Source organism: Rhodococcus sp. NPDC056516 (genome assembly GCF_042794655.1).
Lineage (GTDB): Bacteria > Actinomycetota > Actinomycetes > Mycobacteriales > Mycobacteriaceae > Rhodococcus_F.
The window spans coordinates 114,639-227,537 of sequence record NZ_JBHTTG010000007.1 but is presented as its reverse complement, the minus strand read 5'-3'; the positions used below and the strand labels follow the sequence as shown (position 1 = coordinate 227,537).

114 protein-coding genes, 3 tRNA genes, 1 other RNA gene and 1 pseudogene (2 of these 119 running past the window's edge) are annotated in these 112,899 nt (G+C 62.5%); 61 read left to right on the top strand and 58 right to left on the bottom strand.

Annotation, left to right across the window (positions count from 1 at the left end; translation table 11 throughout):
* Positions 1-454: the 3' portion of a dihydrofolate reductase family protein gene (locus tag ACFQ6Y_RS22275; protein WP_378637242.1), read on the top strand. It extends 128 nt beyond the left edge of the window; 454 of the gene's 582 nt are visible here — the last part of the coding sequence; the start codon falls outside the window, past its left edge; the stop codon is at positions 452-454.
* Here ACFQ6Y_RS22275 and ACFQ6Y_RS22270 read toward each other — a convergent pair.
* A complete protein-coding gene (locus ACFQ6Y_RS22270; RefSeq protein ID WP_378637238.1) occupies positions 429-935 on the bottom strand; it encodes a MepB family protein in 507 nt (168 codons plus the stop codon). The two genes, ACFQ6Y_RS22275 and ACFQ6Y_RS22270, sit on opposite strands and share 26 nt — an antisense overlap.
* Positions 936-982: 47 nt before the next feature.
* Positions 983-1,438, bottom strand: coding sequence for a nuclear transport factor 2 family protein (locus tag ACFQ6Y_RS22265; RefSeq protein WP_378637235.1), 456 nt, complete (start codon positions 1,436-1,438; stop codon positions 983-985).
* Positions 1,439-1,472: 34 nt separating this feature from the next.
* On the opposite strand from ACFQ6Y_RS22265, the gene ACFQ6Y_RS22260 reads away from it, so the two are divergent.
* On the top strand, positions 1,473-2,279 hold the full coding sequence (locus ACFQ6Y_RS22260) for a helix-turn-helix domain-containing protein (RefSeq protein ID WP_378637230.1): 807 nt from the start codon (positions 1,473-1,475) through the stop codon (positions 2,277-2,279).
* Here ACFQ6Y_RS22260 and ACFQ6Y_RS22255 read toward each other — a convergent pair.
* Entirely contained in the window at positions 2,254-2,991 is a 738-nt protein-coding gene (locus ACFQ6Y_RS22255; protein ID WP_003944487.1) for a polyprenol monophosphomannose synthase, read from the bottom strand. The two genes, ACFQ6Y_RS22260 and ACFQ6Y_RS22255, sit on opposite strands and share 26 nt — an antisense overlap.
* Before the next feature lie 99 nt (positions 2,992-3,090).
* Positions 3,091-5,157: a TPM domain-containing protein gene (locus ACFQ6Y_RS22250; protein ID WP_378637225.1), complete on the bottom strand. Its 2,067-nt coding sequence runs from the start codon at positions 5,155-5,157 to the stop codon at positions 3,091-3,093.
* A gap of 180 nt (positions 5,158-5,337) precedes the next feature.
* On the opposite strand from ACFQ6Y_RS22250, the gene ACFQ6Y_RS22245 reads away from it, so the two are divergent.
* Both ACFQ6Y_RS22245 and ACFQ6Y_RS22240 read left to right on the top strand, forming a co-directional pair.
* A complete protein-coding gene (locus ACFQ6Y_RS22245) occupies positions 5,338-5,916 on the top strand; it encodes a YdcF family protein (protein ID WP_128638009.1) in 579 nt (192 codons plus the stop codon).
* Between the two features lie 5 nt (positions 5,917-5,921).
* A complete protein-coding gene (locus tag ACFQ6Y_RS22240; protein WP_378637221.1) occupies positions 5,922-7,220 on the top strand; it encodes a deoxyguanosinetriphosphate triphosphohydrolase in 1,299 nt (432 codons plus the stop codon).
* Between the two features lie 13 nt (positions 7,221-7,233).
* On the opposite strand, the gene ACFQ6Y_RS22235 is transcribed toward ACFQ6Y_RS22240, so the two are convergent.
* Positions 7,234-8,784 (bottom strand): serine/threonine-protein kinase, encoded by a 1,551-nt coding sequence (locus ACFQ6Y_RS22235; RefSeq protein ID WP_378637217.1) that lies wholly within the window; start codon positions 8,782-8,784, stop codon positions 7,234-7,236.
* A gap of 72 nt (positions 8,785-8,856) precedes the next feature.
* Here ACFQ6Y_RS22235 and dnaG point away from each other — a divergent pair, with 72 nt between their 5' ends.
* Positions 8,857-10,776, top strand: coding sequence for a DNA primase (dnaG, locus tag ACFQ6Y_RS22230; protein ID WP_283304208.1), 1,920 nt, complete (start codon positions 8,857-8,859; stop codon positions 10,774-10,776).
* A gap of 1 nt (position 10,777) precedes the next feature.
* On the opposite strand, the gene ACFQ6Y_RS22225 is transcribed toward dnaG, so the two are convergent.
* Entirely contained in the window at positions 10,778-11,029 is a 252-nt protein-coding gene (locus tag ACFQ6Y_RS22225; RefSeq protein ID WP_094273802.1) for a hypothetical protein, read from the bottom strand.
* Positions 11,030-11,165: 136 nt separating this feature from the next.
* On the opposite strand from ACFQ6Y_RS22225, the gene ACFQ6Y_RS22220 reads away from it, so the two are divergent.
* Positions 11,166-11,238, top strand: a tRNA-Asn gene (locus tag ACFQ6Y_RS22220).
* A 53-nt stretch (positions 11,239-11,291) separates the two neighbouring features.
* On the opposite strand, the gene ACFQ6Y_RS22215 is transcribed toward ACFQ6Y_RS22220, so the two are convergent.
* On the bottom strand, positions 11,292-11,789 hold the full coding sequence (locus tag ACFQ6Y_RS22215; RefSeq protein WP_378538252.1) for a tyrosine-type recombinase/integrase: 498 nt from the start codon (positions 11,787-11,789) through the stop codon (positions 11,292-11,294).
* Here ACFQ6Y_RS22215 and ACFQ6Y_RS22210 point away from each other — a divergent pair.
* Complete coding sequence (locus ACFQ6Y_RS22210; RefSeq protein ID WP_378538255.1) at positions 11,769-12,026, top strand: hypothetical protein; 258 nt, start codon at positions 11,769-11,771, stop codon at positions 12,024-12,026. The two genes, ACFQ6Y_RS22215 and ACFQ6Y_RS22210, sit on opposite strands and share 21 nt — an antisense overlap.
* A gap of 125 nt (positions 12,027-12,151) precedes the next feature.
* On the opposite strand, the gene ACFQ6Y_RS22205 is transcribed toward ACFQ6Y_RS22210, so the two are convergent.
* The 5 genes from ACFQ6Y_RS22205 to ACFQ6Y_RS22185 form a co-directional block, all read right to left on the bottom strand.
* Positions 12,152-12,805, bottom strand: a complete 654-nt coding sequence (locus ACFQ6Y_RS22205; protein WP_378538257.1) for a DUF2510 domain-containing protein — start codon at positions 12,803-12,805, stop codon at positions 12,152-12,154.
* An 11-nt stretch (positions 12,806-12,816) separates the two neighbouring features.
* Positions 12,817-13,161, bottom strand: a complete 345-nt coding sequence (locus ACFQ6Y_RS22200; RefSeq protein WP_378538259.1) for a DUF2510 domain-containing protein — start codon at positions 13,159-13,161, stop codon at positions 12,817-12,819.
* A 57-nt stretch (positions 13,162-13,218) separates the two neighbouring features.
* On the bottom strand, positions 13,219-13,710 hold the full coding sequence (locus ACFQ6Y_RS22195) for an HNH endonuclease (RefSeq protein ID WP_378637673.1): 492 nt from the start codon (positions 13,708-13,710) through the stop codon (positions 13,219-13,221).
* Positions 13,711-14,477: 767 nt separating this feature from the next.
* Positions 14,478-15,101, bottom strand: a complete 624-nt coding sequence (locus ACFQ6Y_RS22190) for an HAD family hydrolase (RefSeq protein WP_378538264.1) — start codon at positions 15,099-15,101, stop codon at positions 14,478-14,480.
* A gap of 132 nt (positions 15,102-15,233) precedes the next feature.
* The gene (locus ACFQ6Y_RS22185) at positions 15,234-15,431 is read right to left on the bottom strand and encodes a hypothetical protein (protein WP_003941659.1); all 198 of its coding nucleotides are present in this window, start codon (positions 15,429-15,431) and stop codon (positions 15,234-15,236) included.
* A gap of 178 nt (positions 15,432-15,609) precedes the next feature.
* On the opposite strand from ACFQ6Y_RS22185, the gene ACFQ6Y_RS22180 reads away from it, so the two are divergent.
* Positions 15,610-15,683, top strand: a tRNA-Ile gene (locus tag ACFQ6Y_RS22180).
* 25 nt (positions 15,684-15,708) lie between these two features.
* Here the strand turns inward: ACFQ6Y_RS22180 and ACFQ6Y_RS22175 are convergent.
* The 3 genes from ACFQ6Y_RS22175 to ACFQ6Y_RS22165 form a co-directional block, all read right to left on the bottom strand.
* Positions 15,709-15,867, bottom strand: a complete 159-nt coding sequence (locus ACFQ6Y_RS22175; RefSeq protein WP_378538452.1) for a hypothetical protein — start codon at positions 15,865-15,867, stop codon at positions 15,709-15,711.
* Between the two features lie 638 nt (positions 15,868-16,505).
* The gene (locus ACFQ6Y_RS22170; RefSeq protein ID WP_378538455.1) at positions 16,506-17,468 is read right to left on the bottom strand and encodes a hypothetical protein; all 963 of its coding nucleotides are present in this window, start codon (positions 17,466-17,468) and stop codon (positions 16,506-16,508) included.
* Complete coding sequence (locus tag ACFQ6Y_RS22165) at positions 17,465-17,953, bottom strand: hypothetical protein (RefSeq protein WP_378637201.1); 489 nt, start codon at positions 17,951-17,953, stop codon at positions 17,465-17,467. The genes ACFQ6Y_RS22170 and ACFQ6Y_RS22165 overlap by 4 nt, the downstream gene beginning before the upstream one ends.
* Positions 17,954-18,318: 365 nt before the next feature.
* On the opposite strand from ACFQ6Y_RS22165, the gene ACFQ6Y_RS22160 reads away from it, so the two are divergent.
* Both ACFQ6Y_RS22160 and ACFQ6Y_RS22155 read left to right on the top strand, forming a co-directional pair.
* Entirely contained in the window at positions 18,319-19,035 is a 717-nt protein-coding gene (locus ACFQ6Y_RS22160; protein WP_378538460.1) for an SGNH/GDSL hydrolase family protein, read from the top strand.
* Positions 19,036-19,553: 518 nt separating this feature from the next.
* Complete coding sequence (locus ACFQ6Y_RS22155; protein ID WP_378637197.1) at positions 19,554-19,901, top strand: hypothetical protein; 348 nt, start codon at positions 19,554-19,556, stop codon at positions 19,899-19,901.
* Between the two features lie 194 nt (positions 19,902-20,095).
* Here the strand turns inward: ACFQ6Y_RS22155 and ACFQ6Y_RS22150 are convergent, their stop codons facing one another.
* The gene (locus ACFQ6Y_RS22150) at positions 20,096-20,437 is read right to left on the bottom strand and encodes a hypothetical protein (protein WP_378637192.1); all 342 of its coding nucleotides are present in this window, start codon (positions 20,435-20,437) and stop codon (positions 20,096-20,098) included.
* 117 nt (positions 20,438-20,554) lie between these two features.
* Between ACFQ6Y_RS22150 and ACFQ6Y_RS22145 the strand changes: the two genes are divergently transcribed.
* Positions 20,555-21,073 carry a DinB family protein gene (locus ACFQ6Y_RS22145; protein ID WP_378637189.1) on the top strand — a complete coding sequence of 173 codons (519 nt, stop codon included), beginning with the start codon at positions 20,555-20,557 and terminating at the stop codon, positions 21,071-21,073.
* Here the strand turns inward: ACFQ6Y_RS22145 and ACFQ6Y_RS22140 are convergent, their stop codons facing one another.
* Positions 21,074-22,546, bottom strand: a complete 1,473-nt coding sequence (locus ACFQ6Y_RS22140; protein ID WP_378538472.1) for a mannitol dehydrogenase family protein — start codon at positions 22,544-22,546, stop codon at positions 21,074-21,076.
* 7 nt (positions 22,547-22,553) lie between these two features.
* Positions 22,554-23,564, bottom strand: a complete 1,011-nt coding sequence (locus tag ACFQ6Y_RS22135) for an NAD(P)-dependent alcohol dehydrogenase (protein WP_378538552.1) — start codon at positions 23,562-23,564, stop codon at positions 22,554-22,556.
* Positions 23,565-23,703: 139 nt separating this feature from the next.
* Between ACFQ6Y_RS22135 and ACFQ6Y_RS22130 the strand changes: the two genes are divergently transcribed.
* From ACFQ6Y_RS22130 to ACFQ6Y_RS22070, 13 genes are all read left to right on the top strand, one after another.
* Entirely contained in the window at positions 23,704-24,702 is a 999-nt protein-coding gene (locus ACFQ6Y_RS22130; protein WP_378538475.1) for a sugar-binding transcriptional regulator, read from the top strand.
* Between the two features lie 63 nt (positions 24,703-24,765).
* Positions 24,766-26,118 (top strand): ABC transporter substrate-binding protein, encoded by a 1,353-nt coding sequence (locus tag ACFQ6Y_RS22125; RefSeq protein WP_378637183.1) that lies wholly within the window; start codon positions 24,766-24,768, stop codon positions 26,116-26,118.
* The gene (locus ACFQ6Y_RS22120) at positions 26,115-27,065 is read left to right on the top strand and encodes a carbohydrate ABC transporter permease (protein ID WP_378538480.1); all 951 of its coding nucleotides are present in this window, start codon (positions 26,115-26,117) and stop codon (positions 27,063-27,065) included. Before ACFQ6Y_RS22125 ends, ACFQ6Y_RS22120 begins: the two co-directional genes overlap by 4 nt.
* Entirely contained in the window at positions 27,065-27,931 is an 867-nt protein-coding gene (locus ACFQ6Y_RS22115; protein WP_378538484.1) for a carbohydrate ABC transporter permease, read from the top strand. Before ACFQ6Y_RS22120 ends, ACFQ6Y_RS22115 begins: the two co-directional genes overlap by 1 nt.
* Positions 27,932-27,959: 28 nt before the next feature.
* On the top strand, positions 27,960-29,054 hold the full coding sequence (locus ACFQ6Y_RS22110; protein ID WP_378538487.1) for an ABC transporter ATP-binding protein: 1,095 nt from the start codon (positions 27,960-27,962) through the stop codon (positions 29,052-29,054).
* Between the two features lie 96 nt (positions 29,055-29,150).
* Complete coding sequence (locus ACFQ6Y_RS22105; protein ID WP_378538490.1) at positions 29,151-30,068, top strand: carbohydrate kinase; 918 nt, start codon at positions 29,151-29,153, stop codon at positions 30,066-30,068.
* Positions 30,069-30,163: 95 nt separating this feature from the next.
* Positions 30,164-32,380 carry an MMPL family transporter gene (locus ACFQ6Y_RS22100; RefSeq protein WP_378538492.1) on the top strand — a complete coding sequence of 739 codons (2,217 nt, stop codon included), beginning with the start codon at positions 30,164-30,166 and terminating at the stop codon, positions 32,378-32,380.
* 18 nt (positions 32,381-32,398) lie between these two features.
* Positions 32,399-33,604 (top strand): sensor histidine kinase, encoded by a 1,206-nt coding sequence (locus ACFQ6Y_RS22095; RefSeq protein WP_378538496.1) that lies wholly within the window; start codon positions 32,399-32,401, stop codon positions 33,602-33,604.
* Positions 33,601-34,275: a response regulator gene (locus ACFQ6Y_RS22090; protein WP_378538499.1), complete on the top strand. Its 675-nt coding sequence runs from the start codon at positions 33,601-33,603 to the stop codon at positions 34,273-34,275. The genes ACFQ6Y_RS22095 and ACFQ6Y_RS22090 overlap by 4 nt, the downstream gene beginning before the upstream one ends.
* Before the next feature lie 66 nt (positions 34,276-34,341).
* Positions 34,342-35,640, top strand: coding sequence for a DUF222 domain-containing protein (locus ACFQ6Y_RS22085; protein ID WP_378637178.1), 1,299 nt, complete (start codon positions 34,342-34,344; stop codon positions 35,638-35,640).
* Positions 35,641-35,963: 323 nt separating this feature from the next.
* Positions 35,964-37,091, top strand: a complete 1,128-nt coding sequence (locus ACFQ6Y_RS22080) for an NDMA-dependent alcohol dehydrogenase (RefSeq protein ID WP_378538502.1) — start codon at positions 35,964-35,966, stop codon at positions 37,089-37,091.
* Positions 37,092-37,127: 36 nt separating this feature from the next.
* Positions 37,128-37,967 (top strand): serine hydrolase domain-containing protein, encoded by an 840-nt coding sequence (locus ACFQ6Y_RS22075; protein ID WP_378637173.1) that lies wholly within the window; start codon positions 37,128-37,130, stop codon positions 37,965-37,967.
* 128 nt (positions 37,968-38,095) lie between these two features.
* Positions 38,096-38,605 (top strand): DUF3145 domain-containing protein, encoded by a 510-nt coding sequence (locus tag ACFQ6Y_RS22070; protein ID WP_378447935.1) that lies wholly within the window; start codon positions 38,096-38,098, stop codon positions 38,603-38,605.
* 125 nt (positions 38,606-38,730) lie between these two features.
* Here ACFQ6Y_RS22070 and ACFQ6Y_RS22065 read toward each other — a convergent pair whose 3' ends face one another.
* The 6 genes from ACFQ6Y_RS22065 to aceE all read right to left on the bottom strand — a co-directional run bounded on the left by ACFQ6Y_RS22065 (position 38,731) and on the right by aceE (position 47,238).
* Positions 38,731-40,164 carry an acyl-CoA carboxylase subunit beta gene (locus ACFQ6Y_RS22065; protein WP_378546925.1) on the bottom strand — a complete coding sequence of 478 codons (1,434 nt, stop codon included), beginning with the start codon at positions 40,162-40,164 and terminating at the stop codon, positions 38,731-38,733.
* A 108-nt stretch (positions 40,165-40,272) separates the two neighbouring features.
* The gene (locus ACFQ6Y_RS22060; RefSeq protein ID WP_003941591.1) at positions 40,273-41,523 is read right to left on the bottom strand and encodes a KasA/KasB family beta-ketoacyl-ACP synthase; all 1,251 of its coding nucleotides are present in this window, start codon (positions 41,521-41,523) and stop codon (positions 40,273-40,275) included.
* Between the two features lie 7 nt (positions 41,524-41,530).
* Positions 41,531-41,806: a meromycolate extension acyl carrier protein AcpM gene (gene acpM / locus ACFQ6Y_RS22055; RefSeq protein WP_003941649.1), complete on the bottom strand. Its 276-nt coding sequence runs from the start codon at positions 41,804-41,806 to the stop codon at positions 41,531-41,533.
* A gap of 84 nt (positions 41,807-41,890) precedes the next feature.
* The gene (locus tag ACFQ6Y_RS22050) at positions 41,891-42,799 is read right to left on the bottom strand and encodes an ACP S-malonyltransferase (RefSeq protein WP_378538511.1); all 909 of its coding nucleotides are present in this window, start codon (positions 42,797-42,799) and stop codon (positions 41,891-41,893) included.
* A gap of 127 nt (positions 42,800-42,926) precedes the next feature.
* Complete coding sequence (locus tag ACFQ6Y_RS22045) at positions 42,927-44,255, bottom strand: CdaR family transcriptional regulator (protein ID WP_003941635.1); 1,329 nt, start codon at positions 44,253-44,255, stop codon at positions 42,927-42,929.
* Between the two features lie 127 nt (positions 44,256-44,382).
* On the bottom strand, positions 44,383-47,238 hold the full coding sequence (gene aceE / locus ACFQ6Y_RS22040; protein ID WP_378637169.1) for a pyruvate dehydrogenase (acetyl-transferring), homodimeric type: 2,856 nt from the start codon (positions 47,236-47,238) through the stop codon (positions 44,383-44,385).
* A 347-nt stretch (positions 47,239-47,585) separates the two neighbouring features.
* Here aceE and ACFQ6Y_RS22035 point away from each other — a divergent pair, with 347 nt between their 5' ends.
* The 6 genes from ACFQ6Y_RS22035 to ACFQ6Y_RS22010 all read left to right on the top strand — a co-directional run bounded on the left by ACFQ6Y_RS22035 (position 47,586) and on the right by ACFQ6Y_RS22010 (position 50,642).
* On the top strand, positions 47,586-48,032 hold the full coding sequence (locus ACFQ6Y_RS22035) for a hypothetical protein (RefSeq protein WP_378546937.1): 447 nt from the start codon (positions 47,586-47,588) through the stop codon (positions 48,030-48,032).
* A gap of 177 nt (positions 48,033-48,209) precedes the next feature.
* Entirely contained in the window at positions 48,210-48,635 is a 426-nt protein-coding gene (locus ACFQ6Y_RS22030; protein ID WP_317554952.1) for a DUF3052 domain-containing protein, read from the top strand.
* Between the two features lie 36 nt (positions 48,636-48,671).
* Complete coding sequence (locus ACFQ6Y_RS22025; protein WP_317554954.1) at positions 48,672-49,136, top strand: peroxiredoxin; 465 nt, start codon at positions 48,672-48,674, stop codon at positions 49,134-49,136.
* A 32-nt stretch (positions 49,137-49,168) separates the two neighbouring features.
* Positions 49,169-49,240 (top strand) — tRNA-Val (locus tag ACFQ6Y_RS22020).
* Between the two features lie 92 nt (positions 49,241-49,332).
* Positions 49,333-49,557 (top strand): hypothetical protein, encoded by a 225-nt coding sequence (locus ACFQ6Y_RS22015; protein ID WP_378637165.1) that lies wholly within the window; start codon positions 49,333-49,335, stop codon positions 49,555-49,557.
* A 65-nt stretch (positions 49,558-49,622) separates the two neighbouring features.
* On the top strand, positions 49,623-50,642 hold the full coding sequence (locus tag ACFQ6Y_RS22010) for a cobalamin biosynthesis protein (protein ID WP_378637162.1): 1,020 nt from the start codon (positions 49,623-49,625) through the stop codon (positions 50,640-50,642).
* Here the strand turns inward: ACFQ6Y_RS22010 and ACFQ6Y_RS22005 are convergent.
* The 3 genes from ACFQ6Y_RS22005 to ACFQ6Y_RS21995 are packed head-to-tail and all read right to left on the bottom strand — an operon-like array spanning position 50,583 to position 52,725.
* A complete protein-coding gene (locus ACFQ6Y_RS22005; RefSeq protein ID WP_378637158.1) occupies positions 50,583-51,521 on the bottom strand; it encodes an SURF1 family protein in 939 nt (312 codons plus the stop codon). The genes ACFQ6Y_RS22010 and ACFQ6Y_RS22005 overlap by 60 nt on opposite strands.
* Positions 51,522-51,569: 48 nt before the next feature.
* The gene (locus tag ACFQ6Y_RS22000; RefSeq protein ID WP_378637153.1) at positions 51,570-52,043 is read right to left on the bottom strand and encodes a low molecular weight protein-tyrosine-phosphatase; all 474 of its coding nucleotides are present in this window, start codon (positions 52,041-52,043) and stop codon (positions 51,570-51,572) included.
* Positions 52,030-52,725, bottom strand: coding sequence for an HAD hydrolase-like protein (locus ACFQ6Y_RS21995; RefSeq protein WP_378546952.1), 696 nt, complete (start codon positions 52,723-52,725; stop codon positions 52,030-52,032). The genes ACFQ6Y_RS22000 and ACFQ6Y_RS21995 overlap by 14 nt, the downstream gene beginning before the upstream one ends.
* Positions 52,726-52,781: 56 nt before the next feature.
* Here ACFQ6Y_RS21995 and cobC point away from each other — a divergent pair, with 56 nt between their 5' ends.
* The 4 genes from cobC to ACFQ6Y_RS21975 all read left to right on the top strand — a co-directional run bounded on the left by cobC (position 52,782) and on the right by ACFQ6Y_RS21975 (position 56,928).
* Positions 52,782-53,816 (top strand): Rv2231c family pyridoxal phosphate-dependent protein CobC, encoded by a 1,035-nt coding sequence (gene cobC / locus ACFQ6Y_RS21990; RefSeq protein ID WP_378637148.1) that lies wholly within the window; start codon positions 52,782-52,784, stop codon positions 53,814-53,816.
* Entirely contained in the window at positions 53,813-54,946 is a 1,134-nt protein-coding gene (locus ACFQ6Y_RS21985) for a Nif3-like dinuclear metal center hexameric protein (protein ID WP_378637143.1), read from the top strand. Before cobC ends, ACFQ6Y_RS21985 begins: the two co-directional genes overlap by 4 nt.
* A 108-nt stretch (positions 54,947-55,054) precedes the next feature.
* Entirely contained in the window at positions 55,055-55,792 is a 738-nt protein-coding gene (locus ACFQ6Y_RS21980; RefSeq protein WP_019748955.1) for a zinc ribbon domain-containing protein, read from the top strand.
* On the top strand, positions 55,789-56,928 hold the full coding sequence (locus ACFQ6Y_RS21975) for a bifunctional RNase H/acid phosphatase (protein ID WP_378637138.1): 1,140 nt from the start codon (positions 55,789-55,791) through the stop codon (positions 56,926-56,928). The genes ACFQ6Y_RS21980 and ACFQ6Y_RS21975 overlap by 4 nt, the downstream gene beginning before the upstream one ends.
* A gap of 28 nt (positions 56,929-56,956) precedes the next feature.
* Here ACFQ6Y_RS21975 and ACFQ6Y_RS21970 read toward each other — a convergent pair whose 3' ends face one another.
* Together ACFQ6Y_RS21970 and ACFQ6Y_RS21965 are read right to left on the bottom strand one after the other, a co-directional pair.
* Positions 56,957-58,192 carry an SLC13 family permease gene (locus ACFQ6Y_RS21970; RefSeq protein ID WP_378637134.1) on the bottom strand — a complete coding sequence of 412 codons (1,236 nt, stop codon included), beginning with the start codon at positions 58,190-58,192 and terminating at the stop codon, positions 56,957-56,959.
* Between the two features lie 28 nt (positions 58,193-58,220).
* Complete coding sequence (locus ACFQ6Y_RS21965) at positions 58,221-58,748, bottom strand: DUF1697 domain-containing protein (RefSeq protein WP_378546967.1); 528 nt, start codon at positions 58,746-58,748, stop codon at positions 58,221-58,223.
* 54 nt (positions 58,749-58,802) lie between these two features.
* Between ACFQ6Y_RS21965 and rnpB the strand changes: the two genes are divergently transcribed.
* From rnpB to ACFQ6Y_RS21950, 3 genes are all read left to right on the top strand, one after another.
* Positions 58,803-59,217, top strand: an RNA gene (rnpB, locus tag ACFQ6Y_RS21960) — RNase P RNA component class A.
* Between the two features lie 319 nt (positions 59,218-59,536).
* The gene (locus tag ACFQ6Y_RS21955) at positions 59,537-59,722 is read left to right on the top strand and encodes a hypothetical protein (RefSeq protein WP_007735457.1); all 186 of its coding nucleotides are present in this window, start codon (positions 59,537-59,539) and stop codon (positions 59,720-59,722) included.
* Between the two features lie 76 nt (positions 59,723-59,798).
* The gene (locus tag ACFQ6Y_RS21950) at positions 59,799-61,208 is read left to right on the top strand and encodes an RNB domain-containing ribonuclease (RefSeq protein ID WP_378637669.1); all 1,410 of its coding nucleotides are present in this window, start codon (positions 59,799-59,801) and stop codon (positions 61,206-61,208) included.
* Positions 61,209-61,212: 4 nt separating this feature from the next.
* Here the strand turns inward: ACFQ6Y_RS21950 and pip are convergent, their stop codons facing one another.
* Genes pip through panB form a run of 3 tightly spaced genes read right to left on the bottom strand, consistent with a single transcriptional unit; the run spans position 61,213 to position 63,539 of the window.
* Complete coding sequence (gene pip, locus ACFQ6Y_RS21945) at positions 61,213-62,196, bottom strand: prolyl aminopeptidase (protein WP_378637129.1); 984 nt, start codon at positions 62,194-62,196, stop codon at positions 61,213-61,215.
* Positions 62,196-62,636, bottom strand: a complete 441-nt coding sequence (locus tag ACFQ6Y_RS21940) for a hypothetical protein (RefSeq protein WP_378637125.1) — start codon at positions 62,634-62,636, stop codon at positions 62,196-62,198. Before ACFQ6Y_RS21940 ends, pip begins: the two co-directional genes overlap by 1 nt.
* 51 nt (positions 62,637-62,687) lie before the next feature.
* Positions 62,688-63,539: a 3-methyl-2-oxobutanoate hydroxymethyltransferase gene (panB, locus tag ACFQ6Y_RS21935; RefSeq protein WP_003941624.1), complete on the bottom strand. Its 852-nt coding sequence runs from the start codon at positions 63,537-63,539 to the stop codon at positions 62,688-62,690.
* A 207-nt stretch (positions 63,540-63,746) separates the two neighbouring features.
* Here panB and ACFQ6Y_RS21930 point away from each other — a divergent pair, with 207 nt between their 5' ends.
* From ACFQ6Y_RS21930 to ACFQ6Y_RS21920, 3 genes are all read left to right on the top strand, one after another.
* Positions 63,747-65,318: an alpha/beta hydrolase gene (locus tag ACFQ6Y_RS21930; RefSeq protein WP_378637121.1), complete on the top strand. Its 1,572-nt coding sequence runs from the start codon at positions 63,747-63,749 to the stop codon at positions 65,316-65,318.
* A gap of 107 nt (positions 65,319-65,425) precedes the next feature.
* Positions 65,426-66,766: a glutamine synthetase family protein gene (locus tag ACFQ6Y_RS21925; RefSeq protein WP_003941637.1), complete on the top strand. Its 1,341-nt coding sequence runs from the start codon at positions 65,426-65,428 to the stop codon at positions 66,764-66,766.
* Positions 66,763-69,777, top strand: coding sequence for a bifunctional [glutamine synthetase] adenylyltransferase/[glutamine synthetase]-adenylyl-L-tyrosine phosphorylase (locus ACFQ6Y_RS21920; RefSeq protein ID WP_378637118.1), 3,015 nt, complete (start codon positions 66,763-66,765; stop codon positions 69,775-69,777). The genes ACFQ6Y_RS21925 and ACFQ6Y_RS21920 overlap by 4 nt, the downstream gene beginning before the upstream one ends.
* 9 nt (positions 69,778-69,786) lie before the next feature.
* Here ACFQ6Y_RS21920 and ACFQ6Y_RS21915 read toward each other — a convergent pair whose 3' ends face one another.
* Positions 69,787-70,647, bottom strand: coding sequence for a spermidine synthase (locus ACFQ6Y_RS21915; RefSeq protein ID WP_378637114.1), 861 nt, complete (start codon positions 70,645-70,647; stop codon positions 69,787-69,789).
* A 166-nt stretch (positions 70,648-70,813) separates the two neighbouring features.
* On the opposite strand from ACFQ6Y_RS21915, the gene ACFQ6Y_RS21910 reads away from it, so the two are divergent.
* From ACFQ6Y_RS21910 to ACFQ6Y_RS21895, 4 genes are all read left to right on the top strand, one after another.
* A complete protein-coding gene (locus ACFQ6Y_RS21910; protein WP_378637109.1) occupies positions 70,814-71,941 on the top strand; it encodes an NDMA-dependent alcohol dehydrogenase in 1,128 nt (375 codons plus the stop codon).
* Positions 71,942-72,126: 185 nt separating this feature from the next.
* The gene (locus ACFQ6Y_RS21905) at positions 72,127-72,948 is read left to right on the top strand and encodes an alpha/beta fold hydrolase (protein ID WP_003941629.1); all 822 of its coding nucleotides are present in this window, start codon (positions 72,127-72,129) and stop codon (positions 72,946-72,948) included.
* A gap of 59 nt (positions 72,949-73,007) precedes the next feature.
* The gene (locus tag ACFQ6Y_RS21900) at positions 73,008-74,036 is read left to right on the top strand and encodes a cupin domain-containing protein (protein ID WP_378637105.1); all 1,029 of its coding nucleotides are present in this window, start codon (positions 73,008-73,010) and stop codon (positions 74,034-74,036) included.
* Positions 74,037-74,054: 18 nt separating this feature from the next.
* The gene (locus ACFQ6Y_RS21895; RefSeq protein ID WP_378637101.1) at positions 74,055-74,576 is read left to right on the top strand and encodes a hypothetical protein; all 522 of its coding nucleotides are present in this window, start codon (positions 74,055-74,057) and stop codon (positions 74,574-74,576) included.
* 72 nt (positions 74,577-74,648) lie between these two features.
* Here ACFQ6Y_RS21895 and ACFQ6Y_RS21890 read toward each other — a convergent pair whose 3' ends face one another.
* Positions 74,649-75,335: a GntR family transcriptional regulator gene (locus ACFQ6Y_RS21890; RefSeq protein WP_020969908.1), complete on the bottom strand. Its 687-nt coding sequence runs from the start codon at positions 75,333-75,335 to the stop codon at positions 74,649-74,651.
* 128 nt (positions 75,336-75,463) lie between these two features.
* On the opposite strand from ACFQ6Y_RS21890, the gene ACFQ6Y_RS21885 reads away from it, so the two are divergent.
* The 3 genes from ACFQ6Y_RS21885 to ACFQ6Y_RS21875 are packed head-to-tail and all read left to right on the top strand — an operon-like array spanning position 75,464 to position 78,382.
* Positions 75,464-76,384, top strand: coding sequence for a sulfurtransferase (locus ACFQ6Y_RS21885; protein ID WP_378637098.1), 921 nt, complete (start codon positions 75,464-75,466; stop codon positions 76,382-76,384).
* A 43-nt stretch (positions 76,385-76,427) separates the two neighbouring features.
* On the top strand, positions 76,428-77,273 hold the full coding sequence (gene thiM, locus ACFQ6Y_RS21880) for a hydroxyethylthiazole kinase (protein ID WP_378637093.1): 846 nt from the start codon (positions 76,428-76,430) through the stop codon (positions 77,271-77,273).
* Positions 77,273-78,382 carry an LLM class flavin-dependent oxidoreductase gene (locus ACFQ6Y_RS21875; protein ID WP_378637089.1) on the top strand — a complete coding sequence of 370 codons (1,110 nt, stop codon included), beginning with the start codon at positions 77,273-77,275 and terminating at the stop codon, positions 78,380-78,382. Before thiM ends, ACFQ6Y_RS21875 begins: the two co-directional genes overlap by 1 nt.
* Here ACFQ6Y_RS21875 and ACFQ6Y_RS21870 read toward each other — a convergent pair.
* Positions 78,375-78,725 carry an inorganic pyrophosphatase gene (locus tag ACFQ6Y_RS21870; RefSeq protein ID WP_378637086.1) on the bottom strand — a complete coding sequence of 117 codons (351 nt, stop codon included), beginning with the start codon at positions 78,723-78,725 and terminating at the stop codon, positions 78,375-78,377. The genes ACFQ6Y_RS21875 and ACFQ6Y_RS21870 overlap by 8 nt on opposite strands.
* Before the next feature lie 2 nt (positions 78,726-78,727).
* On the bottom strand, positions 78,728-79,507 hold the full coding sequence (locus tag ACFQ6Y_RS21865; RefSeq protein ID WP_378637084.1) for a helix-turn-helix domain-containing protein: 780 nt from the start codon (positions 79,505-79,507) through the stop codon (positions 78,728-78,730).
* Positions 79,508-79,563: 56 nt separating this feature from the next.
* On the opposite strand from ACFQ6Y_RS21865, the gene ACFQ6Y_RS21860 reads away from it, so the two are divergent.
* Positions 79,564-79,956, top strand: a complete 393-nt coding sequence (locus ACFQ6Y_RS21860; protein WP_378637080.1) for a VOC family protein — start codon at positions 79,564-79,566, stop codon at positions 79,954-79,956.
* A 73-nt stretch (positions 79,957-80,029) separates the two neighbouring features.
* On the opposite strand, the gene ACFQ6Y_RS21855 is transcribed toward ACFQ6Y_RS21860, so the two are convergent.
* The 5 genes from ACFQ6Y_RS21855 to ACFQ6Y_RS21835 form a co-directional block, all read right to left on the bottom strand.
* Positions 80,030-81,058, bottom strand: a complete 1,029-nt coding sequence (locus tag ACFQ6Y_RS21855; RefSeq protein WP_378637076.1) for an alpha/beta hydrolase — start codon at positions 81,056-81,058, stop codon at positions 80,030-80,032.
* Between the two features lie 150 nt (positions 81,059-81,208).
* Positions 81,209-81,547, bottom strand: coding sequence for a DUF3349 domain-containing protein (locus ACFQ6Y_RS21850; RefSeq protein ID WP_378538868.1), 339 nt, complete (start codon positions 81,545-81,547; stop codon positions 81,209-81,211).
* Between the two features lie 11 nt (positions 81,548-81,558).
* The gene (locus tag ACFQ6Y_RS21845; protein WP_020908123.1) at positions 81,559-81,885 is read right to left on the bottom strand and encodes a DUF3349 domain-containing protein; all 327 of its coding nucleotides are present in this window, start codon (positions 81,883-81,885) and stop codon (positions 81,559-81,561) included.
* A gap of 34 nt (positions 81,886-81,919) precedes the next feature.
* On the bottom strand, positions 81,920-82,201 hold the full coding sequence (locus tag ACFQ6Y_RS21840) for a hypothetical protein (RefSeq protein WP_378637074.1): 282 nt from the start codon (positions 82,199-82,201) through the stop codon (positions 81,920-81,922).
* A 14-nt stretch (positions 82,202-82,215) separates the two neighbouring features.
* Positions 82,216-83,403 carry an inorganic phosphate transporter gene (locus tag ACFQ6Y_RS21835; RefSeq protein ID WP_003941590.1) on the bottom strand — a complete coding sequence of 396 codons (1,188 nt, stop codon included), beginning with the start codon at positions 83,401-83,403 and terminating at the stop codon, positions 82,216-82,218.
* 333 nt (positions 83,404-83,736) lie between these two features.
* Between ACFQ6Y_RS21835 and ACFQ6Y_RS21830 the strand changes: the two genes are divergently transcribed.
* The 4 genes from ACFQ6Y_RS21830 (at position 83,737) to ACFQ6Y_RS21815 (ending at position 87,769) form a co-directional block, all read left to right on the top strand.
* Complete coding sequence (locus tag ACFQ6Y_RS21830; RefSeq protein ID WP_378637071.1) at positions 83,737-83,895, top strand: hypothetical protein; 159 nt, start codon at positions 83,737-83,739, stop codon at positions 83,893-83,895.
* A 96-nt stretch (positions 83,896-83,991) separates the two neighbouring features.
* On the top strand, positions 83,992-84,450 hold the full coding sequence (locus ACFQ6Y_RS21825) for a DUF5994 family protein (protein WP_378637066.1): 459 nt from the start codon (positions 83,992-83,994) through the stop codon (positions 84,448-84,450).
* 691 nt (positions 84,451-85,141) lie between these two features.
* A complete protein-coding gene (locus ACFQ6Y_RS21820; protein WP_378637063.1) occupies positions 85,142-86,278 on the top strand; it encodes a hypothetical protein in 1,137 nt (378 codons plus the stop codon).
* A 264-nt stretch (positions 86,279-86,542) separates the two neighbouring features.
* On the top strand, positions 86,543-87,769 hold the full coding sequence (locus tag ACFQ6Y_RS21815; protein WP_378637060.1) for an MFS transporter: 1,227 nt from the start codon (positions 86,543-86,545) through the stop codon (positions 87,767-87,769).
* 59 nt (positions 87,770-87,828) lie between these two features.
* On the opposite strand, the pseudogene ACFQ6Y_RS21810 reads toward ACFQ6Y_RS21815, so the two are convergent.
* From ACFQ6Y_RS21810 to glnA, 4 genes and pseudogenes are all read right to left on the bottom strand, one after another.
* Positions 87,829-88,047 (bottom strand): annotated as a pseudogene (locus ACFQ6Y_RS21810) (transposase); the annotation flags it as partial.
* Positions 88,022-88,303, bottom strand: coding sequence for a transposase (locus tag ACFQ6Y_RS21805; RefSeq protein WP_378637056.1), 282 nt, complete (start codon positions 88,301-88,303; stop codon positions 88,022-88,024). The gene ACFQ6Y_RS21805 and the pseudogene ACFQ6Y_RS21810, both read right to left, overlap by 26 nt.
* 86 nt (positions 88,304-88,389) lie before the next feature.
* Entirely contained in the window at positions 88,390-88,935 is a 546-nt protein-coding gene (locus tag ACFQ6Y_RS21800; protein ID WP_378637052.1) for a hypothetical protein, read from the bottom strand.
* A 184-nt stretch (positions 88,936-89,119) separates the two neighbouring features.
* On the bottom strand, positions 89,120-90,556 hold the full coding sequence (gene glnA, locus ACFQ6Y_RS21795; RefSeq protein WP_003941609.1) for a type I glutamate--ammonia ligase: 1,437 nt from the start codon (positions 90,554-90,556) through the stop codon (positions 89,120-89,122).
* Positions 90,557-90,769: 213 nt separating this feature from the next.
* Between glnA and ACFQ6Y_RS21790 the strand changes: the two genes are divergently transcribed.
* Entirely contained in the window at positions 90,770-91,243 is a 474-nt protein-coding gene (locus ACFQ6Y_RS21790) for an RDD family protein (protein ID WP_172932084.1), read from the top strand.
* Positions 91,244-91,315: 72 nt separating this feature from the next.
* Here ACFQ6Y_RS21790 and ACFQ6Y_RS21785 read toward each other — a convergent pair whose 3' ends face one another.
* The 5 genes from ACFQ6Y_RS21785 to sucB all read right to left on the bottom strand — a co-directional run bounded on the left by ACFQ6Y_RS21785 (position 91,316) and on the right by sucB (position 96,766).
* Positions 91,316-92,071: a DUF4191 domain-containing protein gene (locus tag ACFQ6Y_RS21785; protein ID WP_003941625.1), complete on the bottom strand. Its 756-nt coding sequence runs from the start codon at positions 92,069-92,071 to the stop codon at positions 91,316-91,318.
* 76 nt (positions 92,072-92,147) lie between these two features.
* The gene (lipA, locus tag ACFQ6Y_RS21780) at positions 92,148-93,158 is read right to left on the bottom strand and encodes a lipoyl synthase (protein ID WP_378637048.1); all 1,011 of its coding nucleotides are present in this window, start codon (positions 93,156-93,158) and stop codon (positions 92,148-92,150) included.
* A gap of 51 nt (positions 93,159-93,209) precedes the next feature.
* A complete protein-coding gene (lipB, locus tag ACFQ6Y_RS21775; protein WP_378637044.1) occupies positions 93,210-93,971 on the bottom strand; it encodes a lipoyl(octanoyl) transferase LipB in 762 nt (253 codons plus the stop codon).
* A 29-nt stretch (positions 93,972-94,000) separates the two neighbouring features.
* Positions 94,001-94,888, bottom strand: a complete 888-nt coding sequence (locus ACFQ6Y_RS21770) for a TIGR01777 family oxidoreductase (RefSeq protein WP_378547036.1) — start codon at positions 94,886-94,888, stop codon at positions 94,001-94,003.
* A 120-nt stretch (positions 94,889-95,008) separates the two neighbouring features.
* Positions 95,009-96,766 carry a 2-oxoglutarate dehydrogenase, E2 component, dihydrolipoamide succinyltransferase gene (sucB, locus tag ACFQ6Y_RS21765; protein WP_378637040.1) on the bottom strand — a complete coding sequence of 586 codons (1,758 nt, stop codon included), beginning with the start codon at positions 96,764-96,766 and terminating at the stop codon, positions 95,009-95,011.
* A 364-nt stretch (positions 96,767-97,130) separates the two neighbouring features.
* Between sucB and ACFQ6Y_RS21760 the strand changes: the two genes are divergently transcribed.
* On the top strand, positions 97,131-97,481 hold the full coding sequence (locus ACFQ6Y_RS21760; protein ID WP_003941713.1) for a hypothetical protein: 351 nt from the start codon (positions 97,131-97,133) through the stop codon (positions 97,479-97,481).
* A gap of 55 nt (positions 97,482-97,536) precedes the next feature.
* Here the strand turns inward: ACFQ6Y_RS21760 and ACFQ6Y_RS21755 are convergent, their stop codons facing one another.
* The gene (locus ACFQ6Y_RS21755) at positions 97,537-99,054 is read right to left on the bottom strand and encodes a leucyl aminopeptidase (protein ID WP_378637035.1); all 1,518 of its coding nucleotides are present in this window, start codon (positions 99,052-99,054) and stop codon (positions 97,537-97,539) included.
* 158 nt (positions 99,055-99,212) lie between these two features.
* Between ACFQ6Y_RS21755 and gcvT the strand changes: the two genes are divergently transcribed.
* Positions 99,213-100,313 carry a glycine cleavage system aminomethyltransferase GcvT gene (gene gcvT / locus ACFQ6Y_RS21750; protein WP_214888016.1) on the top strand — a complete coding sequence of 367 codons (1,101 nt, stop codon included), beginning with the start codon at positions 99,213-99,215 and terminating at the stop codon, positions 100,311-100,313.
* 32 nt (positions 100,314-100,345) lie between these two features.
* Positions 100,346-101,449: a branched-chain amino acid aminotransferase gene (locus ACFQ6Y_RS21745; RefSeq protein WP_378538854.1), complete on the top strand. Its 1,104-nt coding sequence runs from the start codon at positions 100,346-100,348 to the stop codon at positions 101,447-101,449.
* On the opposite strand, the gene ACFQ6Y_RS21740 is transcribed toward ACFQ6Y_RS21745, so the two are convergent.
* The 6 genes from ACFQ6Y_RS21740 to ACFQ6Y_RS21715 all read right to left on the bottom strand — a co-directional run bounded on the left by ACFQ6Y_RS21740 (position 101,443) and on the right by ACFQ6Y_RS21715 (position 106,573).
* Positions 101,443-102,264, bottom strand: a complete 822-nt coding sequence (locus ACFQ6Y_RS21740; RefSeq protein ID WP_378637030.1) for a dienelactone hydrolase family protein — start codon at positions 102,262-102,264, stop codon at positions 101,443-101,445. The genes ACFQ6Y_RS21745 and ACFQ6Y_RS21740 overlap by 7 nt on opposite strands.
* A gap of 127 nt (positions 102,265-102,391) precedes the next feature.
* On the bottom strand, positions 102,392-103,366 hold the full coding sequence (locus tag ACFQ6Y_RS21735; RefSeq protein ID WP_378637026.1) for a GlxA family transcriptional regulator: 975 nt from the start codon (positions 103,364-103,366) through the stop codon (positions 102,392-102,394).
* 9 nt (positions 103,367-103,375) lie between these two features.
* On the bottom strand, positions 103,376-104,143 hold the full coding sequence (locus ACFQ6Y_RS21730) for an adenosylcobinamide-GDP ribazoletransferase (protein WP_378637022.1): 768 nt from the start codon (positions 104,141-104,143) through the stop codon (positions 103,376-103,378).
* Positions 104,144-104,145: 2 nt separating this feature from the next.
* Complete coding sequence (gene cobT / locus ACFQ6Y_RS21725; protein ID WP_378637664.1) at positions 104,146-105,204, bottom strand: nicotinate-nucleotide--dimethylbenzimidazole phosphoribosyltransferase; 1,059 nt, start codon at positions 105,202-105,204, stop codon at positions 104,146-104,148.
* A 122-nt stretch (positions 105,205-105,326) separates the two neighbouring features.
* Positions 105,327-105,914: a bifunctional adenosylcobinamide kinase/adenosylcobinamide-phosphate guanylyltransferase gene (gene cobU, locus ACFQ6Y_RS21720; RefSeq protein ID WP_378538850.1), complete on the bottom strand. Its 588-nt coding sequence runs from the start codon at positions 105,912-105,914 to the stop codon at positions 105,327-105,329.
* A 2-nt stretch (positions 105,915-105,916) separates the two neighbouring features.
* Positions 105,917-106,573 carry a DUF3043 domain-containing protein gene (locus ACFQ6Y_RS21715; RefSeq protein WP_007730051.1) on the bottom strand — a complete coding sequence of 219 codons (657 nt, stop codon included), beginning with the start codon at positions 106,571-106,573 and terminating at the stop codon, positions 105,917-105,919.
* 134 nt (positions 106,574-106,707) lie between these two features.
* Between ACFQ6Y_RS21715 and ACFQ6Y_RS21710 the strand changes: the two genes are divergently transcribed.
* The 3 genes from ACFQ6Y_RS21710 (at position 106,708) to ACFQ6Y_RS21700 (ending at position 109,446) form a co-directional block, all read left to right on the top strand.
* Positions 106,708-107,808, top strand: coding sequence for a glycerate kinase (locus ACFQ6Y_RS21710; RefSeq protein ID WP_378637018.1), 1,101 nt, complete (start codon positions 106,708-106,710; stop codon positions 107,806-107,808).
* Between the two features lie 116 nt (positions 107,809-107,924).
* Entirely contained in the window at positions 107,925-108,275 is a 351-nt protein-coding gene (locus tag ACFQ6Y_RS21705) for an iron-sulfur cluster assembly accessory protein (protein WP_007730053.1), read from the top strand.
* Positions 108,276-108,471: 196 nt separating this feature from the next.
* Complete coding sequence (locus ACFQ6Y_RS21700) at positions 108,472-109,446, top strand: carbohydrate kinase family protein (protein WP_378538848.1); 975 nt, start codon at positions 108,472-108,474, stop codon at positions 109,444-109,446.
* 66 nt (positions 109,447-109,512) lie between these two features.
* On the opposite strand, the gene asnB is transcribed toward ACFQ6Y_RS21700, so the two are convergent.
* The gene (gene asnB, locus ACFQ6Y_RS21695; protein ID WP_378637012.1) at positions 109,513-111,438 is read right to left on the bottom strand and encodes an asparagine synthase (glutamine-hydrolyzing); all 1,926 of its coding nucleotides are present in this window, start codon (positions 111,436-111,438) and stop codon (positions 109,513-109,515) included.
* Positions 111,439-111,758: 320 nt separating this feature from the next.
* On the opposite strand from asnB, the gene ACFQ6Y_RS21690 reads away from it, so the two are divergent.
* Together ACFQ6Y_RS21690 and ACFQ6Y_RS21685 are read left to right on the top strand one after the other, a co-directional pair.
* The gene (locus tag ACFQ6Y_RS21690) at positions 111,759-112,823 is read left to right on the top strand and encodes a cytochrome c oxidase subunit II (RefSeq protein ID WP_030537048.1); all 1,065 of its coding nucleotides are present in this window, start codon (positions 111,759-111,761) and stop codon (positions 112,821-112,823) included.
* 39 nt (positions 112,824-112,862) lie between these two features.
* Positions 112,863-112,899, top strand: partial view of a cytochrome c oxidase subunit 4 gene (locus ACFQ6Y_RS21685; protein ID WP_003941723.1) — the start only. It continues 380 nt past the right edge of the window; only the first 37 of its 417 coding nucleotides appear in the window; the start codon lies at positions 112,863-112,865; its stop codon lies off the right edge, out of view.

Here is a 112,899-nt window from a genome sequence, read left to right as displayed (position 1 = left end):
CATGGCGCAGAAGATGGGGGAGGGAATGGCGAAGAAATCCGAGTTGCTCTTCGGGCGCAGAACCTACGAGAACTTCGCCTCGTACTGGCCGTTTCAGACCGACAATCCGTTCACCGAGGTTCTCGACAACACGCAGAAATACGTAGCTTCAAGAACTTTGGGTGAACCGCTCCCGTGGAAGAACTCGACCTTGTTGAAAGGTGATGCTGCCGACGCCGTAGCAGCGCTCAAGGAAAGCGAGGGTCCGGATCTGGTGATTCTGGGCAGTGGAGACTTGATGACGTCATTGGCCGAGCGGCGCCTCGTCGACACCTACACCCTGCTCATTCATCCGCTCGTTCTCGGAACCGGGCGCAGATTGTTCCCCGACGGCGCTGCGCTCGCTCAGTTCACCCTCGTCGACAGCGTCCCCACGACAACAGGCGTCATCATTGCGACTTATCAGATGAGCTGAACACAGTTGCGCTGAACGCAGTTGAGCTGAACACAGTCGAGCTGAACACATCGGGGAACTCGCCGAAATGCCGCAACTGCCAGCGCTGAGTTCTGACTGCCTGCACGCTGGTCGGCGTGACCCAGGGCGGATAGACCCGGATAGCGCGCTTGCCGCCCGAGAAGTTCGTCGACACGATGTCGTATTCGACGAGGGTCTCGACAGGAAAGACGAAGTGCCCCAGATGTTCTTCGTCGTGTGCCTTCACCACGAAGAGCATGACGCCGTCGGTGTCGTCGAAGGGGCGAATGGGCCCGGCATCGGAACGGCGCCACAGCGTGACGAACTGACCGAGCTTGGTAGGCGTCGTCTTGGCGATTCGATACACGGTCATGAGTCCGTTGACGGTCAGCGCGTGAGCGCCGTACTCGGCGCCGTCAAGCTCGGGAATCGGTGTGGACCAGGTAAATCCGTCGGCGTTCATCGGCAACGATGATGGCACGAACCACCGACAGCCTTCGTGTCGAACGCTGTCGGTGGAAGGTCGCTTCAGGCCGAAGGCACCTTGTCGAGGAACCCGAGGACAAGCGTCAGACGCCCGTCGTCGTCGCGTTCGAGTACGTCGAATCCGTCGATCAGTGACTCGGCCCCCGACGGGCCGAGAGCCCAGCCGAATCGCGCCTGCCGGTGGTGTGCGTCCACCGGTCCGACGAGAGTGAAGTGCATGCCCGGAAACTGTTGCTGCACAGCGTTGATCATCGCGTCGATCTGTTCGTGTCCGGTGACGTCCGCCAGCGGATCGGTGTAGCGACCGGCTGGAGTGAACAGTTGCTCGATCCGCGCTTTGCGGGCGGTGGTATCTGTTTCGTTCCACATGTCGATGTAGGCATCGGCAATGGCGTCGAAGTCGCTCATGGTAACTCCCTTGATCAGTACCCGACGTTCTCGCCGGCTGATACCACTGTTGCGCCGAGACTGCTCCGGGTCGATTACCTGTGAGGTCATGTCCTCGGCTACCTCGGGTCGCTACCGTGGGGGAATGACCTTCGAGACGATGGACGTTGGCACAGAACTCAAACGGTGGCGGGAGCGGCGAAGGCTCACTCAGTTGGGTCTCTCGACAACGGCAGGAGTGTCGACCAGACATCTGAGCTTCATCGAAACCGGCCGCTCCAAACCCAGTCGGGACATGATTCTTCACCTATCTGATTGCCTGGATGTTCCTCTACGGCAACAGAACACGCTTCTACTGGCAAGTGGTCACGCGCCGGAGTACTCGCAGAAGTCGTTGGCGGAAGCGCCGATGTCAGCAGTGAGTGAGGCCATCGATCGCATCATCGACGCGCATGACCCGTATCCGGCCGTGGTCGTCGATCAGCAGTGGGAGATGGTAGCCGGGAACCAGGCCGTGGGAATTTTGACCGAGGGCGCCGCTGCGTTCCTTCTGGAACCACCGGTGAACGTCTTGCGGTTGAGTTTGCATCCCGAGGGAATGGCGCCGCGGATCGTCAACCTCGCGCAGTGGCGGACGCACCTGCTCGCGAGACTGGCGCGGGAAGTGGAGGTGAGTGCCGATGCGCAGTTGTCGTCGTTGCTCGACGAGCTGCGCACCTACCCGAGCGGAGGGGACTGGCACGACGACCGCGCGAATTCGCTACTGGTTCCGTTGCGTGTACGCGCCGGCGATACCGAACTGGCGATGTTCAGCACCACCACAGTGTTCGGTACGCCGCGCGACGTCACGCTCGCAGAGATTGCGATCGAATCGTTCTACCCGTCGGACAAGCAGACGGCCGACTACTTTCGATCGGCCGCCGAGGTCACAGAGACTTCTTGCCGAACTTGAGCTTCCACGGCACCAGAGCCGACTCCAACTGAACCGAGAGACTCATCTTGGAGACGCCTTCGGTGCGCTCCTCGAAGCGGATGGGCGTTTCGGCGATCTTCATGCCCCGCTGAACAACTCGGTAGTTCATCTCGACCTGGAACGCGTAGCCGTTGCTCTGCACCGATTCGACGTCGATGTCGCGCAAGGTCTTTGCATGCCACGCCTTGAAGCCGGCGGTCGCATCCTTGACGTGAAGTCGCAAAATGGCGTTGACGTAGAAGTTTGCCCAGGCTGACAGTGCCTTGCGATGCCACGGCCAGTCGCCGGCGACTGCGCCGCCTTCGACGTAACGGGAGCCGAGAACGACTGCCGCATCGGTGGTGGTGAGAATCTCGATCATGGCGGGGATCGCTTCGGACGGGTGCGAGAGATCTGCGTCCATCTGAATGACGATGTCTGCGTTCTCCGCCAGAGCCCGGCTCATGCCCGCGACGTAAGCACGACCGAGACCGTCCTTGACCGTGCGGTGAAGTACTCCCACCGGAATGGGGCCGTCGATACCCAACTTGTCGGCAACCTCGCCCGTACCGTCGGGGGAGTTGTCATCCACCACGAGGACGTGCAGGTTCGGGATCTTCAACGCGGCGAGGCGATCGACGAGCTTTGGCAGGTTCTCACGCTCGTTGTATGTAGGTACAACGACGGTTATCTGCGGGGCGACGCTTTCCATAACACCTTCGTATGATCTGTGATCCCGACTTGCCGGATGAAGCGTACGACGAGTGCGGTCGTGAACAAAGTACGGATTTTACTACCTCGACGGGATCCGTCAGAACCGGCCGCCGCCGCCTCGGCTCGTTCGGCCACCGCCGCCGCCGCCGAAACCACCGCCGCCGCCCCCGCGTCCGGAGCGCCCACTGCTGCTCGGCCCGCCGTACGAGCGGGGTCCTCCGCCGCCTCGCAGAATGCTGTTGATCAGGATCCCACCGAGAATCGCTCCCGTCGCATCGCCGCCACCACCGCGGGGTCGTTGGCTAGCTTCCCAGGTGTTGACGTCGTTCTGCGCGGCGCGAAGTGAGTGCGTCGCCAAGGTGGTCGCTGCCTGGGCGTGTTGGAGCGCCTTCGACGGATCCGAAGTCTGCAATTGTTGGGCGGCCTGCAGGTGCCGCTGAGCCTCCGCGTAGCGAGTGCGGGCCTCGGCCCCGATGGCGCCGCGTCTGGTTCCGAGGAAGTCACCGGCAGCGGTCACCTGGGCCTGTGCGGCCAGAATGTCCTGGGCGAGGCGCTGCTGCGCCCGTTCGAGTTGCTGCTTCTGCTCCTGAGCGTCGGCAAGCAGCGCGTCGAGTTGGGCGTCGGCCGCGACGATCTGGTTGAACGCCGTCAGCGGATCGTTGTCCTTGGACGTCTGAGCATTGGCCAACGCCGACTGAGCCGCGGCCTTCGCGTCCGCCAATTTCTGCCCGCCCTGCGCCAGGTAAGCGTCCGCAGCGGTGATGCCCTGCTGGACGTCCTCCATCGCGGACGGAAGTGTCGCGATGGCGTTTCGGATGTCGTCGGCGGCGTGATCGACGCCGTCGAGCAGCTTGCGGGCCTGCTCGAGAGCTGCTTCGGCCGTCCGAATTGCGGTGACGGCGGCGCCTTGCTTGCCGGCCGGCAGCGCCGTGGCGTCTCGACCTTCTTCGATCGACTTCTCGGCGAGCGTCAAGCGTTCGCTCGCCATCGTGACGTTGTTCACCACCGACGCCAGCGTCGGCGCGGGGAACTGATCCTTCAGTTTGGTCAGAATCGCCTCGGACTCGGGTAAGCGCACGCTGAGAGCAACAACACTCTGCGTCAGAGCGTCGAGGCGTGCCGGGGCGTTGATGAGAAGGTCGCGAAGCCCGTCGAACTCGTCGACGCGAGCTTCGAGTTCTTGGTCGGCTCGACCGCACGAGGAGATGATGTCGATCAGCATCTGACGGCGTTGGTCGGGAGTTTCCGGGATGGCGTCGTCGAGCCGCTGCCTGATCGCGAAGGCTTCGGCGAGGGTGGCCTTGGCCTTGTCGAAAGCCGCGGAGAAGGGCGCCACAGCGGAATCTCCGAACTCGCTGCGGGCCAGATCCAGCTCTTCCTGGCTGCCGGCGATCGCGTTGTCCGTCTCGACGAGGATTTCCTTCGCGCGTTCGTCGAGTGTGGGCAGCGGGAGTGCGTTGAGGCTGGCAAGGTCGTCGGGGGCGATGTTCTTTGCGGCCTCCACGCTTGCCTTGTTCTTGTCGTTCTTGCGCTTGCGTGAGTACAGGACCACACCGCCCGTTCCGACCACCACAGCGCCGCCCGCGATCAGGAGTGTTCCGACTCCCATTCCGCCGCTCGTGTTGTTCGCGTCGCCGAGTGCACCGGCCGCTGCAATTGCCGCGCCGGTCCAATCATCTTCGGCGAGAGCCGGTTCCACCGCGTTCGAATTGATCGACTCGATGTCGGAATCGGAGATGTTGCTGAGTTCGGCCGGAACATCGAGGTAGTACGCGCGCTCGGCCGTGGCAACTGCAAGCAGGACGGACTTCGTGCTCAGCGTCGACTTGGTGGCTGTCTGTTGTGCCCACGCCTGGCCGCCGAGGTTGTTGAAGTCGGGGACGAATGCGACCCACAAATCGATCTGGTGGTCCTCGCTGAGTTGATCGATCGCGGCTTGGATGTCGCTGCGTTGACCGGCGTCGAGAACCCCAGAGGTATCGGTGATGTGATTCGGCAACACCATCGGGGCGTCCGCCGAGGCGAGCGCAGGGCTGAAGACGAGCGCCAACAAAGCGATAATCGCGGCGACGACGGCGGCGCTTCCCCAGCGCCGAACGGGTCGGGTGGTTGTCCGACTCTGCTCTACAGAGGACAACTGCGCGAAGTGTGGTGCGAGGGCCATGACGCAAATCTATCCGTTGTGGCGCGTCGGCATCGGAGGAGATCGCTGCGAACTGGCAGAATTGCGGGAGTGAAACCTGCTTTCGGTAACCGCCCCCACGATCCATCACCCTCACGGGCGGGCGGCTTCGGTGCAGGATTGGCTCGTTGGACGCGGCGATTGATCGCCGGCGCCGTGTTGATGGCGGTGGTCCTGGTCGGCGGTACCGCATTCCGGGTGTGGCAGGTGGCCCGCATCGACGACACGCGGCCGGCCGACGCGATAGTCGTTCTGGGCGCAGCTCAGTATTCCGGCACTCCGTCGTCGGTCTTCGAAGCCAGACTCGAACAGGCGTACAAGCTGTACAAGCGCGGAGTGGCTCCGCAGATCATCACCGTCGGCGGTAAACAAGAAGGTGACGAGTACACCGAAGCGGCGTCGGGAAAGATGTATCTGACCGATCGAGGGATTCCGTCGAGTGCGATCACCGCTGTGGAGACCGGTTCGGACACTCTGCTCAGCATCGATGCGGTGAGTGCCGAGATGTCCTCGCAGGGCATCAATTCCGCCGTCCTGGTCAGTGACCCGTGGCACTCGTTGCGCACCCGGACGATGGCCCGCGACACGGGACTTCAGGCGTGGACCGCACCGACTCGTCAGGGCCCGGCCGTGTTCACCCGCGAATCCCAGTTGCACGGAATCGCTCGCGAAACCGGCGCGCTGCTCTGGTATCAGCTCACACACTTCTCGGCAGATTTCCCCTACACGGCAGGGCAATAGAAACCATGACAGCTCACACCACCTACGGAGGCGGCACCTACTCCGAACACGACCTCGAACGTCGTGTCGTCGAGGCGCCGAAGCGAGCGGGGTTGCCGGGTTCGCAGATCGCAGCGGCGCAGCATCGTTCGGACTTCTCGCGAGACCGCGCCAGGGTCCAGCACTCCGCGGCTTTGCGACGCTTGGCCGACAAGACCCAGGTTGTCGGCCCGCGCGACGGCGACACACCTCGCACGCGGCTGACACACTCGATGGAAGTCGCACAGATCGGGCGAGGGATCGCCGACGGGCTCGGTTGCGACCCGGATTTGGTGGACCTTGCGGGTCTCGCACACGACATCGGGCACCCGCCGTACGGGCACAACGGCGAGAAGGCGCTCGACGAAGTCGCCAAGGACTGCGGCGGTTTCGAAGGCAATGCGCAGAATCTGCGGATCCTGACCAGCCTCGAACCGAAGATCCTGCGCCCCGACGGTCTGAGTGCCGGCCTCAATCTCACCAGGGCGTCACTCGACGCGGCCATCAAGTACCCCTGGACCCGGCCTGAGCCCGGCGCGAAGTTCGGCGCATATGACGACGACGCAGAGGTGCTCGCCTGGGTTCGCGAGGGTGCGCCCGAGCGTCGGCAATGCCTGGAAGCTCAGGTCATGGACTGGGCTGACGACATCGCCTATTCCGTGCACGACGTGGAGGACGGGGTGATCGCAGGCCGGATCGACCTTCGCTCGCTTGCTGATCCGTCCGAGCAGCGCGCACTGGCTGAGCTGGGGGCCTCCGAGTTCCGCGGCTTGGTAGTCGACGATCTGATCGAAGCCGCTCAACGGTTGTCCGAACTCCCGGTCGTACGCGGAGTCGGAAGTTTCGACGGGACGCTGGGAAGTTCCGTCGCGTTGAAGAACCTCACAAGTGAATTGGTGGGACGCTTCGCCACGGCCGCGATCGCCAGCACACGGCAGACAAACGGCAACCGACCCCTCTCGCGCTATCAAGCCGACCTCGACATACCCGAGGCCGTCGCATCCGAGGTGGCGTTGCTCAAGACCGTGGCGCTCTACTACGTGATGTCCGACGCCGGGCACAAGGCGCGTCAGGATCGGCAACGTGATCGTGTGCATCGCGTCGCGGAATGGTTGTTGGCCACGGCGCCCGCCGGGCTCGATCCGATCCTGCTGCCCGCATGGGAGCGCGCCGCGGACGACGGTGCTCGGGTCCGCGTGGTGGTGGATCAGATCGCGTCGTACACGGAAAGTCGGCTGGAGCGGGTGGACAAGGCGAGCCTGGGCGCGCAGGCCAGTTGGGGCTGAGCCGGCCGCGCTCTCAGCAGGTCATTCGCGTCGACGGGTCGGTCGTGGTGTCGAGCCACTTGCCGTAAGCGTCGCCGCCTGCTGCCCGGACGTCCTTGCAGATCTTCGACTCGCTGTTTCCGGATTCGCGATACACGGTGTAGATCGCAGTCCCGGAATCCGAGACTTGACGCAGTGACGGGCAGGACTGGTCTGTGCGCAGGTATTTCGAGCCGGGGAACGCGTCAAGGTAGTTCTGAATCTCGCTGGCATACGTGGCCGGATCGGTGGCATTGGCCAACACCACGATTCCGGTTCCCTTGCACGAGGGGACGGTGATCGGCTTGCTCACCCCGAGATCGCCGTTCTTCGTGGACGGGGTGGACACCCGCGTGGTCGTGGTTGCCTGCTGTCCGGCGGTGGGCAACGGCTCCAGGTTTGGCGTTCTGACCGGCTCCTGGATGGGTGCCGGTTCCGCCGTGGCGGTGGAAGCTGCTACAGCGGTTGGTGATTCGGGGCCCGAGCTTCCCAGTATCGCCCAAGCCGCCGTGCCTCCTGCGGCCAGAACGAGTGCAACTCCAGCCGCCCCGATCGCGATCGGGGCTCGGTTTCGCTTGGTCTTTGTCGCGATGTGCGTGTAGTTCCCGTAAGCGGGATTCACTGTGGTGTAGGTGGGCGGCCCGACGATTGTGGATTGCAGTCCGCCGGCCGCACTGGTGGCGTTGTCGGCCGAGAGGGTTTGCCGCGCTTCGAGTGCGAGCGCTCCGGTGGTCGGATAGCGGTGTGCGGGATCCTTTGCCATACCGCGGGCCACGACAGTGTCAAAACGATGCGGGAGCGACGGAACCGTCAGGGTGGGGCGCGGCGGCGGAGCGTTCAGGTGCGAATTGACGAGATGACCGATGCTTGTGGTGTTGAAAGGCGTTGTTCCGGTGACGGACTGGTAGAGAACACAAGCAAGGGAGTAGACATCCGCTGCGGCCGTCGGTATTTCGATACCGAATCGCTCCGGCGCCATGTACGCATACGAACCGACCGCGCTTCCCTCGGTGGTGATTTTCGTGTCTGTCTGTGAATATGCGATTCCGAAGTCCACGAGGTAGGCGAAGCCGGTCTTCGTGAGAATGATGTTGTCTGGTTTGACGTCGCGATGGATGAGTCCGCGCGCGTGCGCTGCGTCCAGCGCTGACGCTATCTGCGAGACGATGTCGACGGCTCGCGCCGGGGTGAGTCTGCCGAACTCGGTCAACTCGGCTCGCAATGTGTGGCCTTCGACCAATCGCATGTCGATGAAGAGAACTCCGTCGATCTCGCCCCAGTCGTGCACCGGGATCACGTGCGGTTCGTTCAGGGCGGCGGTGGTGCGAGATTCTCGGCGGAAACGAGCTTGGAATGACGGGTCGGCCGCGAGCTCGCGATGGAGCAACTTGAGAGCGACCAGGCGATCCTTCGAGGTGTCGTACGCCTCGTACACCTCGCCCATTCCGCCCCGACCGAGCAGACGACGCAGCTCGTACACGCCGAATCGAGTTCCCGATCGCCCTTCGTGCGAGCTCGCGGCGTTTTCAGTCATCGTCGGTCCCATCGCTGCGGTGCAGAGTCGGCCATCAACATATCGTTGTCAGGAGGTGTCGGGGGACCGCCTAGACTGATGTACGTGGCGGGCCGAATTTCTGACAGAGACATCGCGGCCATTCGCGAACGCACTCGCATCGAGGACATCGTCGGTGAATACGTTTCACTCAAGCGTGCCGGTGGCGATTCGATCAAGGGTTTGTGTCCCTTCCACGACGAGAAGTCACCGTCGTTTCACGTACGACCCAACCACGGCCTCTATCACTGCTTCGGCTGCGGTGAGGGTGGTGACGTGTACTCGTTCCTGCAGAAGATGGACCACATCAGCTTCGTCGAGGCCGTCGAGCAGTTGGCGGATCGACTCAGCTACACGATCTCGTACGAGGGTGGCGGACCGTCCGTTCAGCGCGATCGCGGCACCCGTGCACGCTTGATTGCGGCGAACGCGGCGGCTCAGGAGTTCTACGCCGCCCGACTGCGCGAACCCGATGCCCAGGCGGCCCGCGACTATCTCACCGAGAGAAACTTCGACGGGGCAGCAGCCCTGCAATTCGGATGTGGATACGCGCCCGAAGGTTGGGACACTCTCACAAAACACTTGATGTCCAAGGGATTCGAGTTCAAGGAGCTCGAAGCAGCAGGGCTGTCCAAAGAAGGGAGGCGCGGTCCGATCGACCGGTTCCATCGCCGCCTGCTCTGGCCGATCCGCAGCGTTGCCGGTGACGTCATCGGCTTCGGCGCCCGCAAGCTCTTCGACGACGACACCATGCCGGGCAAGTATGTCAACACGCCGGAAACGATCCTCTACAAGAAGTCTCAGGTCCTGTTCGGCTTGGACCTCGCCAAGCGCGACATCGCCAAGGGGCACCAGGCTGTAGTCGTCGAGGGGTACACCGACGTCATGGCGATGCACTTGGCCGGCGTCAAGACCGCCGTTGCTTCGTGTGGAACCGCCTTCGGTGAGGAGCACCTTGCGATGCTCCGCCGACTCCTGATGGACGACAGTTACTTTCGCGGTGAGATCATCTACACCTTCGACGGTGATGCCGCAGGGCAAGCTGCCGCGATGAAGGCATTCGAAGGCGATCAGAAGATGGCCGGGCAGACCTTCGTGGCCGTCGCTCCTGACGGAATGGACCCGTGCGATCTTCGCCTCGAGTCCGGTGACGCCGCCGTTCGCGACCTTGTTGCGAGGCGTACGCCGATGTTCGAGTTCGTGGTGAAGTCGATACTCACCGAGCACGATCTCGAGACGGCTGAAGGGCGCGTCGAAGCACTGCGTCGTACGGTCCCCGTCGTTGCGCAGATCAAGGAATCAACTCTGCGCGACAGCTACGCGAATCTGCTCTGCGGATGGGTCGGTTGGGACGATCTTCCATCCGTCCGACGACGCGTGCGTGACGAAGCTCGTAAACGGGCGTCGACGCGTGGATCTTCACCGGCGCCCAAGCGTCGTCAGGTTGTCGACCCACCTGCCGCAGATGCGCTTGCCTTGCCGATCGGAATCTCCAGGCCACGGCCCAACGACCCGGGGCTTTCGACGCAGCGAGCTGTCCTCAAGGCCGCGTTGCAGCACCCTGGCGTCGCCGGCAGTGTCTTCGACTCGTTGCCACCCGAGACCTTCACCCACCCCGCCTACGTCGTGATCAGGCAGGCAATGGCAGACGCCGGCGGAACGAGCAAGGGACTCGGCGGCGCCGAGTGGATCGAAGTCGTCACCAAGGGCGTCGAAGACATGACGGTGGCCTCGGTTGTATCGGAGCTGGCCGTCGAACCCATGCCCTGCGACGAAGACACGGTTCCGCGCTACATCAACGGAGTGCTCGCCCGGCTGCAGGAAGCGTGGGTTGGCGAACAGGTTGCCGACCTCAAATCCAAGCTTCAGCGCGTCTCACCGGCTGCGGCCCCGGAGGAGTACAACTCGCTGTTCGGCGATCTCGTGGCGCTGGAGCAGTATCGCCGACAGCTGCGTGAGCAGGCTGTCGGCGATCAAAGCGTCTGACCTAGCGGTTCTTCTTCAACTGGTCGTGGGGGACCAGAATCGTGGTCTCCTCGTTGAGCGGCTTCATCGGCTCGAGCTTGGGCTGAGTACTCAGTGAGTCGGCCAGCTTCTGCCGTGACGCATCCAACACCTTCTTGGTGGCCGGACTAGTGGCCACCGCCTTCGCGGCCCGGCTGATCTGCTCGTATCGTGCGCGGCCCGCTTTGGTTCCCAGGACGTACCCAGCTGCAACACCGATCAACAAACGCATCATTCCTGCTTCCCTCCAGCACCGATCGTCCTGACTCCATCCTGCCTGATGACTCGCTGGGCAGGCGATTTGGTACTTCGGTGGAGGATTCGCTACAGTTTCTCAGGCAACGCCGGAACGGGCGAAGCGAGCAAGACAATCCCCTGTAGCTCAATTGGCAGAGCTTCCGACTGTTAATCGGACGGTTGCTGGTTCGAGTCCAGCCGGGGGAGCGTTGGAAAGAGTCCCTGATCTGCAGAAATGCGGGTCGGGGATTTTTTCGTTTCTAGGAAGATTTCGGTTCGTTGTCACGGATTGTCACAAGCGATCCCAAACTCGTCGCAGCCGCAGCAAGAGCGTCGGTCTGCGAGCGCGTGTAGGTCCGCATTGTGAACGAACTATCGGCGTGACCAAGCCACTCTGCGATAACCGCGATCGGGACTCCCTGGAGGTGCATGAGGGTTCCGCAGGTGTGTCGGGCATCGCGGAGCCCAACCTGAGCGATGTCCAAATCTGCGAGGTTCGATTTCCATCGCTTGGTGAGGGTGTCGGGGTGCAGAGGTTGTCCGGCTTCGTTGCAGGCGACATATCCGCCGTCGCCGTAGCCTGCGCCGAACGCTAGCTTTTCGGCCGCTTGTTGTCGTTTCGCGGCTTTGAGTTCGTCGGCGAGTGGTTGAGGCAGAGGCAAGGTTCGGCCCGATGCGCTTGACTTGGCGTCCTCTTGGTCGATGGCTTCGCCGCCGGCCTCATCGACCGTGAAACCATGCGCGCTAGCACCGAACATGTACAAGCGAACATCGCCGCAACCGAACTGAAGATGGCGCAACGGGAAGTCCTCATCGACCTGCCCGAACCGTCAGCGGAGGACATCGTGAAGAGGTGCGAAGAAGCGGACAAGCGCCGGCGCCGCGATGTCGTGTCAATCATCGTCGACCACCTCACCGGCAACCCCACCACCGACCGCCGCGGTCGTGACGGACTCGACCCACACCGCGTCGACTACGTCTGGAATACACAATGAGTGGTTGTTTCATTCGGTGTCATAATGTGACCGAATTAGATGGATAAGTCATACTATGACCCGCAAATAAACACTCAGAAGCAGAGAAGGCCTCACCGTTTGGTGGGGCCTTCGGGATGTGGCAGCTACTCTGCGAGTTCGATGATCCCGACCTGGAACTGAGGGACAGTGAACTTGAAGTCCGCGGTCGAGGTGTATGAATACTCGCCATCTAGCACGACATGCATCTTCACTCTGTCATTCTTGACGAACGGTTTCAACGTGGCCGAGTTACCGATCAAGTGGGCAGATTCGAAATTACCTACGCCCAACGCAGACGTACCGACATCCGCTAAAAATCGGTCAGGTCCGGTTGCAGAATCAAACTGGCGGATTGATCCGTACAGAATGATGCGTCGTCCAGACTGAGCTGAGACATCCTTCAAGATCAATTCGAAATCACGTTGTGTGATCTCTTCGTAGGTCGAGGCATCGAGAATGGTCTGATCTGATTGAAGGTCGTCGCGCGTACTGAGGGCTTGCTGTTGCTGTTGTTGCTCCGCCTGGCGCGGGTTCAGTGCATCGTTTACGACCGCAGCGACGATCAATGTGGCGACGACGATAAGCCCGATGATGACGACTGCTTTGATATTTGAGGCAGCGACGCTCTTCTTTTGGGTCAACACAGGGGATACGGGCATGAGGGTTGGCCGTGTGGCGTCTGACCACTGGAGTCCGTTCCAGTACCGCTGAATGCCCTGGATTCGCGGGTCCGGATACCAGCCGGGCTGTGAGTTCATCGTCGCGTCTTTCAGTAATTCGGTGGGGGCGGGGGAGCCGTTGCCGGCTGGACGTGGTGCGTCCATTGAACGCCGTCGTACCAACGGATCCATGCGGGGTTCTGCTGATCTGGATACCAGCCCGCACTCAAGCCTGATGGTGGTGCGACGAACTGCACCGCGGGTGGCCGCTTGTCGCCCACTCTGATGAGCGCGCGGATCACGAGGGCGACGAATGTAATCGGGAGGACGATGAAGATCAGGAACAGGAATATTTGCGCTGGTGATGTTTCGTCCAATGCGCCGCCACCAACGATGATCGCGAAAGCAAGCACGCCTGCAAGGTAGAGGGCGCCGCGAACTCGCTTATCGTCCATGACTGGCCTTTCGGGAAGTGTCCGTAATACATACCAGACAGTCCGGACATTGTGGAACTAAACCCTGGCGCCCTTCGCTAGATTGCACGCCCGGCACAACAGTTGAACATTGCCTTCAGTGCTCGCGCCTCCTCTGGAGAACGGAATGATGTGATCGTATTCAAGGTAAGAATTCGCGCCGCATTCCACGCAAGCCCCACGGTCTCGCCGATAGACAGCAGATTTGACGTGCGCTGGTATGTGCCTTGATGGCCGGTCCCCATTGTCCGGTAGGAGGATTCGGCGATCAATCCGAAGTGCAGTGTCCACGAGGATGGATGTGTATTCAGCGTCGGGAACCGAGAAGCGCCCGCTGAGTGATCGGGCTGTCGACTCGATGAGCACGGTGGTCCGGTCCAGGTATGACGCTCGCTGCACCTTGCTTAGTGGGATTTCGCCGCCATGCTGTTGAGCTATGAACCGGATCTTGCGGTTGGTGATCGCTAGTTGTCCCTGGGACGGGGTGGGGCCAGCTTGGAGGTCTCGCCAGCGAGTTGCGCCGGCGACCATGTAGCAGTATTCGTCGGTGGGCAGATGGAGTCCTGGGATTTGAACGGTTGGTAGGCGACCTTGGCGGATCTCACCGAGCATCTGCTCTCTGAGTAGTTGAGATTCGATGTGGGTGACCGCAGCTGGTTCCAGCTCTAGAGCGCGGGCTGCTTGTCGGAAGGTGGCGAGTTCGTCGTCGGTGATGACGCCATCACTGAGGGCATATGTGGCGTATCTGTTGAGCCAAGAGAGTGCATCCGCACGAATGGTGTCGAGTGCATGTTTCCGGGGGATGCGCGCGCCGTACAGCCATTCATGCAATGTGATCCATTCAGGTCCAAGGGGGCCTGAGTGTGCCAGTACGTTCCTCGCTGCCGCGGAGTACTGCGTGAGCGTCGAGTTCACGAAAGCTTTGCACTCGGGGCAATAGCTCTGGAGCAATCGAGTTTTGGTGCCACATCGTGCGCAGCCATCGCCTGCCGACCGAAAGGCTTTGAGCCACTTGTCTGCCATGGGAGATACATACCAGACAGTGCGGACGCCGGTAAGGGAGTGCCGACGCTTCACTCGGCAAGAAATTGTCACGTAGTTGTCACAAGTCGTGCACCGGCTACCGCCGACGGCTCCCGTTTACCCCCGACATTCCCAGATTCCCGCGGCTAGTCCCGCCCCAGTATGCCTTTGACCTGGACGTTAATCGGACAGTTGTGGGTTCGAGTCCAGCCAAGGAAGCAGCAAAGCCCCTCACCTGAGAAATCGGGTGAGGGGCTTTCTTGTATTCGTCGCCGCTAGTGCGTTTGCAGCAGACCCACCAATCGAAGTGCCGATTCAACGTCTGCCGCCTTGTTTGCTTGTGCACCGCGAATTCCCAGCTGTCGAGCGCCGAGGACGTTGATCGGGTTGTCGTCGACGAAGAAGGTCTGTTGAGGGCGCGCATCGAGAAACTTCAGCGCGGCCAGGAAGGCCGTAGGGTCGGGTTTGGTGGCTCCGAGCATGCAGGAGAAAACATGCTCGTCGATTGCCGATGGCGTTACGACACTCTCGATGGCGGCCAAAAGGACAGGTCCGTTGTCGGAGAGTGTGGCGACCGCAACCCCCTCACTTCGAAGCGCGATTGCGAGATCGATGACTGCGGGGTCCGGGATGAAGGCCTTGGCCCATGCTCGGCGTAGGTCGTCGCGGTTTCCAGGAAACCCGAACGCTCGAAAGCGTTCCAGAATCGCGTCTTCGGAGTGAAGACCGAGATCGCATTCCTGGTCGAACCCGGACTCGAACACCAGGGCATGGATTTCTTCTTCAGTGACGCCGATGGCCGTTGCCAGTTCTGCGGCGCGAAGATCAGGTTCGAACCGACACAGCACACCACCCAAGTCGAACAAAACGAGTTCAGGTCGTGCGCTGTCGTTCGCCATGTCGCAGAGGATAGGCGTCATCAGCACCCGTGAACGCGGCTCGAAGATGTTGGCGACGAATACATCAAAAGCCCGACGCAAGAATCTGCGTCGGGCTTTCGGTGGAACCGTCGAACTGTTCGGCCGGTGCGCTTACTTCGCTGCGCGATCCGACGGCTCGAACAGTCGGATGATGTGGCTGGGGTTGATGTAGTAGACACCGTTCGGAGAATTGAGAACGAGAGTGTCTTCGGTGAAATCGGTGACGGTGCCGTTCAGCTTGGCGCCGTCGGACATGATGATCCGGATCGTAGCCTTCGAGTTCTTGAATTCGGTCAGTGCAAGCTTCATGTGGTGATCCTGTTCCGTGGGGTGTGCACTCCCACGGTATCGGCTCATTGCGCCTGTGCCGACCAACCTTGGAAGACTCGACTCGAAAGAGTGCAACGCGTCACCGCCTGCCCGATTGTGATCCGCGTCGGATGTGCCGGTAACATTCGGATTCGCCGTGATGCAGCGCGTCACGGATGGGGCGGTAGCTCAGTCGGTTAGAGCCGTGGACTCATAATCCATTGGTCGCGGGTTCGAGCCCCGCCCGCCCCACATTCAGGTGCCGCGAGCCCGCGGCTCAGCCCCAATGACTTTTGTCGAAGAGCATGCTGCAGACGATCGCCAAGGCGACAAGTGCGCAGAGTGCAACCACCAGGACAGTTGCCCACCGGTTGTTGGGATTGAATCGCCTGGCAATGCGCCTGCGGTTGCGCCTGAGTCGAGCATTCGTGGTCACGCAAGGAATCGTCGCATCATGATCGTCGATTCCAGATGAGGTGAAAGTCTCGGATTCATATGACCAATTTCCCGACAGAGTCGGATGTGCAGCGCTTCTGGATGTGACCGAGACAGCGACCACTCGGAAGGCGAAGGAAAATAGGTACCGATCCGGGCAATTCAGCGTATGTGCTCAACCTGACGAAGTGTCACGCTCTAGATGTACCTACGCACGGCGATCGAAGATGATTTCGAAGATCGACCTCAGGGTTCACTGAACAATTGTCTGTACCTGCTGGCGCGAGCCCGACCTACAGGTGACGACGATGCGTTCCAGCGACACCCCGAGCGTCGACTTACGCTGGTTGAACAGTTAGCCGGCACGAAAACCATCTTCGCCTGGTGTAGGTGCAGGCAGTCGAGCCGACCCCCCGCGGCTCGGCTGCCCTCAACAGGCGAAGTGAAGCCCGAATGGCGCCGAATCGGCGATCAGGGCGTCAGTCTGCGGACCGAATGTCCATGGAATGTAGAAATGCTCGGAATCTAATTGGGAGACAACAGGTTTGTTTGATCCCGCGGCTGAGGGGCCTGAGGATCGCCAACCTGCGCTGGGGTACTCACGAACTATGTCGGAAGGTCCGCGCCCGCGGAGTAGATCTACGGTGCGTCCGAACTGGCGGGAAACACTTGACGTTGAGTATCCGGCGCCGACTTGTTAGCGCTATCGGGCTTTCTGCCTAGGGCTCGCTTGGCTATCCATACGGCAGGTGCCGACAGGAACGGCAGATACACAAAGATGTAGCTGTCGAACTCAATGCCCAACGCGAGGTAAACCCCGAGGTGAAATCCGAGCAGGACGACAATCCCGATCCTGAACAACGCAGGGAAGAGGACGGCAACGATCAACCATCCTTCGGCGAAGACAGTGGCGTAGTCGAGTGCCTTCCAGAGCCACATCGCGTGAATGTCGAATAGTTCGTATGTCAACGGGCCGAGCTTGGTCGGGTCAGCCACGTCTCGTGCCACATAGCCCCGGGTTGCCTGCAATTCAGGGTTCAACCATCCCGACACAGCTTTCGGTAGTGCCGCCGTAAACAGGGCGTAGGCGATCGTTACAGCCCAGATGAGCATCGGCAGCCCGCTGGTCCGGGGTGCTTTGCGTTGTGTACGTGAGCGTCGTGCGTCGAGGGATAATGTGGCGCCCCATCCAGCAGCGGCCATAGCCACAGGCAAGAGCTCGAACAGAATGAAGTGATCGACCTTGCCGAAGGAATGAACGATCCCGCTACCGGTCACCAGCACGACTGTCATCGCGACGGATACGAACATCGTTCGATAGCCGACGAGAAGGGCTAATGCCAGGATGAAACGGATGACTTCGAGGCCGACGAGGAAGCTCTCGGAAGGCGGTGGCGACAGCACGGAAAACGGACCGGACTGCGGATGAAACAGAATCGCCGGAACCTTGCCCGCCCACTCGTAATCGATGGGAAACGCGATCACATACAGTGCGAAGAGGATTCGAATGACGGCAAGGAACCTTGCATCCGCGCGGTACGACTCGCACAACTGATCGATGTAGTCGCGCAGGAACAACAGAGTTCCCGCACGGGCTCTCATAGATCAACCTTTGTCGTTTCGCACGGGTCAGTTGACGCAACGGTTCCGTCGTTGATGTCGATAATTGTTTTGCGCCAGCAGAACTCGATACTGTCCGGGATGGCACCACTTCCGATTTCGACGCTGCGGTTTCGGAGCCATTCGACCAATTCAGGGTCCGCTGTTCGGGTGTTGCGGTCGCCTGCCCCGCTGGGGCGGAACGCATAATCGAGTGATGCTCTCGCGGATGAGTAGCGAATATCGCCGGCGAGGTCTACTGAGTTGGGACTCATCGTGGATCCGTCGGTGTAATGGAGAGTGATATCCAAGCCACTTCCACTGAACTCGCCGTCTGCATTGGGCACGCCACCGAAGCTGGGCATGCGAATTGTCGGGTACGGCTCGGGGCGGACACCGAACGAGTAGGCGCCTTGCGCGAGGAGTACGACCGCGAGTGCTGCGATCGCGATCAGTCGCCGACTGCTGCGCTTTGCTTCTTCTGGCATGTCGACGTTCTTCCTGTCATCTGGTGCCGGTTTCTTCGAATGAGAAAAATCGAGGGGATTGCCGAGCGCGGGACTGGGTGTTGTCGCGCGTCCGTGCAGATGTATCGAAAGTAGTTGAAGTGTCGACGAAATATAGCTGCGCGATTGCCGATTGTCGCAGCGTTGAATTGGAAATGGACTTTGGTCCGTCGAATGGGGGACAGTGTGCCCTGAATGCTTTGCCGCGCCTTAACTTCCAGCAAGCGTGGCCCCAGTCCGCTGTGAGAGCGGGATTTCGCTCCTTTGTCGAAGTTCGATTCAAGCGGTACGACAGATGCTTGACACTCGCTCAGAGGCAACATGATTCGACCCCGTATGTTTACGGGGTGATCAAACCCAACAAGCGAACTGTCGCCGTCATCGGTGCCGTGGTTTTCACCGTCGTAGCGGTGATCGTAGGATTTGCGTACGAGCAATCCCGAGACAGTCGGGCAACTGCCTCTGTATCGCAGGCCGACAGTTTGGCGCCGGCGCTGAATGCCCCTACCGACGACTTCGACACGGTCGCAATTTTGGGGGACTCTTACTCGATTCCGAACACGACGGGAGATCACTGGCCGGCACTGCTTGCCTTCGATCGTCGCTGGTACCTGGCAGATTTTGCGAGCGGTGGTACCGGCTACGTCCAAGGAAACGCCGAAAAAGGCAAGCTACCGTTCGGTGCGAAAATTGATCAGGTCGTTGCGGTGAATCCCGAGGTCGTCATCATCGCCGGCGGTCGAAATGATGTTTCGTACCCGCTCGAAGTGCGAGATGCGACTCGGGAGTTGTATGCGCAGCTACGAGATCGGCTTCCCGACGCCAAGGTTGTAGTCATCGGCCCCATCATGGACAACCGGCCTCCATCCGAGACCGCTGTCAACGTGAACGATCGAATCCGTTCCGCCGCTGAGCAGTACAAGCTACCTTTCATCGATGCGCTCACCGAGAACTGGCTGTCGGACCCGACACTACTCAAGGAAGACGGCATGCATCCAACACCGGCTGGTCAGAGGCTCATGTTCGAGAAGATCAGCGAGCACCTTCACTCGCTCGGTCTCTAGCTCCGAAGGAAAACAAAGAGGATCCCGCACACGCGGGATCCTCTTTTTCGTGAAAAGTGCTGTCGGACTTAGGTCATCTTTAGCGAGGACTTTGGGCGCGGCCTCGGCTGGGCGGTTGCCTGACGCGGTGATACCTACGCTTTGAGCTCGTTGGCGGAATGTCGCTCTTGTACTTTGGCGGTGACGCAAACTTCACGGCAGCCTGATCGGAGATGGTCGGGACTGCGCAGATCATGTCGGCATTTTCGCCACAGCTGCTGCTTCTGCGGCACTGTGATCAAACCGGGCAATCGGAACAAAGCACTTGCCGATGAGTTACAGTTGTTGCTAAAGTGTAACGATAGAGTGTGAACAAACAGCAACTACGAGGTCGCGCTGCCGGAAGTCGGTGGCGCCGGGGGATCGCTTTGCTGTCGATGGGCACGACGTCGTTGGACGGCGCAGACAAGGGCTCGGCGAATTTGTGTCGGGTCGCAACCCTGGTCAACCTGACAGGTCAACGTAACGGAGAACACGCTGTGACAATCAAGGACTCGATCCCGACTGGTGCCAAATCTGAACAACGAAATAGGCTGTTCGGCAACACTATTCGATCGAATGAAGGGCAGGAGCTGGTCGAGCGGCTGAATGCCATGTTCGAGCGAGCGGACAGTACAGGTCAGGTCGTGAATCAACGTGAACTCTCGACCGTGCTTTCTGCGCGGAGATCCGAGGGTGTGCCCGGCGACCGGTCAATTCCGGCGCCTGACAGGTTGATGCACGCAACCGAGGGACTCTCGTACGAATCTCTTTCGCTGTTGATTCGCGCGGCCGAGCATTTACTGCGTTCGGAAGGGGTACATGTCGACTCGACGCCCTTCATGTGAGGATTGACGAGACCAAGTGAAGCCTCGGCCACAATCGCGTCACAGAATCTTTGAAGTTGAATTGAAAGCCCTGGGAAATTTCCAGTGACCGACCCGTCGCAGACGGACGAATATTTGTCACCAACGGAATGACATTCATACGTCGTTGTTAGTAATTCCGTTGTGCGATAGGCGAACCGGACGCCCCGCGTTGCTCAACCGCAAGATCCTGATTCTGCCCTATCGAATGCCTCCTGGATGCGTTGGCGTCCCTCGGCGTCGATGCCCCTCCAATCTTTGTTCGGGCCAAGCATGTGATTGAAGACTCGGGTCAGTGGTGGTGTGGAGTCGTTCGGCGCGTATCCCAAGTCGCCGGCCAGTTCGAGTATCGATTGACAAATATCGTGAATCGAATCGGGCACATCGAGCCTTCGGACCCACGTTCCGCCCGTTTCGGTGGTTGTCGTTGCGGTGTCGGGTTGCTGCACCGCCGGCGTCGCGCAACCCCCAATCATCAAGCCGGCGGCGAGGATGGCCAAGGCGAGCGAAGAGCGCATGTTTCGAATCAAACCAGATGCCGCAAACGATTATGGAAATTCGCAATACTGAGCACGATTCGTTTCATCGGCCAAGCAAAACAGCCTGACTCCGCTCTGGCGGACTATTCTCGATCCATGCCGATCACCCCGGATACAAAGAATTGGACCTGGGTCCTCGAACGCCCTTGCACCGAGTGTGGGTTCGATTCATCCAGCGTCGCATTCACGGACGTTCCCGATCTGGTGCGTGCCAACGCCGCCTCCTGGGCTGAAGTGCTCGAACGCGAGAACGTGACGGTGCGGCCAGACAGCGAAACATGGTCGGCGTTGGAATATTCCGCCCACGTGCGCGACGTGTTCAGGATCTTCAAGGTGCGGTTGGAACAGATGCTCGAATTCGACGATCCGAGATTCGAGAACTGGGATCAGGACGCAACAGCTGAGGCCGAGCGGTACAACGACCAAGATCCGGCAACGGTGGCATCGGAATTGTCGGACGCTGCTGCGGAGATCGCGAACGCCTTCGAAACCGTGCCGGAGGGTGGCCGCCAACGACGGGGCCTCCGCAGTGACGGATCGGCGTTCACCGTCGAATCGCTGGCGGCCTACTTCATTCACGATCCGATCCATCACCTCCACGACGTATCGGCGTAGTCAGAGCCCACGTACCTCCTCGAGAGTTTTTCTGGCTCCGACGGAGTGCAATGAGTCGAGAGTCTTTCGGAAGCTTGCGACAAATCGGCGGTCGTCCACGAGATCGCCGAAGATTTGGCGGTTCCCGACGAAGGCCAGTGGATCGCTCGACTGTTTTTGTGCGAGAGGTACCAGAGTGTCCGCCATCTGATCAACGACGGTGATGGGGTCGCCATTCTCGTTTGTGCCCTCGGCGTAGCGGGCCCAGCTGGCGACAACGGCCGTGGACAGGTTGATCGATCCGCCGGCGTCGAGTTGCTCCCGAATGACGGGCAACAGCCACTTGGGAATTCGATCGGACGACTCGGCACACAGGCGCGCAATCGTGTCGCGGACGTGAGGGTTCGAGAATCGTTCGATGAGGGTCTTCTTGTACTGATCGAGGTCGACGCCGGGTACCGGGTCAAGGGTCGGCGTCGCTTCGAGATTCATGTAGTCGAGCAGGAACCCTGACAAGAGTTCGTCCTGGCATGCCTCGTGGACCAGGCGGTATCCGGCAAGGTAGCCGAAGTACGCGATGCCTTGATGGCTGGCGTTGAGAAGGCGCAGTTTCATGAGTTCGTACGGGCGAACGTCCGGCACCAGATTCACGCCGGCATTCTCCAAAGGGGGCCTGCCTGATGTGAACTCGTCCTCGAGGAACCACGCGGTGAAGGGTTCCGCCGCGACCGGCCACTGATCTTCGACGCCAAACGTCTCGGCGATCTCCGTGGTTACCTCGGCTGTCGTGACGGGTGTGATCCGGTCGACCATGGAGTTGGGGAAGGCGCCGTTCTTCTCGATCCACTCCGCAAGTTCGGGATCCTTCAGGGCAGCAAAGGCTCCGAAAGCCTTCCTCGCGACTGATCCGTTGCCTTCGATGTTGTCGCAACTCATGATCGTGAACGGTGTCAGACCCCGGTCTCGACGGAGTGCGAGTGCAGCGCAGATCAGACCGAAGGTGGTGCGGGGGAGTGTTCCTGGTTCAAGGTCGTGCACCACATCGGGATTGGACGAGTCGAACTCTCCCGTGCTGTCCGAGATGTTGTACCCGCCCTCGGTGATGGTGAGGGAGACGATCTTCGTCGATTCGGATGCCATCTTCTCGATCACCGCCTGCGGATCGTCTGGAGCGAACAGGTACTCGACTATCGACCCGATGACCCGGCCCTCGAGCGTTCCGTCTGCATGCTTGAGTGCCAGGGTGTAGAGGCCGTCCTGTGCTCGGAGTGCGTCTCTCATTCGCTTGTCCGACGGCATCACTCCCACACCGCAGATTCCCCAGTCGAAGCCCTCGCCACGTCGCAGGAGAGTATCGATGTACATGGCCTGGTGTGCACGGTGAAAGCCGCCGACACCGAAATGCACTATGCCGGTAGTGACTTTGCTCCGGTCGTAGTTCGGCACTTGGAGTGAAGTGTCGAAGTCGTGCAAGGTCTTCGTATTGAGTTCCATGAAAGTTCTAGTCTCCTTCGGCGACGATGACTACGGCTTTGATGCTGCCGGGAATGCGGTCGGCCACCAGGGCCTCTTGCGACTGTTCGAGTGAAAAGCGTGCAGTGACCATCGAATCCAGATCGACGCGGCCGGCGGCGACCAGTGCGGCGGCGATCGGCCACGTATTGGCGTATCGGAATACCCCGGTCAGAATCAGTTCGCGGTTCTGGATGATCGGGACCGGCAACGGAATCTCGTCGGCACCCATTCCGACCAAAACGACTGTCCCAGCCGGCCGAACGGCGTGAATGCCGTCGATTACGGCGGCCGTGGCACCCGAAGCGTCGATGAATGCGTCGACGGCGAGAGAGCGTAGGTCGCTTTCGCGGGGATCTACGACCGTAGTTGCGCCGAATTTCAGTGCCACATCACGCCGGGCCGCATCGATGTCCGAGACGATGACTTCCGTGGCGCCGAATGCCTTGGCCACCTGCGTCGTCACGATTCCTACCGGACCGGCGCCGGCGATCAGCACTCGAGAGCCAGCCGTGATCCCTGCCTTCTGGGCTGAGGCGATCCCTACTGACAGTGGCTCGAACAGCGCAGCTGCTTCGTAGGACACCGAATCTGCGACTGGATGGGCGAAGTCGGCACCGATCGTGACGTAGTCGGTGAGTGCACCGTCAATCGGAGGTGTTGCGAAGAACTCCATGTGAGGGCAGAGGTTGTATCTGCCTGCCTTTGATTCGGGACTTGTCGGATCAGGCTTCTGAGGTTCGATGGAGACGCGCTGCCCGACGCGTCCCGGATCGACGCCGTCGCCGACTGCGGCGATGCGTCCCGCTGCCTCATGTCCGAGAACGAGGGGTGCGTTGACGACGTAAGAGCCGATGCGGCCTTCGCGAAAGTAGTGCGCGTCCGACCCGCACACGCCCACGGCGTGGATGCGGACGAGAACTTCACCGGCCTTCGGGGACGGTCGCGGTCTCTCGACCATCTGCATCTTCCCGGTCTGAATGAGGACATTTGCCCGAATTGTCGCAGGTAGATCGAAGGATTCTCCGGAAACTGTTGTGTGGGTCACAACCTAGATGTTAGCTTAATGAGCATAAGAACATCTAGTGAGCATTTGCTCACGATCGAGAAACTTTGAACCTGATGCACAAGGAGACCGTGTGAACCAGTCGGCTCAGCCCACAGGACTCAAGCCGTCGAAGTTGCCTGCTTCCGAGGATGTGCGGCTCGCGTTGCGGGCTGCGACCATGTATCACCTCGAAGGCGCTACTCAAGCGGAGATTGCAGCGAAGTTGGGCGTCTCGAGGCCTACGGCCGGGCGACTGTTGGCCAGGGCGCGGACGCAAGGTTTGGTCAGGGTCGAGATTTTGGTTCCGCCCGAGCTCGAAGGTTCGGTGAACACGGAATTGGAATCGAAGCTGGAGAAGCACTTCGGGTTGGCCGAAGTGTTGATTGTCCCCGAAGCGAATTCGGACTCGGACGATCCGGACTTCGATGCGCTCGGCCGACGTGCAGCGGAAGTTCTGGTTCGCCGCCTGCAGCCGTCGAGCGTGCTCGGATTCACGTGGGGCCCGGAAACTGTTGCGGTAGCAGGTTCTTTGCCAGACAGGGCGGCGAAGTGCTCGGCTGTGGTACAACTTGACGGCTCCATGACGGTGACCGACTACCAAACCGGTGTCGACTTCACCATCGGCCGATGCGCACAACAGTTGCAGGCCAATCCTATTCGCCTCAATGCTCCGCTATATGCCGATCCAGCAACGGTGGAGTCGATGCGAAACGACTCGGTCATCTCGAAGGCACTGAAGGCTGGAACAGATTCCGACATCATGGTTTTCGGAGTTGGTGCTGTTTCGACGGCCACGACTTTGTTTGCCGGCAGTTTCGTCGACTCGACCATGCTGGACGAGTTGGAAAGTCGAGGGGCTGTCGGTGAGATCGGCGGCCGTTTCTACACGATCGACGGAAATCCAGTGGAGGGGCCACTGCCTGAGCGGACGGTCTCCGTCCCGCTCGACGCAGTGAAATCCTGCGATCAGACAATTCTGATTTCGGGGGGAACACACAAACGCCAGGCCGTTCTGGGCGCATTGCGCGGAGGTTTGGCAAACGTACTCGTCACCGATGTCGAGTGCGCCCAGTGGCTGCTCGAAGGGTAGCGCTCTCACGAGTTTCGCTGTCCGAGCGCGCGACTGACACGCAAGTGTGAAGGAAGGTAATCCGTGAAAACAGGAAGACGAGTGTGGGGCGCTGCCGCTGCGGCGCTCTGCCTCCTGGTGTCGGGATGTGCGGGTGCTGGTGCGCTCGGTGGTTCCGGCGAACGAACAGTCACCATTGCGATGGTGTCGAACTCGCAGATGCAGGACGCCATCAAATTGGCTCCGGCTTTCGAAGCCGAGAACCCCGGCATCGACCTCAAATTCGTCAGCCTTTCCGAGAACCAGGCCCGCGCCAAGATCACAGCGTCGACGGCCACCGGTGGCGGCGAGTTCGACGTCGTGATGATCAGCAACTACGAGGCGCCCCAGTGGGCCGCGAACGGTTGGCTCACGAACCTGTCCGAGTACGCGGACAAGACACCAGGTTATGACGAGGACGATTTCATACCGTCCATCAAGGCTTCACTGTCGTACGAGGACAGCATGTATGCGGTGCCGTTCTACGGGGAGTCGTCGTTCCTGATGTATCGCAAAGACCTGTTCGATCAGGCGGGGATCACAGTTCCAGAAGACCCGACGTGGCAGGAAGTTGCAGGTTGGGCAGAGCAGTTCGACAACCCTGATGCCAAGATGTCCGGAATCTGCCTGCGAGGAAAGCCGGGCTGGGGCGAGGTTCTCGCGCCGCTCAACACAGTGATCAACACTTTCGGCGGACGCTGGTACGACGAGAACTGGAATGCGCAGTTGACCAGTCCGCAGGTCGAGGAGGCCGTTCAGTTCTACGTGGACACCGTCAAGGAGCACGGCCAGCCGGGGCCTGCAACAAGTGGGTTCGGCGAATGCGCAACACAATTCGCGCAAGGCAACACGGCGATGTGGTATGACGCGACCTCGGCTGTGTCGGTGCTCGAAGATCCCGCATCGTCGAAGGTGGTCGGCAACATCGGATATGCGAAGGCCCCGAAGGTCGAGAAGTCCGATCCCGGATGGCTCTACACCTGGGCGCTCGGAATCCCGGAGTCGGCACAGAACAAAGACGATGCCTGGAAGTTCATCTCCTGGATGACGAACAAGGATTACATCCAAAAAGTCGGCACTGAACTCGGTTGGTCGAGAGTCCCTCCGGGAAGCCGTCTTTCGACCTACGAGATTCCGGAGTACCAGGAAGCTGCAAAGGCATTCGGTCCGATCACCCTCGAATCGATCAACAATGCAGACCCGAAAAACCCGACAGTGCAACCGGTTCCATACACCGGCGTCCAGTTCCTCACCATCCCTGAGTTCCAGGATCTGGGCACTCGCGTCAGCCAGCAGATCAGTGCGGCAATCGCGGGTCAGAAGAGTGTGAAAGAAGCACTCGAACAATCGCAGCAGTATGCCGAGGTGGTCGGCAAGACCTATCAGGAGAACCGATGACTACGGTTGCTGAGCTCAGATCCATGGTGGACGACGCACCACCGGTTCGTATCGACAAGAAGATCTCTCGTGCCGAGGGTTGGCGTCGTCGAGGTCCGTTGCTGCCGGCGTTGATCTTCTCGATCGTCGTCACGCAGATTCCCTTTCTGTTCACTCTCTACTACTCCACGCAATCCTGGAATCTTGTCCGGCCGGGATCGCGGCACTTCAACTGGTTCAACAACTACATCGATGTGTTCAAGGACAGTCAGTTTCGGGAAGTCGCGGTCAACACGGTCATCATGATCGTGGGTACGGTCATCGTTTCGGTGATCCTGGGACTCGCCTTGGCGCTGCTACTCGACCGAGCCTTCCTCGGTCGCGGCATCGTACGAACGCTGCTGATCACGCCCTTCCTCATAACTCCCGTCGCTGGTGCATTGCTATGGAAGACAACAATGTTCGATCCGGTATTCGGTATCGTGAACTTCGTCCTCCAGCCTTTCGGTGTCGGCCAGGTCGACTGGGTCAGCAAGTTTCCGCTCGCCGCGGTCATGATCAATCTGATCTGGCAGTGGACGCCCTTCATGATGCTGCTCATTCTGGCCGGTTTGCAGTCCATGCCCCGAGACATCCTCGAAGCCGCACGGGTGGACGGAGCCAAGCCTTTTGCGATGTTCCGCGAACTGACTCTGCCGCACCTGCGTCGATTCATCGAACTCGGTGCAGTTCTCGGCGCGATCTACCTCGTGAACACCTTTGACGCGGTGTACATGATGACGTCGGGTGGGCCCGGCGTGGCCAGTTCGAACCTGCCGTTCTACATCTACCAGCGCGCGTTCCTCGGCTTCGACGTCGGTCAAGCCGCGGCGATGGGCGTCGTGACAGTGATCGCGACCATCATCGTGTCCACGCTTGCGCTTCGACTGATCTTCAAGAGCTTCACCGGCAACGAGGAGGCGGCGTGATGACTGCCGTAGAGACGACAAGTGCGACGACCGACAAGCCCGTCGTCAAGAAGAAAAAGAGCGGTAAGTTCAGTCCGTGGTCGGTCGTGGCGTGGATCGCGGCCCTCGGGTTCTTCTTTCCCGTCTTCTGGATGGTCCTGACCGCGTTCAAGACCGAGGCGGACGCGTACACCGATCCGCCGAAGCTGTTCTTCACCCCGACCCTCGAGCAGTTCCGAGCCGTCCTCGACTCCGGCCTCGGTACGACACTGGCGAACTCTGCCTTCGCCACGGGAATGTCGACCATTCTGGTTCTGCTACTTGGTGTTCCGGCGGCATTTGCCTTGTCGCTCCGGCCGGTCGCCAAGACCCAGGACGTTCTGTTCTTCTTCATCAGTACGAAGATGCTCCCCGTCGTCGCAGCGATCGTGCCCCTGTACGTGATCGTCAACGACATCGGCCTGCTCGACAACATCTGGGCCCTGGTCATCCTGTACACCTCGATGAATCTGCCGATCGCGGTGTGGATGATGCGCTCCTTCTTTCTGGAGGTTCCCGGCGAACTTCTCGAGGCGGCAAGCATGGACGGTGCCAGCCTGTGGACGTCGGTTCGCGAGGTGATCCTGCCTCTGATCTCACCCGGCATCGCTGCCACCGCACTGATCTGTGTGATCTTCTCGTGGAATGAGTTCTTCTTCGCCGTCAATCTGACAGCTGTTCAAGCACAAACGATTCCGGTCTTCTTGGTCGGGTTCATCACGGGCGAGGGCCTGTACTGGGCTCGGCTGTCCGCGGCAGCGACCATGGCGGCATTGCCCGTCATCTTGGCCGGTTGGTTCGCCCAGAACAAACTGGTGCGCGGCCTGTCCTTCGGTGCAATCAAATAATTCTCCTCACCCTTCTCAGGAGTTCGTCATGGCTGAAATCTCGTACCAGAAAGCGTCTTGCATCTACGAAGGTGCCGGCACTCTCGCTGTCGATTCACTCGATCTCGACATCAACGACGGTGAGTTCATCGTTCTCGTCGGTCCGTCGGGTTCCGGAAAGTCCACGGCACTACGCATGTTGGCGGGGCTCGAGGACATCGATTCGGGCGCGATCACCATCAACGGCAAGGACATGACCGATGTACCGTCGAAGGACCGTGACATCGCGATGGTCTTCCAGAACTATGCGCTTTACCCCAACAAAACCGTCGGTGAGAACATGGGGTTCGCGCTGAAGATGCGCGGTGTGCCCGTCGAGGAGCGAAAGAAGAAAGTTGCGGAAGCGGCCAAACTTCTCGACTTGACGGAGTATCTCGACCGCAAGCCGGCCAAGCTTTCCGGCGGTCAACGGCAGCGAGTTGCGATGGGCCGCGCCATCGTTCGTGAACCGCAAGTGTTCTGCATGGACGAGCCGCTTTCCAACCTCGACGCCAAGCTGCGCGTCCAGACTCGCACGCAGATCGCGGCATTGCAGCGACGTCTAGGAACCACCACCGTCTACGTCACACACGATCAGGTGGAAGCGATGACGATGGGTGATCGCGTGGCCGTGCTCAAGGGCGGTAAGTTGCAGCAGTTCGCCTCTCCGACTGAACTTTACGATCGGCCCGCCAATGCGTTTGTTGCCGGATTCATCGGATCTCCGGGAATGAACTTGGTGACGGTGCCGGTCAGTTCGGGTGGCGTCCGCTTCGGTGCCGTCGAAGTTCCGCTCGACCGCGAGCAGATGACGGCAATCGCCGCAGCCGGTCTGAGTTCGGTCACCGTGGGAATTCGGCCTGAACAATTCCAGGTGGTCGCGGCCGGAGACGGAATCGCAGCTCAGATCGACCTGGTCGAGGAACTGGGCAACGAGTCGTACATCTACGCGCACGTACCCGGCACGGAATCCGATCCGATTTCGCTCGTCGCACGCACCGGCGGGCGATCGAAGTTGCAGTACGGCCAGACGCTCGGATTCGAGCGGGTGGACGGTCCTGTTCACCTCTTCGACCCCACAACCGGCGAGCGCGTGGGTAGCTGAACCCCCTCCACAATCGTGACCTGCTCGGCACCCGAATTCGTTCGTGCCGAGCAGGTCACATCCATCGTCGATTGGCAAGAAGGTTAGGGTCTACCGATGAGTGATACACGCGAACGATCCGTCGTGGTGTGTGGCGAGGGACTGGTCGATCTGGTGCCGGTGGGGGATAACTTCTCGCCCAAATTGGGCGGGGGGCCGTTCAACGTTGCGATCGCACTAGGTCGACTCGGCTCTGACGTGGGATTCGTCTCTCGCTTGTCCACCGACGCGTTCGGAGATCGGATGATCGACTCGCTGGCCGCGTCGAACGTAGACACAACCGGAGTCGAACGCGGACCCGAGCCGACAACTTTGGCCGTCGTGAATCTTGCTGCGGACGGGGGAGCGCGGTACTCCTTCTATCTCGAGGGAACGGCGGATCGACAGTTTGCGCTGCCGAAACTTCCCTCTGCTCGGGCGTTCTCGTTCGGAACGTTGTCGCTGGTGCTCGAGCCCGGCGCCTCTGCCTACGAAGCGATGCTGCACGAAGCTCATGCCCGCGGTCGACTTACCATGGTGGACCCCAACATTCGCCCGGCGGTGATCGCCGATCCAGACGCCTATCGACGACGGTTTCGGTCGTGGTTACCGTCCATCGACATTCTCAAGGTGAGCGACGACGACGCCCAGTGGTTGGGTTCGGTCGACGGCACCGAGTGGCTGGACGAAGGCGTCGGCGCCGTGCTGCTCACCCGTGGTGGTGATGGGTTGCGGTTGATCACCAGCGAACTCGATGTTTCGGTGCCGGCGCCCGCGGTTGACGTCGCGGACACGATCGGTGCGGGCGATACGGTACACGGAGCCCTGTTGGCTTACCTTGATCGACACGACGCACTCGACGCCGCCGTTCTGCGTGGGTTTTCCGAGTCCGATTGGACGGCTGCGTTGATCTTCGCTGCGCGCGCGGCAGCCGTCACGGTGTCGCGACCGGGGGCGGATCCGCCGTGGTCGAGGGAGTTGGGCCTGCTCGGCTAGCCCTGGGGACCACCGCCCTACTGCGAGCGCAGTACGCTTAAGTGTCTACCTGTGCACGATGTGCGACGGGGTCGTGTATCGGCACAGTGATACGCATGTCGATATTCCTGTACAAACTCTCGCGACTCGCGTTTCGGCGTCGCTGGGCAATGGTGGGCTTCTGGCTCGTCCTGCTGGTGGCGGGCGGAGTGGGCGCAGCAACGCTGTCCGGTCCGACGGTCAACACGTTGTCGATACCGGGCACCGAATCGCAAGCGGCGCAAGATCTTCTGGCTGAGAGATTTCCGCAATCGTCCACCGACGGAGCCAGTGCTCGCATCGTCTTTGAATCTCCTGCGGGCACGACGCTCACCGATCCGGCGATTCGACAATCCGTCAGTGACTTGGTCTCTGCGCTCGGGAAGGATCCCGAGGTTGCAGCGGTATCGGATCCGTATGCCTCCGGAGGAGTGTCGTCGACTGGGACGATCGGATACATGCAGGTCTCCTATACCGCCGACTCGATGGACTTGCCGGAAAGCTCGAAAGAACTGCTCGAGTCCGCAGTTCACGACGCTGCGGGTTCAGGACTGGCGGTCGATGTCGCCGGCAACGTGCTGATGGAAAGCAGTGCCGAATCGATGGGCGAAGTGATCGGCGTCGCGATCGCCGCGGTGGTCCTGACGGTCACTTTCGGTTCGTTGGTGGCGGCAGGGCTTCCGTTGATCAGTGCACTCATCGGCATCGGCATCGCGATCTGCACGATTACCATCGCAACGGGCTTCATCGAATTGGGTTCGAGCACAACCGTCCTGGCAATGATGCTGGGTCTGGCCGTGGCGATCGACTACTCGCTGTTCATCGTTTCGCGCTACCGCTCAGAACTACGTGACGGACATGATCCCGAAATCGCAGCGGGCCGCGCAGCCGGGACAGCGGGATCGGCCGTAGTGTTCGCGGGGTTGACCGTACTCATCGCATTGGCAGGATTGTTCGTTGTGAACATCCCGTTCCTGACGAGCATGGGTCTGGCTGCAGCGTTCGCAGTTGCTGTTGCCGTGGTGATTTCACTGACTCTGCTGCCCGCCACGCTGGGATTTGCAGGATCGCGCGTTCTGAGCCGATCCGATCGTCGCCTGCTTGCGTCCGGTGGTCAGTTGACGCATCGCAAAGCGAAGGAAGGCGCAGGCTCGCGATGGGCCAAGTTCGTGATCCGGCGTCGAGTTCCGGTTTTGCTCGCGTCAGTTCTCGGGCTGGGATTGCTGGCGATCCCCACCTTCGGCATCAACCTGAGCTTGGCGAGCCCACCGGTGCCCGACACCACTGCCGCCCGAGCCACCGACCGACTTTCCGAGGGATTCGGTGCCGGGTTCAGCGGTCCGCTGATGGTGGTCGTCGACGTTGCCGACGCCGCAGATCCGGCATCGGCATTGAGTGGGGCCCAGGAAAAACTCGGTGCTCTGCCCGACGTAGCGGCAGTGACGCCGCCCGCGCTCAATCAGGCCGGTGACACAGCAGTCATCACAGTGGTTCCGTCGAGTGGCCCGGAAACCGAGGCAACCAAGGCGCTCGTCGCCGATATTCGTGCGGTCGCCGGATCGCTGATCGACGAGACCGGGGCCACGATGTCGGTCACCGGCCAGACAGCCTTGACGATCGACGTCTCGGACCGCCTGGCCGATGCCCTGGTTCCTTACCTCGCATTGGTCGTCGGCCTCGCCTTCATCCTCTTGATGTTGGTATTCCGCTCGATACTGGTACCGCTCAAGGCAACTCTCGGATTTCTGCTCTCCATCGGCGCGACGTTCGGTGTGCTGGTCGCGATCTTCCAGTGGGGTTGGTTCGCCGGGATTCTCGGAATCGAAGGTCAAACCGGATCAGTTGTCGCGATGTTGCCCATCTTCATGATCGGCATCGTCTTCGGGTTGGCGATGGACTATCAGGTGTTCCTGGTGACCAGAATGCGTGAAGCGTACGTCCACGGCGACGGACCGGACGAAGCAGTCGTGAAGGGTTTCGACCAGGGCGCCCGAGTGGTCACGGCCGCGGCGCTCATCATGATCGCCGTTTTCGCGGGCTTCATCTTCGGTGGCGACGCCTTCATCATGCAGATCGGACTCGGACTCTCGTTCGCGGTTCTGTTCGACGCCTTCGTGATTCGCATGACAGTCGTTCCGGCCGTCATGTCCCTGTTGGGCTCGAAGGCATGGTGGTTCCCAGCTTGGCTGGACCGGTTGGTCCCGAACGTCGATGTCGAGGGGGAGCAGTTGACTGCGCTGCTCGCAGATTCGAAGGATTCCACTGAGCCCGCGAACGACAAGTTGTCGGTGTGATCCGGATACGGTAGATCGATGACCTCGACTTCGACGTGGGGTCGATGGTGTGCGGAACACCCGCGCACCATTGACCTGACACTGACCATCCTCGTGCTCCTTGCCACGTGGACGGCGCACCGCATCGCGCTCGACGGCAATGAGACCCGCGAGGTCACGGTTGTGGGAGTTGTCGTGACAGCTATTGCAGCCACAACCATCGTGTTCCGAAGGCGCTATCCGTTCTCGGCACTCGCGGTGGCAGTGCTTCTCGGCGTTTTGATGATTGCGCTGTCGGCGCCGCCGAATGCCGGCACAGGTTCGGCGGCGATGGTATGCCTCTATTACGTTGCCAGCACGAGTGACCGCCGGAAGACCTTTTTCGCAGCGGCAATCACAGTCGGATCGCTGATGCTTGTCACGATTTTCCTGGGAGTAGGAAACAACCTCCTACAGGAAGCGCTGGGGTTGTTGTCTTGGTTGCTGATGGCGAGTTTCGCCGGCGCTGAGGTCCGTTCTCGCCGTGCATATCTGGAGTCCGTCGAAGAGCGTGCGGTGCAAGCGGAAAGAATGCGCGAGGACGAGGCTCGACACCGGGTCGTCGAAGAAAGGATGCGGATAGCGCGAGACCTGCACGACGTCGTCGCGCACCACATTGCATTGGTCAATCTGCAAGTTGGGGTCGCGTCGCACCTGATCGGGAAGGACCCGGAGAAAGCGACGACTGCACTACGCGGAGTGGAAGAAACATCCAAGGCCGCACTGGACGAGATTCGGGCCACCGTTGGTGTCCTCCGTGATGCGCAGGACGGCGATCGCTCGATGAAGCCGGCTCCGGGGCTTTCGGATCTACCGGCACTGGTGGATCAATTCGTCAGTGCAGGAATGGAAATCGAGGTGCGCACTGTGGGTTCTGTGCGCCTACTCGGACCTGCAGTAGATCTCACGGCGTATCGAATTATCCAGGAGGCACTCGTGAATGCGAGCAAGCATGCGCTGCCAGGAGCCGTCACCGTGTCGTTGTCGTACGAAGCTGAGGTTCTGGTGCTGACAGTCGAAAACTCCGGAACAGCAGTGCCTTCGACTTCGCCACCCGGGTACGGACTGCTCGGAATGAAGGAGAGGGCTCAGGCAATGGGAGGCGAAGTGTCAGCAGGATTCCGCGCGGACGGGGGATTTCGTGTGGACGCGCAACTTCCGCTTGTGTCAGTGTCGAGCGGTTCTCTGCGTGAGGAATCGCTGTGACTGTTCGGGTAGTAGTGGCGGACGATCAGGCGCTCTTTCGGCAAACGCTTGCACTGCTCATCGGTTCTGAAGACGACATGGAGGTGGTCGCCGAGGCGGCGGACGGAGAGCAGGCATTCCAGGCAGCGCTCGAACACCGACCTGACGTTGTACTCATGGATATTCGAATGCCGGGCACCAGCGGTGTCGAAGCAACCGCCATGATCGCCGATCATCCGGATTTGTCCGACGTACACGTGTTGATCCTGACGACATTCGAGGTGGATGAGCATGTGGCACAGGCGATCCGGGCGGGTGCCAGCGGCTTTATCGGCAAAGGGATCCGGGCTGAAGATCTGCTCGATGCTGTTCGGACGGTCGCAAGTGGCAACTCGTTGTTGTCGCCGATGGCGACCAGTGCGTTGATTACTCGATTCCTTTCCATCCCGTCGCGGGCTGACTCGACTTCTGGGATCTTCGGTCAATTGACCCCGCGCGAACTCGAAGTCGTAACTCTCGTGGCCCTGGGGATGTCCAACGACGAGATCGCCACGGAGTTGGTGATCAGCGCTGTCACGGCAAAAACGCACGTGAACCGGGCGATGACAAAACTTGATGTTCGGGACCGCGCGCAGTTGGTGGTTCTGGCCTATCAATGCGGTCTAGTGGTTCCGGGGCGCTCGGTGGACTGATTCGAGAAACCCTCTTGACTCGAATGTGTGTTCGAGTACGGTTGGGGGTGGGGATCGGGGGATTCAATGACTGTTTTGTTGTCGGATGTGGTGTCGGGTTCTGCGGTGGGGTTACGCGGACGCCTGTGGCAGTTATCTGCTGCCGAGTTGCGTGAGGCTGCGGTGTCGGCGAGTGCGGAGATTCTGCGGCTGGAAGCGGTGCGGGTGGCGGTGGTGGACGAACTGTCGATGCGCCCGGATGATCAGGTGATTGCCAGCCGCGGCCTCGGGTCATGGTTGGCGGCGAACACGATGCTGCAGGTTCGGGACGGGAAGAAGATCGCCGCATTGGGCGCCGCGCTGCGGCCGTTTCCCGCGGTGGCGGCTCGGTTCGATTGCGGGGATTGCTCGTTCGATCACGCCGTCTTGATCGTGGCGTTTTGTGAGTCCCCGCCGAAGGGGATGCCGGAGGAAGCGCTCCCTCGCTGCATCGATTTGTTGTTGGCGGCTGCGTCGGGTGTGGAAGCGACGACGACGAAGGTGCGGCATGTCATCGCGACGTTGGAGCGGGTGTTCGAGTCCGATGAGATTCCACCTGCCGAAGATGTCGATCGCAATGAGCTTCGGATCGCCTCGACACTTAATGGTCGGGTGGTGGTGCGCGGTGATTTCGACGCTCTCACCGGCGAAATGCTGCTCTCGGCGTTGTCGAATCTGACGATGCCCACCCCAGCACCGGACGGAACGCCGGATGCTCGGTCGGCGGCGAAGCGGACCGCGGACGGGTTCACCGAACTTATCCGCCGGTACCTCGACTGCGCAAAAACAGGAACCGATGGTGGTCAGCGACCGCATGTGAACGTGCACATCAACGCGCGCGATTTGGCTGAGCATCGGGACTGCGCCGCCGCGCCTTCTGATGGTGGAGAGTCTCGGTCGGATCTTGATGTCGGGCACATGCCGTGGCTCGGGCCACTCTCGGTCTCGCAGACGAGGCTTCTCGGCTGTGATTGTTTCCTGTCGACTGTATTGCTCGATGATCACGGGGCGCCGTTGGATGCGAGACCCGGAAAACGGTTGGTCAACGCCGAACAACGCGTCGCCCTGATCGCCCGAGACAGGGGTTGCGCGTTCCCGGGGTGTTCATGCGTACCGGCCTGGACCGACGCACACCATATCCGGCACTGGGCGAACGGTGGTCCGACGGTGATGAACAACCTGGTCCTGCTCTGCCGTTCACATCACCGCTTGATGCACCGCAAATCCGGGTTCGTCGGAAAATGGGAAATCAGAATGGGCGTCGACAACAAACCGTGGTTCATCCCGCCGCCCTCGATCGACCCGGGGCAGCAGCCCCGGCCGGCGAACACCACCTTCAAAACCTGAGAACAGCTTCTCAGGCACAACAGCCCACGCCAAGCTCCGCATCCGACTTGACTGCCGGAGGCGGAGTCCAAGGTGCGTGCTCTCGTGATGGCCGTGGTTTCGGCGCGACCGTGGTTTCGGCGCGACCGTGATTTCGGTGAGGCGGGCCGACGTGTCCCACTCAGTGGGTCATTTTTTCGTCGTTGCCGCGCCGGTTGTGCCAGGTCATTTGGACGGCTGACCTGCACCGCAAAATCTTTCGTTAGAACACGTTCCAATTTCGCAGATTTGTGGCTATGGTCACAGAGATAGATGCGGGTGTGCGAATGAAAGGGTGAAGTGACGTGAAAACCAAGGGTGCAATCCTGTGGGGCCTCAACGAGAAGTGGTCCGTCGAGGAGATCGAGATCGGCGAGCCGGTAGCCGGCGAAGTTCAGATTCGCATGGAAGCGGCCGGAATGTGCCACTCCGATCACCACATCGTCACCGGCGCGACCCCGATGCCGTCGTTCCCCGTCATGGGTGGGCACGAGGGTTCGGGCGTCATCACCAAGCTCGGCCCAGAGGTCAAGGGGTTGGAGGTCGGCGACCACGTCGTTCTGTCCTTCATTCCGGCTTGTGGAACCTGTCCGGCGTGTTCGGCCGGCCATCAGAATCTGTGTGACCTCGGGATGGGCTTGCTCAGCGGCCAGGCCATCAGCGACGGCACCTACCGAATCCAGGCTCGCGGCGAAAACGTGATCCCGATGTGCCTGCTAGGGACGTTCTCGCCCTACATGGTCGTGAACCAGTCGTCGGTTGTGAAGATCGACAAGGACATTCCGTTCGAGGTTGCAGCACTCGTCGGTTGCGGCGTTCCCACCGGTTGGGGATCGGCAACACACATCGCTGATGTGAAGCCGGGTGAAGACGTTGTGATCATGGGCGTTGGCGGCGTCGGTATCAGTGCCCTGCAGGGTGCTGTTGCGTCGGGTGCCCGCTACATCTTCGCCATCGATCCTGTGCCGTGGAAGCGTGAGCAGGCTCTGAAGTTCGGCGCAACACATGCGTTCGAAAGCGCCGCCGCTGCCATTCAGCCGATCATCGACGCCACGTATGGACGCATGGCGCAGAAGACGATCATCACCGTCGGCGAAATGAAGGGTGAGTACGTCGAAGAGGCGATGATTCTGACGGCCAAGGCCGGTCGTTGTGTTGTCACCGCAATGGGGCATCTGACGGACATGGACGTAAAGCTGAACCTGTTCCTGATGTCGATGCTTCAGAAGGATCTTCAGGGCAACATCTTCGGCGGTGGCAACGCTCGCCAGGACGTGCCGAACCTCCTCGCGATGTACAAGGCAGGCAGGCTGAACCTCGACGACATGGTTACTCGGACCTACACCCTCGAAGGTGTGAACGACGGCTACCAGGACATGTTGGATGGCAAGAACATCCGCGGCGTCATCCGGTACACCGAAGCTGACTGGTGATCGGAAGCGCAACGCTTGTGCCAGTAGTCTGATCGGGTGCCCAGTACTCACAGTCTTGACGTAATTCAGCAGTGGCCGGTCGACAATGCGGCAGCGGTCGTCCTCTCCGGGAAGAACTCGGGTGAGGGCGACCGCGTTCGTGGTTTCAGCGGCGATCAGTCGCACGTTTTCCCTCTGGCTTCGGTGACAAAACTGTTGTGCGCCTACGCGATTCTCGTCGCAGTGGAGGAAGGGGCGGTCGAGCTGGACGGGCCGGCCGGACCTGAAGGGTCGACGGTTCGACATCTCCTCGCGCACGCGTCGGGGTTGGCATTCGCCGAACGTGTCGTTCAGGCGCCGGTGGCGTCGAAGCGGATCTATTCGAGTGCGGGATTCGAGGTTCTTGCCGAGTTGGTTTCCCGGGAGACCGAGATCGAATTTGCCGACTATCTGGCCGAGGCCGTGTTCGCGCCCTTGGGGATGACCAGTGCGGCTCTCGTCGGTCCGGCCGGCCACGGTGCGCAGGCATCGGCAGACGACTTGGCCAAGTTCGCGGCTGAACTGCTCTCACCGGCCCTTGTTTCGACGCAGACGTTCGCCGAGGCGACGACCGTCCAGTTCCCGGGGCTCAACGGAATTCTTCCGGGTTACGGCTCTCAGCGCCCCAACGACTGGGGACTCGGATTCGAAATCCGCGGCGACAAGCGTCCGCATTGGACTGGTCTCGAGAACTCGCCGGCAACCTTCGGTCATTTCGGTCAATCGGGGACTTTCCTGTGGGTCGATCCCGCGATTGATACTGCGTGCGTCGTACTTACCGATCGCGACTTCGGTGACTGGGCCAAACCTTTGTGGACTGAATTGTCCGACGGCTTGATCGGCGAAGTTTCTCGATAGAGCACAAATTTCTCTCCTTCCACTGGCGCAACACGGGTAACACAAGGCACACTGTTCAATCGAGCGTGCTGTACGAACTCGACAGAGGTCGTTGGGGAAGACGTCCCTCGTCGAAGCAGGAGGCTCGAGTGCGCGAAATGAATCAATTCGCGGACGTGACGACTGGTGTGGTTTACATCCACTCGTCGCCCGCGGCGCTGTGCCCGCACGTGGATTGGGCTCTGTCCGCCACGTTGGACAGCCCTGCCAAACTCAGATGGACCTCACAGCCTGCCTACGACGGCCTTCTCCGTGCAACGACGGATTGGACAGGTCCCGTCGGAACCTGTGCCCGCCTGGTCGATTCGCTACGCGCGTGGCCGATGTTGCGGTTCGAGGTCACCGAGGATCCGAGTCACGGCGTCGACGGCGAACGGTACAGCCATGTACCTGGTCTCGGTTTGTGGCGCGGATCCACCAGTGCGAACGGTGATGTCGTCGTCGGGGAGATGAAGCTGCGGTCCATCATGAATTCCGGTGGAGACATCGCCGCGGAAATCGGTCGGGCAATAGGCGCACCGTGGGACGAGGAACTCGAACCCTTCCGGAGTTCAGGCGAAGGTGCCGAAGTGACATGGCTGCGAAGGCGCGTCAGCTGACCGAGGTCCATCCTGAACCCTGAGTGCTCTCGCGGCTTGAACGACAAAGACTTGAATGTCAAAGACTTGAATGACAAAGGTGGGCCCCGCCGTATCGGCGAGGCCCACCTTGCTGTCCAGGGTTGTCAGAGCGGAATGTTCTTGTGCCGTGCGCGCACAGACGGCGCAGACGCGAGCGCAGCAGTGACGATGCTACGAGTCTTCGCCGGGTCGATTTCCTCGTCGACGACGCCGATTTCGACCGCGCGGTCGACGCCGCCCGCGATTGCCTCGTGCTCGGCAGCGAGACGGTCGTGCAATGCTTCACGCTCGTCGTCCGGTGCAGCTGCGAGGGCCCGCTTGTGCAGGATGCCGACAGCAGCCTTCGCGCCCATCACGGCAACTTCGGAGTTGGGCCAAGCGAATACGGCCGTTGCTCCGAGGGCTCTCGAGTTCATCGCGATGTATGCGCCGCCGTAGATCTTTCGAGTGACGACGGTGACGCGGGGGACCGTTGCCTCGGCGAAGGCGTGAAGTAACTTCGCTCCGCGTCGGACAACGCCTTCCCACTCCATCGAGACGCCCGGCAGATACCCGGGAACATCGACGACGACCACGAGCGGCACGCCGAATGCGTTGCACAGTCGCACGAATCGAGCGGCCTTCTCGGCACTTTCGGAGTTCAGGCACCCGCCGAGTCGGAGTGGGTTGTTCGCGATGACGCCAACGGTACGTCCGGCCATTCGACCGAATCCGGTGACGATGCTCCGCGCGTAATTGCCTTGCAGTTCTTCGAAACTCGACTCGCCTTCGACGTTGTCGAGCATTTCGTGAACGATCGGACGAACGTCGTACGCGCGTTTTGCGGACGCGGGCATCATGGCGCGCAGATCGCTGTCGCCGAGTTCGGCCGCACGCTGATCGAATTCGCCCTGCTCGCACATCATCGAAACCAGGCGGCGTGCACGGTGCAATGCGTCGGCCTCGTCGTGTGCGGCGATGTGCGCGACACCGGACTTCTTCGTGTGCGTCTCCGGACCGCCGAGTGAAACCATGTCGACCTGTTCGCCGGTGACACTGCGAACTACGTCTGGGCCGGTGACGAACACTCGGCCTTCCGGGGCCATGATCACGACATCGGTGAGGGCTGGACCGTACGCGGCTCCGCCGGCCGCGAAGCCGAGCACGACGGAAATTTGAGGTATGAGACCCGACGCGCGGACCATGGCCTCGAAGACCAGTCCGACTGCGTGGAGTGCTTCGACGCCTTCAGCCAGACGCGCGCCACCGGAGTGCCAGAGGCCCACGATGGGAGACTCTTCCTCGATGGCGGTATCGATGGCTTTGACGAGGTGTTTGCAGCCGTCGACGCCCATGGCGCCGCCCATGACGGTGGCGTCGGAGCAGTATGCGATGGTGCGGACGCCGTCGATGTTTCCGGAAGCAGCAAGCACACCGGACTTGTCACGGGCGTGGAGTGGAACTGTGGTGCCGGGGTCGAACAGATTTTCCAGGCGCGCAAGAGGATCGCGCGGGTCTGTCGATGATTCGGACTTTGTCACGGGGGCCAGGATGGTCATCGCGTCCTCCTTCAGTACGAGCCTTGGGTGGAACGAAAGGTCGGTGTTGTCCGCGGGTGACGTTGTGTTGCAACGACACCCGCGGACAGGTGCAAACCGCGGTTCGGGCTAGGCCCGACCGAAGGCGAGCGCGACATTGTGCCCACCGAAACCGAACGAGTTGTTCAGTGCGAAATCGAAAGAGCCGGTTCGGGGTTCACCCTTGACGACATCGAGATCGATCTCTGGATCCTGGCTGTCAACATTGAGCGTCGGCGGGATGATCCCGTCACGCACTGCCAGAACCGTCAGGACTGATTCGAGGGCACCGACAGCGCCGATCGAGTGTCCCAGCGCGGATTTCGGGCCGTACACCGCAGCGTGATTGCCGACCGCTGCGTTGATTGCCTTTGCCTCTGCGATGTCACCGATCGGCGTCGCAGTGGCGTGGGCGTTGATGTGCTTGATGTCGGACTTCGTCAGTCCGGCCATCTCGATTGCTCGGGTCATGGCTCGCGCCGCGCCCAGGCCTTCCGGATGCGGTGCCACGATGTGGTACCCGTCCGAAGTGATTCCGGAACCGAGCAGGCGGGCGTGAATCGTTGCCCCGCGTGCCTTTGCATGCTCCTCGGTTTCGAGGATCATCAGGGCGCCGGCTTCGCCGAAGACAAATCCGTCGCGATCCTTGTCGAAAGGACGTGAAGCTGCGGCCGGATTGTCGTTGTTGGTGCTCATCGCACGCATCATGGCGAAGCTCGCGATCGGAACCGCGTCGATGAAGCTCTCGACTCCACCAGCCACAACCATGTCCGCGTCACCCATGACGAGCATGCGGTGAGCGTGAGCAATTGCCTCGGAACCCGACGAACATGCTGAAACCGGGGTGATGACGCCACCGCGCGCTCCGAGCTCGAGCCCGACCGTTGCGGCCGGTCCGTTGGGCATGACCATCTGCACCGAGAACGGGGACACCTTGCGGTATCCGCCGCCGCGGAGCTTGTCGACGGCGTCGATGAGCGTGTCGCCACCGCCGAGTCCGGTGCCGATGACAACGGCCAGGCGGTCCTGATCGACTTCAGGGCTGCCGGCGTTGCTCCAGACCGTGCGACTCAACGTGAGGGCAAGGCGTTCCACCCAGCTCATCCGTCGAATTTCGACGCGGGACAAGCCCTCGTCCGGTGAAACCTTCAGGTGCCCGCCGATGCGAATGGGAAGGTCGAACTCGTCGATGAACGGGTCATCGAGGATTCCGATGCCGCTTTCGCCGGCGAGTAGCGCCTTCCACGTGCCATCCACATCACCAGCCACCGACGTCGACGTCGCGAGGCTCGTGACGACGATGTCGGGGAATTTCCCTTTGCGGGTAGAAGCGGAAGTCACGGTCGGCTCACTCTGCGTTCTTGGCTTCGGCGCCTTCGGCTTCGAGCTTCTGGATGTACGCGACGATGTCGCCGACGGTGCGCAGGCCTGCGAGATCCTCGTCGGGGACCTTCACGCCGTACTTGTCTTCGGTCTGAACAGCGATCTCGACCATGGACAGGGAGTCGATATCGAGGTCGTCCACGAAGGACTTGTCAACGGTGACCTCGGAAGGCTCGATACCGGTGACCTCCTCCACGATCTGGCCGAGTTCCGCGATGATTTCTTCCTGAGTGTGGGCCACTGGTGTGGCTCCCTTCTTGATCGATTGAGGTGGGGTGAAACGTCCGGCCGCCGGTGGGGCTGATCGGCCGGTGGGGCGTCCGAGCTAGGTCAGCTCGGACAGTGCGGAGATATCCTCCGGGTTCTTGAGGGCCACCGTCGGTGTGCCACGCATTTCACGCTTGGCAATTCCGACGAGGGTTCCGGCCGGCGGGAGTTCCACGATCGCGGTGACTTCTGCGGTCCGCAACGAAGCGGAGCAAAGATCCCAGCGAACGGGGCGGGTAACCTGCGCGGCAAGTTTGGTGAGGGCGTCGGCGCCCGAGGAAACCGGTGCGCCGTCCGAGTTGGAAAGCAGCGTGCGCGTCGGATCGGACGGGGTGATCTTGGCGGCAGCAGCTGCGACGGCGTCCTGTGCAGGTGCCATGAATCGGGTGTGGAACGCGCCGGCGACAGGCAGTGCTCGGACTCGTGCCTTTTCGGGCGCACTCGCCGCGAGTTCTTCGAGTGCAGTGAGCAGGCCGGCGGCCACGATCTGGCCGGCTGCATTGCGGTTGGCCGCTTCGAGTCCGAGTTCTTCGAGTCGTGCGAGTACTTCGGCTTCGTCTCCGCCGAGAACTGCCGACATGCCGGTCGGCTCGAGTGCGCAGGCCTTAGCCATCTCGGCGCCGCGAATTGCGGCAAGCGCAACCGCGTCGTCAGCGGAGATCACTCCGGCGACCGCGGCGGCGGCAAGTTCACCCACCGAATGGCCTGCAGCGATGACGTCGGCGCCGAGAAATCCGCGCGATTCGATTTCCTCGTATGCCAGCAGAGCAGCGGCGACGACGAGGGGCTGTGTTACCGAGGTGTCGGTGATTTCTTCGGCAGTTGCGGTCGTGCCAAGGCGGACCAAGTCCAGGCCGGCTGCTTTCGACCAAACTTCGAGGCGGTCTTGCGCTCCGGGCAATGCCAGCCAGGGGCTGAGCATGCCGGGTGTCTGAGAGCCCTGTCCCGGGGCGAGCAACGAAATCACTTATTAAGAGAACACCGCCGCGAGTGACCTGCGAGATGTCGGTCGCGATGAACTCTGGCGAAGTGTTTTGTAGGGTTCCCACAAAATCCCACGTCGCGCTCGGCCATCGAAATTGGACGCTCGGGGGTTACAGGTTTGTTTGTCCGGATGTTAAAGATGTGACTGAAGTAACCGAATTGTTCGATTTGAGATCGATTTGTGTCAATCGGCCCACGGTAGCGGCGATCCGTAGTACGTATGCGTCCCGAGGATTCGTAGGATCCCGGCCGGTAACTTCCGCGATTCGCTTCAAGCGGTACCGAACGGTATTTGGATGAACAAACAGAAGACGTGCACAAGTCTCAACCGCACCTCCACAGTCGAGATAACTGTCTAAAGTATCGGTCAAGACTGTGCCGGATTCAGCTAAAGGTGCGACCAGGAAATCGCGAAGAGCCTTTACGGCAGCGGCGTCTCCCAGTAGTGCCCGTTCCGGGAGCAGTTCAGTCGCGAAAACCGGACGAGGTGCGCCGCGCCACCCGGCAACGGCCTTGATTCCCGCGAGAGCTTCGGACGCACTGAAGTGCGCTGCGCTCAACGAGGGCGTCGTCGGACCGATCACCACCGGCTCGTCGGCGAAACTCATGAGCAGGTCTTGAAGGAATTGGCTGCCTTCCGTCTTACTGCTCAGCTCGCCGCTGACGATCATCACCAGTCGCGGACCCTGCACCACCGCGAGAACCGCGCGCCCGTGCGCGGCGGCAGTCGCGTGGACGGTGCCGGCAACCGAGACTCGCTCGTCCGGCGGGGGAGACCCGACAATGACCGTGGCCGGAGCAGTGGCATCCCAGTTCAAGGTGGCGGCGCGGGAGAGCATGTCCGACCCGGTGTCGCCCTGCACGACGGCGTCGACGACGAGCGCTTCCAGCCGCGTGTCCAGGGCGCCACGAGATTCGGCAGCGCTTGCGTAGACCGTTGCCGCCGCGAAGCCGAGTTCACGTCCATAGCGCAGGACGGCTTCTGTCAGCGCGATCAGCTGCTGATCGTTGCGGGCGAGAGCCGGTAGCCATTTCTCGAAGAACTCCATCGCCACCCGGACCATGTCGACGGTCTGGCGCAGCGTGAGCTGTCGAGCAAGGTCCTGGGGGATGACCGGAAAGGACTCGTATCCGAAGCTGATCTCCGAGTCGAGTTGCCGCAGCCATTCGAGGAAATTCACCACCGACGTCTGCACCAAGAGTTGTACGTCGGCGCGTTGCGAAGCGTCGAGACTGTCGAAGAAGGGAAGCTGCTCCTCCATGACGGTGACGGCCTCGGTGGAGAGCCGACCGGAGAACTGCTTGACGCGGCGGAGCAGGGCCTCGGGGAGTGGATCGCGAACCTGACGACGGCGGGCGAGAACAGCCTGCAACCCGGACGACTGCGGTCGGGTGCGGCGCACACCCTCTTCGGGTTTCTCGGGATCAGGTTCGGGCATGAGAAAAACCTACGCCCATCGCCGCAGCGGATGTCGAGATGACACCCGCGGCGATGGGCGTAGGTCTGTTTTCGAGCGCTCGGACTGTTGCGCTAGGACCGTTGCGCCAGGACCGTTGCGCTAGGACTTACGCGCTACCGGTGTCCCCGGTCTGCTCCGGCGCAGCATTCACATCGTCGATACGGTAACGGCTCGCTGCTTCGACGGCCTTGGACCGCTCGATCGATCCTTCCTTCGCCAAACCGATCAGCACGGCAACGACGATGGATTCGGCATCGACGTTGAAGTAGCGACGTGCCGCAGTGCGAGTGTCGGAGAAACCGAACCCGTCCGTGCCGAGCGTTGTGTAGTCGCCGGGAACCCACTGACGGATCTGATCCGAGACCGCACGCATCCAGTCCGAAGCCGCGACGACGGGACCCTGAGCCGAGGACAACGCCGTGGTGACGAAGGGAACCGGAGCATCCTCGGACGGATTGAGCAGCGCCTGACGTTCGCACTCGACGCCTTCGCGGCGCAGCTCACCCCAGGACGTGACCGACCAGACGTCTGCCGAGACGCCCCATTCGTCGGCGAGCAACTTCTGCGCGCGCAGCCCCTCGGGCATCGCGACACCGGATACCAGGATCTGTGCCTTCGGGCCGGCGGCTTCGGACGTCTTGTAGAGGTAGATGCCCTTGAGCAAGCCCTCGACGTCGAGACCTTCGGGCTCGGCCGGCTGAACGTACGGCTCGTTGTAGATGGTCAGGTAGTAGAAGATGTTCTCGCCACCGAAGCCGTCGACACCCTCGGTACCGCCGTACATGCGGCGCAAGCCGTCCTTGACGATGTGCGCCAACTCGTACGAGAACGCGGCGTCGTAGGTGACAGCGGCGGGGTTGGTGGATGCCAGGAGCAGGGAGTGTCCGTCGGCGTGCTGGAGACCTTCACCGGTCAGGGTGGTACGACCGGCGGTTGCGCCGAGAACGAATCCGCGAGCCATCTGGTCGGCGGCCGCCCACAGACCGTCGCCGGTGCGCTGGAAACCGAACATCGAGTAGAAGATGTACAGCGGAATCATCGGCTCACCGTGGGTGGCGTACGACGTGCCGACTGCGGTGAACGAAGCCGTCGAACCGGCCTCGTTGATGCCCTCGTGCAGGATCTGGCCGATCGGGCTCTCCTTGTAGGCGAGCATGAGTTCGGCGTCGACGGACGTGTAGAGCTGACCGTTGCGGTTGTAGATCTTCAGCGACGGGAACCACGAGTCCATACCGAACGTGCGAGCCTCGTCCGGGATGATCGGAACGATGCGCTTGCCGATTTCCTTGTCGCGCAACAGTTCCTTGAGGATGCGCACGATCGCCATGGTGGTGGCGACTTCCTGCTTGCCCGAACCCTTGCGGATGACGTCGTACGTCTTGTCCTCGGGGAGCTTGAGCGGCGCCGCGTTCGTGTTGCGCGAAGGCAGGAACCCGCCCAGTGCTTTACGACGGTCGAGCATGTACTTGATCTCGGGTGCGTCGGCGCCGGGGTGGTAGTACGGAGGCAGGTACGGATCCTTCTCGAGCTCGGCATCCGAGATCGGGATGTGCTGCATGTCGCGGAACGCCTTGAGATCGTCCAGCGTCAGCTTCTTCATCTGGTGCGTGGCGTTGCGGCCCTCGAAGTGCTTACCCAGGGTGTAGCCCTTGATGGTGTGCGCGAGGATGACCGTCGGCTGGCCCTTGTGAGCCATGGCCGCTGCGTATGCGGCGTGGACCTTGCGGTAATCGTGGCCACCGCGCTTGAGGTTCCAAATTTCCTGGTCGGTGAGGTCCTTGACCAGTTCCTTGGTGCGGGGGTCGCGGCCGAAGAAGTGATCGCGCACGAACGCGCCGTCGTTGGCCTTGTACGTCTGGTAATCGCCGTCCGGCGTCACGTTCATCAGGTTGACGAGTGCGCCGTCGCGGTCGGCGTGCAGCAGCGCATCCCACTCGCGACCCCAGACGACCTTGATGACGTTCCAGCCGGCGCCACGGAAGAACGATTCCAGTTCCTGGATGATCTTTCCGTTACCGCGGACCGGGCCGTCGAGGCGTTGGAGGTTGCAGTTCACGACGAACGTCAGGTTATCGAGGCCTTCGGTTGCTGCGACGTGAGCCAAGCCGCGTGATTCCGGCTCGTCCATTTCGCCGTCGCCGAGGAATGCCCACACATGCTGATCGGTGGTGTCCTTGATGCCTCGATCGTTGAGGTAGTGGTTGAACCGGGCCTGGTAGATGGCGTTCATCGGGCCGAGGCCCATCGAGACCGTCGGGAACTCCCAGAAGTCGGGAAGCAGTCGCGGGTGCGGGTAGGACGGCAGTGCGCCGCCGAAGTCTGCGTGCGACTTCTCCTGGCGGAATCCGTCCAGCTGTTCCGCGGGGATGCGGCCCTCGAGGAAGGCGCGTGCGTAGATGCCGGGGGAGGCGTGACCCTGGATGAAGATGTGGTCGCCGCCGCCGGGGTGGTCCTTGCCGCGGAAGAAGTGGTTGAAGCCGACCTCGTACAACGCTGCTGACGATGCGTAGGTCGAGATGTGTCCGCCGACGCCGACGCCCGGCCGCTGCGCGCGGTGGACCATGATCGCGGCGTTCCAACGGATCCAGGCGCGATAGCGGCGCTCGACCTCTTCGTCGCCGGGGAACCACGGCTCGTTTTCGGTCGGGATCGTGTTGACATAGTCGGTCGAGGTGAGCGCGGGGAGTGCGACGTGCTTCTCACCGGCGCGCTCGAGCATGCGGAGCATGAGGTAGCGGGCACGCGTGGGTCCGGATCGATCCAGAAGTCCGTCGAATGATTCGAGCCATTCGGTGGTCTCGTCCGGATCGATGTCCGGCAGGTACGACGCAACACCCTCGCGAATGACGCGAACGCGACCGTCGGTTCCTCCCGGCGTATTCGACGCGGGCGGACCCGACTCGCCGGCGGCGCCGGAATCGGCGTTCTGCCCGGACGCGGGACCCTGGATCAGGTCAGACAACGTGTGCTCCTCATTGGTTTGGGGACGCGTGGTGGGGCGTCCTTACATAGGTGATCGAGGCCTTGTTAGGTCCGACGCACTTCCATCGTGAATATGGCGCGTACCTCATCTTTCACCATCCCGGTCGGTCCGGCACACCTCGCCTCTGGTTACTCTCGGGTAGCGTTTTTCGGCGTGACGCAGGGGCGTGATGGTTCCCCGTAGTCACAGGCTTGGGGGATGGATCGGAAGGTATGAAGGGGTGGGGAAAAATAAACAAAGAAATCAATTGCGGCAGGGTCGGGGCGTGGGTTTCGATCGGATCGATCGCAGTGGGGTTGTCGGTGATCGTGGGGTGCTCCGCCGCGGTGACCGGATCTGCGGTTCCGAACGAATCGCAAGCCGCTGCGTATCAATCCGAGGTGAGCATTTCGGTGGCCGCGGCGTCTTCGTCGAAAGCGGCAGCGGATGCTGCCGAAGCAGCCTTCACGATCTGTGAGGAAGCGGTCTCTCGGTCGAAAAACGACGTGGTCGCGTTCAACGCCTACGTCGACGCCGGAAATCAAGGCGCGTCGGACTTGAGGGCCGAAGCGAGCACCGCTGCTTCGTCTGCACGGGAAACGGCCTCGTGGTTCGACTCGGTCTCGAGTGAACTTCCAGCGGAGCTTTCAGGACTGTTCGACGAATTGGCCGCGAACCTACGTTCGTCTGCTTCCGTGATCGAGAGTGATCATTCGGCGGATGAAATCAATTCGATCAGCGATGCGAGCAATTCGATTCGCAAGTCGATCTTCGACGAATGTGGATCCCTGTGACCTGCGGTAATCCGCAGGCGTATGGTTCGGCGTGTGTCAGAAGACGATCTTTCACGAAAGTTTTCGGCGTGGTCGGCTTGCGCTAACGCCTCAGACCATGTTCGCTTTCCCTAATTGATCGTCAAACGGTAGGTGTGCGGGGTCGCCACACACCATCAACAAAAGGAGGACCCCACCGTGGTCGCCGCGGCGGATGCCCAGAACTACGCTCAGAAACTCGGGATTACCACTGACATGGTGGTGCAGGAACTGGGCTGGGATGAGGATACCGACGACGGCATTCGTGCCGCGGTTGAGGAAACCATCGGCGGGGAAATGCTCGACGAGGATTCCGACGAGGTCATCGACGTCGTGCTGCTGTGGTGGCGCGACGAGGACGGTGACCTGGTGGATGCTCTGATGGACGCCATCGGGCCGCTCGCCGACGAAGGCTTCGTGTGGGTCCTCACCCCGAAGACCGGTTTCGACGGTCACGTCGAGCCCAGCGAGATCGCCGAATCTGCGCCGACTGCCGGCCTGACCCAGACATCGGCAGCCAACCTCGGTGACTGGTCGGGAAGTCGATTGGTTCAGCCGAAGGCCCGTCCGGCCAACAAGCGCTGACCCGGTCCTTTTCCGTACTTTCCCAAGGAATCGCACATGCCCCTCGATGTTGGTGCCCAGGCACCGGATTTCACTTTGAAGGACCAGAACAACCAGGAAGTTTCGCTAGCAGATTTCCGTGGCAAGAAGAATGTTCTGTTGGTCTTCTATCCGTTGGCCTTCACCGGAACTTGTCAGGGTGAACTCTGCAAGGTCCGTGACGAGCTTCCGAAGTTCGAGAACGACGACACTGCCATTCTCGCGATTTCTGTCGGTGCTTCGCCGACCCACAAGATCTGGTCGGCAGAACAGGGATACACCTTTCCTTTGCTGTCGGACTTCTGGCCGCACGGTGAAGTCGCTCAGAAGTACGGGGTGTTCAACGACAAGTTGGGCTTCGCGAATCGCGGCACTTTTGTCATCGACAAAGACGGAATCATTCGTTTTGCCGAGATGAACGGCCCCGGAGAAGCCCGTGACCACGGACTTTGGGCAAACGCGCTTGCCGCGCTAGAGTCTTAGAGCGCTCCCGGTGAGGGTCTCACCGGGAGTTCGGGCGTGTAGCTCAGTGGTAGAGCTCTGGTTTTACACACCAGCGGTCGGGGGTTCGAAACCCTCCGCGCCCACCGAAGAAATTCAACCCCGATCTGCATGTCGATGCAGATCGGGGTTTTTCATTTCCGACAACTAATTGTCCTTAATACGCCATTCTGGACGAATGTCCAGTTCTGTGATCGAAGTAGCCGTCGACCCGAGGCGTGTGCATCCCACCCGTCCGCACATCCATATCGCCGAGATGCCGAGTCTGAGTGTGGCGTTGTTCGCGGGGCAGACGATCCGGGTTCGTTCCCAAATCGACGCACTGGCGACCGGGATTGCCCGTGTCTGGGAAATCAACCGAATGCACCGCTTGATCTATCTGACGATCGACTGGGACGGGTAGAGATCGGCTCGGGCAGACACGTGACGGTTGGCCAGAGAACGAGCGCCGCTGCTACAACTACGCTCGTGCAAATTTCGGTTCGTTCGTCCCAATCTTGGTTCAGTGCGCGAGCCGCCGGCCTTCTCCTCGGCTTCGCTGCGGATCGGGTCTTCGCCGATCCGGGACGGTTCCATCCGGTTGCCGGCTTCGGTACCGCAGCTATCGCGCTGCAGAAGATTTCCTACCGAGACTCGCGGACGGCCGGAACACTTCATGTCGCCGTGCTCGTGGCAGGGACCGCGGGGCTCGGCCTCGCGGCCGAAACAGCGTCGCGCCGGGCCGGTTGGGTGGCCGTGACGAGTACGACGGCGTTAGCCACCTGGGCCGTGCTCGGCGGGACATCGCTCGCACGCACCGGCAACGACATGGCCGCGAGGTTGGATGCCTCACGCGTCGATGGCGACCTGACGGCAGCGCGTGAGCTTCTCCCTTCACTGTGTGGACGTGATCCCTCGGTGCTTGGCGAAGAGGGCCTCACACGAGCTGCACTGGAGTCGGTCGCGGAGAACACATCCGATGCAAGCGTCGGCGCATTGTTCTGGGGCGCAATTGCGGGCGTGCCAGGTCTGTTCGTCTACCGCGCTGCCAACACACTCGACGCGATGATCGGTTACCGCTCCGAGAAATACCTCAGATTCGGGTGGGCGGCGGCGAGGTTCGACGACTTGGTCAACATCGTCCCCGCTCGGCTCACGGGCGCGCTGACGGCCGCGTGTGCACCGGTGGTGGGCGGCTCGGTGCGGGAATCACTGACAGCGTGGAAACGCGACGCAGCGGCTCATCCAAGCCCCAATGCGGGCGTCGCGGAAGCGTCGGCGGCAGGGGCATTGGGCATTTCGTTGGGAGGCCGGACCGAGTACGCGCACGGTGTGGAGATGCGGCCCGTCCTCGGGGGTGGGCCTGCGCCGGCGCCGAACGATCTGCGCCGCGCGTCAAGGCTTTCGTCGGCGGTGCAGATCAGTGCAGCAGTGGTGGCAGCGGGTATTTCAGCGGGTATTGCCGTATCGATCGGCAAGTTTGGCTTCCTGCGCCGTCAGCGGCACTGATTCCGGCTCCGGCTTCTTGCGGCGGGTGAAGGTACGAGCCGGTTCAGCGGGGGGTGCGGCAGGCGCGGACGCCGTTGTCTCTGGGGCCTTCTCGGTAGCGGCGTCGTCGGTCGCAAAGCCCTCGACAGCTGCTTGAGCTGCCTTCTCCTTGCGACGTTCGCGCCACTCCGCGCGAATGAAGTAGGCCAGTCCGAGCGGCGCCATGATGCCGAAAGCCAACCATTGGAACCCGTACGAGAGGTAGGGACCCGCGTCGAGTTGGGGGAGCGGAATCGTGCCGAGACCGCCGGGCTGGTCGGGTTCGAGCTGGATGTACGCGTCGATCAGGTCCGTTCCGATGAACTCGCCGATAGGTTGTGCGTCGATGGAGTAGACCTGCTTCGCGCCGTCCTCGAACATCGGAACTCTGCCGGGCGCAGTGCCTTCCGAGAGGCGCACGCGACCGTTGAGCGTCACCGGATCGGTCGGCGGCGCAGCGATGGGAGGTGCCTCGGCGCCGTTGATCGGCCGAACGTATCCGCGATTGACGAGGATCGTGCGACCGTCGTCCAGGCGGAAAGGCGTCAGGATCTCGTACGACGGCGCGCCCTCGATGGACTGCAGGCGGACGAGAATGTCGGCGTCCGGCAGATAGGAACCTGCCGCGGTGATGTTTCGCCATTCGTCGTCCGGTGCGATCGTCGAATCGGAGATGACATCACCGATCGGCACGGTTTCCGCGTTGATCGAGTTCGAGATCAGATCATTGCGATGCTCGGTCTTCGTGTTTTTGCCGAGCTGCCACGGAGCGAGCACGGTGAAGCACAGGTAGGCGAAGAGCCCGACCACAGCTGCCAGTACCAACCAACCGGGCCGCAACAGGAATTTCAGTCTTCGCACACGTCCACGGTATCCGTTGCCCGAACGGGAGTGAATTTTGCTCCGGATTCAGGCCCGCTGGCGGATCCAGTCGAGTATGTCGGGAATGGCCGCTTCGATCTGGTCTCGAACCAGTTCGAAGTCCTCCTGATCCCCGTAGTACGGGTCTGGGACAGATTCTCCGTCCGCCTCGGGGTCGAACGATCGCAGTAGCCGCCGACGCTCAGTGGGCACGCCGAGATGAGCAAGCTCACGTTCGTGGCCGGTGTCGAGGGCGACGACCAGATCGGCCGCGAGATGATCTGCATTGACCTGCGCGGCGCTGTGGCCCGTCGGATATCCGGCCGCGCGGAGCACGATGTTGGTCCGCTCGTCGGCCTCGCTACCGGTGTGAAACCCCTCGGTACCGGCGCTGCTCACACGAACCCTGTCAGCGAGACCTTCACGGCCCAGATGCGCGAGCAAGATCTTCTCGGCCATCGGAGACCGGCAGATATTGCCGGTGCACACAAAGGTCACATGGAGCGGTTCAGGCGCGGCCATCGAGTAGTCCTCCCAGTTCGGATGCCGACGATACGGAGCAAAGAGCTTGCCGCGCTTCGTCGGCGGAGCCATAGCCCCATTCGACGACGACGGTGGGAATGCCGTACTTCGCGGCGCCGAGCACGTCGTGGTCACGATCGCCGATCATGAGCACGTCGGGGGTTCCGCCGTCGGCGGCGAGGACGGGAGTGATCCCGAGTGAGGTCAGCGAGTGCGCGATCACGTCCGGCTTCGCCCGGCGGGTTCCGTCGTCGCTCGCCCCGCCGATGAACTCGAAGTGCTCGGCCAGGCCGAAATGTTCGAGGATGCGAATGGCGAACCGTTCCGACTTCGAGGTGGCGACGGCGAGCCGGGTCCCGTTCGCACGAGCCTTGCCCAGGACGACGTCCATCCCCTCGTACACCGAGTTCTCCTGCCACCCGGTCGCGTCGTATCGCTCGATGTACGCGGCGATCGCCAGGTCGACGTCGGCCGGGGGCATGCCGAGTGATCTGAAAGTGTCGACCATCGGCGGGCCGATGACCGATGCCAGCATCTCCTCCGTCGGCTCCGGCCGGCCGACGGTGGCCAATGCATGTCGGAAGCCGCCGTGAATACCGGGCGCGGAATCGGTGATGGTTCCGTCCAGATCGAACAGAACTACGGGAAAACGGTCGAGCGGTGGTGTCGTCACGGCTCTCATTGTCCCGGACGGCGGGGGTGATGTCCGCGCGCAGTGCCCGACCGTAGGCTGGCCGGGTGAGTACCGGAACGGTTGACCTGGAGAGCTTGCGACATCACGGAGATGTCGAAGCCGAGCCCGGGTTGCTCGATTTTGCCGTCAACGTTCAAGGCGCCGGCCCACCGCAGTGGCTGCGGGATCGGTTGGCGGCGCGGCTGTCGACGCTCGGTTCCTATCCGTCGGCTGCAGCGGAACTGAAGGCCCGCGAAACCGTCGCGCAGCGGCACGGGCGCCGACCCGAAGAAGTCTTGCTGCTCTCTGGCGGTGCCGAGGGTTTTGCGATGTTGCCGCGCCTGAATTCTCGCTCGGCAGCACTGATCCATCCGTCCTTCACCGAGCCGGAACTGGCGCTGCGAGAGGCCGGTGTACCGGTGACGCAGGTGATTCTGGAGCCGCCATTCGAGCTTCGGGCTGCGCACGTACCGGAATCCGCGGACCTTGTCGTTCTGGGTAATCCGACCAATCCGACGTCCGTGCTTCACCCCGAGGCCGATGTGTTGGCACTGCGTCGGCCCGGCCGGATCCTGGTGGTGGACGAAGCCTTCGGCGACGCCGTCCCCGGCGAAACGGAGAGCGTCGCGGGTGTCGAGTCGGCGGATGTACTCGTGCTTCGCAGCCTGACAAAGACGTGGGCGCTCGCCGGATTGCGGTGTGGGTACGCGATCGGCTCTCCGGATCTTCTGGCTCGATTGGCGCACGGCCGAGCGCACTGGCCACTGGGCAGTCTGCAGATCGAAGCCATCACGGCGTGCTGCGAACCGTTCGCGGTCGAGCAGTCGAGGATCAAAGCCGAAGCGATTGCAGCAGACCGCAGAGACATGGCCGGGCGACTGACCGAGATCGGGATTGCCGTGCACGAACCCGCGGCGGGGCCGTTCGTGCTCATCGAGCTCCGCGACGGTGCCGCGATGCGAGAGCACCTGCGTGCCCGCGGTATCGCCGTCCGCCGGTGCGACACCTTTCCCGGGCTCGGGCCGGATCAGTTGCGTGTGGCGGTCCGTCCAGCCGAGCAGGTCTCGGTTCTGATCGAAGCGATGAAGGAGATCTTGTGAGCGGCCCAACTCTTGCGGACGTCATAGCCGTGCTGGAATCCGCCTATCCGCCTGCCCTGGCGGAATCGTGGGATTCGGTCGGCCTGGTCTGCGGCGATCCTGCCGACGCCGTCACGAGAGTGGTTTTCGCGGTGGACCCGACCGAGGCCGTGGTCGACGACGCCATCGCCTCCGGCGCCGACCTTCTCGTTGTTCACCATCCGTTGCTGCTGCGTGGGGTGGATACCGTCGGTGCTCACACCCCCAAGGGCGCGTTGGTCCACAAGCTCATCAAGGCCGGGTGTGCGCTGTTCTCGGCGCACACCAATGCGGACTCCGCCGACCCCGGAGTATCCGACGCTCTGGCGCAGGCTCTGGGCCTGACCGTGCTGCGCCCGATCGAACCCAAACCGACGCAGCCGCTCGACAAGTGGGTTGTCATGGTTCCGGTGGAGAATGCGTCGGTCGTGCAGGACGCACTTTTCGAGGCGGGGGCGGGCCGGATAGGTGATTACAGCCAGTGCAGTTGGACCGTCACCGGTACGGGTCAGTTCCTTCCGGCCGACGGTGCGAATCCGACGATCGGGACCGTCGGCGCTGTGGAGCAGGTTCGCGAGGATCGGGTGGAAGTGATTGCCCCGCGCGGAAAGCGAAGCGCGGTGCTGGACGCACTGCGGACTGCCCATCCGTACGAGGAACCGGCCTTCGACGTTTTCGAACTTGCAGCGTTCCCCAGTTCGCTCGGTCTGGGTCGGGTAGGTGAGCTCGAGCACCCCGAAACCTTGCGGGAGTTCACTGCGCGAGTGGCGCGCTCACTGCCCTCGACCGAGTGGGGTGTTCGCGCCGCTGGAGATCCAGACGCGACCGTTAGCAGGGTGGCGGTCTGCGGCGGTTCCGGCGACTCGTATCTGGACGTGGTGGCGGGACTGGGCGCCGACGTCTACGTCACTGCGGACCTGCGGCATCATCCCGCGGACGAGCATCTTCGCGCCGGTGGCCCGGCACTGGTCGACGTCGCACACTGGGCGAGCGAATACCCCTGGTGTGCGCAGGCGAAATCTGTGCTCGATGCCGCGTTTGCCGACAATCCGGGGTGGGAAAGCCGGGTTTCGACAATTCGCACCGATCCGTGGTGTTTGAGTGCGCATTAGTACAGGGCTGTGCAAGGTACGGTTGCACGAACAATTCAAGAGCAGTTCTTCGAGAGCCGTCCTTCGCGAGCACTGCCGACATCGGACTTACAGCAGGAGTTATACAGCGTGAACGTCGAACCACAGGTGCAATCCAAGCTTCTCGACCTCGCCGGGGTGGATGCTGAGCTCACTCGGATCACCCACCGACGCGGAGCGCTTCCCGAGCAGCAGGAAGTCGAACGTCTCGAGGCCGAGCGAATCAGCCGCAAGGATGCGTCCGTCGCCGTCGAGATCCAGATCGACGACATCGATCGTGACATCCGCAAGCTCGAGGGCGAGGTCGACGCTGTTCGTCAGCGCGAGGACCGTGACCGCACGCTTTTGCAGAGCGGGTCGGTCGGCGCGAAGCAGCTCACCGAACTCGAACACGAACTCGGCAGCCTGGTTCGGCGTCAAGGACTCCTCGAAGACGAGTTGCTCGAAGTGATGGAGCAGCGTGAGGCGTTGCAGGCTGATCACGATCACGCCGGTGCCCAGCTCTCCCAGGCCGAAGAAGAACTGATCGACGCCAAGCGTCGCCGCGACGATGCCGTCGCTGATCTGGACAAGGCGCAGGAACGTTGCGCCGCCGATCGTGAACGACTCGTCGGCGAATTTCCCGCCGATTTCCTCGCGGTGTACGAGAAGCAGCGCACCTTGGGCGGACCGGGCGCAGCGCTACTGCAGGCCCGCCGATGCGGCGCTTGCAGGATCGAGATCGACCGCGGTGAGATCTCCCGAATCGCCGCGACGCCGGCCGACGTCGTCGTTCGTTGCCCGGAGTGCAATGCAATCATGGTGCGTACCAAGGAGTCCGGTCTGTGAGTCTCTCGCAGGTCATCGTCGAGGCCGACGGTGGATCGCGGGGCAATCCCGGTCCGGCCGGCTACGGAGCTGTGGTGTTCGACGCCTCGCGCTCGGTGTTGGCCGAACGCAAGGAAAGCATCGGAATCGCGACCAACAACGTCGCCGAGTACCGCGGACTGATCGCCGGGTTGACCGCTGCCGGTGAACTCGGCGCGTCGACGGTCGACGTCCGTATGGACTCGAAGTTGGTCGTCGAGCAGATGTCCGGGCGCTGGAAGGTCAAGCACCCGGACATGATTCCGCTGCAGCGACGTGCGGCCGAGTTGGCGACGCAGTTCTCACGAGTGACCTACACGTGGATTCCGCGCGGCGAGAATTCTCATGCCGATCGTCTTGCCAACGAGGCGATGGACGCGGCTGCCGGCATCGAAACCGGCCCAGTCGCACCTTCGGCCCCCGCACCTGCTGCACCCGCCGCGCCGTCCGAAGATACGTCGGAGCCGCAGATCGCCGGCTCGCCGGGATGGATCGCTACCACCGGCAAGCCCACACGAATGTTGTTGCTGCGTCACGGTCAGACAGCGATGTCGGTCGATCGCCGCTACTCCGGTCGCGGCAATCCGGAGCTCACGGAACTGGGCCGAGCGCAGGCCGCCGGCGCTGCCGGACGCTTCGGGAACCGCGGCGGTATCGACGCCATCGTCTGCTCACCTCTCGGCCGAACCCGCGAGACGGCAGAGGCATCAGCCCGCGTGCTCGGCCTACCCGTCATCGAGCACAAGGGTTTGATCGAAACCGATTTTGGTGACTGGGACGGACTCACGTTCCGTGAGGCAGCCGAGCGTGACCCGGAGCTGCATCGCGAATGGCTCTCGGACACTTCGGTGCGTCCACCGGGCGGCGAGAGCTTCGACGAGGTGCGAGAACGAGTCCTCGCCGCGCGCGACGACCTGATCGCGACCTACGGCGGCGCAACGCTGTTGGTCGTCTCTCACGTCACCCCGATCAAGACTTTGGTGCAGTTGGCTCTCGACGCCGGGCCGTCGTTGCTCTACCGGTTGCATCTGGATCTGGCGTCGCTGAGCATCACCGAGTTCTATCCCGACGGGGGAGCATCGGTGCGGTTGGTCAACGACACGTCACACCTGCGCTGAAAAGCTCAGACGGCTGATCAGCTGCCGATCAGATCACCAACCACAGGGCACTCACCGCGGCGAGCAGCGTCAGCGGCGTCGTGATGACCCCAAGGAGGGTGAACGTCGCCAGCGTGGGCGGTGCGCCCGCGCTGGTGGCAACTCGTCGCCAGAGCATCGTCGCGAGAGAACCGACATAGGTGAGGTTGGGGCCCAGGTTGACGCCGATCAACATCGCAAGCACCAGGCCCGCAGGTGCGGTCGACCCGAGCGCCGCGATCATCAGCAGCGTTGCCGGCAGATTGTTGACGAGATTGGACGCAACCGCCGCTACCGCGGCGACAAAGAGCAGTGAACCGTAGCTGGTGTCATTGGGGAGGATCTGCGCAATCCATTCGCCCACGGGCCCGTTCGCGACTCCGGCGACGATGATTCCGAGAACGAGGACAAACGCGCAGAACCAGAGGTCGGCAGCGTAGACCATCTTGGCGGCGGTCGTACGGTGCCGAGCCAGAGCGATCGCTCCCAGAACACCGGCACCCACCACAGCGATCCAGGCGGGTTCGATCCCGAAGAAACCCGAAACCGCGAAACCGAGAAGCGTCATAGCGATCACCGTCAGCGGCAGAATCGGCGCGGGCGAGGAACTTTTACTTGCCGGTGGCTCTGTGTTTTCGGAGCGGACGAGTTCGGATCGGAAGAACAGTCGGAAGATCAGATATTCGACAGCGATCGTCACGACCCACGGCAACGCCATCAACGCGGTGAAGTGCAAGAACGTCAAACCTGTTGCAGCAAACGCGATGAGGTTGGTCAGGTTGGACACCGGCAGCAGGGTCGACGCCGAATTCGACAGGTGCGCACTGGCATAGGAATGCGGCCGGGGACTTGCTCCGATGGATCGTGCGGCCGCGATCACCGCGGGTGTCAGCAGCACGACGGTGGCGTCGAGGCTCAGGACCGCCGTGGTCAGGGCGGCGGCGCCGAACACATAGATCAGCAACCGGTGAGGATCCGCGAGGGATTTTTGCTGCAGGACCTGGCTGACCCAGCGGAAGACACCGAGAGCGTCCGCGGCGTGAGCCAAAACCAGCACGGCCACCAGGAACACGACGGTAGGCGCCATGCTTGTCAGTTCTTCGCGGGCTTCTTCGATAGTGACGACACCGGTCAGAAGCACGATCACGGCTGCTGGGCCGGCAACGGTGATTTCGGGAAGTCCGCGTGGACGCACTATCGCAAAAATGAGGACGGCGGCGACGAGCAGGATGGGAAGAAGAGTCACGCGTTTGTGCTCCGCGTCGGGGCGAGCGTCATTTGAGCAGTTTGTTGAGCGTGTTCAGGTTTCGGGTTGTCGTGAACGCCTTGAACTTCGGTTTGCCGGTGTTCTTGCCGAACGCGCTCTTGACAGTCTGGCCCTTCTCGACCTCCCAATACAGGACCCCGTCGCCGGCCGCGACCCGTTCGACCGAGGCATCGAGTTGCGCTGCCGCAGCGCTCAATTCCTCGAGGACTGCCGGCTCGGAGGCAACCATCGCGTACGCGTGCCAACCTTCGCGTTCGCGCTCGAACGGATAGTTGTCCACGATCGCCTGCAGTGCCGGGATGTCGAGGACGAATACCCAAGCCTCGTAGCCGAACTCACGGGCCAGGGCGGATTCGATCTGCTTCTTCAGTGAAAGTATGTCGGTGCTCGGACTGTCGAACAGCACGTTGCCGGAGGCCAGGACGGTTTTCACGCCTTCGAATCCGAGGTCGGTGAAGACTCTCGCGAGGTCCACCATCTTGATGTTGATGCCGCCCACGTTGATACCGCGTAGCAGGGCCACGTACCGAGTCATAAGGTGACCATAGTGCCGGCCGCCGACAGGCGCCCGGTAGCATACGGGGGCGGACGAGTTGGCCGGGCGGCCGCGGCTTCTGGAACCAGCGCGTATCGCGCACAGGCCTGGGGCCGAGGAAAGTCCGGACTCCACAGAGCAGGGCGGTTGTTAACGGCAACCCGAGGCAACTCGCGGGACAGTGCCACAGAAAACAGACCGCCTGCCTTTCGAGGCAGGTAAGGGTGAAACGGTGCGGTAAGAGCGCACCAGCACCTCGGGTGACCGGGGTGGCTAGGTAAACCCCGCCCGGAGCAAGGTTGAAGGTCGCATCGCTCGCGGTGCGGCTGCGCAGGTGTTCGAGGGCTGCTCGCCCGAGCCTGCGGGTGAACCGCTCGAGGCACCCGGCGACGGTGTGCCCAGATGGATGGTCGCCACTCGGCACTTCGGTGCCGTAGGACAGGATCCGGCTTACACGCCGACTCGTCCGCCCGCGATCTGCACAGTGAGAAAAAGAAGACCCCCACCGGATCGGTGGGGGTCTTCTTTGTTCGAAAAGCTGTCAGACAGGCTTGATGACCAGCAGCGTAGCCCAGTACGTTGCCGCGTCATGGCCCATGAGCGGGAGGAGGTAATCGTAAAGAATTGCGGACATGCGCACTCCATTTTCTGTTCGTAGCTTGTGTTGGGCATTCAAGCAGAACTCACCGTTCGAATGTCCGGTTCTCACCTGCCAGGCCAAGTAGAAAGAATATCAGTCTCACAGCGATCTACAAGCTTCTATCTCACTCTGATGTCACACTGTGGATATGACTGATGAAGATCGACTCTGGTACTTCGACGTGTCCGACGGTTCTGTCACGCAGGGAAAGGGTGCGTCCTCGCTGACGAGGATGGGGCCGTACCCTGATCGGGACTCTGCCGAGCACGCTTTGAAGATCGCTGCCGAACGCAACAAGGCGGCCGATCGGGCAGACGAAGACTGGAACAACTGAGCCTGGAACAACTGGGACCGGTACAGCTGCTACACCGGCCCGAACCGATCATGGAGGATGCGTGCCCGCAAGTCGAATGATGGTGCAGGGAATCGACTTCGGAGTGGTTCGGGCGGAGTTCGATTTGCCAGGAGCATTCTCGGCCCCGGCGCAAGCCGAGGCCGAGAATGCCGTGGATCGTTTTGGCGACGGGCGTGTCGACGAAACGGCAATTGCCTTCGTGACCATCGACCCGCCCGGATCGATGGATCTCGACCAGGCAGTGCACATCGAGAAGACTTCGACGGGTTTTGTGGTGCACTACGCGATCGCGGATGTCGCGGCAGTAGTGACGCCGGGCGGCGCCCTCGACATCGAAACCCGCAAGCGGGGCCAAACTTTCTATCTCCCGGACGGTTCCGTCCCGCTGCATCCTCGTGCGTTGTCCGAGGGTTCTGCGAGTCTGCTGCCGGACGTGGTTCGCCCCGCCGCGCTGTGGCGGATCGAACTCGACGCGCAGGCCGAGCCGACGTCGTGGCAGGTGAGACGCGCTTTGGTGAAATCGGTGGCACGTCTGGACTATTCGACCGTGCAGCGCGATGCCGACGCGGGAACCTTGCATCCGTCGATCACGGCGTTGCCCGAGTTCGGCCGTCTCCGTAGTGCCTCCGCGATTGCCAGGGGAGCAATCGAGCTGAAATTGCCCGAACAGTCAGTGGTTCGGGAGCAGCCCGAGGACGAGTCTTCGGGCCGCTGGCGGATCGAGTTGGAACCGCGCACCGAAGCTGACGACTGGAACGCTGAAGTCTCGCTGCTCACGGGCATGTGCGCCGGGCGCATGATGATCGACGCAGGTATCGGGTTGCTTCGCACCCTGCCGCCGGCCGAGGAGTCCGCGGTTCGGACCCTGCGGAGAACTGCAGTGGCGCTGGGTATCACGTGGCCGGAGGGTCACAGCGTCGGGCAGATTCTTGCCGGCCTCGATTCGAGTGAGCCGTCGACGATGGCGCTGATGTCGGTTGCGCCGTCGTTGCTGCGCGGGGCAGACTACGCGGCCTTCGACGGCCAACTACCGGAGTTGACGGTGCATGCGGGGATCGGAGCGCCCTACGCTCACGTGACTGCTCCGCTGCGCCGCTTGTCCGATCGCTTCAGCACCGAGGTGTGTCTGGCGATCACAGCTGGTACGCCGGTACCGGAATGGGTGCGCACTGCCCTTCCCGAGTTGCCCGACATCATGAGTGGGTCCGACTCACTGGCGAACAAGGTCGACCGCGCGTGCATCGATCTCACCGAGTCCACCTTGCTCGACGGCCGGATCGGCGAGGTTTTCGACGCGGTGGTGATGCGCGCCAAGGACGGAAAGCGCTCGGCGGAAGTATTTGTCCCGTCGGTCGCGGTGATCGCGAAATGCGTCGGAACGCCCGACGACGGTGAGCGCGCGAAGGTGCGGCTCACCGCCGTCGACACCGTCAAACGGACGGTGGAATTCACGTTCCCGGCGTAGGGAGTTACCGGTAAGAATCGGTGGCTTCCACCAGGTGATGCACGATGCCGGGCTCCATGGCGGAGTGTCCGGCGTCGTCGACGATCACGAGCTTGGATTCGGGCCACGCCTTGTGCAGCGCCCAGGCGCTGGTGGCCGGGCAGACGACGTCGTAGCGGCCCTGGACGATGGTCCCCGGAATGCCCTGCAGTGCGGAGCTTTTGCGTAGGAGTTGGTTCTCGTCGAAGAACCCGCCGTTGACGAAGTAGTGGTTCTCGATGCGGGCGAAGGCCAAGGCGAACCTGGTCTCGGAGTTCTGTTCGATCTTGTCTGCCTGTGGGTACAAGTAGCTTGTCGATCCTTCCCAGGCAGACCAGGCGATGGCTGCGCGGGCCGCGACGTCGGGGTCTTCGGAATGGAGCAGTTGGTGATAGACCGCGACGAGGTCTTCGCCGCGCTGCGCCTCGGGTACCGGTTCGAGGAATTTGTCCCAGCGCTCCGGAAAGATGTTTCCCGCGCCGCCGTTGTAATACCAGTCGATCTCGCTGCGACGCAGGAGGAATATCCCGCGGAGGACGAGTTCGGTGACACGCGTGGGAAACGCCTCGGCGTAGGCGATGGACAGTGTGGAACCCCAGGACCCGCCGAAGACCATCCACTTGTCGATCGAAAGATGTTCGCGCAGCGCTTCGATGTCGCCCAGCAGCTTGTCCGTCGTGTTCACCGACAGATCGGCGCCGTCGGCTACATGCGGGGTGGATCGACCGCAGCCGCGCTGGTCGAGCAGAACGATGCGGTAGGCGGCCGGATCGAAGAACTGCCGCACCGCCGGCTGCGCGCCGCCGCCGGGACCGCCGTGCAGGAACACCACCGGCTTGCCGTCCGGATTTCCGCTGACTTCCCAGTACATGCTCTGGCCGTCACCGACGTCGAGGAAGCCGGTGACAAAGGGTTCGATCGGGGGATAGAGACTCCGCAGAGCCGACGGCTGTGCTGACGTTTCGCTCATCAGAAGCCCACCAGTCCGGAGGCGAGATCGGGGATCTCGAGTGCGGAAATCGCGCCGCCCCGGACGTCGGGGCACGCGGCCGAGGTTGCCGCGTCGATGCTTTCGCGGTTCTGGGCGAGATCGAGCAGGTTGATGCCGTTCTGCGTCGCCCACGTGATGACGATCGTGTTCAGTCCGCCCTTGCCGAGCGTCGGGGTGACGGTCCGCCAGTTCTGCAGCTGCCCTTCCATATCCGAGCACAACTGCTGGACCTGCGCGTCGGTGAAGGTGGTGCCGGACGAGGACGTTGTTGCCGGCGCCGTCGTGGTGGAACTCGCGGGCGTAGTACTGCTGGGCGCGGGAGAGTTGGTGGACCCTCCCGCGCATCCGCTCAGCACCGTGACGAGAGCTGCCGCGCCGACTACAGCTGCGGCAGTAGAACTTCGACGGTTACCGATCATTGAACGCACCCCTGGCTGGTTGAGAGACAGGCGGCGTTCGCCGGTCTCGGATCAGAAACTGTGTTCTGCGGCCGGGAAAGCGCCTGTGCGAACTTCTGATGCATAGGCTGCGGCTGCGGAACGCAGTTCGTCACCGACGTTACCGAAACGCTTGACGAACTTGGCCGTCTTACCGCTCGTGTAACCCGCCATGTCCTGCCAGACGAGTACCTGAGCGTCGCATTCGGAACCGGCCCCGATGCCGACGGTGGGGATGGTGAGTTTGCGGCTGACCTGGCCTGCGATCTCGGCCGGGACCATTTCCATGACGACGGAGAACGCCCCGGCTTCCTGGACTGCAATGGCGTCCGCCACAAGCTGCTCGGCCGCGTCGCCGCGACCCTGGACGCGGAAACCACCGAGAGAGTTCACGGACTGCGGGGTGAATCCGACGTGAGCCATGACGGGGATGCCGGCCGAGGTGATAGCTGCGATCTGCTTGCTCATCCGCTCGCCACCCTCGAGTTTGACGGCGTGCGCGAGGCCTTCCTTCATGAATCGCGTCGCAGTCGCCAGGGCTTGCTCGGCCGAACCTTCGTACGTGCCGAACGGGAGATCGGCGACGACGAGTGCGTGCGGGGCGCCGCGCACGACGCCGCGAACGAGCGGAAGCAGTTCGTCGACGGTGATCGGCACGGTGGTGTCGTAGCCGTAGACGACGTTGGCGGCAGAGTCGCCGACCAGCAGCACCGGGATGCCTGCGTCTTCGAAGATGCGTGCCGTGGAGTAGTCGTAAGCGGTGAGCATCGACCAGCGTTCGCCGTTCTGCTTCATCTCGGCGAGGTGGTGAATGCGCGTCTTACGCTTCGGTGCATCGGTAGAGCTTGCAGTGGGTACAGAACCATAGAGAGGTGTTTCGGACATCGTTGTCCCTTTCTGGCCTCGAGGCCCTGAGCGTTGATCGCCTTCGGGTCCCCGGGTGTGGGTGATGACGTGTTCAGTCTGCCACCGGACGTCGCCGACACGAATAGCTGACAGGGTGCAATGGGTCACATCACCGCGCGCGTACCAGGTAGGCGCCGAAACGAGGCGAACCGCTGGCTACCGAGGTTTCCTGGCACCATCAATGGCATGTCGAAGTTCGTTCGCCTCTCCGGTGCCCTCGCCGGAAGCGCAGCAGTGCTCGTGTTGGTTGTCGGTTGCACCAGTTCGGAAGGCGCGTCCGAATCAGTGGAATCTGCTGGTTCTGCCGCGTCCGCGGTGCCGTCCGGCCTCGAGAAATTCTACGAGCAGACGCTCGACTGGGGATCGTGCGACAAATTCGTCGAAGAAGGAACTGCGCCGCTGGGGCGTGGGGTCGACTGCGCCGAGGTGAGCGTTCCCGTCGACTACGCGAATCCGAACGGCGACACCGCGAAGGTAGTGATCTCGCGTTCGAAGGCCACCGGTGACCGCATCGGTTCGCTGTTGCTGAACCCGGGCGGACCGGGTGGGTCCGGACTGTCGATGGCGACGTCGGGTTCGGGCACCGAATTGCAGGAACGCTTCGACATGATCGGTTTCGATCCGCGGGGAATCGGTGCGTCGACCCCGCAGGTGCGGTGTCTGACGCCGGAGGAGATCGATGCGGAGCGTGCAGAGGTCAACGTCGACATGACGCCGGAAGGTATCGCCCTCGCCGAGGCGGACAGCAAGGACTACGCCGCCAAGTGTGCCGAGCGGACGGGTAGGGAGTTCCTCGCCCACGTCGGTACCTACGAGGTAGTGCGGGACATGGACGTCATTCGGGGCGTTCTCGGGGATTCGAAGATGAACTACCTCGGGTTCTCGTACGGCACCCGGCTCGGATCCACTTACGCCGAGACCTTTCCGCAGAACGTTCGAGCGATGGTCCTCGACGGCGCGCTCGATCCCGAGCAGGATCCGATCGACGAGGTGGTCTTGCAGGGGCAGGGTTTCCAGGGCGCATTCGACGCCTTCGTCGCCGACTGTGTCTCGCGAACGGACTGCCCGTTGGGTGACGATCCGGCGCAGGCGCAGGCACGCTTCCAGGCACTCGTCGATCCGCTGATCGAGAAGCCGGCGGAGACCACCGATCCACGCGGGCTGAGCTATTCCGACGCGATCACCGGCGTCCAGCAGGCCCTGTATTCGCCGCAGTTGTGGACTCCGTTGCGTGGAGGTCTGTCGAGTCTGGCCGACGGACGCGGCGACTCGCTGCTCAATCTCGCCGACATGTACGAAGGCCGTGAAGACGACGGCAGCTACTCCAACATCAACGACGCGTTCAACGCCATTCGCTGCGTGGACGATCCGGCAACCACCGACCGCGCCGAGGCCGGCGAATCCGACACTCGGTACCGCGAGGCAGCGCCGTTCCTCGACGACGGACGGGGGACCGGTCAAGCGCCGCTCGACCTGTGCGCGTTCTGGCCCGTTCCGGCAACCGGCAGCCCCCACGCGCTCGACCCTCAGGCGCTCGCGGACGCCGGTCTGCCGCAGCTGGTCGTCGTATCCACGACGCAGGATCCGGCGACCCCATATCAGGCCGGAGTGGATCTCGCGAAGCAGTTGGGCGCCGCCCTCATCACGTTCGACGGAACCCAGCACACGGTGGTTCTGGACGGAAACTCCTGCGTCGACGATGCCGTCGTCGACTACTTCGTTTACTTGAAGGCTCCGGAAGAAGGTCTCACATGTTAGCCGGCGCGACGCCGTACGCTGCGCCTATTCGATGGTGACCAATCACTCTGTTAACCGGGACCACTGATGTAACACAGATTTAACGTGGCTTGCTTAGTCTCGCGTGCATGGATCGCCAAAAAGAATTCGTGCTTCGTACCCTGGAAGAGCGCGACATTCGGTTTGTCCGCTTGTGGTTCACCGATGTTCTCGGGTACCTCAAATCGGTGGCGATCGCCCCCGCCGAACTCGAAGGTGCCTTCGAGGAGGGAATCGGATTCGACGGTTCCGCCATCGAGGGATTCTCGCGAGTCTCCGAAGCCGACACCGTCGCCCGACCCGACGCTTCGACATTCCAGATCCTGCCGTGGGCCCACAAGGACGGTGCGCAGCATTCCGCGCGCATGTTCTGTGACATCACGATGCCCGACGGTTCACCGTCGTGGGCAGATCCGCGCCACGTCCTGCGTCGCCAGTTGAGCAAGGCCAGCGACTTGGGCTTCAGCTGCTACGTCCACCCGGAAATCGAGTTCTTCCTTCTGGAGAACGGCCCGATCGACGGCACTCCGCCGATCCCGGCCGACTCGGGCGGATACTTCGACCAGGCCGTGCACGATTCGGCTCCGAATTTCCGCCGCCACGCCATCGACGCACTCGAGTCGATGGGCATCTCGGTCGAGTTCAGCCACCACGAGGCCGCGCCGGGTCAGCAGGAGATCGATCTGCGCTACGCCGACGCACTCTCGATGGCCGACAACGTCATGACGTTCCGATACGTCGTGAAGGAGGTCGCGATCGGTGAAGGCGTCCGGGCGAGCTTCATGCCCAAGCCGTTCAGTGATCAGGCCGGCTCCGCGATGCACACCCACATGAGCCTGTTCGAGGGCGACACGAACGCCTTCCACAATCCTGACGATCCGATGCAGCTCTCCGAGACCGGCAAGGCATTTATCGCCGGCATCCTCGAGCACGCCAACGAGATCAGTGCGGTCACGAATCAGTGGGTCAACTCGTACAAGCGGCTCGTTCACGGGGGAGAGGCTCCCACCGCCGCGTCGTGGGGCCCGTCCAACCGATCGGCTCTCATCCGCGTCCCGATGTACACGCCCAACAAGGCGTCCTCGCGCCGCGTCGAGATCCGTAGCCCAGACTCGGCTTGCAACCCGTATCTGACCTTCGCGGTCCTGCTTGCTGCCGGTCTTCGCGGCATCGAGAAGGGCTACACCTTGCCGCCCGAGGCAGAAGACGACGTGTGGTCGTTGACCTCCGCCGAGCGTCGCGCCATGGGTTACAAGGAACTGCCGAGCAACTTGGACAGCGCTCTGCGCGAGATGGAGAAGTCGGAACTGGTGGCCGAAGCACTCGGCGAGCACGTCTTCGATTTCTTCCTGCGCAACAAGCGTCGTGAGTGGGAGGAATACCGCAGCCACGTGACGCCGTTCGAGCTCAAGACCTACCTCGGTCTGTGACGGTGAAACCGCCCGCTGCGAGATCAGCAGTTCCAGGACCGGGTCGACTCGGGCTGGTCGAGCCCACCGCTGCCGACGAGTTGCGTCAGCTCGGTTGGGTCGACGCCGAGAGCATCGAACTCTTGTGGTCGCTGTCGCGTGCCGCGAACGCCGACCTCGCTCTGCGCACCCTTGTGCGGATCAAGGACGGGCTCGGCGACGGGTGGCGCGAACTCGATCAGGCATTGCGCAAGGACAAGAGCCTGCGCGGCCGTTTGTTCGCGCTGGTGGGTGCGTCGTCGGCATTCGGCGATCACCTGGCGGCGGATCCGATCGGTTGGAAACTGCTCGACGGCACCGCTCTGCCGACCAAGGACGAGGCGACTGCGGCCTTGCTCGAGGCCGTGGGTGCAACGCTCGACGAAGGTGCCACCGAAGGCTCACTGACCTACCGCGCCACCGTGACCGGACCGGAAGCTGTTGTTGCTCTGCGTAAGAGCTACAAGGATCAGCTGATGCTTCTGGCCGCGGCTGATCTTGCGGCGACCGTCGAGAACGAACCGGTGGTGCCGTATCAGACTGTGGGGCATCAGCTTTCCGACCTGGCTGACGCTGCGCTGACCGCTGCACTCGCGGTAGCCATTGCAACGGTGTGCCCTGAGGGCAGTTGTCCGATCCGGCTCGCCGTGATCGCCATGGGCAAATGTGGTGCGCGCGAGCTGAACTACGTCTCCGACGTCGACGTCGTGTTCGTCGCCGAACCGGCCGACGCGACGGCAAGCCGCGTTGCCGGTGAGATGATGCGTATCGGAACCTCCGCATTCTTCGAGGTCGACGCTGCGCTGCGTCCCGAAGGTAAGCGCGGAGAACTGGTTCGCTCGCTCGAATCCCACATCACGTACTACAAGCGTTGGGCCAAGACCTGGGAGTTCCAGGCGTTGCTCAAGGCTCGTCCGATGACGGGCGACATGGAGCTGGGTCGCCAGTACTCCGAGGCGATGAGCCCGATGGTGTGGATCGCCTCCGAGCGCGAGGACTTCGTCCCCGAAGTTCAAGCCATGCGTCGACGCGTCGAGGAAATGGTTCCCCCCGAACTGCGTGAGCGTGAACTCAAACTCGGCCGCGGAAGCCTGCGCGACGTCGAATTTGCCGTCCAGCTCCTGCAATTGGTGCACGGACGGGCCGACAGTTCGTTGCACGTGCAGAGCACTGTCGATGCGCTGACCGCCTTGGCCGCGGGTGGATACGTCGGGCGCGACGACGCCGCCAACCTGACCGCGTCGTACGAATTCCTGCGTCTGCTCGAGCATCGTCTGCAGTTGCAGAAGCTCAAGCGCACGCACACTCTGCCGCCGCCGGACGACGAGGAAGCGCTGCGCTGGTTGGCGCGCGCCGCACACATGCGACCCGACGGTCGGCTGGATTCCCTCGGAGTCCTGCGCGCCGAGATCAAGCGGAATTCGCATCGTATTCGCCGCCTTCACGCGAAATTGTTCTACCGCCCGCTTCTCGAATCGGTAGCGCGGATGGACAAGGAAGCGCTGGTCCTGGGGCCCGAAGCCGCGGTGCGGCAGTTGGCCGCTCTCGGTTACACGGCGCCCGAGCATGCACTCGGACATCTGACCGCACTGACCAGTGGCGCTTCGCGCAAGGGTCGTATTCAAGCGCTCCTGCTGCCGACTCTGCTCGAATCCCTCGCGGACACACCGGATCCCGACGCCGGTCTGCTCGCCTACCGCAGGCTCTCGGATGCGCTCGTCGACCAGACGTGGTTCCTGCGCCTGCTCCGTGACGAGGCTGCGGTCGCCGAGCGTCTGATGACCGTGCTGGGCTCGTCCGCGTACCTACCCGACCTGCTCATCAAGGCTCCCGACGTGATCCGTTTGTTCGCGGATTCACCGAGTGGACCGCGCCTGGTCGAGCCGAAGCCAGAGGATGTCGCTCGCGGGATCCTCACCGCCTCCGGTCGACACAGTGATCCGAATCGCGCTGTTGCCGCGGCCCGCTCGCTGCGCCGACACGAACTTGCCCGCATCGCTTCGGCCGACATCCTCGGCATGCTCGATGTTCCCGCGGTCTGTAAGGCGCTGTCCTCGGTCTGGGCTGCGGTGCTCAACGCGTCGCTCTCCGCGGTGATCAAGGCGAGTGTCACCGAACTCGGGACCGAGGCTCCCGCCAGTTTCTCCGTCATCGGCATGGGCCGATTGGGCGGCGGGGAACTCGGCTACGGATCCGATGCGGACGTTCTGTTCGTGTGCGAACCCCGCGAGGGCGTCGACGAGACCGTTGCGGTCAAGTGGGCCAACAGCATTGCCGACAAGGTGCGCAAGCTTCTCGGGGCACCGAGTACAGATCCACCGCTCGAGGTCGACACCGGACTGCGCCCGGAAGGTCGCAACGGACCGATGGTACGCACCCTGGAGTCTTACGACGCGTACTACGCGAAGTGGGCTCAGGCGTGGGAGATTCAAGCACTCCTTCGTGCGCACCCGGTGGCCGGTGATCCTGAATTGGGACTGCGGTTCCTGCACATGATCGACAAGACCCGCTACCCCGAAGGCGGCGTCAGTGACGCGGCGGTGCGCGAGATCCGGCGCATCAAGGCGCGCGTCGATTCCGAAAGGCTTCCTCGCGGAGCCGATCCGGCAACGCACACCAAACTGGGTCGCGGCGGTCTGGCCGACATCGAGTGGACTGTGCAGTTGCTGCAGCTGCGGCACGCCGACAAGATCGAGACGCTGCACAACACGTCGACGCTGGAGACTCTCGACGCCATCGGCGCCGCGGAACTGCTCAGCGAAGGTGACGTCGAACTGCTTCGTGACGCCTGGATCACCGCAACGAAGGCACGCAACTGCCTCGTTCTGGTCCGCGGTAAGCCGACCGATCAGCTTCCCGGCCCCGGACGCGTCCTCGCGGCCGTGGCGCAGGTCGCCGGATACGGCGACGACGCAGGGGAGTTCCTCGACAATTATCTGCGCATCACGCGTCGAGCAAAAGCTGTGGTGGAGAGGGTGTTCGGCGGCGAGTAGAGCTCTCGCTCAGTCCTGCCGAACCGGTGCGTTCGCGGCGAACTTACGCACTTCGGCGTCCTGCCATACGTGGGCGGGAACGCCGCCGCCGAGAAGCTCGCGCGCGAGCGCGGGTTGCCCGCCGATCGGTAGGTCGCTGCCCGCGATGATCATGTTGCCGTAGCGGCGACCCTTGAGCATTGCGGGATCAGCAATGATCGCCATGTGTTCGAACTGTGCGCCGATGGTCGCGGCCTCGCTCCGAGCGCCCTGCAGATCCGGGGTGTCGCCGCAGTTGACGATGTAGATACCGCCCGGGGCAAGTATGCGTCGTACATGGGTGGTGAATTGAGCCGTCGTCAGCGGAGTCGGAGTTGTGCTGCCGGCGAAGACATCTCGTATCACGATGTCGCGGGTGGACTCGGTGAGAGTTTCCGTGACGGCGCGGGCCTCGCCGACACGAATGCGCAGCAGTGGTGCGCGCGGAAGGTCGAACCAATCGCGCACGAGTTCTGCCAGAGCGCCGTCGATTTCGACCACCACCTGACGTGCGTCGGGGTAAGTGGCGGCGAAGTACCTGGCCATGGAGCAGGCACCGCCGCCGAGATGCAGGACCCGCAGACGCTCGGCCTTGTCACGTTCGGAATCGACCAGATGCGCGATCCACCGCATGTATTCGAAATCGAGCACCGTGGGATCCGCGACGTTCACGTGGGAACTGGGCACTCCGTTGATCTGGATGATCCAACTGTCGTCGGAGTACTGATCGCGGACAAGCTCGCACGTCCCGGTATCGATGGGGAAAGTGCCGGCGACTGGGCCGGACTCGCCTCGCTCGGGAGCACTGCTGCGAGTTCTGGTCTTGCGAGTTCCCTTGGCCACTGTGTCCATGTTAGCCGTGCGCCTTTTTGGTAGCGCCGACTACCAAAAAGGCGCACAGACGGGCAGTATTCTCGCGCTACTTCAGGCACACTCGTACCTGGAGTGTGATCGGTGACACAAATGCCGGCGCGTTCTTTCGTCGTCCGTGCATCACGAAGAATTTCGAGGAGTGCAGGTGAAGGTCAAGGCAGCGGTAGTCAAGGCGCCAGGTCAGGCATGGGAGATCGAAGAGGTCGAGCTGGGCGACCCGGTCTCGGGTGAGGTGCAGGTCCGACTCGCCGCATCGGGACTGTGCCATTCGGACGAACATTTGCGTACGGGCGCCAGCCCGCTGCCCTTCTACCCGGCCTTGGGCGGGCACGAAGGCGCCGGAGTGGTGACGAAGGTCGGCCCGGGTGTCGCGAGCGTCGAAGAAGGCGACCACGTGGTTCTCGCCTTCATACCGGCGTGCGGACGTTGTCCGTCGTGCGCGAAGGGGCTACAGAACATCTGCGACGAGGGAGCCGGCCTGTTGACCGGGCAGGCGATCTCCGACAAGACGTACCGCGTCACCCTTAACGACGAGCCGGTCATCCAGATGTGCCTGCTCGGAACATTCTCGCCGTACGTGACCGTCAACGAGGCGTCGGTGATCAAGATCGAGAAGGACATCCCGCTCGACAAGGCGGCCTTGCTCGGCTGCGGTGTCGCCACCGGCTGGGGATCGGCCACCGCGATCGGTGGAGCCAAGGTCGGCGACACGGTGGTGGTCGTCGGCGTCGGCGGCGTCGGAATCAACTCGGTGCAGGGTGCGGCGTCTGCCGGAGCACGATTTGTGATCGCGATCGATCCCGTCGAGTTCAAACGCGACAAGGCAAAGGAATTCGGCGCCACACATACGTTTGCCTCACTCGAGGAAGCGCTACCGGTGATCGGCGAGATCACCTGGGGCAAGATGGCCGACGTCACCGTGATCACCGTGGGCGAGATTCACGGCGACATCATTCAGCCCGCGCTCAGTGCGACGGGCAAGGGTGGCCAGGTTGTTGTCGTCGGAATGGGGCATTACGCGGATTCGCAGGTGACGCTCAGTCTCTTCGAGCTGACCCTTCTGCAGAAGCGTTTGCAGGGAGCCATCTTCGGCGGGGTCGGGCCACGGTCCCAGATTCCCAAGTTGCTCGATCACTACCGAAGCGGCGCACTCAAACTCGACGAGTTGGTGACCAAGACCTACAAGCTCGAGGAGATCAACGAGGGTTACGCCGACATGCTGGAGGGAAAGAATCTGCGCGGCATGATCGTCTACACCGAGGCCGACTACTGATCGTTTTCATCTGACACAACAGTCCGGCTCGACACCCCGCGGTGTCGGGCCGGACTGTTTTACCCAGCAGTGGTGATTTCTGTCGATCGATGCGTCGATCGCGCCCGTAGTGGGCACTCGCAGGGTGAGGAAGTCGGGCAGCGTGTCCGGGCCTCAGTCCACGACTCGACAGGGAAGAGCAGAGCATGCCCTACATCACCACCTCCGACGGAACCGAGATCTACTACACCGAGCACGGCGTCGGTCGGCCGATCGTCCTGAGCCACGGGTGGCCGCTGAGTTCTGACGCGTGGCAGGTCGAGATGAAGTTGTTCGCCGACGCCGGATACCGGACAATTGCGCACGATCGTCGAGGGCACGGTCGCTCGTCGAAGACGTACACCGGCAACGACATGGATACATATGCCAAGGACCTGGCTGAGCTGATCGACACACTCGACCTGAAAGACCTGGTCCTGGTTGGCCATTCGACCGGCGGCGGGGAAGTGGTCCGGTACGCGGCGCAGCACGGCAAAGGGCGCGTGGCCAAGGTGATCACCGCCGGCGCCGTACCGCCGATCATGGTCAAGTCGGACGGCAACCCCGAAGGCACACCGATCGAGGTCTTCGACGGCATTCGTGAGGGAGTTCTGCGAGACCGATCGCAGTTCTACAAGGATCTCAGCGAGAGCTTTTACGGCGCGAACCGCGAAGGTGCCGACGTCTCGCAAGGGGCGAAGGACGACTTCTGGCGGCAAGGGATGTTGGTCAACCTCGCCGCGGCCTACGACTGCGTCAAGGCATTCTCGGAGACGGACCAGACCTCCGATCTCGAAGCCATCGACGTTCCGTTCCTCATCGCTCAGGGCGACGACGATCAGATCGTGCCGATCGGCGCAGCGGCCGAGAAGGCGATCAAGCTGGTGAAGAAGGGCACGCTGAAGGTGTATCCGGGCGCACCTCACGGCATCTACGGCTCATATCAGAAGACACTGGACCAGGACATTCTCGCGTTCATCGAGGACTGACGTCAGCGAGGCGGAAGGACCGGAGTCGAAAGGACCAGAGTGGGAAGGATAAAATTGCCATGTCTACACACGTTGCCTCACTACGCAATGGCCCCAGTGTCTTCGAGAACGAACTCGGGTCGATCTCGCAGCTCGACACGAGTTCGTTGCCGATCCTGTCCGGTCTGTCGATCAAACGAATTGTTCTCGGTCCCGGCGCGATCCGTGAACCACAATGGAACGTCAACGCGAACCAGATCGCCTACGTCACCAGCGGAACCGTGCTCGTCTCGATGTTGGGCAATGCTGACGAGTTCGCCAGTTTCGTGGTGCGAGCGGGGCAGATGTATCACGTCGAATCCGGCGCGATTTATCACATCGAGAATGTCGGAGAGGAGGAGGCGGAGATCATCGCCGCCCTGCGTACTTCTCTGCCGCAGCACTTTTCGTTGCAGAGTAGCGTCAGCGCAATGTCGAACGCGGTGCTCGGCAATACCTACGACCTCGCCGCATCAGCCTTCGATGTCTTCGGTAGAGCCGATGCGTCCCAGATAGTGCGGCGCGGCGGTGCGGCCGTAATTCCCGATACCGCCGGCCTTCCCAACGCACATCTCTTCGACCTCGACGGCCAGATCGCCCCTCTCGCCTATCCGTACGGACAGGCGAAGGTGGCGCGCAAGCAGTATTGGGCAGCGCTGGAGGATCTTTCGATGTACTCGTTGACTATTCGTGAGAGCGGAATGCGTGAGCCCCATTGGCATCCCGTCACTGCCGAGATGGGATACGTGCATCGGGGTCGCGGGCGGATGACAGTTCTCGATCCGGACGGTTCGATCGACACCTACTTACTGGAGCCCGGTCAGGTGTATTTCGTTCCGCGTGCCTATCCTCATCACATCGAGGTTCTAGGTGACGAGGACATCAACTTCCTCATCTTCTTCGACCAGCCGACGCCGGGCGACATAGGCTACCGTGCAACGGCTTCCGCGTTCTCACGCAGCGTTCTCTCGGCCTCCTTCGGCGTTCCGGAACGCGATCTGCCGCAATTTCCTTTCACCCCGATCGATCCGCTCATCGTCTCGCGGAACAATCCGATCGACCAGGACTGACCGGCAAGGACGCCCATCATGACCAGCACGCTCACCGTGACCGATCACGGGACGACGCTCGACTTCACGTACGAGGATGCCCTCCGCTATCACGGTCCGCATGCCCCGGGCGGCGTGGCGCATGCTTACAAGGTTCTCGAGCGCGCTCTCGGTGTGCTCGGCGGGGGAGGCTCCGTCGAGCGTCGCGAGCTGGTCGTGGCCACCCCGCATGGCGGACCTGGAGTGCGCGATGCGTTCGAGTTGGTCACGCGCGCGGTGACAGAAGGGAGGTACACCGTCGACAGTTCCCTGGCCAGACCTGAACGTGGAAATACACTCGCACTGTATGTATTTCGGGTCGACTATCGCGGCGCGAGCGTCACGCTGACCATTCGGGAGGGATTTGTCGTCGAAGAGTTCATCACTCTCGCCCGCAAAGGTGACCGGACGGTCGAAGACGAGGCGCGGCTGACAATGCTCAAGCAGGAGATGGCGGACCGAGTGATGTCGAGTCCGGCCGAGAGCGTGTACGACGTCGAGACCGGCACGCTCCCCGCGTGACAGACGGCGGGGTAGGCGTCGGCGCGCAGAACTCTGGGCTGTCTGGAGTCCGCGACTCTGGACTGTCTGAGGTCAGCGGCTGGCGAACATCCTTATCCGCTGGTCGCGGCTGCGCTCGAGATGGTTGCGCATGTGGCCACGTGCGGACGACTCGTCCCTCGCGCGGATCGCATTCAGGATCTCTTGATGCTCCGAATTGAGCAGGTCCGGTTCGCCGTAGTTCGACGGCGGTCCGCTGTCGTAGATTCGCAATTGGGTGGTGAGGCGGATCAGCAGTGAGGTGATCGTGGAATTGTGGGCGGCCTGCCAGAGTGCCTCGTGGAACTTGAAGTTCCCGGACCGAACCTCGGTGCCTTCTGTTGCAGTGCAGCAGAACTCGTGCAATCCGTCCAGGCGGGCAAGGTCGAGATCGCTGTGACGGAGTGCGGCCGCGCCGGCGGCTTCCGATTCGAGGGCAACCCGCGCTGCGTAGATTTCGATGACGTCTTCGGGAGTGCCGGAGCGGACCCGAAAACCGCGGGCGGCTCGTTCGAGTAGGCCGTCGTGCGCGAGCCAGTTGAGTGCCTCACGGATCGGGGTGCGCGATGCGCCGTACGATTCGCACAATTGAGTCTCGTGCAGCGGAGCGCCCTGGGGGAACTTGCCGGCCAGGATGTCGGCACGCAGGCGAAGGTACTGCCTCGAAGTCTGATCGGACCGGCCCAGCGCAGCCTCCGGCACCAGCAGATCGGTGGTGCTCGTATCGGCGTCGAGATCCATGTGTCCCCATTCCTGTGCATGCATGTAGAGCGCGTTCGATTATGCCATCGACGACGAATGAGTACTTGCGTATACGCTAGTACTCATTTAAGTTCGTGATTGTTCGTTTCCGAGGGAGAGGGTCCGAAGTGGCTGGAGAGACCGCGTCGCCGCTGGTGGGTGCCGCTGAACTCGACGCGATGCTGCGTGAGGGAGGCGTCGCTGTGCTCGACGCGACGGTGCATTTTCCTCCCGCACGATTCGATGGTGACTACCGACCGGAGTCCGGGTACGACCGCTGGGTCTCCTCGCACATCCCGGGTTCCCGGCATGTCGACCTCATGGACGTCTTCTCCGAAAGGGAAGCGGCGCTGCATTTCACGCGTCCGTCACCGGAGCAGTTGGTTACCGATCTTCAATCGAGCGGTATCGAGCCGGGTGCGGCAATCGTGATCTACGACCAGGGATCGACCACCTGGGCATCACGGCTCTGGTGGGTGTTTCGCAACGCCGGCATCGAAGCAAGAGTCCTCGACGGTGGCCTCGCCGACTGGACTCGACGCGGCTTCGCTCTCGCGAGCGGCGACGACGAAACCCACACGTCGGCGTCGACGCGTTGGAGCGTGACGGATCTGGGCCTCTGGGTCGATTTACCTCGCGTTGCGTCGCTGTCCAGCGGCGGCGAAGCCGGAACGCTGGTGTGTGCTCTCGCGCCTGAGCAGTACGAGGGAACGGAGAAGACGAGATACTCGCGACGCGGACACATTCCGTCAAGTGTGAATCTGTCCGCGAAGAGCCTTCTCGACGCCGACGCCCGGATGCTTCCGGTGGACGAAGTTTTGTCGAGATCAGCCGACGTTCTACCAGCCGTCACCGAGCCTGTCGTGATCTATTGCGGCGGTGGAGTTTCGGCGTGCTTGACCGCACTTGCACTGATCCGAAGCGGCCACGAGGATGTCAAAGTCTACGACGGCTCGTTGGAGGAATGGACTGCAGATCCGACCCTGCCGATGGTTGTCGGCAGTGAGCCCGGCGGCGCGATTGCGGATGTTCGATGTCCGCAGTCCTGAATCGCCGCAGTCCCCAACTACTTCCCGTCCTGAAGGAATTCTCATGTCTGACACTGTCTCTGTCGAAACCGTCGCGTCGGCGATCGACGCACTCCGCGATCAGGTACCGCTCGTTCAATCGCTGACGAACATCGTTTCGGCAAACTTCTTGACCAACGTCCTGCTCGCTGCCGGCGCAAGCAATGCTCACATCGACAATGTCCACGAAGCGGGTGGGTTCGCTGCCGTCGCCGGGGGAGTTCTGGTCAACCTCGGAACACCGGACGACGGGACTGCCGAAGCCTTCCTGATAGCAGCGGAAGCGGCCCGAAATGCCGGTACGCCATGGGTTTTGGATCCCGTCGGTGTAGGCGGACTACCCTGGCGGAGCGGTATCGCTGTGGACCTGCTGCGCTTTCACCCCAACGCCATCCGAGGGAACGCGTCGGAGATCATCGCGCTTGCGGGACTCGGCGGTGACACCCGCGGCGTCGACAGTGCCTCCGCGTCCGCCGACGCAGTGCCCGCCGCTCTGTCACTCTTGAAGCATGCGGATGCCGTGTCGGCATCCGGACCGGTCGACTACATCGTCGGCCGCGATGCGGGCGGTGACACCCTGGGCGTCCGAGTCTCCGGCGGCAGCGCTCTGTTGCCACGCGTGACCAGTACCGGTTGCTCTCTGGGCGGCCTGGTCGCCGCCTACCTCGCCGTGACGCCGACCGCGCTGGACGGATTGGTTGCTGCGCACACGCATGTTGCCGTGGCATCGGAGATCGCCGAGGAGAATGCCTCAGGCCCAGGGTCTTTTGCAGTCGCATACCTCGATGCGCTCTACACCGTGAATGCGGACACCATCCGCTCACGTGCCCGAATCGAATCGTTCGACCTGCCGGTTGGAGTGCAGAACTGATGGGCGTCAAGACATTTTGGTATCTCACCCAGGCCGACGGGGACTACCCGTGGAGCCCCGGTGGGCTGTTCCCCGTGGACGGGGCCAGGCAGATCGAGCTCGCGAAGACCATCGACGACGGCGGATTCGAAGGTGCTCTGGTTGCCACCTGGCCGAACGATCCGTTCATCTCGGCGACCTGGGCCGCAGCGCACACCACGCGCATGAAGTTCCTCGTCGCTGTCTACGCGAACATGACTCCGGCGCGCCTGCTGGCGGAGAAGGCATTGACCTTCGACGCCTTCAGCGGTGGCCGACTGTTGATCAACTCGGTCAACGGACGCGAGAACATCCTGACCAAGTACGACATGAACGTGCCCCACGACGAGCGTTACGAGTTGGGGGAGCAGTACTGGGCAGACTTCCGCCGCATCTACTCCGAAGGGACCGAGTCGAACTTTCCCAACACGCCGCTGCGTATCGATGCGCCCGTAGGGCATCAGGTTCCGCTGTGGGGTACCGGTGATTCGCCTGCAGGCCTGGCGAATTCAGGCAAGGTTCTCGATACCTACTTGGCGATGCTGCGCGAAACTTCGTTCATCGAGGACAAGTTCTCTGCCGCACGGGTGGCGGCGGAGGCCGCCGGACGCGAATTCACCGACTTCGGTGCGCTCACCGGAGTGATCGTTCGCCCCACCAAGGCGCAGGCGCACGACCGGTTCCGCTCCTTGTTCGAGAAAACAGGCGTCGAGCAGATCGCCCATGTCTTGGACAACGCAGTGCGTCGTCGTACTCAGGGGAAACAGGACCTCAAAACTTTCACTGCTCGCGACGCACAGCGACAGGGCTGGGCGGACAAGATTGCGGCCGGCCGACTTCCGGAACCGGAGGAGTTGTACGTCGGTGACGGTCTGTATGCAGGTATCACGGCGTGGTCGCCGCTCGACATCTTCGGCACCGGGTCGTCGGCGGTGTACTACGTCGGTGATCCGGATTCGATCACGGACTCGGTGCGCACGCTTCGCAGCCGAACCGGTTTGACTGCACTGATTCTGGCGGGCTGGCCGCTGATCGAGGAAGCGAAGTGGGTTGCGGAGTACCTTGTTCCGCGATTCGACGAACTCAGCTGACAGCGCGTTGCAGGATCGTGGCACCGAGACCAAAAGTGTCACGGAGAAATGCTGCAGCAGTGTCGATTTCATCCGCAGTGCATTCGAGAAGGATTTTGACTTCCACGTCCTTCTTGACGATGTCGGCGATAACAGCCACGGCAACAACGCCGGTTCCGACGGCCGAGCCTCGGAACAGATCGATCCCGTCGCCGTCCGCGCTGACCGTGCCGTCGAGATAGCCGTAATCGAGCGGATAGATCGCCGCGGGGTACCGCGGGTGTGCCGACCCGCGGGGGCGATCGATCACGACAGCTGACGTGGCAGCCAGGTGATCGAGGGCGGAGAACAGGTCTTCGCTCATCGTTACCGGTGCTCGCGCAGTAGCTGAGTCGGTGTCAGGCCTGCCAGTGCCCGCGTATCGCGTGCGAGGTGGGCTTGGTCGGCGTAGCCGGCGCGACCGGCCAGCGACGACAGCGTGAGATTTGCGCCGCGGCTGAGAGTCAACACGTCCTGCATTCGTTGCACCTTCTGAATCAGCTTGGGGGACAGCCCGACCGAAGACGTGATCGAGCGTCGGAAATGACGTTCCGAAACACCGAGGTCTGCAGCGATCTCTCGTATCGGCGTCGAAGGGGAGGAGATGAGCGCGGAGTAACCACGCTCGATTCCGCGGTCGGGTTCCAGTCCGCGCCACAACTGGCCCAGTAGGTGAGCGTCGACTGCCTCGTGGCGAAGGGCATCGGCAAGCACCCGAGCTTGTCGGGAAGTCAGGATGTCGTCGAAGGCGATCTTCGAATCCTGCACCGCGTCGGCCGCGGAGCCGAGCAGGCTCCGCAGAGCGGGCGGTTTGATGCGGATGCCCCACATCGTCGTACCCGCGGCGACCGAAACCAGATCGGCACTGGTTGCAGGTCCGACAAGCCACGACCTTCCGTCGCTGTCGACGATGAAGTCGGCGCAGAGATCGGGAAGAATTCGCTTTGCTTCCGTGGGCGTATGGGCTTCGCTGGTGCTTTTCCACGTGCAACTGAAGAGGCCGGCCGAATCGGTGATCCGAGTTTCGACATAGGTGTGGCCGTTTTGTTCAAGACTCGACGCTGCCGTCCGACTACCGTCGAGAGCGAGGGTGTCAGCGACGGTCATCAGATCATCGTCACACACTCGCCGATCACTTCTCGACCCGAAACAGGAGAAATACCGTGTCCGTCTCTCCGAGACTCGATCTCGTCGGAATCGTCACCAACGATCTCGCTCGTTCCCTCGCGTTCTACCGAACCCTCGGGCTCGACATTCCGGAAACACCCGCTGACGCTCCCCATGTGGAGTTCACTTTCGACGGTGGGCTTCGGCTGGCCTGGGACGCGCTGTCCACCATCGCAAGCTTCGATCCTGACTTCGCTGTCGGGGAGGGGCGACACCCTGTCGCTTTGGCATTCGATTTCGGCACACCTGCTGCCGTAGACGAGGCGTATCAGCGCATCGCAGCCGACTTCCCCGGACACAAGGCGCCGTTCGATGCCGTGTGGGGGCAGCGTTACGCCGTTCTTCTCGATCCCGACGGCAATACGGTGGATCTCTTTGCCACGCTCTGATTTCGAACGACGCAGGCCTCGACCGAATATCGGTCGAGGCCTGCGGTTGGTCGGTGATCGAGTAGTTGTCAGTTCACCAAGCGTTCAGGGTGTCGAGGATCTGGCCTCGGGCCTTCCACAGTTCTGCACCCCAGTACGGCCACGAATGAGTGCCGTTGGCCGGGAAGCTGTATGTTGCCGGAATTCCCAGGGAGTTCATGCGCAGTTGGAATGCCCGTGAGTTCATCAAGGCAAGGGCCTCGAGCCCGATGGCACTACCGGTATTCACGAAGTCGACGGGCCGACGCGGTTGATCGAACTGCCCGGGCAGGCCGCTCGCGGCGGAGATGTACAGGGAGAGCCCAGCCAACTCGGGTGCAAACACGAAGGGGTCGTTGCGGAGCCAAGCGGGGTTCCACGGCGGTCCCCACATGGCATCGACATTGAAGGACCCTGCGCTGACCATGGCCACGCGGATTGCTTCACGCATGCCTGGAGCCGAGATGTTGAGGTATCCCGAGAGCGATCCGGCGAACTTGAACTGATCGCGGTGATAGGCGGCGAGCGTCAGTGCCGCGCTGCCACCCATGGACAATCCGAGCACACCGTTGTTGGTTCGGGAGACTCCGCGCGATTCCAGATAGGCGGGAAGTTCCTGGGTGAGGAAGGTTTCCCATTTGTACGTGACCGGTTGGCGATTCAAATTGCTGTTCGCATACCAGTCGGAGTAAAAGCTGGACTGCCCGCCGACCGGCATGACCAGGGTGACGTTGTCGCCGCGAAACTGTTCGAGAGCGTTGGTCTCGAAACTCCATGCGTTTCGGTCGTCGCGTGCACGCAAACCGTCGAGAAGGTAGAGAGCCGCGTTGCCGCCGCGCGAAGCCCACTGGATCTGGACCTTGATCGGGCCCATCGAGGAGTCGACGAATACGTCCTCGTAACCACCGGCCGGGGCGGTGCGAGCAGGTGCCGCGCTTGCTACTGATCCGCTGATCAGGCCTGCGGTCAGGGGGAGCGCGAGTGCTGTCGCTGCGAGGCCGAGGATCCGACGCTTGATTCGTTTCGAAATTCGCTTCTTCGAAGAATCTCGGTTGTTTGCAAGATCCGTGCGTACCTCGTGCATAAATCACTCCCGCCCCAACGGTGCTTGCACACCGAAATCCGACCGAGCCCCCCGAGGCACGGAATTCCTGATGACACTAAGTGGTCTGTATTGGCGCCGACGGCTCCGTTATCGGTTCGTTATCAAACTGGTCCGATTTACGAAGTGCCGTCAGGAGTCGTCTACCGGAGGTTGAGCGTCGATTTTCCAACCTCCACGAATCAGATGTTCCCGTACCCGAGCGACATCCGATTCGTGCGGCATGTCGTCGGTGACTTTGGTGATGAGGACGCCGATGTCGATCGGATCGACCGGAATCGGAAAGTCGATCGGATCGACAGGGACCGGAAACTCGGCGACGAGATCGTCGGCAAGAACGGCGATCTCTGCGTCGGACAACTGCCGCCGGAGCAGGGCCATCAAAGGGACGTAGTCCTGCTCCGGCACGCCGTTCGGATACCCGGCACGCAGCCAGCCGAGTATCGAAGCCAGAAGTGGTGGAAGGCTCAACGAATCGAGCTTCAGTCGTTGTCGAGATCAGCGAGTGGCCATCCGGCGGCGGCCAGGACCGAGGCAACGCGCGCGATGTCCTCGTCCGAGGGCGTCTGGCTCGTCAGATCTGCGATCTGAGCGCTGATCTCGTCGCTCGAGATCACCTGGTCGCTGTTGACGTCGCTCAGTTCTGCGAGTGCAGCGCCGATGGCAATGTCTCGAATTTGCGCGTCCGAGAGCTTGCGTCGTAGCAATGCGACCAGCGGAATGCGGTCCTTGGGCGGTATGCCTTCGGGGTAGCCGGCGCGAAGCCATTCCAGAATGGATTGAGGAAGGGATGGAGTCGGTGCAGTCACGGTGATGTCTTTCCGCTCGTGAGGGCGCAAGGGATCAGAAGATCTCGATGCCGAATGTGTGGCTGAGGAAGCCCTGCATGATGAAGAGGATTCCGGTGACGATTGCGATGAGCACTACCGCGAAGCACACCACTGCGCCTGCCACGGCCAACGGACTGCGAGCCGCGACGGCAGTGCTCTCGCCGCCACTGCCACGTTGCCCGGCGTCGAGGGACTTCAGGCCGATTGCGAAGATCGCCGGAAGTCCGGCGCCAAGCAGGAGGCCGACAAGCACGACCTGCCAGAGCGAGTCGACGGTGTTTTTCAAGATATCCATGTCGATTCCCTCTTTCAGGCTTTGACGTCGGTGGTGACGCGGGCGTCCGGACCGGGGACCTCTGCAGGCACCAGGCCGCCGTCCCACTCGGCGTTGACATTGCTCGGATCGATGGGCTCCTTGCGGGAGCGCAGGTACATCCAACCGGCCAGGGCGATGAGCACAGCGAAGACGACCAGGACACCGGGCAGGCCGCCGACGATGTTGGCCAGTCCCCAGCACAGAGCGCCGACGATCGCAGCGGACGGGAGAGTGATCAACCAGGCGACCGCCATACGTCCGGCGACGCCCCAACGAACCTCGGCGCCCTTGCGTCCCAGACCGGTTCCCATGATGGAACCCGTCGCCACATGGGTGGTCGAGAGTGGAAGACCGAGGTGGCTGGAGGTGAGAATGATGGCAGCAGAAGATGCTTCGGCTGCCATGCCCTGCGGCGCGGCGATCTCGACCAGGCCCTTGCCGAGTGTGCGGATGACTCGCCACCCGCCGAGGTAGGTTCCGGCAGCGATCGCGAGTGCGCAGGTGAGCTTGACCCAGAACGGCATGTCCGCGTCGGCGGAGATGGTTCCATGGGCGACCAAGGCGAGGAAGATGACGCCCATTGTCTTCTGAGCGTCGTTGGTGCCGTGGGCGAGGGAAACGAGTGAAGCCGAACCGATCTGGCCGAGTCGGAAACCCTTGTCCTTGGTTTCCTCACCGACGTTGGAGGTGATGCGGTAGATGAGCCAGGTTCCGGCCGCTGCAACCAAGCCGGCTACGACGGGAGCGAGAACTGCGGGGATGACAACCTTGCTGAGCACGCCGCTCCAGGCGACACCGCTCATTCCGAGGGACGCGATGGCGGCGCCGATCAGGCCGCCGAACAGTGCGTGTGAGGAACTCGAGGGGATGCCGAGCAACCACGTTGCCAGGTTCCAGATGATGCCGCCGACAAGGCCGGCGAAGACGATGGTGAGCAGCGCTTGGCCACCCACATTTCCGAGGTTCACCACGCCCTTGGCCACGGTGGCAGCAACCTCTACCGAGAGGAAAGCTCCGACCAGGTTCAAGGAAGCAGACAGAGCGACTGCCACCTTGGGCTTGAGGGCGCCGGTTGCAATCGACGTGGCCATAGCGTTGCCAGTGTCATGAAAACCGTTGGTGAAGTCGAACCCCAGAGCGGTTACGACGACGACGAGGAGAACGATGAGTTCCGCATTCACGAGAAGTCATGTTCCAACATCGGCGGGCCGCAAATCGACCTGAGATGGGGTCGTTCCGCGACATTTCCACCACTCGGCACTTGTTGTTCATCTTCGTCCGGATAATTGTCCGTTTTGAAACTCCTGGGGTAGAGAAAATTCATTCGCGTGCATGGTCGTGGAGTTTGTGGAGGCATACGCCAATTGTCGGACGGACGTATTGGGTTCTGGACTTCCTCGAAATCGGGTAAGGCGAAGCGGCTGCGGAACAACACACGGGTTACCGTCGTGCCATGCAACAATCGCGGGAAGGTTGTCGACGGCACTTCGCCGGTCGCCGGGACCGCGCAGTTGGTGAGCGGTGGAGCGGAATTCGACGAGATCCGCAGCAAAGTCAAGGCGAAATGCGGTGTGATGGTGCCTATTTCGAAATTCTTCAACACTCTCGGTCACATCGGTAATGGCCCGTTCCCGTATGGCGATACCGGCGTGATCATTTCCGTCGATGCATAGTCGGCGTTGTGCACCGGAGTAGCCTGAAGGTATGGAACCCACGACCGGGCGCCTCTGCCTGGCGGTTCCACGAATCCTCCGTCAAGGAGCCTCGTCATGGCGCACATCAGCACTCTCGACTATGCAAGGGAAGCGCCGCAGCGCCATATCGGGCAACCTTTCCCTTCGCCGACGCGGACCCCGCGGTTCCTGCTTCGCGGGCAAGGTGCCGTCAAGGCATCGGTGGACGGCGCGTGGTTCCCGTGGACCACGAACGTCACGGCGGAGCTTCACGATCTGATATCCGCACTTTCGTTGCGGCTGGGGCCGATCGCGAGGGTTGCGTTCGACTGGAACACGATCAGTAGCGCGCAGCGACGTATCGACGAAGTCGACGGACTGGAAGTGCGGGGTCCGTACCCTGGCCAGCCCCACGATTTGATGTATCTCGACGACATCCATGGTCGTCAACTCGTTCTGATGATGATTCCGCCGTACACGGAACCGGACCGCGCGTACGAGGTTATGCGGCGGTTGGTGGATCCTTGCCGCAGCGAAATTTATCGGGTGCAGTGAGATCTTTCTGAAGGGCGGAGTCGAATTATTCGATTCCTGAACATGCGTCCAATTTGTCTGATTTGATGGTTCTCGTAACCACAGACTCAGGCGCATTCCTTCCGGTCAGCGCTTGGGCGCGGCAGCTTGACTCCCTGCCGTGTCGTCGGTCCGGCATGTCCACCGCCCTCCCGCTGTGTGTGAGCGCCGGACCGAAGGAAGCCCCACCCTCCCCACGGGGGTGGGGCTTCTACTTTGTCCCGGAGCAGGGGTCCGCGCCCGAGCCCAAGGTGATGATCCGTCTGCCGTTCGCTCTGACGTATTTTCAGCCGTCACAGATCGGACCGGACGATGACCTGATCGACCTCGGTGCCGTGCGGCAAGCGGTGTTGGACACAGCCCGATCGTTGCACCCGGGAGCGGCTATAGAAGGGGGTGAATCGTTCTTCCGTCGAGTACCCGTCAGCAGGGTGTCGGGATCAGTTGGCTCGTCGGGATCGGCAGGGAGGCGGCCACTTTCGTGTCCGTTGTCACGGGTATCGGCAACGAGGTGATCGTTCACGAGCTACCAGGAGATGGCAGCGCCACCTTCGTGTTCGACGAGTGATGCCCGATCCGCTGGGGCCGCCGGGGTGTGTGGACCCCAGCGCACAACACCGAGAGATCGACACTGGTAGACACAGTCATGACGGAAATCGAGGAGCCTGAGGCAGTGAGCACAACGAGTGCAGCGGATACGTTGTTGTCGGGGCCACGCGGACGGCGGATGCTGCTTGACTACGTGATGGATGCCGAACGGATCCGGCGACCCGAGCCGCATGACGACTCGTTCCGTTCCGCGGTTTTTCTGGCGTCGCATCACCTCGACCCCGAGCGAGACTCAAGCGTGACGTATTCACGCGTGGCGTACGAGTCCGGCGCTGAAGAGCCTCCCGAAGAGCCTGTACGTGCCGTTGTCACTGCCGCCGATGTGGCGCACCGCCTGTCCGAGGTACCGCTTCCCGAGGTGACCGAGGTTGCACTCCGTTCGGCCCTCTCCGCAGCGACGGACACAGCGCGCTACTGGCAGGACCCCGACGGTGAAGACATCCTCGTCGCAACCGAGCCGGTACGGCGTGAGCTTCGACGAGTCGCCGAGCACATCGCACGATCCCCACACACGCAGTGGTGGACGACCGCGCTCGCCGAGACCGACCAATGGTTGATAGTGAGCCGCGACGACGACAGCCCCGATACCTTTGAGTCGACGGCCGCAGAACTCCTGAGCGACTGGCACGAGCACACTCTCTCAGCGGAAGCGCGAGCCGCTGATCGTGCGACCGATCCGAAGGCGAACTGGTCCGGTTACTGGTGGTCGAATCCGTCTGTTCGGTGTTCGACACGGGCACTGTTCGACGGGACCCCGGCAGAATTGTGGTTCGTCGAAGACGGCATGGGTTGGAAACGCATCGCCGTGCGACAAGTCGACGCACCCGCCGGCGCTCGCATATACGAGATCGACGGCGCGCAGGCGTGGGCGGAACTCTGCAGACGGTTCCCCCTCGAGGTCACCGCGGATAAACGAAACGACTGGTACCGGACCACCGGACGATCAGGGCGCTGGGTCATCCCCAACTGGCAGCTCGTCGCTGAGAGCTACACGGGCGTGCATCTCACCGTTATGGGATACCTGGCCGCGGCGGGAACCGCGATCGGAGTCGACGACGAGACGGCGAGCGTCATCGCCGGGTGGGCGCCCGACGCAACATGCTGGCTCACTGACCCCGACCGCATCGGCGACGAATCCCGTACCTGGGTGCTCGACGACAGCCGCGAACACCCCGACTGGGTCGAAGAAACGCAACAATGAGTGACAGCCAATCGTGTTCGCTGTGCAATGTCCACTCGGTGAGCATCGCGGAGTGCAAGTCGAGACGGGTAACCCCACCTACGCGGACGAGGTGAGGGGCTGTGTCCGCTCTAGTCCTTGGTCACGGTTGAGTGCTTCTATCAATTTGGCAATGCCAACAGCCGCCTCGTCCTCAGCACCGATATCGGGCGTGCTCGGTTACAGTGCCGTGCATGAGCGGGACAGACTGGTGCAGTCGGCCGTGTGGCGTCGTGGATGTCAGCGATGAGTGACGTTTCGCCGGCAGGTCACCGTTCATCATTTCGACGCTTTCTCAAGGCCGCGGTGATCAGTTCGGCCGGCTCGTCGGTGACAGCTGTGGCGATGCCCATTTTGGTAGTGCAGCTTTTGGACGCGACGCCGTTCGAAGTGGGTGTGGTGAACGCGGCTCAGTTCATCCCGTATGCGGTGCTCGGGTTGGTCGCGGGGGTCTATGTCGATCGGTGGCGGCGCAAGCCAATTCTCGTGTGGGCCAGGGTCGGTCGGGCAGTTGTGCTCGGTGCCGTCCCGCTTCTGTGGCTCGCCGGGCTTCTGCACATCTGGGTTCTGGTCATCGTGTTGCTGCTGTTCGGCTCCTTCTCGGTGTTCGGCTTCGCTGCGATGCAGTCCTTGTTACCCCGGCTGGTTCCACGCAGTCAACTGGTGAAAGCAAACGCTCGACTCGACCAAGCCGACGCAGCGGCAACGACATTGGGGCCAACGGTCGGAGGCACACTCGTAGGCCTGCTCGGCGCTCCCGTGGTGATTGCCGTCGACGCAATCAGCTATTTCGCTGATGCCGCACTCAATTTCGGGCTCGACGTCGACGAGCCTCGATCCGTTTCTCGCTCCCGAAACCTGATGAACGAAGTGCGTGAGGGTCTGAGATTCACGTATCGCCACCGCACTCTCAACCCGCTCGCGATATCGACACACGTGTGGTTCCTTGCCAACGGAGCTGCGTTGACTGTGCTGTCGCTGTTCGCTCTCCGCTCGCTCGGGTTCAGCGCCTACACATACGGTTTGCTGCTGACGACGTTCGGTGTCGCAAGCCTCCTCGGCACATCCTGCGCTCACGCGCTCGGCACGCGCATCGGATCAGGACGAGCAGTCATCCTCGCCCGCACGGTATACCCCGTCACCTGGCTTCTCGTTGCCTTCGCGCCGGACACAGGTGTCGGCCATGTGCTGCTCTTCGCAGCACTGGGCCTGCAAGGGTTGGCAGCAGGCGCGGAGAACGCGAACGAGATGGGCTATTGGCAAACACTCACCCCCGATGAGCTTCTCGGGCGTGTGAATGCCGCCCGACGCTCCGTCAACCGCGCCATGGCTGCGCTCGGCGCAGTGATAGCAGGCCTGTTGGTCGGCGCGATCGGTGAACGCCTAACCCTGCTCGGCATCGCTATTGTGTTCGCTATCGCTGCAGCCACATTGGGGTTCTCTCCGATTCGACATCCGGCGCGCGAACTCTGACCTCGAGACGCGCACCAGCCACGCCTGCCCTCAGCTCGTTGTCGGTCGTAGTTGGCACGAGAGATCGGATCCTTGAGAGCAGCGAACGCTGAAAGATACTTGGCGCGTTTGAGTCTGGCGTTGCCGCTGTGTTGTCGATGCTCACCTTTGACGGACGTTCCGGAGCGATCTGTGCGAGGTGCGACCCCGGCGTAAACCGCGAGCGCCCCTGCGTCGCGGAACGACCGATGTCGGTGATTTCGACGAGCATCGTCACACCGGTCCGTACGCCCATGGATTCACGGACAACAGCATCGACCGCAGGCGGTTGATCAACCGGTTTTCGTCGACCGCCAGATCGGCGTCGAATTCGGACAGCATGCGTAGACCCTCGACAAGGTCGCAGGCCTTTCCGATCGGCAACAGCGTATCGGGGAGTGTGCGGGCGGCATCGACGATGATGAAAGCATCTTTCGCGTCGGTCTTTCCGTTGCCTGGTACAGGTCCGCGAAACGCCGTATCCGCAGCCCTGGCAGGTAGGTCGACTACTCGCACTTCGTTACCGGCCTCGGCACAGAAAACTACTGGATCCGGTAGCCGTGCCCGGAGCAGAACTGCGCAGTGGAGAGAGATGTTCCCGGCTACGTGGTGGTGGGCTGCTTTTCCTCGGGGGTGTCGTCGGTTCGGCTACGATTTCCGGTAATCCGGCCTCGGTACTGGATGAGGTGCGGGTCACCGAGTTGTTGCGGCCAGAGTTGGATGTGGAGTCGTATCTGCGGTTGGGTCTCCGGTGTCCGGTAGGCGTCCCAGTACTCAGTCCGTCCCCGAGCAAACACTCGCACTCGGCACGGGCCTGGCCTCGGATGGGGAATTGGATGCGATACCTCGCCTGAGAATCCGTCGAAGCAGAGTGCGTCGCTCTCGATGGTGAACGAACTCTCCGCGATGTCCTCCCACACTGTGAGTAGCGAATCCGTGAGCGGAGGGGCAGGTGTTTCGGTGGAGGTGACTGTCACGCGTACGAGCCCGCGTCCACCGGTGTGGATGACGAGTCGGCCTGGTCCGCCAGTGACGAATTGGGGTTCGGTGGGAAACCAACCCGGCGCAAGTGGTTCGTAGTCATCCGGTGAGCGCAGGACGATCGTGTTGTAGAAGGAGTCCACTTCGATTGCGAACGGATCGGGCATCTGTTGCTTCTCCTGCACCCAAGTCGGTATCGGTCGAATGTATACCCGATGTAATTCCGCTCAGATGCGGCTGGGCACATGTGTGGCGGACACATTAGATCGGACCGAAACAAGTGCACCCGCCCCACAGACGCGGGACGGGTGCACTCGGTAGTCGCAGGTCTGACTTACGTCAGGATGCGGATCACACGTCGTAGTAGAGCTCGAACTCGTACGGGTGCGGACGCAGGTTGACCGGAGCGATTTCCTGCTCACGCTTGAGCGAGATCCAGGTCTCGATCAGGTCGGTGGTGAAGACGCCACCCTCGGTCAGGTACTCGTGATCGGCTTCGAGGCGGTTGATGACCGTCTCGAGGCTGGTCGGAGCCTGCGGGATGTTGCGAGCCTCCTCCGGGGGAAGCTCGTAGAGGTCCTTGTCGACCGGAGCCATCGGCTCGATCTTGTTCTTGATGCCGTCGAGGCCGGCCATCATCTGTGCCGCGAAGTTGAGGTACGGGTTACCCGAGGAGTCGGGTGCGCGGAACTCGAGACGCTTTGCCTTCGGGTTGTTGCCCGTGATCGGGATACGGACAGCTGCCGAGCGGTTGCGCTGGCTGTACACGAGGTTGATGGGGGCTTCGTAGCCCGGCACCAGACGGTGGTACGAGTTGATCGTCGGGTTGGTGAAGGCCAACAGCGACGGAGCGTGGTGCAGGATACCGCCGATGTAGTGGCGAGCCATGTCCGAGAGGCCTGCGTAGCCGGACTCGTCGTGGAAGAGGGGCTTGCCGTCCTTCCACAGGGACTGGTGGACGTGCATGCCCGAGCCGTTGTCACCGAAGAGCGGCTTCGGCATGAAGGTCGCGGACTTGCCGTGCTGCCAGCAGGTGTTCTTGACGATGTACTTGAACAGCTGCAGGTCGTCGGCCGCTGCGAGCAGCGTGTTGAACTTGTAGTTGATCTCCTGCTGTCCGCCGGTGCCGACCTCGTGGTGGCCGCGCTCGAGCTCGAAGCCCGCGTTGGTCAGGTTGGTGGAGATCTCGTCGCGCAGGTCCACGTAGTGGTCGTACGGAGCGACGGGGAAGTAGCCGCCCTTGGCGCGAACCTTGTAGCCGAGGTTCGGGGAGCCGTCGGCGTTGGTCTCTGCGCCGGTGTTCCAGGAACCGGAGATGGAATCCAGCTCGTAGAAAGCGGAGTTCATGCCGGAGTCGTAGCGAACCGAGTCGAAGATGTAGAACTCGGCCTCGGCGCCGAAGAATGCGGTGTCCGCGATGCCGGTGCTGACCAAGTACTCCTCGGCCTTGCGGGCAACGTTGCGCGGGTCGCGGCTGTAGGACTCACGGGTGAACGGGTCGTGCACGAAGAAGTTGATGTTGAGGGTCTTCGCCTTGCGGAAGGGATCGATCTGCGCCGTGGTGACGTCGGGAAGCAACATCATGTCGGACTCGTGGATCGACTGGAATCCGCGGACCGAAGATCCGTCGAATGCGAGGCCGTCCTCGAACACGTCCTGGTTGAAAGCAGACGCCGGGATCGAGAAGTGCTGCTGGACGCCGGGCAGGTCGCTGAACCGAATGTCGACGTACTCGATGTTCTCGTCCGCGATGTACTTGATGACCTCTTCGGCCGTGGTGAACGCCACGCTTGTGCTCCTTAAGTCGCTTCAGCCAAGTGATGTCGGTTGAATCCGTCGAGGCAGACGGTAGGGAGCTGGTGTTGCCCGCTCGTCAACCCTTTGTTTCGGCAGTGTTACGCGTCGCAGCATCCTGGGGATTTCCGAAGTCCATGTGACCGGCCACACAGTTAAAACCCGGCAAATCTGGACTACGGTGCTGCGACGCCTATCCTGGACAGCATGGCACGAATCACCGGAACTTGGCTCTCTGGGCCTGAAGCAGCTTTGCCGAAGAATGCGGACGGTCGTGAGCAGTCTTATCGCGGCGAGTTTCTCGGCTTCCCCCAGGAGGGCCCCGGATCGCTGGTCGGTTCGGGCCGTCGTATCGCCGCACTGTTGGTGGATTGGGTTATGGCCGTGGGAGTGGCCTCGCTCATCACCGGCGACTTCTTCGACGGTATGACCTCCACGATCACGTTGATGGTGTGGTTCGCCGTCGGCGTCGTCACCGTGGCGCTGTTCAACTTCACACCGGGGCAATTCGTTCTCGGACTTCAGGTTGCGCGAATCGAAGGCCCGATCCGAGTGGGCTTCGTGCGCGCGCTCGGGCGTCAGGCACTTCTCGTGTTCGTGATTCCCGCGACGATCACCGACATCGACGGTCGAGGCATGCAGGACCGCGCGACCGGCACTCTGCTCGTGAAGTCGCGCTGACACGAACTTCTCGAACGAAGAAAGACCCGGGTCCCTATGGGCCCGGGTCTTTCGTTTTGCTGTGGGGGAGTGTCAGCGACGACGAATGGTTCGCTGCATGCCCTTCATCTTTGCGCCTCCGGGCATCGGGCCCTTGGGAAGCGCTGCTCCGCCGCCGCGTGCGCTGAGCGCAGCGAGTCGGCCTTCGATGTTGTCCATGCGCTTGGTGTCGATGTTGCGCGGCAGCTTGTTCAGGTAACGCTGGAGCTGCGAAAGCGGAACCTGACCTTCGTCGTTTCCGATGATGATGTCGTAGATCGGGGTGTCGCCGATGAGGCGCGCAGTTTTCTTCTTCTCCTGCGCGAGGAGGCCCTTGACGCGTTGCGGCGAACCCTCTGCGACGAGGATGACACCCGGTCGTCCGACAACGCGGTGAACGGCGTCGAGCTGGGTGGTGCCGGCGACGGCGTTCGTGACGCGCCACGCGCCCTGCATGTTGTCGAGTGCCCACGCGGCGGCGCCGGCCTGGCCCTCAGCCTTCTTGTACACCGATTTCTGGACGCGGCGACCGAAGATGATGAAGGCGCCGAGGAGGCCGAGAACGATGCCGATCGGCAGCAGGAACCACTGAAGGCCCCAGATGAGACCGACCAGGAAGAAGACCAGAGCCGCACCCACCAGGGTGCCGATCATCAGCGGCAGAAGGAGCTTGTCGTCCTTGCGCTGCATCTGGAACGCCTGCCAGAGCTGAGTTCTGCGTTCCTTGGAAGCCTGCTTGCGGGCAGCCTTCGCTGCAGCCTTTGCCTCTTTGGTGGGTTTGCCCTTACCGGATTTGCTGCCGTTCGCCATGTACCCAGGATACGTCCATTGCTGTGCGCCTTTACTAACCGCCCGCGGTTAATAAAGGCGCACAGCAAAAAGTGGATCAGCGATTCAGGCGCGCCATGAGTGAGCTGGCTTCCTGGGAAGCGTCGCCGCCCTCGGTCAGATGACGCTGCGCCTCGGGAAGTTCACGGCCGTGATGTGCCATGGCCTGCGCATACAGGCGGCCGGCACGGTACGACGAGCGAACCAACGGACCGGCCATGACGCCGGCGAAGCCCATCTCTTCTGCAGTCTTCGAGTGTGCGACGAACTCCTCGGGCTTGACCCACCGCTCGACGGGGTGGTGCCGGGGTGAGGGGCGCAGGTACTGGGTGATGGTGAGGATGTCGCAGCCGGCGGCGTGGAGATCGGCCATCGCCTCGGTGACTTCTTCCGGGGTTTCGCCCATGCCGAGGATCAGGTTGGACTTGGTGACCAGTCCGTACTCTCGTGCCGCAGTGATGACGTCGAGGCTGCGCTGGTACCGGAAAGCGGGACGGATCCGCTTGAAGATGCGGGGGACGGTCTCGAGGTTGTGTGCGAGTACCTCGGGACGTGAGGCGAAGACCTCGTCGAGCAGTTCAGGCTTGCCGTTGAAGTCGGGAACCAGGTTTTCGACGCCGGTGCCCGGGTTGAGTTCGTGGATCTTGCGGACGGTCTCGGCGTAGAGCCAGGCGCCGCCGTCCGGGAGGTCGTCGCGGGCGACGCCGGTGATCGTGGAGTACCGAAGTCCCATGGCCTGAACGCTTTCGGCGACGCGACGGGGCTCGTCGCGGTCGAGGGCTTCGGGCTTGCCGGTGTCGATCTGGCAGAAGTCACAGCGGCGTGTGCACTGCTCGCCGCCGATCAGGAAGGTGGCTTCGCGGTCTTCCCAGCATTCGTAGATGTTGGGGCAGCCCGCTTCCTCGCAGACGGTGTGCAAACCTTCACGCTTGACCAGGCCTTTGAGCTCCGTGTATTCGGGGCCCATCTTTGCTCGGGTCTTGATCCAGTTGGGTTTGCGTTCGATGGGCGTCTCCGCGTTTCGGATCTCGAGGCGGAGCAGCTTACGTCCTTCTGGGGCGATAGTCACGACAGTGATCCTACGCCCGGTGATTACTGCAACGGGGTTCGGGCGAGCCCGTCAGCTGTACTGAACGGTAGTAAAAGTCGGAGTAGGCGAGGCGCTTTCGAAGGTGACGCGCTCGACGTTGCATTCGGTGACGGGCATGGTTCCGTCGAGAGCAGCGATCACGGCCTCGGCCACAGCGGGAGTGACCTCGTCCACGGTGACGTCGCGACCGAGTTCGTGTGACAGCGTCGTCACCCCCGCGTCACGGATTCCGCAGGGAATGATGTTGTCGAATCCGGTCAGGACCGAATTGCAGTTCAGGGCGAAACCGTGCAGCGCGACACCACGTTGAACGCGAACGCCGATGGCTGACACCTTGCGTTCGGGCTTCCATTGCCCGTTGGCGAGTTCGGCAGGCAGCCAGACGCCCGAGCGGCCGTCGATCCGCCCGCAGTTCAGGCCGAGGTCCGTGCACACCGTGATCAGCGCTTCCTCGATGCGTCGTACGTATCGCACCACGTCGATGGGCTCGGCCAACTTCACGATCGGATACCCGACCAGTTGACCGGGGCCGTGCCAGGTGATCTTGCCGCCGCGGTCGACATCGATGACCGGTGTGCCGTCGACAGGTCGATCTTCCGGTTCCGTGCGTCGCCCAGCCGTGTACACAGGGGGATGTTCGAGGAGGAGGAGCGTGTCCGGCCCGATGTCGTCTGCCCGCGTTGCCGCGAGCTCACGCTGACGGTCCCACGCGGCGTTGTAGTCGATCGATCCGAGTTGCTCGACGGCGATCGGCAGTTTCGAGAACCGGGCGGAGACGGCAGCGCTGCTCATGGAAGTAGAGATTACGCCCGACTTCGGACTCAACCCAGTGCGGCCGCCAGCGCTTCGCCGATCGTGTTGTGGCGGAAGGAGAATCCCGCCTTTTCCAAAGCTGCGGGAATGGCGCGCTGGCCACCGAGGATGCCGCTCTTGGCGAATTCTCCAATCAAGGCTTCGAGGGCGAACCCGGGCACGATCCACGGCGCCGGGCGGTGAACTGCGCGGGACATGGCGTCGTTGAACTGGGCGTTGGTGACAGGCGCCGGGCCGGTCAGGTTGACGGGACCGGAGAGTTCGGGATTGGTGAGCGCGAACTTGATCGCGTCGCACTCGTCCTCGAGTGAGATCCACGGAAAGTACTGACGACCGTTGCCCAGTCGCCCACCGAGACCGAACGAATAGATCCGCCGAAGTCGACCGAGCATGCCGCCGTGGGGTGAAATCACGACGCCCGAGCGCAGATTGACGACGCGAGCACCCGCCCTCCGCGCGGGCTCGGTGGCAAGCTCCCAGTCTCGACACGTCGTGGCGAGAAAGTCGGTGCCTGCCGGCGAATCCTCGTCGACGATCTTGTCGCCGGTGTCGCCGTAATAGCCGACGGCGCTGGCGTTGGCGAGGACGGGAACCTTCTGGCTCGCGACAGCTTCGGCCAAAACATCGGTGGCAACTATGCGGCTGTCACGGATCGCTTGCTTGTAAGAACCCGACCACCGTTTGTCGCCGATGCCGACACCACAAAGGTTCACGACGGCGTCAGCGCCTTGCAGGACGGAGAGGTCCAGACGGTCGTGGTCCGGGTCCCAACGCGATTCGTCGGGGCCGGCGGTCGACCGTCGCACCAGACGTACCACGTCGTGGTTGTCGGAGCGCAACGATGACACCAAGGCCGTTCCGATCAAACCGGACGAGCCGGCGATGACTACTCGCATTCGGAAAGCCTCCTTCGATTCAGCCTGCTTCGATATCCGAACGTATATCTCCGACCGTACTGAAAAAGCCGGGGCGCCACCTCCTGATGGAGATGACGCCCCGGCTGGAAGACCAGTTGCTTACAGGCCCAGATCAGCTTCGAACGAGGCTTCTTCCAACCGCTGCTTCACGGTGGTGAGGAATCGGCCGGCGTCGGCGCCGTCGACGAGACGGTGATCGTAGGTCAGCGGCAAGTAGATCATCGAACGAACGCCGATGGACTCGTTGCCGTTCTCGTCGGTGACCACCATCGGACGCTTGACAATGGCGCCGGTTCCGAGCATGGCCGCCTGCGGCGGTACCAGGATCGGGGTGTCGAACAGCGCGCCCTGGCTGCCGATGTTGGTGATGGTGAAGGTGCCACCCGAGAGCTCGTCCGGCTTCAGGCCACCCGAGCGTGCACGCTTGGCGATGTCGGCGATGGCGCGGGCCAAGCCGGCCAGGCCGAGATCGCCGGCGTTGTGGATGACGGGGGAGAGCAAGCCCTGATCGGTGTCCACTGCGATGCCGAGATGCTCGGCGTCGTAGTAGGTGATCTGCTTGGCAGCTTCGTCGTAGCTGGCGTTGATGTTCGGGTGCGACTTCAGTGCCTCGACGACTGCCTTGGCGAAGAACGGGAGGAACGTCAGGTTGACGCCTTCGCGCTCGATGAAGCCGGCCTTGGCACGGGCCCGCAGGGCGACGATCTTGGTGACGTCCACCTCGAAGGTCTGCGTGAGCTGAGCGGTGTTCTGCAGCGACTCGCGCGTCTTGGTGGCCGTGATCTGCCGAATACGGTTGGCCTTCTGCGTGGTTCCGCGCAGGTGTGCCAGTTCCGGTCGGACGCCGGCAGCTGCGGAGGCAGCCGGTGCGGCTGCGGGAGCTGCAGCAGCAGGAGCAGCGGCTGCGGGTGCCTTCTTGGCCTCCGCAGCGGCGAGCACATCCTGCTTGCGGATACGGCCGCCGACGCCGGTGCCGGTGACGGTGGCGAGGTCGACGCCGTTGTCCGTTGCGAGCTTGCGCACGAGCGGGGTGACGTAGGGGCTGCTGTCACCCGAAGCTGCGGGTGCAGCCGCCGGTGCGGGAGCCGCAGCGGGCTTCGGTGCGGGTGCGGCCGCAGGCTTGGGTGCTTCAGCCTTCGGGGCCTCAGCCTTGGGTGCTTCGGCCTTCGGGGCCTCGGCCTTGGGAGCGGGCGGTGCTGCGGGCGCGGCGGGAGCAGCCTTGGGTGCCGGGGCCGCGGCGGGTGCGCCGGATCCGACGACGGCCAGCTGGCCACCGATCTCGACGGTGTCGTCTTCCTGCGCATTGATCTCGAGCAGGATTCCGGCGACGGGCGACGGGATTTCGGTGTCGACCTTGTCGGTCGAGACTTCGAGCAGCGCCTCGTCGACGGCAACTTCGTCGCCGACGGCCTTGAGCCAGCGGGTGACGGTGCCTTCGGTGACGGACTCGCCGAGGGCGGGCATCGTCACGGCGGTACCTTCAGCGGAACCGCCGGAAGCAGCGGGTGCCTCGGCGGCGGGAGCTTCCTCGACGGGAGCTTCGGCAGCCGGAGCTTCCTCGGCGGGAGCTTCTTCTGCGGCCGGGGCGGGTGCCTCTGCCGCGGGAGCTGCGGCTTCGCCGGCTTCACCGATCTGGGCGAGCTCGCCACCGATTTCCACGGTGTCGTCTTCCTGCGCGACGATCTTGGTCAGGACGCCGGCGACGGGAGACGGAATCTCGGTGTCGACCTTGTCCGTGGAGACTTCGAGCAAGGGTTCGTCGACTTCGACCGTGTCTCCTTCCTGCTTGAGCCACCGTGTGACAGTTCCCTCGGTGACGCTCTCACCTAGGGCTGGCATCTGGACGGAGAAGGCCATGTCTTTTGACTCCTCGACAGTTGTGTTCGGGTTGTTGAATTTTGTCGACTTGTGGTCGTAATGCATTGTGCTCGAGTGGCGCGCGACGTGCGGCTACTTGTAGCTATTTTGCCGATGTCGACGCGCGGACGCGGCGTCACCGTCGTTCATCTTTCCATTGATACGCCGGGCGTGTCCGATGAGGGGGATGCCGTCCGTTTCGGGTGTGTCGGCTACTGGTGAGTAGGTATGCGTCGGGGGTCCGGCTGTAACGTCGTAAGCGGACCAAACGGTATGTCGTGCGCAGGTAGAACGGACATCGCCTGGCAAACTTGACATATCGCCGGGGTGCATCCGCGGCGTCGGTACCGAGGAGAGTACGACCGTGGGACTGTTCGATCGTTTCAAGCGTCCGCCGAGTGCGGCTCAGGCCGCAGCGCAAAGTGATGCGGATCATCTGGCGAATTGGGCGCACTCGCACGAAGGCGTCGAGGCCTATGTGGAACCGCAGACGACGGTGACCGAGGTGACCGTCGTATTGGTTGCGAAGGACGGGGAGTGGACTCGTCGTCGTGTCGGCGGCGAACGCGGTGCCCGCAAATTGGGACAGGACTTGAAGATCCCGGTCTACGACGTCCGAAAAACGGGATATCCGCAGCGTATGCGCGATCACGACGAGCGTAAGCGCATCGAACGCAAGCGGGCGCGCGAGCAGGAATTGCGCGACGGCGCCTGAACTGCTGTGCGCCTTTATCAACCGCGGGGGGTTAATAAAGGCGCACAGCAAGGGGTCAGCCGTTGACCGCAATGTCCTCCAGGACCGAGATCATCGTGCGAACCGGAACTCCGGTGCCGCCCTTGCCGGTGTAACCCCACGGTCCTGACGTGTTGTACGCCGGACCCGCGACGTCGATGTGCGCCCACTGGACACCCTCGGGAACGAATTCCTTGAGGTAGTGAGCTGCGACCAGCATGCCGCCCCAGCGGTGCGGGGTGACATTGGCCATGTCGGCGACCTTGGAGTCGAGATCTCCACGCAGTTCCTCGGGCAGCGGCATGGCCCATCCGTTCTCGCCGACGCTCTGCGAGATCGAGGCGACGCGGTCACGGAACTCGTCCGTGCCCATGACGCCGGGCGTGCGGTTGCCGAGCGCCACCATCTGCGCACCGGTCAGGGTGGCGGTGTCGATCATGTAGTCGGGGTTGTCCTCACCCGCGCGAACCATCGCGTCGGCAAGGATCAAACGGCCCTCGGCGTCCGTGTTGACGACCTCGATGGTGATTCCGCCGTACTGAGTCAACACGTCGCCGGGACGCTGCGCGGTCGCCGACGGCATGTTCTCGGCCATCGGCACGTATGCGACGACGTTGACGGGCAGGCCGAGCTTGGCGGCAAGCACGACGGTGGAGATGACGGCTGCGGCGCCGCCCATGTCCGAGGTCATGTTCTCCATTCCGGCGGCGGGCTTGATGGAGATTCCGCCGGTGTCGAAGGTGATGCCCTTACCCACCAGTGCGACCTTGCGGGCGCCACGCTTCTTCGACGCGTATTCGAGGCGGACGAGACGCGGCTGGCGAGACGAGCCCTTGCCGACGCCGATGATTCCGCCGTAGCCACCCTTTTCGAGTGCCTTCTCGTCGAGAACCTGGACGGTGAGCCCGGCCTCGACGCCCAGTGCCTTGGCACGCGCGGCGAACTCGGCGGGGTAGAGGTGGCTCGGGGGAGTGTTGACGAACTCGCGTGCGGTGGCGACGGCCTCGGCGATGGCAGCCGACCGTGCCAGCGTTGCCTTGGTCTCCTTGGCGCGCGGCGACGGCACCAGAAGTTCGACTCGGGCAAGTGGCTGCGAATCGGGACCGGGAGCCGTCATGGACGACTTGAATTCGGTGAAGCTGTACGCGCCCAACGCAAATCCCTCGGCGGTTGCACCGAGATCGAGGATCGAGAGCGTGGTTGCGACGGTGTCGATGCCGGACAGCGAGCGAGCTGCGGCGCCGGCGGACTTGCGGATCTGCTCACTGCCGAGCTTGTCGGCGGAGCCGAGTCCGACGGCGAGGACGCTGGTGACAGACAGTGCGCTCGGTGCCGGGACGCGGGTGAGCTGCTCGGGCTTGCCGGTGGCGCCGACGGCGATGAGGCTGTCGAGGATCTCGGCGAGCACGTCTTCGTCGACGATGCCTTCGCTGAGTGCTAATTCGGGGCCGTCCGGACCCGACGTCAGGCCGACAACCAATATCTCTGCGCGCTTGGCGACTGTGCCGGCGAGAACGAGGTCGGGTCCCAACGATCGGGCTGTGCGAGTGCTCAAGGTGTCTCCTGTGAGGTGAGTGTGCGATGCGTCCGGTTCTGGCGGATGCCTGAGTCGATGTTAGGCCCTTGGCGGATTCCGGACGGGGGATCGTCGCGGCCAGGTGAGCTCTCGCTGCGGACATGTTTCGATCGGCGAAGTCCGATAGGTTGTGGGCCATGACCGACGAACAACTGTTGCAGGGCCCGATCCACCCCGTCCACGTCGAACTCGGCGCGACGTTCGCGCCGTTCGGGGGGTGGCAGATGCCGGTTTCGTACGCGGGCGTCGTGGCCGAACACACCTCTGTGCGTGAGAATGTCGGACTCTTCGACGTCAGTCACCTCGGCAAGGCCGTCGTGCGTGGGGCGGGCGCCGCGGAATTCGTGAACTCCGCACTCACCAACGATCTGAACAAGATCGGACCGGGTAAGGCTCAGTACACGTTGTGCTGCAACGAGTCCGGTGGCGTCATCGACGACCTCATCGCGTACTACGTCAGCGACGACGAGATCTTCCTCGTCCCGAATGCGGCCAACACCGCGGACGTTGTTGCGGCTCTGGTCGCCGTCGCACCCGACGGAATCACCGTCGAGGATCAGCATCGTGCGTACGGAGTGCTGGCGGTGCAGGGCCCGAAATCGGTGGCGGTTCTGACGGCTCTCGGGCTTCCCACCGAGATCGAGTACATGGCGTACGAAGACGCGGAATGGAACGGCGTGCCCGTGCGTGTGTGCCGCAGTGGTTACACCGGTGAGGTCGGCTACGAACTCTTGCCGCGGTGGGAAGACAGCGAGCCGTTGTTCCGCGCGCTTCTCGAGGCAGTGCGCGCCGAGGGTGGGCAGGCCGCCGGGCTCGGAGCCCGCGACACTCTTCGTACCGAGATGGGCTATCCGCTGCACGGGCACGAGCTTTCGCTCGAGATTTCCCCGCTCGAAGCGCGCTGCGGATGGGCGATCGGTTGGAAGAAGCCGACATTCTGGGGCAAAGAGACCCTGACCGACGAGAAGGCCGCCGGTCCGGCCCGCAAACTCTGGGGGATCAAGGCTCTCGACCGCGGTGTGCTGCGGGCCGGCCTCGGTGTTCTGCGTGACGGCGAGGCAATCGGCGAGACCACCTCCGGAACGTTCTCACCGTCGCTCAAAGTGGGAATTGCGTTGGCGCTCCTGGATTCCGGCGCCAATATCGCAGCCGGCGACGAGATCGAAGTCGACGTCCGTGGTCGTGCTCTTCGGTGCGTCGTGGTGTCTCCTCCTTTCGTGGAGACCAACACCAAGTAGAGAGCTTTTTCACGTTCGATAGGATTGCGCCCATGACAGGTGCCGCCGATTTCGTTCGTGTTCAGAGCTCGTCCCCGAAGTCCGACGCCGAGCGCCGTGACATTCTGGCGGCGCCCGGCTTCGGGCGGCACTTCACCGACCACATGGTCTCGATCGACTACACCGCGGGCAAGGGCTGGCACGACGCCCAGGTGTTGCCGTACGGAAACATCGAGCTCGATCCGGCCGCAATGGTTTTGCACTACGGACAGGCCATCTTCGAGGGCCTCAAGGCATACCGTCAGCCGGGTGGCGAGATCAGTTCGTTCCGCGTCGAGGCCAACGCCGAGCGTTTCGCGGCATCTGCGCGCCGTCTGGCCATGCCCGAACTGCCGGCACAGATGTTCGTCGATTCCATCACCGAACTGATCGACGTCGATCTCGACTGGGTTCCCGCTGCCGGCGGCGAGGACGCGCTCTACCTCCGTCCGTTCATGTTCTCCACCGAAGCCGGACTCGGTGTCCGTCCCGCTGACGAGTACCGCTACCTGCTGATCGCATCGCCCGCCGGCGCGTACTTCCCGCGCGGCGTCAAGCCGGTCAGTGTGTGGCTGTCCACCGAATACGTCCGCGCGGCCCCCGGCGGTACCGGCGCGGCCAAGTTCGCCGGCAACTACGCCGCTTCGCTCCTCGCCCAGGCGCAGGCCGCCGACGAGGGTTGCGACCAGGTGGTGTGGCTCGACGCCATCGAGCGCACGTACGTCGAGGAAATGGGTGGAATGAACCTGTTCTTCGTCTTCGGCTCCGGTCCCGACGCTCGCCTCGTGACGCCGTCGCTGTCCGGATCATTGCTGCCCGGCATCACGCGCAACTCGCTGCTCGCGCTCGCCGCCGATTCCGGCTTCTCCGTCGAAGAGCGCAAGATCAGCACCGACGAATGGCGCACCAAGTGCAAGAGCGGTGAAATCACCGAGGTCTTCGCTTGCGGCACAGCAGCAGTCATCACTCCTGTCGGACGCGTCAAGTCCGCCGAGGGCGAGTTCACCATCGCAGACGGCGAGCCGGGTGAAGTGACGATGGCACTGCGCGACACCCTCACGGGTATCCAGCGCGGCACCTTCGCCGACACCCATGGCTGGATGACCAAGCTTCACTGATCGCTGGTTCGTTCCGCGAGCAATCGCTCGCAGAAGAACTGCAGAATCTCGTCTCGTGCGACGGTGGTGGGTGATCCCGCCTCGTCGACGAGGTGAGCCGTCACCACGCTGTGTGGATTGGCAATGACGTGTTCGAAGAACGGCGACGTTGCCGCGTTGGCCGCTTCGTCGGGTAGTACCTTCCCGACGAAGCGCTTACCCAAGGCAGCCCTGTAGGCCGCGAATCGTTGTGCGCGGCAGAACGAGTCACCTTGAAAGCGGTAGGCAAGCACCGTGAGGTCTTCGGCCTCGAGTCTCGAGCGCACGGCGTCGAGTTCTTCGGGCCCGCTGTCGGTTTCGCCTGGTCGATCGAGCGGTAACGACGGTTGGGCGAGGACCGGCGCGATAACTGATGGTTCGAGCATCATTGACAGCGCGAAGTTACCGGTGAAGCACATCCCGATCACGCCGACTCCAGGGCCACCGCACTCCTCGTGGGCCGAAGCGGCGAGCGAACGCAGCCAACGGACCGCTGGACTCGGTTCGTCGCCAGCGAGTGCGCGGAACTCTGCGCTGACGCAGGCTCTCTTGAAAACGGAGACTCCCTCGTCCACTGTGGGAACCGCGCCGTCGCGGCCGAAAAGCGACGGAACAAACACCGTGAAACCGGCGTCGCGCACCCAGCGGGCGAATCGCGCAACATGCGGGCTGATGCCCGGCATTTCCGGCATGACGATTACTGCGGGTCCGGTGCCAGCCACGTACACGGACTTCGACACCGCGTCGATCGTGATGGTTCGCCGGTCGAAGTCTTCGAGCGGATCATCTTTTGTCATGCTTCGGTTCGGCACGGCGGGCCCTCTCAATTGGTCGAAGTTTCTCCTCCGCACAGTCTTTCGGTGCGGGATCAACTACAGAAGAGGGCGGTTCGCCACGTTTGCGGGCGGGCTCGCCACGCGCGACCTATCCGGTGCCGCCGTCGCGGAACCGCTTTCGATAGTCCGCCGGGCTGATTCCGACACGGTCGGCGAACAGTCGACGGAAGGTTCCAGGATCTTGATAACCGATGTGTCCCAAGATTTTTCCGAGTGGCCAATCGGTTGATTCCAACAGGCGTTTGGCCTTTCGCACCCGTGCACGCTGTAGGTAGGCGCGCGGCGATTCCCCGGTCTCGTCTCCGAACTTCCGAAGCATTGTTCGGGTGCTGACGCGGAAAGCTGCCGACAGCTGATCCAAGTCGTAAGGCTCCGCTATCCGTTCGACCAACCAGCTTCCGACGGCCTCGGCAAACTGTGTGTGTTTCACGGGCAGCATCGAGTCGACGACGTACGGAGATTGACTGGTTCGGTTCTCCGGCGCCAGAGTAATTCTTGCCGTCGTTCGCGCAATTTTGTCGCCGAGATGCTCGCGCACGAGTGCTGTGGCGAGGTCGAGCGCTGCAGTGAACGCCGCAGTGGTGGTGACGCCGTCGTCATCGACGATCAGCGAATCGGTTCGAATCGTCGCATCGGGATATCGACTCGCGAGGTCGGCACCGTACAGCCACGACGTCGTAGCGCGGCGTCCGTCGAGAAGTCCGGCCTCGCCCAGCAGATATGCGCCGACGCACACTGACGACACACGAACGCCCCGCGCCTCGCAGGCACGGATGAACTCGATTTCTCTGTCCCACAGCGACAAGCGCGTCGCGGGATCTTCGGGCGGTACAAGTTCGAACCCCGGCACCACCAGGTGATCGATGTCGTGATGCCCCTCCTGTGCGCCGATCGAAAATCCGCCCGCCGCAACGACGGGCGAGCCGGACGCGGCGATGACCGACACCTCGAATGGGTCGGTGGACGCTCCATCGGCGACGCGATTGGCGATCAGCAGAAGATCCGTGAAAACGAAGATCTCGGCCGCCAGGCAACCCTCGTACGCCAGGACTCCGACTCGCACGACGTCAGATCACAGTCCGAATGTGAGGCCGACGGCCGTCAGCGTCACCGTGAGTTCGAGCGCGAATCCGAGAACATCGCCGTTGAGCCCGCCGAATCTCCGGACGCAGTGACGCACACACAGCACACTGATCAGCAGCGCCGACGTGGTGACGAGAGGGCCGAGCCACCACCGGTCAGTGGCAAAAGCAGAAACGGCGATCAGCGGAACCGACCATACGAGCGCGGCCCACAGCGGCTGCGAATCGGCGACGAGCGCACCGAATCCGCTCGGGCTCGACGCGAGAACGCCTCGGCGGCAGGCAAAAACGACGGCGACTCGGCCTGCAGCGACAGATACGAGGACCGCGATCCACTGCGTGGGGGAGTCGGCAACAGCAAGGACGCCGAAGGAGACCGATTGCAGACCAAGGAAGATGAACAGTGCGGCGACCCCGAAGGGTCCGGCGCCGCCGCTGTGCATGACTTCGCGGGCGCGCTCCGGTGGACCGTAGCAACCCAATCCGTCGACGGAGTCCGCCAGTCCGTCGACGTGCATCCCGCGGGTTCCGAGAGCGAGTGCGCCGACCGTCAGTAAGCCCGCGAGGAAGGGATTCAGGCCGATGCTGGTTGCGCCCCAGAGTAGAAACGTAGCGGCAATGCCGAGAGCGATTCCGGTCAGCGGAGCGGCGGTGATGGCGCGACGGCCGGCAGTTCGATCGATGTCGGAGGGGCCACGAACCGGAAGGACCGTCAGCCACGAGAAGGCCAGCGGCACTCCGGACAGCGGGCCCGCCACGCTCACTCCGCCGTATCGGTCTTGGTCAGGTCGATCGACTCCGGTTCGTCGGCAGGTGCGCTGCCCTGAGTGCTGACACCGGCTTCGGAGAATGTCGCCATCTTGCTCAGGATTGCCACTGCGCCCTGAAGAATCGGGAGCGCGGTGACTGCGCCTGACCCTTCACCGAGACGCATGTCGAACTCGACGATCGGGTCGAGACCCATTCGGGTCAATGCGATGGTGTGGGCAGGTTCGGTGGAGCGGTGTCCGGCGACCCACCATTCACGTGCGCCGAAAGCCAGTTCGTCGGCAACCATGGCGGCTGCGGTGACCACAACGCCGTCGAGGATCACCGGCGTACGACGCGAAGCTGCCTGGGCCAGAAAGCCGGCCATCGCGGCGAGGTCGGCACCCGAAGACGTGCGCAGCAGCGCGACTGTGTCGCGAACGTGCGGACGGGCACGCCGGAGAGCGTCGCGAATCGCGGCAGTCTTGCGGATCCACCCGGCGTCGTCGATACCGGTACCTCGACCCACGACCGCCACAGGTTCGCTGTCCGTCAGGGCGGCGATGAGCACAGTGGCGGGTGTGGTGTTGCCGATGCCCATGTCGCCGGCGATGAGAAGGTCTGCGCCCCCGTCGATTTCCTCGTCCGCGATCGCTCGGCCGGCAGCGATGGCCTGGAGGGTTTCCTCGTTCGACATGGCATCTTCGCGGTCGATGGACCCGGAAGACCTGCGTACCTTGTGGTTCGAGACGGCCGGATCGGTATCGCCGTCCACCGCGATGTCGACGACGCGAACGGTGGCGCCGGCAACCTCGGAGAGGACGTTGACTGCCGCGCCGCCCCCGAGGAAGTTGGCGACCATCTGTGCGGTCACTTCCGGGGGATAGGCGGAGACACCGTTGCGGGCGATTCCGTGATCACCGGCGAAGACGACGACGCGAGGTCGAGCGAAAGCATGTGGAGGACAAACTCCTTGGCATGCCGATGCCCAACCGGCGAGAGCCTCCAGTCGGCCCAGTGAGCCGGCCGGCTTGGTCAGGTCACGCTGACGTGCGTCGGCCTGCGCGCGCACGTCGCGGTCGGGCGGCGTGACAGGTTCGAAGTCGGCGCTACTGGCAGGCGCGACGTCAGGGTTGGATTCTGGGTCGGCAACTGGATTCGCCCCTGAATTGGCCCCTGAATTGGCGTCGGTACTCACATCGTGCCTTCCGGTTGTGCAGCAGTATCTTTCAAGACGAGCGGTAACCCTGCAACCACTAGTACGACACGATCGCACACCGCGGCGATACGAGCGTTGAGAGTGCCGATCTCGTCGCGGAACAATCGTCCCGACCGGGTCTCGGGAATCACGGCCAAACCTACTTCGGGGCTGACCAGTACCAGGGATCCGCGGTAGTTCTCGACGCCGGCGACAAGGCTGTCCGCAGCGGGCGTGATGGTGCCGCGCGGTGCGTCCCAGGCGCTTTGACGGTCCAGTTCCGTGGTCAGCCACGTTCCCAGATCGTCGACCAACGTCGCTGTGTGTGAATCGCTTTCGAGCTGCGCCGCGAGGTCACCTGCATCCGCGGTCTCGACGGTCGACCAGTGAGAAGGCCGTCTGCTCCGGTGCTGATCGATCCGGCTTTCCCAGTCGGCGTCGGAGTTATCGCGCTTGGCTGTCGCCAGGTACCGGATCGGTGCCGAATCTTCGGGTAACTGGCCTGCACAAACCAAATCCTCGGCGTGCGCGGACTTACCAGACCGCGCGCCGCCGAGGACCAAAGTTCTATACGTGTTCGTCACACTCAGATTGCGTCGCCCGGCCCCACGCGAGGCTTCGGTGCGCGCAGCTTACGGATCTGCGACGCGCGAACGAACGCGTACCAGCCGAGCTTGAATCCGCCGTCGGTGCTGTCCGGGAAGCGCTCGGCGACGCGGTTGTTGATCATGCGTCCGAGCCAGATGCCTTCACCGACCATGAAGAGCATCATCACGAGCATTGCCAGCGTGACGATCTGCTGGAGCGCGGGCGTGACGAACATCGTCATGATGAGGATCAATGCGAGCGGCATGAACAGCCCGACGAGGTTGCGGCGAGCATCGATGAAGTCACGGACGTAGGCGCGAACCGGGCCCTTGTCGCGGGGGAGCAGGTACTTGTCCTCGCCGGCGAGCATGCGGGCGCGGCGGTCTGCCGACGATGCGCGACGCTCGGCGGCTTCGGCCTTGCGGTCCTCCTTGGAGCCGCGGGTCGCCTTGCGGCGGGCGCGGGCTTCCTTCGCGGTCAGCGGGGCAGGCGCAACCGGGCCACGCCTCTTCGCCTCGGCGTCACGACGCTTGGGTGTTGGGCGGCCCTTGCCCACCTGCTCGATGGGCGCCTCTTCGGAGGCCGAGGATGCCTCAGTGCCCTCGACGTCACGTTTGTCGGAGTTGTCTGAGTCACCGCGGCGTAGCAATTTCACACCTCCAGGCTATTGGATAAGTGCACGGTCTGGGAAACCGACCTCGGTCTTTCTGAAAATCACAATCGCGCAAGACGCCCAAACGCTCGAGAAACCGAAACATCGGGGTCATTCGGCACTCTTAGACTTCGGCTATGCAAGTAATAGTTGCTCCAGATTCATTCGGCGAGACCCTGACCGCCGTCGAGGCGGCCGAGTCCATTTCTGCCGGTTGGCGACGCGGCCGACCCGATGACGACGTCGTCACCGCGCCACAATCCGACGGGGGACCGGGATTTGTCGACGTCTTGGCCGCGGCGGGGGGCGATATCCGGTCCGCGCGGGTGTCCGGACCGTTGACCGCGGGCGTCGACGCGAAGTGGCTGCTCGATTCGGGCACGGCGTACATCGAGTCGGCCGAAGCAGTCGGGCTCGGCCTGCTCGGAGGTCCACCGACGCGTGCGAGCGCACTCGCCGCGCACAGTCGCGGTGTCGGAGAACTGATCGCGGCTGCGCTCGAGGAAGGCGTGAAGACGATCGTCGTCGGACTTGGTGGGAGTTGCTGCACAGACGGGGGACGCGGACTGGTGGAGGCGCTGGGCGGCCTGGAGGCTGCAACGGCGGCTGCGGCGGGCGTTCAGTTGGTCGCGGCCACCGACGTCGAACACGTACTTCTCGGCGAGCACGGTGCGGCAGCGGTGTTCGGCCCGCAAAAAGGCGCCGACGCCGAGGCAATCGCCGTCCTCGAAGCGAGAAATGCGATGTGGGCAGAACAGTTGGAGTCCGCCACCGGAAAACGAGTGTCGGATCTTCCTGGCGCCGGCGCCGCAGGTGGTATCGGTGCTGCGCTGTTCGCGCTCGGTGCGCAGCGGGGATCCGGGGCCGACGTCGTCGCCGATCGGACCGGGCAGGCAGCGCTATTGGAGTCTGCCGACCTGGTGATCACCGGCGAAGGCAAGTTCGACCACCAATCGCTGCGAGGCAAACTCGTCACAACGCTCGCTTCGGCCGGGGCAGCGCACGGCGTTCCGACGCTCGTTTTTGCCGGCCAGGTGACGCTCGACGAGCCGGACTATGCGTCGACCTCGATCGTCGAGGCGAAATCGGTGACAGAGTTCGCGGGTTCGGTGGAACGTGCGATGAACGAAGCGTCGGCGTGTCTCGGGGGACTCGCCGAACATACGGCGCGCGAGTGGAACATCTGGCGCGGTCAACAGAGCGCAGAATCTACCAGCGTCGACGCGCCGTTGCCGTGACGGGAAGACCGGATAGGATGAAGACGAATCGCACCCGGTAAGGACTGGCGGGAATAAGTCGGCAGCGGCGTACCGTTGAAGCGTTCACGGGTTGGTACGAACATTAGGGAGAGCCCATGACTGTGCAGAACGAGACCGCCACCCACGGCGTCAAGATGACCGAGGCCGCATCCGCCAAGGCGAAGGCACTCTTCGATCAGGAGGGTCGCGACGACCTCGCGCTGCGTATCGCAGTGCAGCCCGGCGGCTGTGCCGGACTGAAGTACCAGCTGTTCTTCGACGACCGCACGCTCGACGGTGACCTCACCGTCGACTTCAACGGCGTCAACCTGGTTGTCGACCGGATGAGCGCGCCGTACGTCGAAGGTGCGTCCATCGACTTCCTCGACACCATCGAGCAGCAGGGCTTCTCGATCGACAACCCCAACGCAACAGGCTCCTGCGCCTGCGGTGACTCGTTCAACTGAGTCCGTCGATCACAACTCAATTCGCAAACAACTGACGCGGAACCGACATTCGGTTTCGCGTCAGTTGTTTGTGGTGACTCGTACCCAGGCGGTTCCGATCTGACGGCTCGGGTGCCAAAGACGGCGCTACGGGCAGTAACGTGAACTTTTGCTCCTCTTTCATTCTTGTACTCACTTCGCTGAAAGGCCACGATCCGTGACTATTGCGGTAACCGGTTCCATTGCCACCGACCACTTGATGCGCTTTCCCGGCCGCTTCGCCGATCAGCTCCTCGCCGATCAGCTCGCCCACATTTCGCTGAGCTTCCTGGTGGACGACCTCGTGATCCGCCGCGGCGGCGTCGGCGGCAACATCGCCTACGCAATGGGCGTGCTCGGTGGATCGCCGTTGCTCGTCGGTGCGGTCGGCGCGGACTTTGCTGAATACCGCACCTGGCTCGAGGACAACGGCGTCGATTGCAGCGCGGTCCGCATTTCGGACAAGGCACACACCGCGCGTTTCGTGTGCACCACCGACGAGGACATGGCGCAGATCGCGTCGTTCTACCCCGGCGCGATGAGCGAGGCCCGCGAGATCGAACTCGCAGCAGTGGCCAAGACCGCGGGTGCGCTGGATCTTGTGCTGGTCGGCGCAAACGACCCCGAAGCAATGGTTCGCCATACCGACGAATGCCGCCTGCTCGGAATCCCGTTCGCAGCTGATCCGTCGCAGCAGCTTGCCCGCCTGTCCGGTGACGAGGCCAAGGCGCTCATCCACGGTGCGAAGTACTTGTTCACCAACGAGTACGAGTGGGGTCTGCTTCAGCAGAAGACGGGTCTGAGTGAGGAAGAGATCCGCGCACAGGTCGGCATCCGCGTCACCACCCTCGGCTCCAAGGGTGTGGAAATTGTTGATGCCGAAGGTAACTGGGTGCGCGTCGACGTAGTGCCCGAGACGGGCAAGGTTGATCCGACGGGTGTTGGCGACGGCTTCCGTGCCGGCTTCCTGCTCGCACACGGCGCTGGTCTGAGCTTCGAGCGTGCCGCCCAGTTGGGATCGCTGGTCGCTGTGTTGATCCTCGAGACCGTCGGAACCCAGGAGTGGGTGTTCAACCGCGACGAGGCCCTCAAGCGTCTCACCGAGGCGTACGGCAGCGCGGCAGCGGACGAGATCGCAACGATTCTGCCCTAGGGGGGCTGCGCCCCGTGAGTGGTTGAGGAGTCCGGAGACTCCCTAACCGCTCACGGGGCCGAAGGCCTAGATATTGACCGGGTACACCGGTTCCTGGATCTGCGGCACGATGCGCTTCTCCACGAAGATTCCGTGCCAGACCATGAAGGTCAGGACGGTCCACAGGCGTCGGCTGTGGTCCGAAACGCCCTCGCGGTGATCGTTGAGCATCTTCACGACGGCCTGCTTGTCGAAGATGTGGTCGGTTCCCGACTCTTCGATCTGCAGATGTGCCCAGTCGAAGAGTTCGGTGCCGCGAAGCCAGTGGCGCAGGGGAACCGGGAATCCGAGCTTGGCGCGGTGTAGAACATGGTGCGGCACAATACCTTCCAAGGCCTGACGCAGCGCGTACTTGGTTGTGTCCTTCGTGATCTTCTGATCGAGCGGAACGCGTGAGGCGACGTCGAAGACCTCGGGATCGAGGAACGGCACACGCAGTTCCAGCGAGTTGGCCATCGTCATCTTGTCGGCCTTGACGAGGATGTCGCCTCGCAGCCACGTGAACAAGTCGAGATGCTGCATCCGGGCAACCGGATCCCAGTCCCGAGACTGCGCGTAGATCGGCGCGGTGACGTCCTGGTGAGTCCACTCGGGCCGGAAATCGCGCAGGACGGCGCGAAGCTGAGCGTCGTTGAAACTACGAGCGTTGCCGTAGTAGCGCTCCTCGAGCGTCAAGGAACCGCGGTTGAGCAGACTCTTGCCGCGAGTGCCGTCCGGGATGCGTTCGGACAACTTGCCCGCGGCCCGACGCAATCCCTTGGGGAGGTACTCGAAAGGCTTGAGCGACAACGGTTCACGGTAGATCGTGTAGCCGCCGAACAGCTCGTCGGCGCCCTCGCCGGACAGCACCACCTTGACGTGCTTGCGAGCTTCCTTCGCGATGAACCACAGCGGAATCAATGCCGGATCGGCCACCGGGTCGTCGAGGTACCAGACGATCTCGGGAATGGCAGCGGCGAACTCGGCGGGGGAGACCACCTTGACGACGTGCTTCGCGCCGATCGCTGCGGCGGATTCTGCAGCAACGTCGACCTCGGAATAGCCCTCACGTTCGAAACCGGTCGTGAAAGTGATCAGGTTGGGGTTGTGACGCATCGCCAGCGCCGCGATGGCAGTGGAGTCGATACCGCCGGACAGGAACGAACCGACGGTGACGTCGGCGCGCATGTGCTTGGCAACCGAATCCTCGAGTGCCTCGGCGATTTCCTGGTAGCGCGCCTTCTCCGTGCCCGGCGCAAAAGGCTTGGCCGGGAACTTCGGCGTGAAGTACCGCGTGAACGTGGGCTCCTCGCCCGGACGCACCCGCGCGAAGCTGCCCGATTCCAGGCGTCGGATCTGCTTGTGCAGTGTTTCCGGCTCCGGTACGTACTGCAGAACGGTGTAGTGCTCGATGGCGCGCGGATCCAGTTCGGTACCGATGCCGATCAGATCGGTGAGTTCGAGCAGGCTCTTCTTCTCGCTGCCGAACGCGGTGCCGCCGGCGCCGGTCGCGATGAACAGCGGCTTGATGCCGAACGGATCGCGCGCGATGAACAGCTCACGCGTGTCGGTGTCCCAGATCGCGAACGCGAACATTCCACGCAGGTGCCGGACTGCATCTTCACCCCAGTAGTGGAATGCAGCGACGATGGCTTCCGAGTCGCCCTCGGTGAAGAACTTCGCGTCGTGGTCCTTGACCAGCTCGGCGCGGATCTCCAGATAGTTGTAGATCTCGCCGTTGAACGTGAGCGCGTAGCGCTCCGGATTCTCCGGCGGGCCCCAACGCAGCGGCTGGTGGGAATGAGCGATGTCGATGATCGCCAGGCGGTTGAACCCGAAGACGAGGTGGTCGTCATTCCACGTCCCGTGTTCGTCCGGCCCGCGGTGACGAAGGCAATGCATCGCCTGGTCGACCCGCGAGACGGCGTCCTCGCTGGTTCCGCCAGATGTCAGTAGCCCGAGCAGTCCACACACAGCGTCCGGTTCCTCGATTCAGAATTTTTCGTACAGAAGGCTCCCGGACACGAGTGTCGGGGAGAGGTCAACGAACTCTTGTCGAAAGTATGCCGCAGATCGACGTCTCTGCCGATCGCGGCGGAACGAATCGACGTGATGTGCGTCGCCCAAACGACCTGAGCCGTTCCTGAGCAGCACCTGAGAGAGCTGTGTGACGTCCGCCGCGACACGGGCGAGGACCCGAGGATGGATAGCGCCCGGCTTTGGTCTACGCTGCGTAGTAATTGGGCCTTCCCTCCGGGCATGCCCTAGTTGAATTTTGTGGCGATCAGGAAGGCGTGAACGTGGCGCAAGGTCGGATCCTTCGGCGAGCGGGGCTGGCAGTATCTCTGGGCATTGCTGCCTTGCTGCTGTCGGGTTGCTCCATCGACAACGAAGTGCTTCGTTTCGGGTGGCCTTCGGGCATCACCCCGGAAGCGACGCGCATGCGTGAGCTGTGGACGTGGTCGGTTGTAGCCGCCCTCGTCATGGGTGTGCTGGTGTGGGGGTTGGTCTTCTGGGCCGTCATCTTCCACCGTAAGAAGAAGGACTCGCCGGAATTCCCGCGTCAGACGGCATACAACGTGCCGCTCGAACTCGGTTACACGGCAGTTCCCTTCGTCATCATCGCGGTTCTCTTCTACTTCACCGTCATCGTTCAGAACCATGTTCTGGACAAGACGGACAACCCTGACGTCGTCGTAGACGTCACGGCCTTCCAGTGGAACTGGAAGTTCGGCTACCGCTCCATCGAGTTCGGTGACGGTTCCGCCAAGTACAACGGAATCGACGTCGAGGCCGAAGAGGCTGCCAAGACCGAGGGCTCCACCGTCAACGAACACGGCGAAGAAGTTCCCGGCCCGATCCACGGCAACAGCACCGAGGACCTGAGCTACCTGCACTACGACAAGATCGAGACCGTCGGCTCCAGCCAGGAGATCCCGATCCTCGTTCTGCCCACCGGCAAGCGAATCCAGTTCGAACTCGCTTCCTCGGACGTCATCCACGCATTCTGGGTGCCCGAGTTCCTGTTCAAGCGCGACGTTCTCCCGAACCCCAAGGAGAACCACTCGGACAACATCTTCCAGATCAGTGAGATCGAGAAGGAAGGCGCGTTCGTCGGGCGTTGTGCAGAAATGTGTGGCACGTTCCACGCGATGATGAACTTCGAGGTTCGTGCGGTTTCGCCGGAGGACTTCGCCAAGTACATCGAACTGCGCAAGGGTGACGCGGAGGGCAAGGGTGGTCTGACGACCGCTGAGGCTCTGCAGGCAATCGGTCAGTCGCCGGTGGCTACGTCGACCACGCCGTTCAACACCGACCGCGAGTACCGTCAGGCAACCGTCGCCACTGCAGGCAACTGAGCCGGCCAGCCTCTTCACTGAACAAGGACAAGTGCTGATATGAAGATCGAAGCCAAGCTCTTCGAGATCCTGACGA

Coding starts and splice junctions, on each gene's coding strand:
- ACFQ6Y_RS22265 (WP_378637235.1), bottom strand. CDS start 1,438: ATGACCTCACAGGTAATCGACCCGGAGCAGTCTCGGCGCAACAGTGGT.
- ACFQ6Y_RS22260 (WP_378637230.1), top strand. CDS start 1,473: ATGACCTTCGAGACGATGGACGTTGGCACAGAACTCAAACGGTGGCGG.
- ACFQ6Y_RS22255 (WP_003944487.1), bottom strand. CDS start 2,991: ATGGAAAGCGTCGCCCCGCAGATAACCGTCGTTGTACCTACATACAAC.
- ACFQ6Y_RS22250 (WP_378637225.1), bottom strand. CDS start 5,157: ATGGCCCTCGCACCACACTTCGCGCAGTTGTCCTCTGTAGAGCAGAGT.
- ACFQ6Y_RS22245 (WP_128638009.1), top strand. CDS start 5,338: ATGGCGGTGGTCCTGGTCGGCGGTACCGCATTCCGGGTGTGGCAGGTG.
- ACFQ6Y_RS22240 (WP_378637221.1), top strand. CDS start 5,922: ATGACAGCTCACACCACCTACGGAGGCGGCACCTACTCCGAACACGAC.
- ACFQ6Y_RS22235 (WP_378637217.1), bottom strand. CDS start 8,784: ATGGGACCGACGATGACTGAAAACGCCGCGAGCTCGCACGAAGGGCGA.
- ACFQ6Y_RS22225 (WP_094273802.1), bottom strand. CDS start 11,029: ATGATGCGTTTGTTGATCGGTGTTGCAGCTGGGTACGTCCTGGGAACC.
- ACFQ6Y_RS22210 (WP_378538255.1), top strand. CDS start 11,769: ATGCGCGCTAGCACCGAACATGTACAAGCGAACATCGCCGCAACCGAA.
- ACFQ6Y_RS22215 (WP_378538252.1), bottom strand. CDS start 11,789: ATGTTCGGTGCTAGCGCGCATGGTTTCACGGTCGATGAGGCCGGCGGC.
- ACFQ6Y_RS22205 (WP_378538257.1), bottom strand. CDS start 12,805: ATGAACTCACAGCCCGGCTGGTATCCGGACCCGCGAATCCAGGGCATT.
- ACFQ6Y_RS22200 (WP_378538259.1), bottom strand. CDS start 13,161: ATGGACGATAAGCGAGTTCGCGGCGCCCTCTACCTTGCAGGCGTGCTT.
- ACFQ6Y_RS22195 (WP_378637673.1), bottom strand. CDS start 13,710: ATGGTCGCCGGCGCAACTCGCTGGCGAGACCTCCAAGCTGGCCCCACC.
- ACFQ6Y_RS22190 (WP_378538264.1), bottom strand. CDS start 15,101: ATGGCGAACGACAGCGCACGACCTGAACTCGTTTTGTTCGACTTGGGT.
- ACFQ6Y_RS22185 (WP_003941659.1), bottom strand. CDS start 15,431: ATGAAGCTTGCACTGACCGAATTCAAGAACTCGAAGGCTACGATCCGG.
- ACFQ6Y_RS22170 (WP_378538455.1), bottom strand. CDS start 17,468: ATGAGAGCCCGTGCGGGAACTCTGTTGTTCCTGCGCGACTACATCGAT.
- ACFQ6Y_RS22165 (WP_378637201.1), bottom strand. CDS start 17,953: ATGCCAGAAGAAGCAAAGCGCAGCAGTCGGCGACTGATCGCGATCGCA.
- ACFQ6Y_RS22150 (WP_378637192.1), bottom strand. CDS start 20,437: ATGCGCTCTTCGCTCGCCTTGGCCATCCTCGCCGCCGGCTTGATGATT.
- ACFQ6Y_RS22145 (WP_378637189.1), top strand. CDS start 20,555: ATGCCGATCACCCCGGATACAAAGAATTGGACCTGGGTCCTCGAACGC.
- ACFQ6Y_RS22140 (WP_378538472.1), bottom strand. CDS start 22,546: ATGGAACTCAATACGAAGACCTTGCACGACTTCGACACTTCACTCCAA.
- ACFQ6Y_RS22120 (WP_378538480.1), top strand. CDS start 26,115: ATGACTACGGTTGCTGAGCTCAGATCCATGGTGGACGACGCACCACCG.
- ACFQ6Y_RS22115 (WP_378538484.1), top strand. CDS start 27,065: ATGACTGCCGTAGAGACGACAAGTGCGACGACCGACAAGCCCGTCGTC.
- ACFQ6Y_RS22110 (WP_378538487.1), top strand. CDS start 27,960: ATGGCTGAAATCTCGTACCAGAAAGCGTCTTGCATCTACGAAGGTGCC.
- ACFQ6Y_RS22105 (WP_378538490.1), top strand. CDS start 29,151: ATGAGTGATACACGCGAACGATCCGTCGTGGTGTGTGGCGAGGGACTG.
- ACFQ6Y_RS22100 (WP_378538492.1), top strand. CDS start 30,164: ATGTCGATATTCCTGTACAAACTCTCGCGACTCGCGTTTCGGCGTCGC.
- ACFQ6Y_RS22095 (WP_378538496.1), top strand. CDS start 32,399: ATGACCTCGACTTCGACGTGGGGTCGATGGTGTGCGGAACACCCGCGC.
- ACFQ6Y_RS22085 (WP_378637178.1), top strand. CDS start 34,342: ATGACTGTTTTGTTGTCGGATGTGGTGTCGGGTTCTGCGGTGGGGTTA.
- ACFQ6Y_RS22065 (WP_378546925.1), bottom strand. CDS start 40,164: ATGACCATCCTGGCCCCCGTGACAAAGTCCGAATCATCGACAGACCCG.
- ACFQ6Y_RS22045 (WP_003941635.1), bottom strand. CDS start 44,255: ATGCCCGAACCTGATCCCGAGAAACCCGAAGAGGGTGTGCGCCGCACC.
- ACFQ6Y_RS22025 (WP_317554954.1), top strand. CDS start 48,672: ATGCCCCTCGATGTTGGTGCCCAGGCACCGGATTTCACTTTGAAGGAC.
- ACFQ6Y_RS22015 (WP_378637165.1), top strand. CDS start 49,333: ATGTCCAGTTCTGTGATCGAAGTAGCCGTCGACCCGAGGCGTGTGCAT.
- ACFQ6Y_RS22000 (WP_378637153.1), bottom strand. CDS start 52,043: ATGGCCGCGCCTGAACCGCTCCATGTGACCTTTGTGTGCACCGGCAAT.
- ACFQ6Y_RS21995 (WP_378546952.1), bottom strand. CDS start 52,725: ATGAGAGCCGTGACGACACCACCGCTCGACCGTTTTCCCGTAGTTCTG.
- ACFQ6Y_RS21965 (WP_378546967.1), bottom strand. CDS start 58,748: ATGACTCGGTACGTGGCCCTGCTACGCGGTATCAACGTGGGCGGCATC.
- ACFQ6Y_RS21955 (WP_007735457.1), top strand. CDS start 59,537: ATGACTGATGAAGATCGACTCTGGTACTTCGACGTGTCCGACGGTTCT.
- ACFQ6Y_RS21950 (WP_378637669.1), top strand. CDS start 59,799: ATGATGGTGCAGGGAATCGACTTCGGAGTGGTTCGGGCGGAGTTCGAT.
- pip (WP_378637129.1), bottom strand. CDS start 62,196: ATGAGCGAAACGTCAGCACAGCCGTCGGCTCTGCGGAGTCTCTATCCC.
- ACFQ6Y_RS21940 (WP_378637125.1), bottom strand. CDS start 62,636: ATGATCGGTAACCGTCGAAGTTCTACTGCCGCAGCTGTAGTCGGCGCG.
- panB (WP_003941624.1), bottom strand. CDS start 63,539: ATGTCCGAAACACCTCTCTATGGTTCTGTACCCACTGCAAGCTCTACC.
- ACFQ6Y_RS21930 (WP_378637121.1), top strand. CDS start 63,747: ATGTCGAAGTTCGTTCGCCTCTCCGGTGCCCTCGCCGGAAGCGCAGCA.
- ACFQ6Y_RS21925 (WP_003941637.1), top strand. CDS start 65,426: ATGGATCGCCAAAAAGAATTCGTGCTTCGTACCCTGGAAGAGCGCGAC.
- ACFQ6Y_RS21915 (WP_378637114.1), bottom strand. CDS start 70,647: ATGGACACAGTGGCCAAGGGAACTCGCAAGACCAGAACTCGCAGCAGT.
- ACFQ6Y_RS21905 (WP_003941629.1), top strand. CDS start 72,127: ATGCCCTACATCACCACCTCCGACGGAACCGAGATCTACTACACCGAG.
- ACFQ6Y_RS21900 (WP_378637105.1), top strand. CDS start 73,008: ATGTCTACACACGTTGCCTCACTACGCAATGGCCCCAGTGTCTTCGAG.
- ACFQ6Y_RS21895 (WP_378637101.1), top strand. CDS start 74,055: ATGACCAGCACGCTCACCGTGACCGATCACGGGACGACGCTCGACTTC.
- ACFQ6Y_RS21890 (WP_020969908.1), bottom strand. CDS start 75,335: ATGGATCTCGACGCCGATACGAGCACCACCGATCTGCTGGTGCCGGAG.
- thiM (WP_378637093.1), top strand. CDS start 76,428: ATGTCTGACACTGTCTCTGTCGAAACCGTCGCGTCGGCGATCGACGCA.
- ACFQ6Y_RS21875 (WP_378637089.1), top strand. CDS start 77,273: ATGGGCGTCAAGACATTTTGGTATCTCACCCAGGCCGACGGGGACTAC.
- ACFQ6Y_RS21870 (WP_378637086.1), bottom strand. CDS start 78,725: ATGAGCGAAGACCTGTTCTCCGCCCTCGATCACCTGGCTGCCACGTCA.
- ACFQ6Y_RS21865 (WP_378637084.1), bottom strand. CDS start 79,507: ATGACCGTCGCTGACACCCTCGCTCTCGACGGTAGTCGGACGGCAGCG.
- ACFQ6Y_RS21855 (WP_378637076.1), bottom strand. CDS start 81,058: ATGCACGAGGTACGCACGGATCTTGCAAACAACCGAGATTCTTCGAAG.
- ACFQ6Y_RS21840 (WP_378637074.1), bottom strand. CDS start 82,201: ATGGATATCTTGAAAAACACCGTCGACTCGCTCTGGCAGGTCGTGCTT.
- ACFQ6Y_RS21825 (WP_378637066.1), top strand. CDS start 83,992: ATGGCGCACATCAGCACTCTCGACTATGCAAGGGAAGCGCCGCAGCGC.
- ACFQ6Y_RS21815 (WP_378637060.1), top strand. CDS start 86,543: ATGAGTGACGTTTCGCCGGCAGGTCACCGTTCATCATTTCGACGCTTT.
- ACFQ6Y_RS21800 (WP_378637052.1), bottom strand. CDS start 88,935: ATGCCCGATCCGTTCGCAATCGAAGTGGACTCCTTCTACAACACGATC.
- ACFQ6Y_RS21790 (WP_172932084.1), top strand. CDS start 90,770: ATGGCACGAATCACCGGAACTTGGCTCTCTGGGCCTGAAGCAGCTTTG.
- ACFQ6Y_RS21785 (WP_003941625.1), bottom strand. CDS start 92,071: ATGGCGAACGGCAGCAAATCCGGTAAGGGCAAACCCACCAAAGAGGCA.
- lipB (WP_378637044.1), bottom strand. CDS start 93,971: ATGAGCAGCGCTGCCGTCTCCGCCCGGTTCTCGAAACTGCCGATCGCC.
- ACFQ6Y_RS21770 (WP_378547036.1), bottom strand. CDS start 94,888: ATGCGAGTAGTCATCGCCGGCTCGTCCGGTTTGATCGGAACGGCCTTG.
- sucB (WP_378637040.1), bottom strand. CDS start 96,766: ATGGCCTTCTCCGTCCAGATGCCAGCCCTAGGTGAGAGCGTCACCGAG.
- gcvT (WP_214888016.1), top strand. CDS start 99,213: ATGACCGACGAACAACTGTTGCAGGGCCCGATCCACCCCGTCCACGTC.
- ACFQ6Y_RS21745 (WP_378538854.1), top strand. CDS start 100,346: ATGACAGGTGCCGCCGATTTCGTTCGTGTTCAGAGCTCGTCCCCGAAG.
- ACFQ6Y_RS21740 (WP_378637030.1), bottom strand. CDS start 102,264: ATGACAAAAGATGATCCGCTCGAAGACTTCGACCGGCGAACCATCACG.
- ACFQ6Y_RS21710 (WP_378637018.1), top strand. CDS start 106,708: ATGCAAGTAATAGTTGCTCCAGATTCATTCGGCGAGACCCTGACCGCC.
- ACFQ6Y_RS21705 (WP_007730053.1), top strand. CDS start 107,925: ATGACTGTGCAGAACGAGACCGCCACCCACGGCGTCAAGATGACCGAG.